The 115,343-nt window shown below is 40.5% G+C and carries 105 protein-coding genes, 2 tRNA genes, 8 pseudogenes and 1 riboswitch (2 of these 116 cut by a window edge); of the genes and pseudogenes, 59 read left to right on the top strand and 56 right to left on the bottom strand.

Annotated features, from left to right (window positions below):
* Window positions 1-1,383 carry the 5' portion of a TonB-dependent receptor domain-containing protein gene (locus CFY87_RS04580; RefSeq protein WP_094946075.1) on the bottom strand. The gene continues 1,143 nt to the left of window position 1, outside the view, so only the first 1,383 of its 2,526 coding nucleotides appear in the window; it begins with the start codon at window positions 1,381-1,383; its stop codon lies off the left edge, out of view.
* Between the two features lie 282 nt (window positions 1,384-1,665).
* Between CFY87_RS04580 and speFL the strand changes: the two genes are divergently transcribed.
* The 5 genes from speFL to dprA all read left to right on the top strand — a co-directional run bounded on the left by speFL (window position 1,666) and on the right by dprA (window position 8,109).
* Window positions 1,666-1,830: a leader peptide SpeFL gene (gene speFL, locus CFY87_RS12440; protein WP_094946074.1), complete on the top strand. Its 165-nt coding sequence runs from the start codon at window positions 1,666-1,668 to the stop codon at window positions 1,828-1,830.
* Window positions 1,831-2,108: 278 nt separating this feature from the next.
* Window positions 2,109-4,271: an ornithine decarboxylase SpeF gene (speF, locus tag CFY87_RS04570; protein WP_094946073.1), complete on the top strand. Its 2,163-nt coding sequence runs from the start codon at window positions 2,109-2,111 to the stop codon at window positions 4,269-4,271.
* Between the two features lie 64 nt (window positions 4,272-4,335).
* Window positions 4,336-5,646, top strand: a complete 1,311-nt coding sequence (gene potE, locus CFY87_RS04565; protein ID WP_094946110.1) for a putrescine-ornithine antiporter — start codon at window positions 4,336-4,338, stop codon at window positions 5,644-5,646.
* A 127-nt stretch (window positions 5,647-5,773) separates the two neighbouring features.
* Window positions 5,774-6,778 (top strand): ornithine carbamoyltransferase, encoded by a 1,005-nt coding sequence (gene argF, locus CFY87_RS04560; RefSeq protein WP_094946072.1) that lies wholly within the window; start codon window positions 5,774-5,776, stop codon window positions 6,776-6,778.
* 242 nt (window positions 6,779-7,020) lie between these two features.
* Window positions 7,021-8,109, top strand: a complete 1,089-nt coding sequence (dprA, locus tag CFY87_RS04555; RefSeq protein ID WP_094946071.1) for a DNA-processing protein DprA — start codon at window positions 7,021-7,023, stop codon at window positions 8,107-8,109.
* On the opposite strand, the gene rsmD is transcribed toward dprA, so the two are convergent.
* Window positions 8,092-8,682 (bottom strand): 16S rRNA (guanine(966)-N(2))-methyltransferase RsmD, encoded by a 591-nt coding sequence (rsmD, locus tag CFY87_RS04550; RefSeq protein WP_094946070.1) that lies wholly within the window; start codon window positions 8,680-8,682, stop codon window positions 8,092-8,094. The two genes, dprA and rsmD, sit on opposite strands and share 18 nt — an antisense overlap.
* 139 nt (window positions 8,683-8,821) lie before the next feature.
* Between rsmD and ftsY the strand changes: the two genes are divergently transcribed.
* The 4 genes from ftsY (at window position 8,822) to asd (ending at window position 13,104) form a co-directional block, all read left to right on the top strand.
* On the top strand, window positions 8,822-10,174 hold the full coding sequence (gene ftsY, locus CFY87_RS04545; RefSeq protein ID WP_094946069.1) for a signal recognition particle-docking protein FtsY: 1,353 nt from the start codon (window positions 8,822-8,824) through the stop codon (window positions 10,172-10,174).
* A gap of 18 nt (window positions 10,175-10,192) precedes the next feature.
* Entirely contained in the window at window positions 10,193-10,843 is a 651-nt protein-coding gene (ftsE, locus tag CFY87_RS04540) for a cell division ATP-binding protein FtsE (protein ID WP_094946068.1), read from the top strand.
* 15 nt (window positions 10,844-10,858) lie between these two features.
* Window positions 10,859-11,797 (top strand): permease-like cell division protein FtsX, encoded by a 939-nt coding sequence (gene ftsX / locus CFY87_RS04535; RefSeq protein WP_094946067.1) that lies wholly within the window; start codon window positions 10,859-10,861, stop codon window positions 11,795-11,797.
* Between the two features lie 197 nt (window positions 11,798-11,994).
* Window positions 11,995-13,104, top strand: a complete 1,110-nt coding sequence (gene asd, locus CFY87_RS04530; protein WP_094946066.1) for an aspartate-semialdehyde dehydrogenase — start codon at window positions 11,995-11,997, stop codon at window positions 13,102-13,104.
* A 68-nt stretch (window positions 13,105-13,172) separates the two neighbouring features.
* On the opposite strand, the gene rapZ is transcribed toward asd, so the two are convergent.
* The 5 genes from rapZ to lptC are packed head-to-tail and all read right to left on the bottom strand — an operon-like array spanning window position 13,173 to window position 16,407.
* The gene (rapZ, locus tag CFY87_RS04525) at window positions 13,173-14,030 is read right to left on the bottom strand and encodes an RNase adapter RapZ (protein WP_094946065.1); all 858 of its coding nucleotides are present in this window, start codon (window positions 14,028-14,030) and stop codon (window positions 13,173-13,175) included.
* A 19-nt stretch (window positions 14,031-14,049) separates the two neighbouring features.
* Entirely contained in the window at window positions 14,050-14,595 is a 546-nt protein-coding gene (locus tag CFY87_RS04520; RefSeq protein ID WP_094946064.1) for a PTS sugar transporter subunit IIA, read from the bottom strand.
* Between the two features lie 2 nt (window positions 14,596-14,597).
* Window positions 14,598-15,323, bottom strand: a complete 726-nt coding sequence (gene lptB, locus CFY87_RS04515) for an LPS export ABC transporter ATP-binding protein (protein ID WP_094946063.1) — start codon at window positions 15,321-15,323, stop codon at window positions 14,598-14,600.
* 12 nt (window positions 15,324-15,335) lie between these two features.
* Window positions 15,336-15,851, bottom strand: coding sequence for a lipopolysaccharide transport periplasmic protein LptA (gene lptA, locus CFY87_RS04510; protein WP_094946062.1), 516 nt, complete (start codon window positions 15,849-15,851; stop codon window positions 15,336-15,338).
* On the bottom strand, window positions 15,832-16,407 hold the full coding sequence (gene lptC / locus CFY87_RS04505; protein WP_094946061.1) for an LPS export ABC transporter periplasmic protein LptC: 576 nt from the start codon (window positions 16,405-16,407) through the stop codon (window positions 15,832-15,834). Before lptC ends, lptA begins: the two co-directional genes overlap by 20 nt.
* Window positions 16,408-16,712: 305 nt before the next feature.
* Between lptC and mlaF the strand changes: the two genes are divergently transcribed.
* From mlaF to murA, 7 genes are read left to right on the top strand one after another with little or no spacing between them, the layout of a single operon-like run.
* Window positions 16,713-17,504 carry a phospholipid ABC transporter ATP-binding protein MlaF gene (gene mlaF / locus CFY87_RS04500; RefSeq protein WP_094946060.1) on the top strand — a complete coding sequence of 264 codons (792 nt, stop codon included), beginning with the start codon at window positions 16,713-16,715 and terminating at the stop codon, window positions 17,502-17,504.
* On the top strand, window positions 17,504-18,289 hold the full coding sequence (mlaE, locus tag CFY87_RS04495) for a lipid asymmetry maintenance ABC transporter permease subunit MlaE (RefSeq protein ID WP_094946059.1): 786 nt from the start codon (window positions 17,504-17,506) through the stop codon (window positions 18,287-18,289). Before mlaF ends, mlaE begins: the two co-directional genes overlap by 1 nt.
* A 35-nt stretch (window positions 18,290-18,324) precedes the next feature.
* Window positions 18,325-18,843, top strand: a complete 519-nt coding sequence (mlaD, locus tag CFY87_RS04490; protein WP_094946058.1) for an outer membrane lipid asymmetry maintenance protein MlaD — start codon at window positions 18,325-18,327, stop codon at window positions 18,841-18,843.
* Window positions 18,844-18,903: 60 nt separating this feature from the next.
* Complete coding sequence (locus tag CFY87_RS04485) at window positions 18,904-19,545, top strand: ABC transporter substrate-binding protein (RefSeq protein WP_094946057.1); 642 nt, start codon at window positions 18,904-18,906, stop codon at window positions 19,543-19,545.
* 4 nt (window positions 19,546-19,549) lie between these two features.
* A complete protein-coding gene (locus CFY87_RS04480) occupies window positions 19,550-19,909 on the top strand; it encodes an STAS domain-containing protein (protein WP_094946056.1) in 360 nt (119 codons plus the stop codon).
* Window positions 19,909-20,166, top strand: a complete 258-nt coding sequence (locus CFY87_RS04475) for a BolA family protein (protein ID WP_094946055.1) — start codon at window positions 19,909-19,911, stop codon at window positions 20,164-20,166. Before CFY87_RS04480 ends, CFY87_RS04475 begins: the two co-directional genes overlap by 1 nt.
* A 15-nt stretch (window positions 20,167-20,181) precedes the next feature.
* Window positions 20,182-21,456, top strand: a complete 1,275-nt coding sequence (murA, locus tag CFY87_RS04470; RefSeq protein WP_094946054.1) for a UDP-N-acetylglucosamine 1-carboxyvinyltransferase — start codon at window positions 20,182-20,184, stop codon at window positions 21,454-21,456.
* Between the two features lie 477 nt (window positions 21,457-21,933).
* On the opposite strand, the gene CFY87_RS04465 is transcribed toward murA, so the two are convergent.
* The 3 genes from CFY87_RS04465 to CFY87_RS11920 form a co-directional block, all read right to left on the bottom strand.
* A complete protein-coding gene (locus tag CFY87_RS04465) occupies window positions 21,934-27,576 on the bottom strand; it encodes a S8 family serine peptidase (protein ID WP_272896438.1) in 5,643 nt (1,880 codons plus the stop codon).
* A 230-nt stretch (window positions 27,577-27,806) separates the two neighbouring features.
* On the bottom strand, window positions 27,807-28,493 hold the full coding sequence (locus CFY87_RS04460; protein ID WP_094946053.1) for a hypothetical protein: 687 nt from the start codon (window positions 28,491-28,493) through the stop codon (window positions 27,807-27,809).
* A 329-nt stretch (window positions 28,494-28,822) separates the two neighbouring features.
* Window positions 28,823-30,589: a hypothetical protein gene (locus CFY87_RS11920; protein WP_094946052.1), complete on the bottom strand. Its 1,767-nt coding sequence runs from the start codon at window positions 30,587-30,589 to the stop codon at window positions 28,823-28,825.
* Between CFY87_RS11920 and CFY87_RS04450 the strand changes: the two genes are divergently transcribed.
* Window positions 30,575-31,228 (top strand): IS1595 family transposase, encoded by a 654-nt coding sequence (locus CFY87_RS04450; RefSeq protein ID WP_094946051.1) that lies wholly within the window; start codon window positions 30,575-30,577, stop codon window positions 31,226-31,228. The genes CFY87_RS11920 and CFY87_RS04450 overlap by 15 nt on opposite strands.
* Window positions 31,229-31,630: 402 nt before the next feature.
* Window positions 31,631-32,755 (top strand): IS1595 family transposase, encoded by a 1,125-nt coding sequence (locus CFY87_RS04445; RefSeq protein ID WP_094946050.1) that lies wholly within the window; start codon window positions 31,631-31,633, stop codon window positions 32,753-32,755.
* 330 nt (window positions 32,756-33,085) lie between these two features.
* On the opposite strand, the gene pntB is transcribed toward CFY87_RS04445, so the two are convergent.
* The 8 genes from pntB to CFY87_RS04405 form a co-directional block, all read right to left on the bottom strand.
* On the bottom strand, window positions 33,086-34,546 hold the full coding sequence (pntB, locus tag CFY87_RS04440) for a Re/Si-specific NAD(P)(+) transhydrogenase subunit beta (protein WP_094946049.1): 1,461 nt from the start codon (window positions 34,544-34,546) through the stop codon (window positions 33,086-33,088).
* Between the two features lie 12 nt (window positions 34,547-34,558).
* Window positions 34,559-36,091, bottom strand: coding sequence for a Re/Si-specific NAD(P)(+) transhydrogenase subunit alpha (gene pntA / locus CFY87_RS04435; protein ID WP_094946048.1), 1,533 nt, complete (start codon window positions 36,089-36,091; stop codon window positions 34,559-34,561).
* A 233-nt stretch (window positions 36,092-36,324) separates the two neighbouring features.
* Window positions 36,325-38,154 carry an excinuclease ABC subunit UvrC gene (gene uvrC / locus CFY87_RS04430; protein ID WP_094946047.1) on the bottom strand — a complete coding sequence of 610 codons (1,830 nt, stop codon included), beginning with the start codon at window positions 38,152-38,154 and terminating at the stop codon, window positions 36,325-36,327.
* Between the two features lie 5 nt (window positions 38,155-38,159).
* Window positions 38,160-38,942: a 3-deoxy-manno-octulosonate cytidylyltransferase gene (gene kdsB / locus CFY87_RS04425; RefSeq protein ID WP_094946046.1), complete on the bottom strand. Its 783-nt coding sequence runs from the start codon at window positions 38,940-38,942 to the stop codon at window positions 38,160-38,162.
* The gene (locus CFY87_RS04420; protein WP_094946045.1) at window positions 38,935-39,123 is read right to left on the bottom strand and encodes a Trm112 family protein; all 189 of its coding nucleotides are present in this window, start codon (window positions 39,121-39,123) and stop codon (window positions 38,935-38,937) included. Before CFY87_RS04420 ends, kdsB begins: the two co-directional genes overlap by 8 nt.
* Window positions 39,120-40,121, bottom strand: coding sequence for a tetraacyldisaccharide 4'-kinase (gene lpxK, locus CFY87_RS04415; RefSeq protein WP_094946044.1), 1,002 nt, complete (start codon window positions 40,119-40,121; stop codon window positions 39,120-39,122). The genes CFY87_RS04420 and lpxK overlap by 4 nt, the downstream gene beginning before the upstream one ends.
* A 30-nt stretch (window positions 40,122-40,151) precedes the next feature.
* Window positions 40,152-41,900: a lipid A ABC transporter ATP-binding protein/permease MsbA gene (gene msbA, locus CFY87_RS04410; protein WP_094946043.1), complete on the bottom strand. Its 1,749-nt coding sequence runs from the start codon at window positions 41,898-41,900 to the stop codon at window positions 40,152-40,154.
* A gap of 94 nt (window positions 41,901-41,994) precedes the next feature.
* Entirely contained in the window at window positions 41,995-44,448 is a 2,454-nt protein-coding gene (locus CFY87_RS04405; protein WP_094946109.1) for a DNA internalization-related competence protein ComEC/Rec2, read from the bottom strand.
* 268 nt (window positions 44,449-44,716) lie between these two features.
* Here CFY87_RS04405 and dksA point away from each other — a divergent pair, with 268 nt between their 5' ends.
* From dksA to folK, 3 genes are all read left to right on the top strand, one after another.
* Entirely contained in the window at window positions 44,717-45,154 is a 438-nt protein-coding gene (gene dksA, locus CFY87_RS04400) for an RNA polymerase-binding protein DksA (RefSeq protein WP_094946042.1), read from the top strand.
* 318 nt (window positions 45,155-45,472) lie between these two features.
* Window positions 45,473-46,738: a polynucleotide adenylyltransferase PcnB gene (pcnB, locus tag CFY87_RS04395; RefSeq protein ID WP_419670246.1), complete on the top strand. Its 1,266-nt coding sequence runs from the start codon at window positions 45,473-45,475 to the stop codon at window positions 46,736-46,738.
* Window positions 46,738-47,217 (top strand): 2-amino-4-hydroxy-6-hydroxymethyldihydropteridine diphosphokinase, encoded by a 480-nt coding sequence (gene folK, locus CFY87_RS04390; protein WP_094946108.1) that lies wholly within the window; start codon window positions 46,738-46,740, stop codon window positions 47,215-47,217. Before pcnB ends, folK begins: the two co-directional genes overlap by 1 nt.
* 35 nt (window positions 47,218-47,252) lie before the next feature.
* Here folK and metC read toward each other — a convergent pair whose 3' ends face one another.
* On the bottom strand, window positions 47,253-48,440 hold the full coding sequence (metC, locus tag CFY87_RS04385) for a cystathionine beta-lyase (RefSeq protein ID WP_094946040.1): 1,188 nt from the start codon (window positions 48,438-48,440) through the stop codon (window positions 47,253-47,255).
* A gap of 166 nt (window positions 48,441-48,606) precedes the next feature.
* Between metC and CFY87_RS04380 the strand changes: the two genes are divergently transcribed.
* Window positions 48,607-49,209: a peroxiredoxin C gene (locus tag CFY87_RS04380; RefSeq protein WP_094946039.1), complete on the top strand. Its 603-nt coding sequence runs from the start codon at window positions 48,607-48,609 to the stop codon at window positions 49,207-49,209.
* 200 nt (window positions 49,210-49,409) lie between these two features.
* On the opposite strand, the gene CFY87_RS04375 is transcribed toward CFY87_RS04380, so the two are convergent.
* Window positions 49,410-50,000: a DNA glycosylase gene (locus CFY87_RS04375; protein ID WP_094946038.1), complete on the bottom strand. Its 591-nt coding sequence runs from the start codon at window positions 49,998-50,000 to the stop codon at window positions 49,410-49,412.
* A gap of 99 nt (window positions 50,001-50,099) precedes the next feature.
* Window positions 50,100-50,666, bottom strand: coding sequence for a YtfJ family protein (locus CFY87_RS04370; RefSeq protein WP_094946037.1), 567 nt, complete (start codon window positions 50,664-50,666; stop codon window positions 50,100-50,102).
* A 145-nt stretch (window positions 50,667-50,811) separates the two neighbouring features.
* On the opposite strand from CFY87_RS04370, the gene CFY87_RS04365 reads away from it, so the two are divergent.
* On the top strand, window positions 50,812-51,147 hold the full coding sequence (locus CFY87_RS04365) for a zinc ribbon domain-containing protein YjdM (protein ID WP_094946036.1): 336 nt from the start codon (window positions 50,812-50,814) through the stop codon (window positions 51,145-51,147).
* 42 nt (window positions 51,148-51,189) lie between these two features.
* Here the strand turns inward: CFY87_RS04365 and CFY87_RS04360 are convergent, their stop codons facing one another.
* The 9 genes and pseudogenes from CFY87_RS04360 to CFY87_RS04320 form a co-directional block, all read right to left on the bottom strand.
* Complete coding sequence (locus CFY87_RS04360; RefSeq protein ID WP_094946035.1) at window positions 51,190-51,987, bottom strand: urease accessory protein UreD; 798 nt, start codon at window positions 51,985-51,987, stop codon at window positions 51,190-51,192.
* 3 nt (window positions 51,988-51,990) lie between these two features.
* Complete coding sequence (gene ureG, locus CFY87_RS04355; RefSeq protein ID WP_094946034.1) at window positions 51,991-52,533, bottom strand: urease accessory protein UreG; 543 nt, start codon at window positions 52,531-52,533, stop codon at window positions 51,991-51,993.
* Window positions 52,534-52,577: 44 nt separating this feature from the next.
* Window positions 52,578-53,285 (bottom strand): urease accessory protein UreF, encoded by a 708-nt coding sequence (locus CFY87_RS04350; RefSeq protein ID WP_094946033.1) that lies wholly within the window; start codon window positions 53,283-53,285, stop codon window positions 52,578-52,580.
* Window positions 53,270-53,803 carry an urease accessory protein UreE gene (gene ureE / locus CFY87_RS04345; protein WP_094946107.1) on the bottom strand — a complete coding sequence of 178 codons (534 nt, stop codon included), beginning with the start codon at window positions 53,801-53,803 and terminating at the stop codon, window positions 53,270-53,272. The genes CFY87_RS04350 and ureE overlap by 16 nt, the downstream gene beginning before the upstream one ends.
* Before the next feature lie 111 nt (window positions 53,804-53,914).
* A complete protein-coding gene (locus tag CFY87_RS12760) occupies window positions 53,915-55,513 on the bottom strand; it encodes an urease subunit alpha (protein WP_094946032.1) in 1,599 nt (532 codons plus the stop codon).
* Window positions 55,514-55,534: 21 nt separating this feature from the next.
* Window positions 55,535-56,147: pseudogene (locus CFY87_RS04335) on the bottom strand (energy-coupling factor transporter transmembrane component T family protein).
* A complete protein-coding gene (cbiM, locus tag CFY87_RS04330; RefSeq protein WP_094946031.1) occupies window positions 56,144-56,761 on the bottom strand; it encodes a cobalt transporter CbiM in 618 nt (205 codons plus the stop codon). The pseudogene CFY87_RS04335 and the gene cbiM overlap by 4 nt, the downstream one beginning before the upstream one ends.
* A gap of 25 nt (window positions 56,762-56,786) precedes the next feature.
* Window positions 56,787-57,305 (bottom strand): hypothetical protein, encoded by a 519-nt coding sequence (locus tag CFY87_RS04325; RefSeq protein WP_094946030.1) that lies wholly within the window; start codon window positions 57,303-57,305, stop codon window positions 56,787-56,789.
* A pseudogene (locus CFY87_RS04320) lies at window positions 57,305-58,008 on the bottom strand (DUF4198 domain-containing protein). The gene CFY87_RS04325 and the pseudogene CFY87_RS04320 overlap by 1 nt, the downstream one beginning before the upstream one ends.
* Before the next feature lie 94 nt (window positions 58,009-58,102).
* Between CFY87_RS04320 and CFY87_RS04315 the strand changes: the two are divergent.
* Window positions 58,103-58,501 carry a MerR family DNA-binding protein gene (locus CFY87_RS04315; RefSeq protein ID WP_419670245.1) on the top strand — a complete coding sequence of 133 codons (399 nt, stop codon included), beginning with the start codon at window positions 58,103-58,105 and terminating at the stop codon, window positions 58,499-58,501.
* Between the two features lie 25 nt (window positions 58,502-58,526).
* Here the strand turns inward: CFY87_RS04315 and yfbR are convergent, their stop codons facing one another.
* From yfbR to CFY87_RS04290, 4 genes and pseudogenes are all read right to left on the bottom strand, one after another.
* Entirely contained in the window at window positions 58,527-59,114 is a 588-nt protein-coding gene (yfbR, locus tag CFY87_RS04310) for a 5'-deoxynucleotidase (protein ID WP_094946029.1), read from the bottom strand.
* Window positions 59,115-59,125: 11 nt separating this feature from the next.
* Window positions 59,126-60,169 (bottom strand): outer membrane-stress sensor serine endopeptidase DegS, encoded by a 1,044-nt coding sequence (degS, locus tag CFY87_RS04305; RefSeq protein WP_094946028.1) that lies wholly within the window; start codon window positions 60,167-60,169, stop codon window positions 59,126-59,128.
* Window positions 60,165-61,304, bottom strand: coding sequence for a bifunctional diaminohydroxyphosphoribosylaminopyrimidine deaminase/5-amino-6-(5-phosphoribosylamino)uracil reductase RibD (gene ribD, locus CFY87_RS04300; RefSeq protein ID WP_094946027.1), 1,140 nt, complete (start codon window positions 61,302-61,304; stop codon window positions 60,165-60,167). Before ribD ends, degS begins: the two co-directional genes overlap by 5 nt.
* A gap of 732 nt (window positions 61,305-62,036) precedes the next feature.
* Window positions 62,037-62,366, bottom strand: a pseudogene (locus CFY87_RS04290) (terminase large subunit domain-containing protein); the annotation flags it as partial.
* Window positions 62,367-62,530: 164 nt separating this feature from the next.
* Here CFY87_RS04290 and CFY87_RS04285 point away from each other — a divergent pair.
* The 3 genes from CFY87_RS04285 to CFY87_RS04275 are packed head-to-tail and all read left to right on the top strand — an operon-like array spanning window position 62,531 to window position 63,685.
* Window positions 62,531-62,749 carry a TraR/DksA family transcriptional regulator gene (locus CFY87_RS04285; RefSeq protein WP_094946025.1) on the top strand — a complete coding sequence of 73 codons (219 nt, stop codon included), beginning with the start codon at window positions 62,531-62,533 and terminating at the stop codon, window positions 62,747-62,749.
* Entirely contained in the window at window positions 62,746-63,237 is a 492-nt protein-coding gene (locus CFY87_RS04280; protein ID WP_094946024.1) for a phage tail protein, read from the top strand. The genes CFY87_RS04285 and CFY87_RS04280 overlap by 4 nt, the downstream gene beginning before the upstream one ends.
* Window positions 63,224-63,685 carry a phage virion morphogenesis protein gene (locus CFY87_RS04275; RefSeq protein ID WP_094946023.1) on the top strand — a complete coding sequence of 154 codons (462 nt, stop codon included), beginning with the start codon at window positions 63,224-63,226 and terminating at the stop codon, window positions 63,683-63,685. Before CFY87_RS04280 ends, CFY87_RS04275 begins: the two co-directional genes overlap by 14 nt.
* On the opposite strand, the gene CFY87_RS04270 is transcribed toward CFY87_RS04275, so the two are convergent.
* Window positions 63,686-63,940, bottom strand: coding sequence for a hypothetical protein (locus CFY87_RS04270; RefSeq protein WP_094946022.1), 255 nt, complete (start codon window positions 63,938-63,940; stop codon window positions 63,686-63,688).
* A 71-nt stretch (window positions 63,941-64,011) separates the two neighbouring features.
* Between CFY87_RS04270 and CFY87_RS12565 the strand changes: the two genes are divergently transcribed.
* From CFY87_RS12565 to CFY87_RS04240, 7 genes and pseudogenes are all read left to right on the top strand, one after another.
* The gene (locus tag CFY87_RS12565) at window positions 64,012-65,112 is read left to right on the top strand and encodes a phage tail tape measure protein (protein WP_336595876.1); all 1,101 of its coding nucleotides are present in this window, start codon (window positions 64,012-64,014) and stop codon (window positions 65,110-65,112) included.
* Complete coding sequence (locus tag CFY87_RS04265; RefSeq protein WP_336595877.1) at window positions 65,070-66,893, top strand: phage tail tape measure protein; 1,824 nt, start codon at window positions 65,070-65,072, stop codon at window positions 66,891-66,893. Before CFY87_RS12565 ends, CFY87_RS04265 begins: the two co-directional genes overlap by 43 nt.
* Window positions 66,894-67,019: 126 nt before the next feature.
* A complete protein-coding gene (locus tag CFY87_RS04260; RefSeq protein ID WP_094946021.1) occupies window positions 67,020-67,592 on the top strand; it encodes a hypothetical protein in 573 nt (190 codons plus the stop codon).
* Window positions 67,593-67,596: 4 nt separating this feature from the next.
* Window positions 67,597-68,034 carry a hypothetical protein gene (locus CFY87_RS04255; RefSeq protein ID WP_236757351.1) on the top strand — a complete coding sequence of 146 codons (438 nt, stop codon included), beginning with the start codon at window positions 67,597-67,599 and terminating at the stop codon, window positions 68,032-68,034.
* Window positions 68,035-68,140: 106 nt separating this feature from the next.
* Window positions 68,141-68,689: a phage baseplate assembly protein V gene (locus CFY87_RS04250; protein WP_094946020.1), complete on the top strand. Its 549-nt coding sequence runs from the start codon at window positions 68,141-68,143 to the stop codon at window positions 68,687-68,689.
* Window positions 68,690-68,697: 8 nt separating this feature from the next.
* Window positions 68,698-69,033: a GPW/gp25 family protein gene (locus tag CFY87_RS04245; protein ID WP_094946019.1), complete on the top strand. Its 336-nt coding sequence runs from the start codon at window positions 68,698-68,700 to the stop codon at window positions 69,031-69,033.
* A pseudogene (locus tag CFY87_RS04240) lies at window positions 69,030-69,635 on the top strand (baseplate J/gp47 family protein); the annotation flags it as partial. The gene CFY87_RS04245 and the pseudogene CFY87_RS04240, both read left to right, overlap by 4 nt.
* On the opposite strand, the gene CFY87_RS04235 reads toward CFY87_RS04240, so the two are convergent.
* The 4 genes from CFY87_RS04235 to lptF all read right to left on the bottom strand — a co-directional run bounded on the left by CFY87_RS04235 (window position 69,530) and on the right by lptF (window position 73,422).
* On the bottom strand, window positions 69,530-70,525 hold the full coding sequence (locus tag CFY87_RS04235) for a tyrosine-type recombinase/integrase (RefSeq protein ID WP_236757350.1): 996 nt from the start codon (window positions 70,523-70,525) through the stop codon (window positions 69,530-69,532). The pseudogene CFY87_RS04240 and the gene CFY87_RS04235 sit on opposite strands and share 106 nt — an antisense overlap.
* Window positions 70,526-70,979: 454 nt before the next feature.
* Window positions 70,980-71,066 (bottom strand) — tRNA-Leu (locus CFY87_RS04230).
* A gap of 168 nt (window positions 71,067-71,234) precedes the next feature.
* Window positions 71,235-72,302, bottom strand: a complete 1,068-nt coding sequence (gene lptG, locus CFY87_RS04225) for an LPS export ABC transporter permease LptG (RefSeq protein ID WP_172539974.1) — start codon at window positions 72,300-72,302, stop codon at window positions 71,235-71,237.
* Window positions 72,303-72,309: 7 nt separating this feature from the next.
* Window positions 72,310-73,422 (bottom strand): LPS export ABC transporter permease LptF, encoded by a 1,113-nt coding sequence (gene lptF / locus CFY87_RS04220; protein ID WP_094946016.1) that lies wholly within the window; start codon window positions 73,420-73,422, stop codon window positions 72,310-72,312.
* Window positions 73,423-73,550: 128 nt separating this feature from the next.
* Between lptF and CFY87_RS04215 the strand changes: the two genes are divergently transcribed.
* The gene (locus CFY87_RS04215) at window positions 73,551-75,038 is read left to right on the top strand and encodes a leucyl aminopeptidase (protein WP_094946015.1); all 1,488 of its coding nucleotides are present in this window, start codon (window positions 73,551-73,553) and stop codon (window positions 75,036-75,038) included.
* A gap of 91 nt (window positions 75,039-75,129) precedes the next feature.
* Here the strand turns inward: CFY87_RS04215 and recR are convergent, their stop codons facing one another.
* Together recR and CFY87_RS04205 are read right to left on the bottom strand one after the other, a co-directional pair.
* On the bottom strand, window positions 75,130-75,735 hold the full coding sequence (gene recR / locus CFY87_RS04210; RefSeq protein ID WP_094946014.1) for a recombination mediator RecR: 606 nt from the start codon (window positions 75,733-75,735) through the stop codon (window positions 75,130-75,132).
* 83 nt (window positions 75,736-75,818) lie between these two features.
* Window positions 75,819-76,148 carry a YbaB/EbfC family nucleoid-associated protein gene (locus CFY87_RS04205; RefSeq protein WP_094946013.1) on the bottom strand — a complete coding sequence of 110 codons (330 nt, stop codon included), beginning with the start codon at window positions 76,146-76,148 and terminating at the stop codon, window positions 75,819-75,821.
* A gap of 127 nt (window positions 76,149-76,275) precedes the next feature.
* Between CFY87_RS04205 and CFY87_RS04200 the strand changes: the two genes are divergently transcribed.
* From CFY87_RS04200 to CFY87_RS04185, 4 genes are all read left to right on the top strand, one after another.
* Complete coding sequence (locus tag CFY87_RS04200) at window positions 76,276-78,186, top strand: DNA topoisomerase III (RefSeq protein ID WP_094946012.1); 1,911 nt, start codon at window positions 76,276-76,278, stop codon at window positions 78,184-78,186.
* A gap of 117 nt (window positions 78,187-78,303) precedes the next feature.
* Complete coding sequence (gene secG, locus CFY87_RS04195) at window positions 78,304-78,639, top strand: preprotein translocase subunit SecG (protein ID WP_094946011.1); 336 nt, start codon at window positions 78,304-78,306, stop codon at window positions 78,637-78,639.
* A gap of 19 nt (window positions 78,640-78,658) precedes the next feature.
* Window positions 78,659-78,744, top strand: a tRNA-Leu gene (locus CFY87_RS04190).
* Window positions 78,745-78,869: 125 nt separating this feature from the next.
* Entirely contained in the window at window positions 78,870-79,127 is a 258-nt protein-coding gene (locus CFY87_RS04185) for a hypothetical protein (protein WP_094946010.1), read from the top strand.
* A 258-nt stretch (window positions 79,128-79,385) separates the two neighbouring features.
* On the opposite strand, the pseudogene CFY87_RS04175 reads toward CFY87_RS04185, so the two are convergent.
* Window positions 79,386-80,453, bottom strand: a pseudogene (locus CFY87_RS04175) (IS3 family transposase).
* A gap of 982 nt (window positions 80,454-81,435) precedes the next feature.
* On the opposite strand from CFY87_RS04175, the gene zevA reads away from it, so the two are divergent.
* Together zevA and zevB are read left to right on the top strand one after the other, a co-directional pair.
* The gene (gene zevA / locus CFY87_RS04165; protein ID WP_272896437.1) at window positions 81,436-82,074 is read left to right on the top strand and encodes a zinc transporter binding subunit ZevA; all 639 of its coding nucleotides are present in this window, start codon (window positions 81,436-81,438) and stop codon (window positions 82,072-82,074) included.
* Between the two features lie 11 nt (window positions 82,075-82,085).
* Window positions 82,086-83,096 (top strand): zinc transporter permease subunit ZevB, encoded by a 1,011-nt coding sequence (gene zevB / locus CFY87_RS04160; RefSeq protein WP_094946007.1) that lies wholly within the window; start codon window positions 82,086-82,088, stop codon window positions 83,094-83,096.
* 63 nt (window positions 83,097-83,159) lie between these two features.
* Here the strand turns inward: zevB and CFY87_RS04155 are convergent, their stop codons facing one another.
* The 3 genes from CFY87_RS04155 to ycaO form a co-directional block, all read right to left on the bottom strand.
* The gene (locus tag CFY87_RS04155; protein ID WP_094946006.1) at window positions 83,160-84,533 is read right to left on the bottom strand and encodes a Do family serine endopeptidase; all 1,374 of its coding nucleotides are present in this window, start codon (window positions 84,531-84,533) and stop codon (window positions 83,160-83,162) included.
* A gap of 170 nt (window positions 84,534-84,703) precedes the next feature.
* Window positions 84,704-85,123, bottom strand: a complete 420-nt coding sequence (locus CFY87_RS04150; RefSeq protein WP_094946005.1) for a Z-ring associated ZapG family protein — start codon at window positions 85,121-85,123, stop codon at window positions 84,704-84,706.
* A gap of 185 nt (window positions 85,124-85,308) precedes the next feature.
* Window positions 85,309-87,069: a 30S ribosomal protein S12 methylthiotransferase accessory factor YcaO gene (gene ycaO / locus CFY87_RS04145; RefSeq protein WP_094946004.1), complete on the bottom strand. Its 1,761-nt coding sequence runs from the start codon at window positions 87,067-87,069 to the stop codon at window positions 85,309-85,311.
* A gap of 346 nt (window positions 87,070-87,415) precedes the next feature.
* On the opposite strand from ycaO, the gene CFY87_RS12430 reads away from it, so the two are divergent.
* From CFY87_RS12430 to CFY87_RS04110, 9 genes and pseudogenes are all read left to right on the top strand, one after another.
* Window positions 87,416-87,931: a hypothetical protein gene (locus CFY87_RS12430; protein WP_201793238.1), complete on the top strand. Its 516-nt coding sequence runs from the start codon at window positions 87,416-87,418 to the stop codon at window positions 87,929-87,931.
* Window positions 87,922-88,809 (top strand): hypothetical protein, encoded by an 888-nt coding sequence (locus CFY87_RS04140; RefSeq protein WP_201793237.1) that lies wholly within the window; start codon window positions 87,922-87,924, stop codon window positions 88,807-88,809. The genes CFY87_RS12430 and CFY87_RS04140 overlap by 10 nt, the downstream gene beginning before the upstream one ends.
* Window positions 88,810-88,868: 59 nt before the next feature.
* Window positions 88,869-89,351 carry a CocE/NonD family hydrolase gene (locus CFY87_RS11900; protein WP_201793236.1) on the top strand — a complete coding sequence of 161 codons (483 nt, stop codon included), beginning with the start codon at window positions 88,869-88,871 and terminating at the stop codon, window positions 89,349-89,351.
* On the top strand, window positions 89,329-90,201 hold the full coding sequence (locus tag CFY87_RS04135) for a CocE/NonD family hydrolase (RefSeq protein ID WP_201793235.1): 873 nt from the start codon (window positions 89,329-89,331) through the stop codon (window positions 90,199-90,201). Before CFY87_RS11900 ends, CFY87_RS04135 begins: the two co-directional genes overlap by 23 nt.
* Before the next feature lie 2 nt (window positions 90,202-90,203).
* A pseudogene (locus tag CFY87_RS04130) lies at window positions 90,204-90,546 on the top strand (YegP family protein).
* A 156-nt stretch (window positions 90,547-90,702) separates the two neighbouring features.
* Complete coding sequence (gene pxpB, locus CFY87_RS04125; protein WP_094946003.1) at window positions 90,703-91,353, top strand: 5-oxoprolinase subunit PxpB; 651 nt, start codon at window positions 90,703-90,705, stop codon at window positions 91,351-91,353.
* A complete protein-coding gene (locus CFY87_RS04120) occupies window positions 91,350-92,282 on the top strand; it encodes a 5-oxoprolinase subunit C family protein (protein ID WP_094946002.1) in 933 nt (310 codons plus the stop codon). The genes pxpB and CFY87_RS04120 overlap by 4 nt, the downstream gene beginning before the upstream one ends.
* The gene (gene pxpA / locus CFY87_RS04115; RefSeq protein ID WP_094946001.1) at window positions 92,269-93,006 is read left to right on the top strand and encodes a 5-oxoprolinase subunit PxpA; all 738 of its coding nucleotides are present in this window, start codon (window positions 92,269-92,271) and stop codon (window positions 93,004-93,006) included. Before CFY87_RS04120 ends, pxpA begins: the two co-directional genes overlap by 14 nt.
* A gap of 80 nt (window positions 93,007-93,086) precedes the next feature.
* Entirely contained in the window at window positions 93,087-94,265 is a 1,179-nt protein-coding gene (locus CFY87_RS04110; RefSeq protein WP_094946000.1) for an NRAMP family divalent metal transporter, read from the top strand.
* Window positions 94,266-94,319: 54 nt separating this feature from the next.
* Here CFY87_RS04110 and CFY87_RS04105 read toward each other — a convergent pair whose 3' ends face one another.
* Window positions 94,320-95,030 (bottom strand): class I SAM-dependent methyltransferase, encoded by a 711-nt coding sequence (locus CFY87_RS04105; RefSeq protein WP_094945999.1) that lies wholly within the window; start codon window positions 95,028-95,030, stop codon window positions 94,320-94,322.
* A gap of 21 nt (window positions 95,031-95,051) precedes the next feature.
* On the opposite strand from CFY87_RS04105, the gene gloB reads away from it, so the two are divergent.
* Together gloB and hemA are read left to right on the top strand one after the other, a co-directional pair.
* Window positions 95,052-95,753, top strand: a complete 702-nt coding sequence (gene gloB / locus CFY87_RS04100; RefSeq protein ID WP_094945998.1) for a hydroxyacylglutathione hydrolase — start codon at window positions 95,052-95,054, stop codon at window positions 95,751-95,753.
* A gap of 139 nt (window positions 95,754-95,892) precedes the next feature.
* On the top strand, window positions 95,893-97,191 hold the full coding sequence (gene hemA, locus CFY87_RS04095; RefSeq protein WP_094945997.1) for a glutamyl-tRNA reductase: 1,299 nt from the start codon (window positions 95,893-95,895) through the stop codon (window positions 97,189-97,191).
* A gap of 129 nt (window positions 97,192-97,320) precedes the next feature.
* Here the strand turns inward: hemA and CFY87_RS04090 are convergent.
* A pseudogene (locus CFY87_RS04090) lies at window positions 97,321-97,724 on the bottom strand (H-NS family histone-like protein).
* A 194-nt stretch (window positions 97,725-97,918) separates the two neighbouring features.
* Window positions 97,919-98,093, top strand: a riboswitch (Lysine riboswitch).
* Window positions 98,094-98,182: 89 nt separating this feature from the next.
* Between CFY87_RS04090 and CFY87_RS04085 the strand changes: the two are divergent.
* The 3 genes from CFY87_RS04085 to ilvN all read left to right on the top strand — a co-directional run bounded on the left by CFY87_RS04085 (window position 98,183) and on the right by ilvN (window position 102,200).
* Complete coding sequence (locus CFY87_RS04085; RefSeq protein ID WP_094945996.1) at window positions 98,183-99,706, top strand: Na+/H+ antiporter NhaC family protein; 1,524 nt, start codon at window positions 98,183-98,185, stop codon at window positions 99,704-99,706.
* 284 nt (window positions 99,707-99,990) lie between these two features.
* Window positions 99,991-101,709, top strand: a complete 1,719-nt coding sequence (locus CFY87_RS04080; protein ID WP_094945995.1) for an acetolactate synthase 3 large subunit — start codon at window positions 99,991-99,993, stop codon at window positions 101,707-101,709.
* A complete protein-coding gene (gene ilvN / locus CFY87_RS04075) occupies window positions 101,709-102,200 on the top strand; it encodes an acetolactate synthase small subunit (RefSeq protein ID WP_094945994.1) in 492 nt (163 codons plus the stop codon). The genes CFY87_RS04080 and ilvN overlap by 1 nt, the downstream gene beginning before the upstream one ends.
* An 81-nt stretch (window positions 102,201-102,281) precedes the next feature.
* Here the strand turns inward: ilvN and ribA are convergent, their stop codons facing one another.
* Window positions 102,282-102,959, bottom strand: coding sequence for a GTP cyclohydrolase II (gene ribA, locus CFY87_RS04070; RefSeq protein WP_094945993.1), 678 nt, complete (start codon window positions 102,957-102,959; stop codon window positions 102,282-102,284).
* 83 nt (window positions 102,960-103,042) lie between these two features.
* Here ribA and CFY87_RS11895 point away from each other — a divergent pair, with 83 nt between their 5' ends.
* Window positions 103,043-103,255, top strand: a complete 213-nt coding sequence (locus CFY87_RS11895) for a hypothetical protein (RefSeq protein ID WP_094945992.1) — start codon at window positions 103,043-103,045, stop codon at window positions 103,253-103,255.
* Between the two features lie 118 nt (window positions 103,256-103,373).
* Window positions 103,374-104,291: an N-acetylglucosamine kinase gene (gene nagK / locus CFY87_RS04060; protein ID WP_094945991.1), complete on the top strand. Its 918-nt coding sequence runs from the start codon at window positions 103,374-103,376 to the stop codon at window positions 104,289-104,291.
* 44 nt (window positions 104,292-104,335) lie between these two features.
* Here nagK and CFY87_RS04055 read toward each other — a convergent pair whose 3' ends face one another.
* Window positions 104,336-105,214, bottom strand: a complete 879-nt coding sequence (locus CFY87_RS04055) for a LysR family transcriptional regulator (RefSeq protein WP_094945990.1) — start codon at window positions 105,212-105,214, stop codon at window positions 104,336-104,338.
* Between the two features lie 103 nt (window positions 105,215-105,317).
* Here CFY87_RS04055 and CFY87_RS04050 point away from each other — a divergent pair, with 103 nt between their 5' ends.
* A complete protein-coding gene (locus CFY87_RS04050) occupies window positions 105,318-106,328 on the top strand; it encodes a YeiH family putative sulfate export transporter (RefSeq protein WP_094945989.1) in 1,011 nt (336 codons plus the stop codon).
* Between the two features lie 105 nt (window positions 106,329-106,433).
* Here the strand turns inward: CFY87_RS04050 and nrdA are convergent, their stop codons facing one another.
* Entirely contained in the window at window positions 106,434-108,704 is a 2,271-nt protein-coding gene (nrdA, locus tag CFY87_RS04045) for a class 1a ribonucleoside-diphosphate reductase subunit alpha (protein WP_094945988.1), read from the bottom strand.
* A 311-nt stretch (window positions 108,705-109,015) separates the two neighbouring features.
* Window positions 109,016-110,451 (bottom strand): annotated as a pseudogene (dacB, locus tag CFY87_RS04040) (serine-type D-Ala-D-Ala carboxypeptidase).
* A 168-nt stretch (window positions 110,452-110,619) separates the two neighbouring features.
* Here dacB and greA point away from each other — a divergent pair.
* Window positions 110,620-111,096, top strand: a complete 477-nt coding sequence (gene greA, locus CFY87_RS04035; RefSeq protein WP_094945987.1) for a transcription elongation factor GreA — start codon at window positions 110,620-110,622, stop codon at window positions 111,094-111,096.
* A 46-nt stretch (window positions 111,097-111,142) separates the two neighbouring features.
* On the opposite strand, the gene CFY87_RS04030 is transcribed toward greA, so the two are convergent.
* From CFY87_RS04030 to fdnG, 5 genes are all read right to left on the bottom strand, one after another.
* The gene (locus CFY87_RS04030; RefSeq protein ID WP_094946105.1) at window positions 111,143-111,955 is read right to left on the bottom strand and encodes a pyridoxal phosphatase; all 813 of its coding nucleotides are present in this window, start codon (window positions 111,953-111,955) and stop codon (window positions 111,143-111,145) included.
* Between the two features lie 109 nt (window positions 111,956-112,064).
* A complete protein-coding gene (gene fdhE, locus CFY87_RS04025) occupies window positions 112,065-112,988 on the bottom strand; it encodes a formate dehydrogenase accessory protein FdhE (protein WP_094945986.1) in 924 nt (307 codons plus the stop codon).
* Window positions 112,989-113,144: 156 nt separating this feature from the next.
* Window positions 113,145-113,822 (bottom strand): formate dehydrogenase subunit gamma, encoded by a 678-nt coding sequence (locus CFY87_RS04020; protein ID WP_094945985.1) that lies wholly within the window; start codon window positions 113,820-113,822, stop codon window positions 113,145-113,147.
* On the bottom strand, window positions 113,819-114,721 hold the full coding sequence (gene fdxH / locus CFY87_RS04015; RefSeq protein WP_094945984.1) for a formate dehydrogenase subunit beta: 903 nt from the start codon (window positions 114,719-114,721) through the stop codon (window positions 113,819-113,821). Before fdxH ends, CFY87_RS04020 begins: the two co-directional genes overlap by 4 nt.
* Before the next feature lies 1 nt (window position 114,722).
* Window positions 114,723-115,343: the 3' end of a formate dehydrogenase-N subunit alpha gene (gene fdnG / locus CFY87_RS04010; RefSeq protein WP_143226161.1), read on the bottom strand. Its footprint extends 2,445 nt past the window's final position; 621 of the gene's 3,066 nt are visible here — the last part of the coding sequence; the start codon falls outside the window, past its right edge; the stop codon is at window positions 114,723-114,725.

The following is a 115,343-nucleotide window of genomic DNA, read 5'->3' as shown; positions in this document are numbered from 1 at the left end:
ACCATATTTCAAGGTTAGAGGTCTATCATTGATTTGGATAATACCGGTATTGTCAAAGCTGATGCCTTTTTGTCTCGATATTAAAAAATGAGCATGGCGACTTGAAAGTGAATAGCCAAATTCTTCAATTAACGGTGTGAAGTTTGAGGAATCACTTTTGGTATAATAGGCATTTAGATTTAGGTTTATGTAAGCTGTGCTCGGATTGTATTGGTAATTGATATTGTAACGATCTACCTTAATTTCTGTTCCTTCTCCTTGCAATGCACCATTGGCTCGAAAACCCAAAATCGAGCTCATAATTTCGCCAAATTTACTTTGGTAACGGCTATAGGACAAGCTAAATTTGTGATTCTCATTATAAAAATTTGCTTTTGCTAAATAAGACCGGTTATTTTGTGAAGAGTTTAATGCCTCTTCACCTGCTCGGTATAATGTACTGCGATTTTTCTTAAAGTACACCGTTGAGGATTTAATTTTTTCGTATTCTTCGTTTATTTCAACATAATCATCTTCAGTTTTAATTTTATCAATTTTAGGTGTTTGTCCATGACGACCGACAAAATAGTTGCCTTGTTTTCGCTTTGCGTAAGCAAAAACAACATCACCATTTTCCCATTTATTGGCAATGGCAACACTATAGTTATAGCTATTAAGATCTAAATGAGGAGAATGTGCGTAGCGGGCATTAGGAGAATGTGTTTGTACTTGGCATAACCCCGATTCATTACTAATACATTCACTAATATATCGGGTTTGGTAACCGCCTTTAGTATAATGTGTCGGTGGTGAGATAGTGTTAGTCATGGTTCCTAATCTAAGCAAAATTCCCCAGTTTTTGTCATTGGAAATAATATCTTTCCAACCAAGTGTATTAATACGAACCACCCCTCCAATCGCACCCGTTGCATCTGCGGCTAAAGATGGACCTTTTTCTATTTCTATTTGACTAATAAAATCCGGATCTAAATAAGTTCGGCTTGATGAGCCGGCATAACCCTGCCAAGAGGGGACGGATTGTAGCCCATTATCCACATAGACAGGGATTCGATTTTCATTTGCTATCCCTCTAATATTTATAGACAATGCGCCACTATTACGTTTATTTCCTACAATGACCCCGGGTACACCTGAAAGAAAATCACCAACAGAACTACCTCGAAAAGTGGCAATATCCGATTTAGTAAGATAAGAGTAGGAGCCGGTATTAACATAGGACTTTAATAAATTTTCATCATAAATGACTGTATCGTCAGCAATAATTACATTGATAGGATCTAGTTGAATTTTATTAGTTTTTTTTCCTTCATTATGTGCCTCCGAAAAGGAGGAGATAATGCTGATAAAAAGAGTTGGAACGATTAATCTCTTCTCTAATTTCATTGGTATTGTACTTCTCTTTTATGATTTATTTAATAATGATAATCATTATTGTATGTTTGTGAGCGATTGCAGTCAAATGAAATTTGTGCTTACATTTTGGTGATGTTGCGCTACTTTTTATTTTCTATATTTAAATCAGCTCAGAAAACGAAGTGATAATAAAATGCTTTTTTTTTTTTTTTTAATATCTTTTTTATTATTTAGCTATTGACATCATATTAATCCGGTATCAAAATGTATCCACCGTTAAACAGTAACGTGGCATAAAGTTTGGAGGATTTTATGTTAGTGCATAATTATACTAGAGAGTATAATCCCGGTAAGGGTCTTTCACTTATGGCGCATATTCGCCGTACTAGACATATCATGAAACCATCTCATCGTTCATGCTTCTCATTTGCCTTGCTTTGTTCCAAGAATAATTTGGATTCAAATAATCCTATCTAACGTACGTTAGGTTTTCCTTTTCATTGCTGATTTATATTCAAAAATGATGTTTTCTATTTTTTAGAATACATGATTTTTTGTTGTTTTATATTTCAGATATGTGATCTATTACTAAACAACATCTTATTACTAATATTTTGTTTATTTAATATTGGGTGTTTTTATTTTTATTTTAAATGCTTAGTTTAAATGAATAGATATTTTTAATATAGCGTCTGTTTTGAATTTTAATTTATTTTTATTGTTATTTTTTCATAAATAATAAATAGGAGTCTATTATGTTAAATTTAAAAATTGCTTATAGTTCAATGGTTGAAAACTACTTTAAAACAAATAGGGAGTTAGTACTAATACAAAAGACTGATTTTACCGATGTTGGTGCGATTATATTAACTAAAGAAGAAGTTTATGAATATATTGATCGGATTGAAGCAACGCAGTTTGGTATTCCGGTATTTGTTGTATTAAATGAAGGAGACAGATTACAAGATGAGTATTTATCTCGTGTTTACCATATTCAAGATTTAAATAGTTACGATATCAATCTTTATAGTCGTCAAATTGAAACTGCGGCAAATTTATATGAAGAAAAAATATTACCGCCATTCTTCAAAATGTTAAGTGAATATGTTGAGATGGGTAACCTAGCATTTGATTGTCCGGGACATCAAGGCGGTCAATATTTCCGTAAACATCCGGCAGGTCGCTATTTATATGATTTCTATGGCGAGAATATTTTCCGTTCGGATATTTGTAATGCGGACGTGAAATTAGGGGATTTGCTTATTCATGAAGGAGCGCCTTGTGATGCACAACAACACGCCGCTAAAGTTTACAATGCCGATAAAACCTACTTTGTTTTAAACGGAACTTCTGCCTCCAATAAAGTGGTATGTAATGCTTTACTTGCTCCGAGCGATTTAGTGTTATTCGATCGTAATAACCATAAATCTAACCATCATGGCGCCTTAATTCAAGCGGGAGCAACACCGGTATATTTGGAAACTGCACGTAACCCGTTTGGATTTATCGGCGGTATTGATGATCATTGTTTTGAAGAAGATTATCTTCGTGGGTTAATCAAAGAAATTGCGCCACAAAAAGCAAATGAAAAACGTCCTTTCCGTTTAGCCGTCATCCAATTAGGAACTTATGACGGTACGATTTATAATGCAAAGCAAGTAGTTGAACGTATCGGGCATTTATGTGATTACATTTTATTCGATTCTGCTTGGGTTGGATATGAACAATTTATTCCAATGATGAAAGACTGTTCTCCGTTATTGTTAGAATTGGATGAAAATGATCCGGGGATTATCGTGACGCAATCGGTACATAAACAACAAGCCGGTTTTTCACAAACCTCACAAATCCATAAAAAAGATAAGCATATTAAAGGACAAAACAGATATTGTAATCATAAACGTTTTAACAACGCCTTTATGTTGCACGCTTCAACCAGTCCATTTTATCCATTGTTTGCCACATTAGACGTGAATGCGAAAATTCAAGGCTCGGCGGCAGGTCGTCGTTTGTGGACAGATTGTGTGGAAGTTGGTATTGAAGCTCGTAAATTAATGTTGAAACATTGCGATTTGATCAAACCGTTTATTCCGCCTTATGTAAGAGGTAAAAAATGGCAAGATTATCCAACCAAAGAAATTGCTAACGATCTTGAGTTTTTCAATTTCCATGCAAATGATACTTGGCATAAATTTGAAGGATATACGGAAAATCAATACTTCGTTGACCCATGTAAATTTATGTTAACCACACCGGGTATTAACATTGAAACCGGTGAATATGAGGATTTCGGTATTCCTGCAACCATTTTAGCCAACTATTTGCGTGAAAATGGCATTATTCCGGAAAAATGTGACTTAAACTCTATTTTATTCTTGCTGACACCGGCAGAAACTTTCACCAAAATGCAAACCTTGGTGGCGCAAATCGCAGCCTTTGAAAAACATATCAAACAAGATTCCTTGTTAAAAGAAGTATTGCCAACCGTGTATAAAAATAATGAGGAACGTTATCGCGGTTATACCATCAGACAACTTTGTCAGGAAATGCATAATCTTTATGTAAGTCGTAATGTAAAACAATTACAAAAAGATTTATTCAGAAAAGCTACCTTCCCTGAATATGTCATGACGCCTCAACAAGCCAATATTGAATTTATTCGCAATAAAATTGAATTGGTTCCGTTGTCTGACATTGTTGGTCGAATTGCGGCAGAGGGGGCGCTTCCTTATCCTCCGGGCGTATTATGTGTGGTACCGGGAGAAAGATGGAACAAAACTGTACAGCAATATTTCCTTGCATTGGAAGAAGGGATTAATCAGCTTCCCGGTTTTGCACCTGAAATTCAAGGGGTTTATTTACAAAAAGATCCTGATGGTCGTACACGTGCTTATGGTTACGTATTAACTGAAGCTTAATTAATACTAAAGTGCGGTCAAAATTTGTGAAAAAGTGACCGCACTTTGAATGGAGATTTAAATGATGAGTACAGAAAAAAGCAATAAAATCGGTGTTATTCAGCTTACGATTTTAACCATGGTCAATATGATGGGTTCCGGTATTATTATGTTACCGACCAAATTAGCTGAAATCGGAACTATTTCTATCGTGTCTTGGCTTGTGACCGCGGTCGGCTCAACCGCGTTAGCCTATGCGTTTGCGCAATGCGGTATGTTTAGTAAAAAATCCGGCGGGATGGGCGGATATGCGGAATACTCTTTCGGAAAAGCCGGTAACTTTATGGCGAATTATACTTATGGTGTTTCCTTGGTCATCGCTAATACTGCGATTGCCATTTCAGCGGTTGGCTATGGTTCGGAATTATTGGGTGCAACTTTATCTCCCGTGGCTATTGCTATGTGGACAATTTTTACTTTATGGCTTGCCACCGTGTTAAATTTTGGCGGTGCGCGAATTACCGGTAATATCAGTTCATTTACCATTTGGGGGGTAATTATTCCGGTGGTAGGACTTTGTTTTATCGGTTGGTTCTGGTTTGATGGTGAAATGTATGTGAATTCTTGGAACCCGCATAATGTTCCAACGTTTGAAGCAATTGGTGTCTCTATTTCCATGACATTATGGGCATTCTTAGGGTTGGAGTCCGCTTGTGCGAATACGGACGTGGTTGAAAATCCGGAGAAAAATGTGCCTATCGCGGTATTAGGCGGTACATTAGGTGCAGCAGTCATTTATATTGTCTCAACCAACGTGATTGCGGGTATTGTACCAAACTTAGATCTTGCCAATTCAACCGCACCATTTGGTTTAGCTTTTGCCCATATGTTCAATGAAACAACCGGTAAAGTGATCATGGGCTTAATGGTCATGTCTTGTTTCGGTTCATTGCTTGGATGGCAATTTACCATTGCGCAAGTCTTTAAATCTTCTGCTGAAGAAGGCTATTTCCCGGCATTTTTCAAAAAAATCACCGACAAAGAAGCACCTGTTGTTGGTATGGTTGTGATTACAGCAATCCAAAGTTTGTTAGCCTTGATGACCATCAGCCCGTCTCTTACCAAACAATTTAATGTATTGGTGGATTTAGCGGTTGTCACCAATGTTATCCCTTACTTGCTCTCCATGGCGGCATTGATGGTACTATTAAAAATGGAAAATGTGGCGGAACACAAAACTAAAGTCACTGTTGCAGTGGCATTTATCGGATCATTATATAGTCTTTATGCCCTTTATGCGGCGGGAGAACTTGCCATGTTGTACGGTTCAATCGTGACCTTTATCGGTTGGACATTATATGGTTTTGTTTCATACAAATTTGATATGAAAAAATAGTTTGTTAATTATCTCACCTCAGTCCTTAAATTTTTTAATTTAAGGGCTTTTTATTTTTCTATATTTGCTTATAATGCATATAGGTAAACGTTTTCTCTGCATTTTTAATCAAAAAGGAGGAATAAATATGCAAGTTAATCTAAAGGGGCGTCATTTTTTACGTTTGATGGATTTCACCCCACAAGAAGTTCAATATTTAATTGATTTAGCTGCAGAGCTAAAAAAAGCCAAAAAAAGTGGCGTTGAAAAGCAAACCTTAAAAGGCAAAAATATTGCGTTAATTTTTGAAAAAACTTCAACCCGAACCCGCTGTTCTTTTGAAGTTGGGGCTTATGACCAAGGGGCAAATGTGACTTACATTAATCCGGAAGGTTCGCAAATCGGGCATAAAGAGTCGATGAAAGATACAGCGCGTGTGTTAGGACGCATGTATGATGCCATCCAATATCGTGGCTATGGTCAACATCTAGTTGAAACGCTGGCGGAATTTTCCGGTGTTCCGGTTTGGAACGGGTTAACGGATGATTTTCACCCAACGCAAATTATCGCCGATTTCCTCACCATGTTAGAACATTCCAATAAACCGCTTAACCAAATTAAAATGGCTTATCTGGGGGATGCGCGTAACAATATGGGAAATTCCTTTGTGGAAGGTGCTGCGTTAATGGGCGTAGATTTGCGTTTAGTCGGTCCAAAAGCATTTTGGCCGGAGCAAAAATTGTTGGATGAAGTGGCGGAAATCGCAGCAAAAACCGGAGCGAAAATTCTGTGTACCGAAGATACAGCGGAAGGGGTAAAAGAGGTAGATTTCCTTTACACCGATATTTGGGTATCCATGGGCGAGCCGGAAGAAGCTTGGGAGCAACGTATTAATTTGATGAAACCTTATCAAGTAAATATAGACTTACTTAAATTAACCGGCAATCCAAATGTGAAATTTATGCACTGTTTACCGGCATTTCATGATTCCAATACAATCGTTGGTAAAGAAATGGCGGAAAAATTCGGGATGGACGGATTGGAAGTGACCAATGAGGTCTTTGAATCGGAAGCTTCCATTGTTTTTGACGAAGCGGAAAACCGAATGCATTCAATTAAAGCGATTATGGTCGCGACGTTGGGAGATCAATAACGTTTTTCCCTAAAGTGCGGTCAATTTTTTAAGATTTTGGACACATAAATTTATCAAAAAGCATCGTAAATAAGCGGTTATTTACGGTGTTTTTTATTCATAAACCTACAATTTTTTTCGTTCGAAATAGTTCCATTTTGCGATCCCTCTCGCAAAAATAAGATACCGATAGAGAAATTTATCCTCTTTGTGGTTTATGTTTTAAGATGAACCATAACATGAACATGAGAAATAGGTAGGCTATGAATAAAAATGAAGTATTGCTGCGCTTGCTGCAAGTGCCTTATTTGGGGGCGGTGGCAATTGGGAAGTTATTGGATGAAGTTTCATTGGTAGATTTATTAGCTTATGATGACGCGGCATTTCGCTATATTGGTTGGAAACCATTGCAAATTCAACGCTGGTTTAAGCCGGAGAATAAATATATTGAACCGGCGCTGCAATGGGCAGAGCAAGAAGATCACCATTTGATTAATTATGATGACGAATATTATCCTTATTTATTAAAACAAATCGTGGCACGACCTCCGGTGTTATTTTTACAGGGAAATCCGACCGCACTTTTACAACCGCAAATTGCCATGGTGGGCAGTCGTTACTGTTCCCATTATGGCGAACACTGGGCGAAATATTTTGCGACTGAATTGAGTTTAGCGGGATTGGTGGTCACCAGTGGGCTGGCGCTGGGTATTGACGGTTTTTGTCATCAGGCTGTGGTAGATATTCAAGGACAAACCGTGGCGGTATTGGGGAGCGGTTTGGCGCGAATGTATCCGGCACGACATCAGCGCTTGGCAAGGCAAATTGTGGAACATCATGGTGCGTTGGTGTCTGAATTGCTCCCTCAACAGCCGCCCATACCGGAGCATTTTCCGCGGCGTAACCGCATTATCAGTGGTTTATCTTTGGCAACGCTAGTGATTGAGGCAGGGGTGAAAAGCGGTTCGTTGATTACCGCCCGTTATGCACTTGAACAAAATCGCGATATTTTTGCGTTACCCGGTAATATTCAAAGCGAATTTAGCCAAGGTTGCCATCAATTGATTAAACAAGGGGCAATGTTGGTGGAATCAGTGCAGGATATTTTGGAAAATCTGCCTCAGGTTATCCCGTTTTCTATTCCGTCTGAAAAGGGCTTATTGGCTGAAAAAACGCCACCGGTAGAACCCTGCTACCCGCAATTATATGCACATATTAGCTATTCACCCGTGAGCATTGATGATTTGGCAGCGCAGTTACACGTTCCGATTTCTACCTTGTTAAATCAGTTATTAGAACTGGAATTACAAGGTTTGATCGAGGTTGAACAAGGATTATACCGACGCTGCTAATTGATATAAGCGATAGCTTACTTGTCCGGTTTGTTTGTCTTTTAATAAAACCCAATGATTTGGTATAACAAGTGGCGCATTTTTTTCCGTTTCTACATAAATCAGCGCATTTGGTGCCAGCCATTGATGTCGATCCAATAGCTGAATGGCTTGTTCGGCTAAATTAAAATGAAATGGCGGATCGAGAAATACCACATCAAAGTGCGGTGCATTTTGTGTCTGATTTAAATATTGCAGGCTATTTTGTTGAAATATTTGCGCTTTTTCTGTTGGGCATTTTAATAATTGCAAGTTTTTACGCAATTGATCCGCGACGGTTTTATTTTGCTCCAAAAAGGTCACCTTTGCCGCCTGACGAGAAAGCGCTTCTATCCCTAAGGCGCCGCTGCCGGCAAAGCAATCCAAACAACGACTTTCTACCATATAGGGCATAAGCCAGTTAAATAAGGTTTCTTTCACTCGATCGCCGGTAGGGCGCAATCCGTTGGATGAGAGTACCGGTAATTTTCGCCCGCGCCATAATCCGCTGATAATTCGGACTTCTCCGTTTTTATGCTTTTGATTTGACGACATGGACTGATTTTTTTTCTTATCTTTTTGCATAGAGGAATTGTAAATTAATGATAGACTATACGGAATTTTGCTTAGTTTAGTCGATCGAGGCTAAATTGGGAATGAAATAAATCATTAAAACAAAAATAGTGAGCAATTTATGTCGGAAGAAAAGAAAAAAGGTAGATTTTGGTCTTGGCTGGGATTAGGGAAAAATAAATTGGAGCCACAGTCCACAAATGAACAAAAAGAACAACACCCAAAAGAACAATTAAATGATAATGAAACGGTTATTGAAGAAAAACCGGCACAAACCGCTTCTCATGATTTCTTAGAAGTAGATCCGCCCACAGAGATGAGCGAAACGCCAGTGGTGGAAAGTGCGGGCGATTTTTCGCAAGAAATTGAACAGGAAATTCAGCCGGAAAACCAAGATTTATTCACAATAACCACGGATAATCCTGCAACAGAAACAGAAACAGAAACAGAAACAGAAACAGAAACAGAAACAGAAACAGAAACAGAAACAGAAACAGAAACAGAAACAGAAACAGCAATGGCAACCCAAGAAAAAAAGAGCGAGGGAGGTTTTTTTAGCCGTTTAGTCAAAGGATTATTAAAAACCAAACAGAATATCGGCGCCGGTTTTCGTCGTCTGTTTTTAGGTAAAAAAATTGATGATGAATTATTTGAAGAACTGGAAGAGCAGTTGTTAATTGCGGATATTGGGGTGCCGACTACCAATAAAATTATTCAAAATTTAACTCAGCACGCTAATCATAAACAGTTGAAAGACGCCGAGTTATTATATCAGCAACTTAAAGTGGAACTTGCGGATATTTTAAAACCGGTTGAGCAGCCCTTGGTTATTGATACCGACAAAAAACCTTACGTGATTTTGATGGTTGGCGTGAATGGAGTGGGGAAAACCACAACAATTGGTAAGTTGGCGCGTCAATTCCAATCGCAAGGGAAATCGGTGATGTTGGCGGCAGGGGATACTTTCCGTGCGGCGGCAGTGGAACAGTTGCAAGTTTGGGGCGAGCGTAATGGTATTCCGGTGGTAGCGCAAAGTACCGGATCTGATTCGGCGTCGGTGATTTTTGATGCAATGCAATCGGCGGCGGCACGTCAAATTGATATTTTGATTGCGGATACGGCGGGGCGTTTGCAAAATAAAAATAATTTGATGGATGAATTGAAAAAAATCGTGCGCGTGATGAAAAAATATGATGAAAGTGCGCCGCATGAAATTATGTTGACCTTGGATGCGGGAACCGGGCAAAATGCGATTAGCCAAGCGAAATTGTTCCATGAGGCGGTTGGGTTAACCGGTATTAGTTTGACCAAATTAGATGGCACCGCGAAAGGTGGCGTGATTTTTGCAATCGCTGATCAGTTTAAATTACCTATTCGTTATATCGGTGTTGGGGAAAAAATTGAAGATTTACGAACATTCCAAGCAGATGAATTTATTGACGCTTTATTTGTTCAAGAACATGATGAAATTTAATCGCTAAGAGAAGTTAAGATGATACGTTTTGCAAATGTGAGTAAAGCTTATCTCGGGGGAAAATCTGCGTTGCAAGGGTTGACATTCCATTTGCCGGTGGGAAGCATGACTTATTTGGTCGGGCATTCCGGCGCGGGGAAAAGTACCCTATTGAAGTTGATTATGGGAATGGAACGCGCCAATGGCGGACAAATTTGGTTTAACGGACATGATATTACCCGCCTGTCACGCTATGAAGTTCCTTTTTTGCGACGTCAAATCGGGATGGTACATCAAGATTATCGCCTGTTGACGGACAGATCCATTACGGAAAATGTGGCGTTGCCTTTAATTATTGCCGGGTTACATCCGAAAGAAGCGCATTCTAGAGCGTTGGCGGCGTTGGATCGCGTGGGGTTGCGCGATCGTGCAACGGATCAACCGGTGGCGTTATCCGGAGGCGAACAACAGCGGGTAGATATTGCGCGCGCGATTGTACATAAGCCGCAATTATTGTTGGCAGATGAGCCGACAGGAAATTTGGATGAGGCACTTTCCTTAGAAATTTTTAATTTATTTGAAGAATTTAATCGGCTGGGAATGACCGTGTTAATTGCAACCCATGACCTTAGCATTATTCAGCAAAAACCAAAACCTTGTCTTGTGCTTGAACAAGGTTATTTACGTTAAGGAGTAATAGTAATAATGAATTTTCGTCATAGCCAAGCCCCATTTTGGGTGCGAATTCATTATGTATTGAAATCCGTATTAGAGGATTTGTGGCGTCGGAAATTTGCCACCTTGATTACAATTTTGGTCATTGCTGTTTCCTTGACCATTCCGACGGTGAGTTATTTATTGTGGAAAAATGTGCATACTGCCACGACACAATTTTATCCGGAAAGTGAGCTGACGGTTTATTTACACAAAAATTTAAATGAAGATGACGCTAATTTGGTGGTGGAAAAAATTCGCCGGCAAGAGGGCATTGAAACCCTAAATTATATTTCTCGCCAAGAAAGTTTAAATGAGTTTCGCAATTGGTCAGGGTTATCCGAGGGGTTGGATATTTTAGATGATAATCCGTTGCCGGCTGTGGTGATGATTACGCCGACAAAAGAATATAATGAAAGCCAAAAACGTGAAGCATTAAGGGATAATTTAACGAAAATTACGGGCGTGCAAGAGGTACGTTTGGATAACGATTGGATGGAAAAATTGACCGCACTTTCTTGGTTGGTGGCACACGGGGCGATTTTTTGTACATTATTAATGACATTATCGGTCTTTTTGGTGATTGGTAACAGTATTCGTTCTGATGTTTATAGCAGCCAAGCCAATATTGACGTGATGAAATTGTTGGGGGCGACGGATCAATTTATTTTGCGCCCTTATCTTTATACCGGCATTATTTATGGGTTGGTCGGGAGCTTGTTTGCTTGTATTTTAAGCAGTTTTTTAATCGGCTATTTCACGAGTGCCGTAAAATATGTCACTGATATTTTTGCTGTGACCTTTGAACTAAATGGATTAAGTTTCGCTGAATTTTTATTTTTATTAATACTTTGTGCGATTATCGGTTACGTTGGCGCTTGGTTGTCAGCAACTCGTTATATTCGTTTATTGGAGAAAAAAACGCGCTAATTTACAACACAAATGTGTCAAAGTGCGGTCGTTTTTGTAAAAGCTTTCAAAATCGACCGCACTTTTTTATTAAAAATTTTTAAATTTAAAAAATTGTTTGTTTTTTTAAAAAAACACTTGATTTTAGTCAGTCAATCTGTAATTAATTAAGAAGATTTTTTAGGTCATACACAACATTATCTTATAAGGAAAATTTTATGAAAAATGTAGGTTTTATCGGATGGCGCGGAATGGTTGGTTCTGTATTGATGGATCGTATGGTACAAGAAAATGATTTTGCCAATATTAATCCGGTTTTCTTTACCACTTCTCAAATAGGGCAAAAAGCGCCGGTATTTGCCGGTAAAGAAGCTGGCGAGTTAAAAAATGCTTTTGATATTGAGACATTAAAACAATTGGACGTTATTGTGACTTGTCAAGGCGGTGATTATACCAATGAAGTTTATCCGAAATTAAAAGCAACGGGGTGGGACGGTTATTGGGTGGATGCCGCATCCGCATTGCGTATGGAAGATGATGCAATTATCGTCTTGGATCCGGTAAACCAACACGTGATTAGCGAGGGCTTGAAAAAAGGCATCAAAACTTTCGTGGGCGGGAACTGTACCGTGAGTTTGATGTTGATGGCGATTGGTGGTTTATTTGAGCGTGATTTGGTGGAGTGGGTTTCTGTAGCGACCTATCAGGCTGCTTCTGGTGCCGGTGCGAAAAATATGCGTGAATTGTTGATGCAAATGGGTCAGTTGGAAGACAGTGTGAAAGCGGAATTAGCAGATCCGGCGTTTTCTATTTTAGAGATTGAACGTAAAGTGACCGCTAAAATGCGAGCAGAAGATTTTCCAATCGAGAATTTCGGTGCAGCATTGGGTGGCAGTTTGATCCCTTGGATTGATAAATTGTTACCGTCCGGTCAAACGAAAGAAGAATGGAAAGGTTATGCTGAAACCAATAAAATTCTTGGTTTATCTGATAACCCAATCCCGGTTGATGGTTTGTGTGTACGTATCGGTGCATTACGTTGTCATAGCCAAGCGTTCACTATTAAATTGAAACAAGATTTACCATTAGATGAGATTGAGAAAATCCTTGCTAGCCACAATGAGTGGGTGAAAGTGATTCCGAATGATAAAGAAACGACGTTACGCGAATTAACACCGGCGAAAGTCACCGGTACCTTAAGTGTTCCTGTCGGTCGCTTACGTAAATTAGCGATGGGACCGGAATATTTAGCCGCGTTTACGGTGGGCGATCAATTATTGTGGGGCGCAGCAGAGCCGGTTCGTCGTATCTTAAAACAATTGGTGTAATTGAGGTTGATATATAAATAAGATCCTATTATCGGATCTTATTTTTTATATTATTATTGGATTTTATTTCAGCTATTTTTGTGTTTTTCGAGGGATTTATGCTGAATTTTTACCGATTTTCCTTTATCGCAGAAATATTCCCCGAGCTTTTGTGCTATGTATACTGAACGGTGTTTTCCGCCGGTACAACCGATCGCAATAGTTAAATAACTGCGGTTATTTTGTTCTAACAGCGGCAGCCAGGTTTCAATATAACCGCGGGTTAGATAAATAAATTTATTAACCTCATCATGTTTGTTCAGAAATTCAATGACCGGTTCATCTAACCCGGTCAGCGGACGTAGGGCGGGATTCCAATGTGGATTTGGCAGAAAACGCACGTCAAAAACATAATCGGCATCAAGTGGAATTCCGTATTTAAACCCAAAGGACTCCACCACAATTTTCAATTCTTTTTCCGTATTTCCACGCAAAAATTCTCGCAATCGTTCCGCTAATTCATGCGTCGATAAATGTGTTGTATCAATAATCAGATTAGCGTGTTGGGTTAGCGGTTCTAAATATTCTCCCTCCAGCTCAATTGCCGCTTCAAGGGAGAGATCTTGGATTGAAAGTGGGTGCAGGCGACGGGAATCGCTATAGCGGCGAATGAGGGCACTGCGGTCTGTATCAAGGAATATAATTTTGACTTGATGGTGTTTTTGCACTTCAGTCAATACCTGATCCAATCTTGCTGGCGAGGTGGGTAAGTTGCGAATATCTAAACTGATTGCGACTAAATTTTGGTTAGTTGACAAAATTTCAGTGAGTTGCGGTAAAAGATCAATCGGAAGATTATCGACACAATAGTAACCAATATCCTCTAATACTCGTAGTGCAACGGATTTTCCGGCACCGGAACGTCCGCTAATGATAATAACTTCCATAATGCGCCTTTAGATTGTTTCATTCAGTAAGGGTGGCGATTTCTACTTCCTCTTGCGTAATATTATCGGCATATTGGAATATTTGCCACAATTCATCTTCGCTTTTTGCCGCCCTCAGTTGTTTGCACAAACTTTTATCTGTCAATTTCTCTGTCAGGGATGGAAGTTCTTGCGTATATTGGTCGCAAAGTTCCGGCGGAATAAATAAAGCAAAAATCAAATCTACTTCGCGATGATCCTCGCTATCATAATCAATCGGTGTTTCTAATTGTAGGAATACCGCGGCGGGCGTTGTACGATCTTCGGATAAACGCGCTTTTGGCAGCGCTACTCCATTGCCTAAACTGGAGTTGCCCAATTTTTCCCGTGCCAGTAACGATTCAAAACAAGCCTCTTTTTGTTTTTCACATTGCTCCGCTGGCATTGTTTCTTGCTCTTGAGGTGATTGTTCGCATAATTGTTTGGCTACAATGTGGCAAATTGTTTCAAATGCACGCTTTTTACTTGAACAAACCACGCCTTGACGGAGATTTTCAGGCGATAACAATTGCGTAAATTTAAGCATAGTTATAATTTAAATTCTTCACCTAAGTAAACCCGTTTGACATGTGCATTATTCATCACTTCCGTTGGCGTACCTGTCGCGATCATTTGTCCGGCGCTGACAATATAAGCCCGTTCGCAAACATCTAAGGTTTCGCGCACGTTGTGATCGGTGATTAACACGCCTAGCCCGCGATTGCGTAGCTCGGTAATGATTTTTTTAATATCAATTACCGAAATGGGATCGACGCCAGCAAAAGGCTCGTCTAATAAAATAAATTTCGGATTGGCGGCTAACGCTCGGGCAATTTCCACGCGACGACGTTCTCCTCCGGATAAGGATTGTCCCAAATTATCACGGATATGCCCAATATTAAATTCGTCAATTAATTCATCCGCTTTTTCTTGGCGTTGGCGACGATTTAATTCTTTGCGAATTTCCAATACCGCCATCAAGTTGTCATACACACTGAGATGGCGAAAAATGGAGGCTTCTTGTGGAAGATAACCAATCCCTTTTTGCGCTCGATTGTGCATTGGTAACAAACTAATATCTTCGTCATCGATCCGAATTGTACCTTGATCTTGGTGAACTAATCCAACCACCATGTAGAACGTGGTCGTTTTTCCCGCCCCGTTAGGACCAAGCAAACCGACAATTTCATTAGAGTTTACGGTTAAACTTACATCGGAAACGACCTTGCGATTTTTATAACTTTTCGCTAAATTTTCAGCATAAAGCACTGACATAAAATTCAAATCCTATTGTGTCTTATTATTAAGTTGTGCCGGAATAAGTACCGTTTTCACTCGTGATTTGCTTGAACCGTTAGCCTTTAATTGTTGTTTTTTCACATCATAAGTAATGTGATTACCGTTAATTTGACTGTCTAATTGCTTTAGTTCCGCATTTCCGGTTAGCGTTAAAAATTCTGTACCTAAATCATAATATACTTGGTTGGCTTTGCCATCCACCGGTTTTCCATTGTCAAGAATTTGATGGAAGGTTACAGGTGATCCGAATGCTTTAACGGTTTCTTTTTTACCGGACCCTTCTGGCGGACGCTTGATGATAACTTTTTGTGCTTTGATTAAAATGGAACCTTGCGTAATCACCACGTTGTCCGTAAACGTTACCGTGCTATTTTCCATATTGAGTGATTGGTTATCCGATTCAATATTAATCGGCTTATTCGTGTCATCTTTGAGCGCGAATGCTGAAACTGAAGTCATCATCAACGTTGTCAGTAATATCCGTTTATTGATTGTTAATTTCATAATATGTTTTTACCTGCTCTTTTAAGGTAGCCACCTGTTGTTGTAAATTTCCTGTCAACTTCAATCCGGTAGAATTAAAATTCAGTCCATTAATTTTTACCATTGTATCAGAAGTAATATCTTGCGTCTTTAAATTTACGGTTGCCCGTTGGGTGAAAACTCGTTGCAAACGTGAGAGTGGCGAGAGGCTTTCTGCGGTGACATTTCCGTCTAAATACAACATATTATCTTTCGTTAATGTGGCTTTATCTGCACTTAATTTCCAGTTTTGCTGACCGATATTATCCCCTTCAATGTTATATAAATAGACCACCGGTTTAGCAAAATTGCTATGTCCGTCGGAAGTAAAGTATTCGGCGTGTTCTGAGGTTGCTAAATATTGTCGCAATCCGGTCGGAGAAAAGACTACGGTATTCATCTTTTTCCCTACGTATTCTGGGCTGTCATCTTTTTTTATCAAATTGCTAAGTCCGTCATCTTGTTGATTTAACGTATAAAACCAACCTAATAAAATCAGCGCAATAACGGATAACACCATGTTCCAACGAATATTCATAAAAGGGTAATTCTTTACAGTGGTTAATCTAAAGTGCGTAATGATACCATATTTTTAGTTAAACCGATAAATATACTATGCGAAATGATGGAAAAGTGCGGTGCTTTTTTGTGTGATTTTCCGGTTGAACATTTTTGTTAAATTGTGGTCAAAAGAAAACCATGTCAAACCGTTGAATAAGGCAAGAATAAACATCATAAGTTTAAAGTTATGTAATTACGTTTGACTTTTATTTGGAATTCATGGAATATCCCGTTCTAATTTTTTATAATTCGAACGGAATAGGTTCGATAGATGAGGTATTAATGGCTAATCCCCTAATTGAAGTGAAAAATCTCACATTCAAACGCGGTGAGCGCATTATTTATAACGACTTGAATTTGCGTGTTGAGCAGGGCAAGATTACCGCAATTATGGGACCGTCGGGGATCGGTAAAACCACCTTGTTGAAATTAATCGGCGGGCAGTTACATCCGCAACAAGGCGAAATTTTATTTGACGGTCAGGATATTTGCAAAATGTCGAATGCGGAACTTTATCGCGTGCGTCAACGTATGGGAATGTTATTCCAATCCGGCGCGTTGTTTACCGATCTTTCGACCTTTGACAATGTGGCATTTCCGATCCGTGAGCATACCCGTTTGCCGGAAGCGTTGATCCGACAAATCGTGTTGATGAAGTTGGAAGCGGTGGGGCTGCGAGGTGCGGCAGAGTTGATGCCTTCCGAGCTTTCAGGCGGGATGGCAAGACGTGCGGCATTGGCGCGCACCATTGCTTTGGATCCGGAATTGATTATGTATGATGAACCTTTTACCGGTCAGGATCCGATTAGCATGGGCGTGATTGTTAGCCTGATCAAGCGATTGAATGAAGCCTTGCAGCTCACCTCAATTGTTGTGTCTCATGATGTGCAAGAGGTATTAAGTATTGCCGATTATGCCTATATTATTGCGGATAAACGCGTGATCGCTGAAGGCAGCGCACAACAATTATTGCAAAGTCATGATCCGCAAGTGATGCAATTTATTAATGGGCAAGAAGACGGTCCTGTGCGTTTTCATTATCCGGCACAAGATTATATACAGGAGTTGTTTTAATGATTGAAGGTTGGATTTTCTCCCTTGGACGCACTGCAATTGATTTTTGTCGAGCGTTGGGACGAGCAGGATTTATGCTGTTTGGCGCTCTGGCGGGAAAACCTCAAATACGAAAACATTTTCCGTTGTTGATCAAACAATTGCACGTATTAGGCGTACAATCGCTGTTGATTATTATGCTGTCCGGTTTATTTATCGGCATGGTGTTAGGCTTGCAGGGGTATGTGGTCTTGGTGGATTTTTCCGCGGAAACTAGCTTGGGGCAATTGGTTGCTTTATCGTTATTGCGCGAATTAGGACCGGTCGTGACCGCACTTTTGTTTGCCGGTCGTGCCGGTTCGGCGCTCACAGCGGAAATTGGTTTGATGAAAGCGACCGAGCAACTTTCCAGCTTGGAAATGATGGCGGTGGATCCATTGCGTCGGGTTATTTCGCCGCGTTTTTGGGCAGGCGTGATTTCTATGCCGATTTTGGCGGTAATTTTTACCGCTATCGGGATTTGGGGCGGCTCTTTGGTTGGCGTGGATTGGAAAGGCGTTGACACGGGAAGTTTTTGGTCTGTCATGCAAAATTCGGTCAGTTGGTCTTATGATTTATTGAACGGATTTATTAAGAGTTTATGTTTTGCCATCGCTGTAGTTTGGATTGCATTATTTAACGGTTATGATTGTATTCCAACGTCAGAAGGGATCAGCAAAGCGACAACCCGAACCGTGGTACACGCATCGTTGGCGGTATTAGGTTTGGATTTTGTATTAACTGCAGTGATGTTCGGTGCCGGTTAAGCAATAAAAAGTGCGGTTAAAAATTAGGATATTTTATGCGACAAACAACTAAATATGAATTTTGGGTCGGTTTATTTTTGTTACTTGGAATTGGTGCGTTAGTCTTTTTAGGCTTAAAAGTGGCGAATTTGCAAAGCTTTAGCAGTGCAAAAACGTACCAAATTTATGCAACTTTTGATAATATCGGTGGACTAAAAGTAAGAGCGCCATTGAAAATTGGTGGTGTGGTGATTGGGCGTGTGGTCGATATTTCTTTGGATCCGAAAAGCTATACGCCACGCGTAACTTTGGCAGTAGATCAGGCTTATGATCAAATTCCGGAAACCAGCTCGTTGTCGATTAAAACCTCAGGATTATTGGGCGAACAATACGTTTCTTTAAGTCTCGGTTTTTCTGATGAAGAATTCGGTTATTTAAAAGAAGGGGATCAACTGGTGGATACTAAATCTGCGATGGTATTGGAAGATTTAGTGGGTCAATTCTTATATGGCGATAAGAATAAAGAAGAAGGCAACGCGAAAGAGGGGAACAATGCGGTGCCGAACGCACAATAAGTGGCAGAAACAATGCCTTTTTGGAAAGCAATTTAATATTTTTTAAATCTGGAGGAATCTATGTTAAAACGTAAATTAAATCAATGGTTAGCAAAAACCGTGTTCATTTTGACCGCACTTTTTGCTATGCAAAATGCCATGGCGGCGGATGATCCGTTATCCTTGACACAAACTTTGTCAGATAAACTTTTTGCTCATATCAATCAAAATGAAGCAAAAATCAAACAAAATCCGAGTTTTCTAAAAACACTTGTACGTCAAGATCTTATGCCTTATGTTCATGTGAAATACGCAGGCTCGTTAATTTTAGGGAATGAAAACTTAAAATCCAGCACTAAAGATCAGCAAAATAATTTCTTTGCGGCGTTGGATAAATATATTGAACAAGTTTATGCGCAATCTTTGACTTTGTATGAAGGGCAAGAACTAAAAATTATGCAACGTAAATTAGAAGGAACATTTGCCGATATTTTGGTTGAAATTCAACCGAAAGGACAAGAAAGTGCGGTGAAATTAAACTTCTTATGGCGTCAAAATAGCAAAACAGGGCAATGGCAAGTATATGACATGGCGGCGGAAGGTCGTAGTGTGGTAGAAACCAAAAAACAAGAATGGGCACCGATTATTCGTCAAAAAGGCATTGATGGGTTAACTGTCGATATTCAAAAAGCAGCCGCTCAGCCCATTACTTTAGGTAAATAATCCGATGAGAAACAGCCAAAGTTTACATTGGGAATTATTACAAAATGATGATAATATTACTCCCCGATTAATAGGGGAGCTATCTCGTGACACGTTGCTGCCGCTGTGGTCGCAGCGTACTTCTTTTTTATCGCAACCAAAACTGGCAAAACAAAATATTGTTTGGGATTTAACGGAAATTACACGAATTGACAGTGCCGGTTTTGCGCTGTTGTGTGATTTTATCCATGACTGTCAGCAGCTGCAAGGTGCAGAAAATCGTTTGCAGATAAAAAATCCGCCTATTCAATTAATGACATTAGCAGATCTTTTTGGTTTATCCGATTGGATAACGCCATTGGTACAATCTAACGGTAAGAATTAATGGAAATTCAAGAAATTGAAAAAATTTTGAAAGCGGTGCTTAACCTTGATGAAGTTTATGTACAAGGGGAAAATGCGCACTTTGGTGTGATTGTTGTGAGTGATGAGATCGCGCAATTATCGCGCTTAAAACAGCAACAAACAATTTATGCTCCGCTAATGGATTATTTTTCTACAGGTGAAATTCATGCATTGACGATCAAAACCTTTAGTGTAGAAAAATGGAAACGTGAACGTTTACTCAATCCGGTCAATTAATTACAGGAAAAAATTATGCAAAAATTTCGTGTTTACGGTCAATCTCGTTTAAAAGGCAGCGTTGATATTTCAGGAGCAAAAAATGCCGCGTTACCGATTTTGTTTGCCGCGATTTTAGCGGAAGAACCGGTTGTGTTGACCAATGTTCCCGAATTAAAAGATATTGATACGACATTAAAAATTTTACGCCAATTAGGGGTTGTGGTTGAACGTGATGAGCAGGGCGCGGTACATTTGGACGCATCTCAAATTAACCATTTCGTTGCACCTTACGAATTAGTCAAAACCATGCGCGCCTCTATTTGGGCGTTGGCACCGTTGGTAGCGCGTTTTAAACAAGGTCAAGTTTCTTTACCGGGCGGTTGTTCCATTGGCGCAAGACCAGTGGATTTGCATATTAGCGGATTGGAACGTTTGGGCGCTCAAATCGTATTGGAAGACGGTTATGTAAAAGCCTACGTTAATAACCGCTTGGTCGGTATGCGTATTGTGATGGATAAAGTGAGTGTTGGAGCAACGTTATCCATTATGATTGCTGCGACCTTGGCTAAAGGCACGACGATTATCGAAAATGCGGCACGTGAACCGGAGATTACAGATACCGCAATTTTCTTAAATAAAATGGGCGCTAAAATTAGTGGTGCGGGAACCGATACTATTACTATCGAAGGCGTTGAGCGCTTGGGTGGCTGTGAGCATAATGTGGTGCCGGATCGTATTGAAACGGGAACTTTCTTAGTGGCCGGCGTGATTTCGGGTGGACGTATTGTGTGTAAAAAAACCAAGGCGGATACGTTAGATGCGGTTATTGATAAACTGCGTGAAGCCGGTGCACAAATTGACGTCACAGAAGATACGATTACCTTGGATATGCTAGGCAATCGTCCAAAAGCGGTTAATATTCGTACCGCGCCTTACCCGGGCTTTCCAACTGATATGCAAGCGCAATTTACCTTGTTAAATATGGTGGCGATGGGAACCGGTATTATCACGGAAACCATTTTTGAAAACCGCTTTATGCATATTCCGGAATTGATCCGTATGGGTGGAAAAGCGGAAATTGAAGGCAATACCGCTATTTGCCATGGCGTCGATCATCTTTCCGGTGCGGAAGTGATGGCAACTGATTTACGCGCGTCAATCAGCTTAGTGTTAGCCGGTTGTATCGCAAGCGGCGAAACCATTGTGGATCGTATTTACCATATCGATCGCGGATATGAGCATATTGAAGATAAACTGCGTGGACTTGGCGCCCGAATTGAGCGTTTTTCTGAAAATAGCGACGAATAACGTTCGTGTGATTTTTAGCTGAAATCACCGTTAACCAACGTAAAGCGCGGTCGTTTTATCCACCTCCAAAAAGTTAGGTATAGTAGAAAAATAGTTGGTAAAAGTGGTTTAAAGCCTTATATTTGATCTGCTCCAAAAGTTGGATGGTTAGTCCAACTTTTAGGGGGCAGATTACAGTAGCGTGATTTTTGTTATTATAGACATACTTCCCAGGCATATAATCGAAAGAGCGCAAGCCCTTTTTGTTATTCCGCTTTTCACACTCCTCGCTTGTCTCATTTTCTGCAAAATCCCGTCACAATAGCCTTATTTATCTACGGGGAAAATCCTTATGTCCGATATTACGGATATTTTATGCCGCCTTGAAAGCCTTATCCGTTTTGGCACGATTGCCGAAGTGGATTATGCCAAGCGACTATTAACTAAATAAAAAGCCTCGCACTATATTAAGAGCTACGAGGCTTGAATAGATAATACCTATTTCCAATTCGCACTTAAAACCGTTTCAAGGCTTGTGCTAAGTGTTGTTGGTAATGAAATCTGCCCTGCCGCAGGTGGCGAGAATGCAGCCATCGCATTTACCAACTTATCCACGTTACTATGACTTAAGGTCTTACTATTGGAATCCACAATCTTTTCAATCTTATAGTTTTTACCATACCAATCAGTAATAATGGTTTTATCATCTGTACCAATGACACTGATTTCTAAGTCTGTATCTAGCTTACGGAACCAAAGTTGGTTGTGTTCAACATTGCTAAAACGTAGCGTATCTGTACCTTGTTCATCATAGATGCTATCAATGCCATCTCCTCGATTAAATAGATAAGTATCGTTACCCTTGCCGCCCATCAAGAAATCATTACCTTTCATGCCATTTAAGGTGTCATTTCCGCCATAGCCGATTAAACGGTTATTTGCTCCATTCCCTTTCAAGGAATTGTTACGTTCATTACCCGTCCCCGAAATAGCTTTATTACCATTTAGTTGTAGATTTTCTACATGCTCAGACAAGGTGTAGGAAACCGAAGAAATTACTGTATCTGTGCCTTGATTTTCTTTTTCAATTACTTTATCAAGATGATCATCGACAATATAGGTGTCATTCCCTGCACCACCAATCATGGTATCAAACCCAGCTTTACCATCTAAACGGTTATTACCTGAATTCCCTACTAATCGGTTATTTTCACTGTTACCTACCGCATTAATTGAGGCTAACCCAGAGAGTTGTAGTTCTTCGGTGTGTGCTGATAGGGTATAGCTGACGGAAGACTTGACAATATCATAGCCACCATCTTTGATTTCAATCACCTTATCTCCTGTGTTGTCCACAATATAGGTGTCGTCACCAAACTCACCTGACATGATATCAGCACCTGCATTGCCATCAATGAGATTGCCCACCGCATTGCCTGTGAGTTTGTCGTTTTTGTTTGTACCAGTGATAAGTTGCTTAAGCTGTGGTAAATCTGCTTGTTCTTTGGAGAAAATAAACATATCCGCTTTTAGCTGATCGGCTCTCACACCTTTTAATGTGATATACTGTGTACCAGCTTTAGCTTCACCTAACCAAACTCTTGTGTAGAGTTCATTATTTACCGAGAAACTCGTAAAGTTGATGGTATTCACACTATTAAACTGCGAAATATCAATTTTTTCGTTTTTGTCATTAATATCAAAATCCCAAATCAGGTTTTTCAATAGACCTTGAGAGGCATTTGGTGAAGTATCTTTTACCACTACAAAACGGTCACTGCCTTTGCCGCCCTCGGCTCTTGCCCAACTAAACTTGATGTTATTATATTGGCTTAATGTCGTATATTGTTGATTTCGATAGCTTGACGATAGGGCAGTATCATCTCCTTCAAGATACATAATGTCATTGCCTTCTCCGCCTCCTAAATAGTCGGAGCCTGTTCCGCCGTATAATGTGTCATTGCCACCACCGCCTAAAATGCGGTCATCGCCGTCATTGCCATACAATATATCATCGCCACCTGAGACTGAGTTTGCCGAGTGTTCACCGACAATGACATCATTGCCTTTTCCTCCCCGAAGAATGTCGTTACCATTCCCACCGAAGAGACGGTCTTCGCCCTCCGTTCCCCAAAAGGCTACACCAAAATCAGGCAAAGCAACTTCTTCATTGCTATTTGAAAATCCATAGCCACCCGTTTGATTTAACCAATAAGGTTTAAACACTTCCTCGGTCACCACAATATTGTTATCAGTCAGCTGACTGGCTTGAACATTGCTTAACCTCACTGTTTGTCCACTGCCTAAAGAAATCAGGGTATCAGCCCCATGTTGTTGCTTAGTCCAAGAAAAGGTCTTAAATCCTGTGAAAACAAGGCGGTCGTTCCCCACTGTAAAATCTGTAATCACATCTTGGCGATTGGCTTTCTTATCAATAATAAACGTATCGCTACCTTGACCACCCGTTAAGCGGTTATTCCCTAAACCTCCCGCCAATATATCATTCCCTTCTAGTCCAGATAATGTATCGTGTCCCCGTCCACCAATAAGCACATTAATAGCACTATTTCCAGTCAGCTTATCGTTATAGTCGCCCCCTGTAACATTTTCAATTTGTGCTGGATTATTAATGGTTAAGGCTTTTCCAGCCAAATTTGCTTTACCCGTGGAAAGATTAACTTCAATCACCCCATCCATTGCAGCAGCGTTAATAGTATCTATTCCTCCATTGGTATCATTAAGCGTATTACCAATTTGATGATTATGAAATTCATTGGTATAGACGTAAGTATCGCCTGCTCCATAAGCTCGCCCATAAAAACTCAACGACCAATGATTTAATGTGCCTGTTTGCCCTGTTGCTACATCAAAAACCTGTAGTTTCCATTGCCCATTAGGGTCTTCACCTTTTAAAAGTGCGGTGTTAAAACGGAAATCTAAAGTATTTGACGTGCCAAATGTTGTATCACCGTGACCATCCTCTTCATTTGGATTTTTTCCAGGTCTATTCATTAATAAGGAGGCTGTGCCTGAAGGTGAAATCAACTTAATGATTAAATCACTAGCACGAGAATGGGTTAAATTGACTTTTACTGATACATTTTCAAGCTGTAAAGCCGTGTTTTCCACCTTAACAGAGAACTGTCTGCCATTATTGTCTTCAATAGCTTGATTGATATTGCCTGATTTATAAATATCCTCTAATTTTACTTCATTGTCATAAGTATGTTGTGTATGCCAATCTTGGGCTAATCTCACTGCAGCTTGTGCATCAACAACACCATAACCATAGTCGTGGCTAACGTGCATCCCCGTACCATTCCAATTTTTCGCACCGTTACGTTGCCATTGACTATCTGTAATGCCCTTTGTTGTAGCCGTGAGGGCAAGAATTTCCTGTACATCACGATAGCCAAGATAAGGATTAGCTTCTAACATCAAAGCAACGATGCCTGAAACAACAGGGGCAGAGAAGCTCGTCCCATTATTGCGAGCATATTCTTCGCCTAATGTTGAGCCATTTTCATTGACAATTTCACGCGAACTTGAGTAAGCGTTAGAGCCGTGAGCGGTGACTAAAATGCTTGCTCCTTGATTTGAATAGGGGGCAATACTGGTTTCAAAAGCATTGTTTTGTTGAGCGGCAGCAACCGCAATACCATAACGTACATTAGTGAGTTCAGAATAGTTAGTATTACCGCCTTTTTGTCGTTCATTGCCTGCGGAGTTAACTATCACTGTGCCTAAGCCATTACGTCCTTCCGTTAAGGCAGGTTTATAAATATCAAAAATGGTTTTGGTTTTATCGGAAAAATTGATTTGTTGTCTAAAATTATCCGTGTGCCCCCAGCTGTGATTGGCTACATCATAGTGTTTCATTTTATCTAAACTTGCTACACTTGCCCCCACCCAATGGCTAGCGACTTTGGCATTATAGGCAATACCCACACCACCTTCACCATTACGCTCTGCCACCATAATCCCAGCCACTTCAGTTGCGTGTTTGCTGAATACTTTGTCTTCTTCTTGGCGTTTATATTCGTAATCATGTAGCCATTGTTTATCTATTTGATTGCGTAATTCAAGGTGACGATAATCAGCCACTTCTTCCGCCACAGAGAAAGGTCCACTTGGCTCAAACTGTCCAATGCGAATATTTTTACCCGTATAATTTTCCCAAACGGGCAGAATATTATCCGACTCTAAATAATATTGGCGAATAATATCAGGGTCTTGCGGTAAGTGCGGTGGGACTAAATAGACTTTTCCTGTTAGCTCTCCCTGAGCATTAGTCCTAATTGCCTTAACACCTTTTGCATCCCGAATAGAATATTCAAAACTGGCAATGCCTTTAAAGCCCTTCGTTGGCGTAAATTCAATATCGCCATTTTCCAGTTCTCTTAATGTTCCGCCTCGAATATTGGATGCTTGATAAATACTGATTTTATCGCCTTGTACATCAATATCATTTTTTAAGAGTTGTGATTGTTTAATAATGTAAGGGTGTGAGCCATCAAAACGTTGCCCTTTGCTGTCTTGATAGAGAATATCCTCCACAGGCATTGGGTTTTCCCATTCTGTTTCTGTTGAAGGTGCGGCATAGCCAGTCAAATCTTTAAAATTCAGCTTCTCAATATTGCGTAAAAAGTCCGTACCATCTCGTCCTTGTTTGGTGTCGCTAATTAATAAGCCATCACCCATTTTAGTGATTTTATAGTCAGCAAAATTACCCGAGAACTCGGCAATATCTTCGCCCTCACCACCATCTAAATAATCATCACCACCTTCACCAAGCAAGGTATCTGCCCCGTCGCCGCCGTATAACATATCATCGTCAGAGCCACCGAACAGCACATCATCACCCTCATCGCCAAATAAACGATCATTGCCTCGATGTCCTCGGATTAAATCCTTACCTGCATTGCCTGAAATAAAATCATCACCGTTTTCACCCGATAGGGCATCATTGGCAATACTGCCCACAATCACATCGTTACCATCGCCACCACGCACAAAAACGGAGCTATTGCCTGAAGACACAAACACATCATTGCCTCGTCCGCCATGAGCAATTTCAACTTCAGCCGCACCGAGGTCTAAACTGACCCCTTTATTGCCCACCACTTGCACAATATCATCGCCATTACCGCCGTGAATATTTTGTGGTAAATCATCGCCATCAATCAATAACACATCATTACCATCACCGCCAAAGAAAGTATCGGAGCCGCCTCCACCAGCAAGCCAGTTATCTTGCTCATCACCTCGTAGCGTGTCGTTACCATTGCCTGCTTGGATATTTTCAACGCCTAATTTAGCCGCACTTAAATCCCGATTGACATCATCCACAGCTGTCCAGCCTGTCGTGCCCTGAATTAAACCCGAGGCTTCCGTCACGGTTTTCTTACCGCCATTGGCATTACTAATACGATGTCCTCTCGGGTTGGCTAAAAAGTTTACCGCCACCACTTCTTGTTGTTTACCATTGCGAGTAAAACTGCCTTTTGCTAATAATTCATTGCCATTAAAAAGTTGTCCGCCTTTCTCTTCATAATCTAATTTGATAGCGGTAATGCCTAATTGTTTAAGGGTTTTTAATTCTCCCTTATCTGTTACGCCATTGTGATTGGCATCTTGCCACACATGCACGGCATTAAAATCCCTGTCTTTGCTATCAAATACATTATCTTTATTACTATCTAAACTTTTTAACGCCTCAAAACCATTAGCAAAACGCTTTTCACCTGCTTCGCTATTACGTCCTGCTCTGCCCGCATAATATTCAGAAAAGACTTCCGACATATTGTCGATTTTGCCGTTGTTGTTTAAGTCCCTCACCAATAATCCATCTTGATGGCTTAACCAACCTGTTTCTTCTAAAGAGCCACCGTCATTATCAATATCAAATAATACCGGTTTTTCGGTATAACTCACCGCTCTTGCACCATCGCCGTTTAAATCAAGGATAAGGGGATCGACAGGTAAGCGAGAATAACCAAAACCTTTTACTTTATTAAGCAGTTTTGGATCTTTAATAAAAGAATATTTTTCATTAAGGACGGATTTATTATCATTGTCAAAAATACCTTTGGAGAGATTATAGTTCGATACTCTAAAACCATTAGTGGTAATATTCGACATGGAAACTGAAAACGGATCGTTATGTTTATTTAATATATCTTTGTCCAGTAGGGCATAGAGTGCAGGAGAAAGAGAAACCGCATCATTATTAGAGTTTTTTATCTAGGATTGGGGTAGTGGAAATGTCGAAATTGTTGGTTGGGGTTTTGTTAATTGGAGTAGTTGGTGCTGTTCCTATTACGGATGTATTTACAAGTTTACCATGTCTATATTTTTCAGTTGTATAAATATTATTTTTTATTAATTTTTAGCCCTGATATTCCAACACCTGTAAATTCCGTGTGTGTTTGAGTTTTAAGTCTAGTGACTTCAATATTTTCTACATTATTTCTTTTTAAAATATCTACAAAATTATCATCAACAAATCCAGGTGCTTTGTTGATACTTTTTCCTGCATGAATTAAAAGATCTGAAATAATATGACCCGAATTATTTGTATCATCGAAAAAAGATGAAGATGTTAAATGATGAGTTAGATCAATCTCATTTGGACTAATAAGATTTTTTTCTTTATTTACTCCCATTGCAATTAACGCTGAAGCAACAGCTGTAACACAGTTATGAGAGTCAAGATTATATCTACTAAAATCAAATCTCCCTCCTGAATACTCTCCTGTTTTTTTAAAATGCGTAAATCTTTTATACTGTTCTTCGGTAATTTCAAATTTGATAATAGTATTTGCGTGAACATAGGCTTGGTTGTCATCATCAACTTTTCTTCCTACATCAAATGCTTTAGCATTCTCCGAAGCAAATCCAAAACTTTCAACTTTACCGTCAGAACCTTGAATAGAAAGCCAAGCATGTCCCCCTATTGACGAGATTTTATCTCCTTTATCATGATCATTTCGATCTTCCTGAAAAGTATATTCAGTTCCGACTTCTGCTAATTTAATTTCGACAATATAATTACCCATGATATCTCCTTAAAAACGATATGTTTTTTTTAAATGTGCATCACCTAGAACAAGTTTTGATTTTAAATTTGCTTGTCTAATATCAGAATAAAGAACTTCAATTTCTATTAAATATCTATTATTAGGGAAAAATCTTAGCCAACGTTTTCCTGTGAGTACATCAGCTCTATAATGATAACACCAAATATTTTGTAGGGTTTCATTGCATACATGGCTGGAGTTCTTGTTTTGAAAAGATAATACATTCTCATACACTTCATCTGTTTCTAGATTTTTTACTCTAGTTTTTATTACTGGTGCTGGATAAAGATACCCCTCTTTAATTTTACTTATATGTTCAATACCATCATTTTTTTTTTTTTTTTGCCTCGTAGCGTGTCGTTGCCATTGCCTGCTTGAATGTTCATCACCCCAAGTTTTTTCGATTCTAGGGTGCGAGCTTGGTTGCCATCTGCCGTAAAGCTACTGGTTTTGGCTAACACCCCAGCAGCTTCAGTCACGGTCTTTTTACCTCCGCTGACCTTGGTAATAGTGTGTCCTCTTGGATTGGCTAAAAAGTTGACGGCTGCGGCTTCGTGCTTTTTACCATTGCGAGTAAAATAACCCTTAGCTAATAATTCATTACCGAAAAAGAGTTGACCACCTGCATTTTGATAAGCAAGGTCAATAGCGGTAATTTTCAAACTCGATAAGGTTTTTAATTCTCCTGCATCTGTGACACCATTATGGTTAGCATCTTGCCACACACGCACCGCATTAAAATCCCTGTCTTTGCTATCAAATACATTATCTTTATTGCTATCTAAACTCTTTAACGCCTCAAAACCATTAGCAAAAGGCTTTTCACCTGCTTCGCCATTACGCCCTGCTCTGCCCGCATAATATTCAGAAAACACTTCCGATATATTGTCGATTTTGCCGTTGTTGTTTAAGTCCCTTACTAATAAACCATCTTGATGACTTAACCAACCTGTTTCTTCTAGCGAGCCTCCGTCATTATCAATATCAAATAATACTGGTTTTTCGTTATAACTGACCGCTCGCACTCCATCGCCGTTAAGGTCGAGAACAAGAGGATCATTTGGTACTTTACGTGAACTGCCTTGAACACTCGGTATTCTTATGTGACTCGCATTTGGTAAGGCTTTATTTGAAGATTCATAAGCCTTCATATCCATCGATTTATTTAGAACAAGGTTATGATTAGCAACCATTGTGTCATCTGTTGTTATTGCTGTTGCTGCTAAATCTGCTGTTTCCGTGCTTTCATTAAGTGCTTGTTTGTTGAAACCGAGCGATAAACGGTTTGTTACAGAAAAATAATCAAACTGGTTGTTTTTCTCTTTTTCTTTGGTTACGTTTGATGAAAGGGCAAGGGAAAATCTGTTTTGAGTTTTGCTATATTTATCAATATCTTTAGTATAAGATTCTCTTAGATTGTTAACGATAAATCTTGCTTGATCTATTGATATTCCACCCGCAAAAGGTGCAGGAACAAATTTATTACTAATAGATTTTTTATAAAAACCACCTAATGAATAGGTGCTAACATCAACCAAAGATATATCTTCAACATATGTTATTTTCAGATTATCAGAATTATATTTTCTCAATTTTCTCTCACTATCTAACTCCCAAGCCTTATCAGCTAAAATATCCCCTATCTCACTTCCTGCATAGCCTAGAAGAATAGATGCTATTGGTGAGATAAGCTTACTAGGAATTCTTCCACTAGGATGGATAGTTAATAAATTGCCTAATGACATCCCAATATATGAACCGTATGCCCCTAATGTTAGTTTAGATATACTATTAATAATTTGATGTGAAATAACATTTGGAGCTTTACTTTTAAAAGATATTACTATCTTATAACTTTCTTCTCCGTATTCTAATAACTTTTTAGTTGAGATAACTTTTGCAACATTTAACCCAATAATAGCCTTATCCAATCCTTTGGCTTTCTTAAACTCCTCTAAGATAGAATTTTGCAAATCATCAATAGAAGAATTTGCTATATATAAAGCTGACTCTTTTGATAAGGGGCTGTAGTAGATTAGCAAGAATGCTATACTACAAAAATGAAGATAACCCATTGTAAATTAAAGAAATCTATACAAAGAAAATTGCTTGAATTTTTTGTTGCAGAAGTGACAGCAAGAACAGCTGCAGATTTATTAGGTATTCAAGCCAATACAGCCGCTCTGTTTTACCATAAAATCCGTCAAGTCATTGACTACCATTTATCCCTTGAAGCCGATGAGATTTTTGAGGGTAAAATTGAGTTAGATGAGAGCTATTTTGGTGGTCATCGTAAAGGAAAACGGGGGCGAGGAGCGGCTGGAAAAGTGGCTGTATTTGGCTTATTAAAACGACAAGGGAAGGTCTTTACGGTCGTGGTTGAAAATACCAAGAGTGAAACGTTACTCCCTGTTATTAAAAGGAAAATTAAGCCTGATAGCTGGGTTTATACCGATACTTATCGTAGTTATGATACCCTTGATGTGAGTGAATTTCGTCACGAACGAATTAATCATTCTGAGGTATTTGCTGAGCGAGAGAATCACATCAATGGGATTGAAAATTTTTGGAGCCAAGCCGAGCGAGTGCTTCGAAAATATAATGGAATAAACCGAAAAAACTTTCCTTTATTCTTGAAGGAATGTGAGTTTCGGTTTAATGTTGGGACACCTAAAATGCAGCTTAAAACCTTGCGAAAATGGTGTGAAATTTAGGTCTAATCTAATTCAGCCCCCCAATATTATTCATAATCATATAAGCAAAGGCAGCGCTATTCGTTGCCTTTTCTTTATCTATTTAAGGTTGAATATCTATATAATTCACTCTATAATCAAAAATACTTCAAGTTTTTGAAGATAAAATTTGCTAGAACACTCTTTACAGAATGTATGCTTGTTATGTAAGGCGTACATATGCCGTTTCATTACGGTTTGGGGCTAAAGCCCCGCTAAACCAGATAACTTCATTAGTGAGTTATCAAATTTCGCCATTCCTATGGTGCTTATGCTAGGTATTCGAAGCAATCAAAACGCTTTGAGCCGACCTGAAAATTCAGGTGGGCGATTTTTTATATCTGGCATTTGGCTTTGAGTACCTTGTACACACAAGGAATACTTATGGCACAGCACTATCTGCTTTCTAGCAAATCTAAGAATTTAAATCTCAAAAAAATCTTCCGTTTAAGCGAAGATGAAGCCTTTCAACTTTTAAAAGCAAATCGTTGGGGAAACCCTGATAATATCCGTGATGTGTGTTGTCCACATTGTGGTGTTCGTCATCACGCTTATTTCCTCGAATCTCGTAAGTGTTGGTGCTGCAAACATTGTAAACGTCATTTCTACATCACAACAAATACGGTATTTGCTTTTCATAAATTACCGCTCGTTGATTTACTCGCTGCCATCGCCCTATTTGTCAATAGCGTAAAAGGTATTTCCGCTATCACAATGAGCCGTCACTTAAATATCAATTACAAAACCGCTTTTGTTTTGTGTCATAAACTGCGTGAAACCCTATTCAAAACTCGTGATTTAAGTCCATTACAAGGCGAAATTCACGAAGATGGGGCGTGGATAAACTTTAGGCTCAGAAAACCTAATTTCCGTAAAAACAGATATAAACAGAGAGACAAAAAGACAAAACTTCCCAAATTCCGCCCGACTAAACGCTGTATTATCAACTTTAGCCAACGAGCCTCCAACGATGAAAATCTGTGGGGTTCAAACCGCACCCTTGTTGCAATGGATTACAGTGAAAGTGCCGAGACCATTTTGAAAATGAATCATCAATTTGTTAAAAGTGGCAGCCATATCATGTGTGATGAAAACCCTGCTTATTCAGGTTTAGACTTTCACTACACACGTTGGTCAGTCAATCACCAAGAAGCGTATAGCTATCAAGGCATCAACAATAATCTTGCTGAATCCTTCAATGCAAGATTTCGTGATTTACATCGTGGCGTTCATCATAAATGTGATAATAAATACGCCCTACATTACGCCAATCAAGCTGCCTTTATGTCAGATAACCGTCAAAAGTCTAATGGTGAGCTGTTCAATAATATTCTTAAACGCTGTTTATGGGTATTACCATTAAGAGAATGGGTCGGCTATTGGCAAGGTAATCACCGTACCCAAGAGCTTATTGGTATGACCGCTTTCAGTCCTGAAGAAATCTCCCAAACCTACTTCAAAAATCTCAATGAGATGATGAAGTATGAACAGGAATTACTTGCAGCTTAACTTTTAATTGCAAAATCACATCCCGATTTGCATCAGGGAAAATTGCTTACCTTTTACAAGGTTGAGCGGATTGGTTACGTCTGCGGTAAGGAAATTTTGTCGAATGTGTGGGAAAATGAGTTAGAATTAAGCAAAAGAAATGCCCTTAACTCTATTTTGAAAGTTAAGGGCATCAGAAATTTTATTGTGGTCAAGATTGAATTTTGGTCTTTGTGCAACTGCTACATAATACCGAAAATACTAGCTATTTTATCTACTATGCTAAAAAATAACCGCACTTTAAAAGTGCGGTCAAGTTTTATGGTGTTTTGGTTATTTTTATCGCGCTGATTATAGGGCTTTTAAAATATCATCCACGCGTTCTTTCGCATCACCAAACAACATTTGGGTATTTTCTTTAAAGAACAATGGATTTTGTACACCGGCGTAACCTACTGCCATAGAGCGTTTAAATACTACCACGTTCGCAGCTTTCCAAACTTCAAGCACCGGCATTCCGGCAATTGGACTGTTCGGATCGTCCATAGCTGCAGGGTTAACCGTATCGTTCGCGCCGATAACCAAGACCACATCAGTATCTGGAAAATCATCATTGATTTCATCCATTTCCAATACCACATCATAAGGCACTTTAGCTTCTGCTAATAAGACGTTCATATGTCCAGGTAAACGTCCGGCAACCGGATGAATACCGAAACGCACATTTACGCCACGTTCACGTAATTTTTGTGTAATTTCCGCTACTGGGTATTGCGCTTGTGCAACCGCCATACCGTATCCCGGAGTGATGATCACAGAGTTTGCATTTTTCAACATTTCTGCCACTTCTTCTGCGGTTGTTTCGCGATGCTCACCTTGTTCTTCGTCAGAACTTACTTGCACATCATTACCGAAACCGCCAGCAATAACACTGATAAATGAACGGTTCATTGCTTTACACATAATATAAGACAAGATCGCACCAGATGAACCGACCAAGGCACCGGTAACAATTAACAAGTCATTGTTCAACATAAAGCCTGCCGCTGCTGCTGCCCAACCGGAATAGGAGTTCAACATTGACACCACAACTGGCATATCAGCACCACCGATTGATGTTACTAAGTGCCATCCGAATGCCAATGCGATAATGGCCATTAATAATACCGGGAAAATATTTTCCGGTGATTTTAAGAATGCCACCATCAATAAGGCAGAAACCACTAATGCCGCCAAATTTAATTTGTGGCGGTGCGGTAACATTAAGGCTTTCGAGTTGATGATGCCGCGCAATTTACCAAATGCCACTACAGAACCGGTAAAGGTCACCGCACCGATAAAGATCCCTAAGAACACTTCAACATTGTGGATATTGGCTAACGCCGCTTGTTCTTCAGCAAAAGCAAGTTGTTGCGCTTCTAACGCTTTTTGCGCAGCTTCAGTGGTGTATAACACGCCTTCTGGAATCACAAATTCCGGAGTAACGTGTAAACCAAAGCTGTTAAAACCAACTAATACTGCCGCTAAACCAACGAAGCTATGTAAAATCGCCACTAACTCGGGCATTTCGGTCATTTCAACTTTTAATGCACGGTGAATACCGATTGCCGCACCAATAACCATTGCAATGATGATCCATAATGTGCCCTGTGAATGAGGTCCGAAAATGGTGGCAATTAACGCAAGGGTCATCCCCACAATACCGTACCAGCATCCGGCTTTTGCAGTCTCATGTTTAGAAAGACCGGCTAAGCTCATAATGAAAAGTAACGCTGCAACTATATAGGCAGCTTGTACTAAACCTTCAGACATTGCTGTATCTCCCTATCCTTTTCTAAACATTGCAAGCATACGTTGGGTGACTTTGAAGCCACCGAAGATATTGATACTTGCCACTAAAATTGCGATAAATGCCAAGATGCTGACAAAGAAACTACCTTGTGCGATTTGCAACAATGCCCCCACAATGATAATTCCTGAAATCGCATTGGTTACCGCCATTAACGGCGTATGTAACGCATGACTTACGTTCCAAACAACATAATAGCCGACCACACAAGCCAAAACGAAGACCGTAAAGTGAGAAAGGAAAGCGGAAGGCATAATTGAACCTAACCATAAAAAAAGCGCACCGACTGCCGCCATCACGCCATATTTCACTTTTGGATCAAGTGGTTTTTCTTCTTTTTTCTCCGCCGGCACCGCTGCCGCTTTTTGTTGCGGTTGTGCAGAAACTTTAATTGGCGGAGCCGGCCATGTCACTTCACCTTCACGAATTACAGTAACACCGCGTAATACCACATCTTCAAAATCAATATTGATATTACCATCTTTTTCTTTACATAACAGTTTGAGTAAATTAACTAAGTTAGTACCATAAAGTTGGGAAGATTGGGTTGGCAAACGACTTGGTAAATCCGTATAACCAATGATTTTCACTTGATTATCGGTCACAACCACTTCACCCGCTTTGCTTAATTCACAGTTACCGCCGGTGGCAGCCGCCAAGTCCACAATCACGGAACCCGGTTTCATGCTCTCGACCATTTCTTTTGTAATTAAACGCGGTGCCGGTTTACCCGGAATTAAAGCGGTGGTAATAATAATGTCCACTTCTTTTGCTTGTTCAGCATAAAGTGCTAAAGCACGACGGTTAAATTCTTCCGACATCACTTTCGCATAACCGTCGCCACTGCCGCCTTCTTCTTTAAAATCAATCTCTAAGAAGCTTGCGCCCATGGATTCTACTTGTTCTTTTACTTCCGAACGAGAGTCAAAAGCGCGAACAATCGCCCCTAAGCTATTTGCCGCACCGATTGCGGCCAATCCGGCCACACCGGCACCTATCACCAACACTTTCGCCGGCGGAACTTTACCGGCGGCGGTAATTTGTCCGGTAAAGAAACTGCCGAATTCATGCGCCGCTTCTACCACCGCACGATAACCGGCAATATTTGCCATTGAACTTAGTGCATCTAATGACTGGGCACGAGAAATACGTGGTACAGCGTCCATTGCCAACACATTAATTTTTTTAGCCGACAATTTCGCCATTAAATCCGGATTTTGTGCCGGCCAAATAAAGCTAACTAACGTCGCTCCTTCTTTAATCAGCGGAATTTCCGCTTCTTCAGGCGCATTAACTTTAAAGATAATGTCTGCTTGCCAAACCTCTTTTGCCGAGCCAATTTTGGCGCCGACTTGTTCAAACGTGTGATCTTCAAAACTCGCCTTAAAGCCGGCACCTTTTTCCACAATAACTTCAAAACCGAGTTTCAAAATTTGTTGGACGGTTTTCGGTGTAGCCGCTACGCGACTTTCGTTATCAAGCAGTTCTCTAGGTACACCAATTAACATAATGTTTCCTTCAACGTGATTGATTAATTATACTAAGCAAACAATTAGCCTGCTTAATTCCCTTAAAATGACCAAAAGTCAAACTCTCTTAACTGTAACATTAAATAATAAAAATAGAAAAAAATTTTTGCAGATTTAAAAAAGATTTTACATTTCATCTTATGAACAAAACTTATGAAAAAAGCACCGCACTCTTTATCATTTACTTTTTGAACAAACTTAAATTCACGCCGTTAATCGTGCAAAGTCGCAAAAATTTTTTCAGCTAATGCTCGAGAAATCATAGGTACTGACGCCATTTCATCCACTGTTGCTTTTTTCACCCCTTGCATCCCGCCTAAATATTTCAACAACGCCTGACGTCTTTTAGCGCCAACGCCCTCGATCATTTCCAATCCGCTTTGCGTTAACGCCTTTTGGCGCTTTTTACGATGTCCACTGATCGCATGATGATGACTTTCGTCACGAATATGTTGAATTAAATGTAACGCCAAATTATCCGCCGGCAAATGGACTTCTTTATCTTGTCGGCTGATAATCAGCGTTTCCAGTCCCGCTTTACGATCCACACCTTTCGCCACGCCAATTAAGAGCGGTCGATTTTTATCCCAATTTACCTGCAATCGTTGAAACACTTGCAAAGCCCGATTAAGTTGTCCTTTGCCACCATCAATAAACACAATATCCGGAATTTTATCTTCGCTCAAATCACGATCAAATCGTTTCAGCAACGCTTGCTCCATTGCCGCATAATCATCACCACCGGTAATCCCGCTAATATTAAAACGCCGATAATCCGATTTTAACGGTCCCTCTTGATTAAACACCACGCAAGAAGCAATAGTTTGTTCGCCCATGGTATGACTAATATCAAAACATTCCATGCGTCGAATGTTTTCCATGCCCAACAAATTCGCCAATTCCGCATAGCGCTCCCGCATCAACGACGCCTGTTTCAACTGTGTTACCAAAGCCGCTTTCGCATTCATTTTCGCCAATTGCAAATATTTGCTCTTATCTCCTTTCACATTATCCTGAATACTCACTTTATGTCCGGCTTGTGCGGTCAACAAGGCTTCCAGCTCATTTTTTTCGCCTAATTTATGATCCACAATAATGCTGTTCGGAATACTGCGCCCTTGATAACCTTGCAAATAAAATTGTCCCACAAAGGTTGCGGTTAATTCGGATAAATCCGTATTCGCCGGCACTTTGGGAAAATAGCTGCGATTTCCCAGTACCTTGCCTTGACGAATAAACAACACTTGTACACAAGCAATTCCCAATTGATAAGCAATCGACAAAATGTCCAAATCATCCAAACGCTCATTATCTACAAATTGTTTTTCAATCACCGAACGCACCGCTTGAATTTGATCACGAAATCGTGCCGCCGCTTCAAAATTTAACCCCCGGCTTGCCTGTTCCATTTTGCTGATCAAATGTTCCAGCACTTGCTGATCTTTGCCTTGCAAAAATAAACGTGCAAAATTTACTTGTTGTGCATAATCTTCATCGCCCACATAACCGGCAACGCAAGGCGCTAAACAACGTCCAATTTGATATTGCAAACAAGGGCGCGAACGGTTGTTATACACCGAATTTTCACATTGGCGAATCGGGAATAATTTTTGTAACAACACCAAGGTTTCACGCACCGCACCGGCGTGCGGATAAGGACCGAAATACTCACCTTGCACTTTTTTCGCACCACGATAAGCACTAATTCTCGGGTGGCGTTCTTGGGTGAGCAAAATATAAGGATAGGATTTATCGTCACGTAACAAAACGTTATAACGTGGCTGATATTGTTTAATGTAATTATGTTCCAGTAATAAGGCTTCGGTTTCAGAAGAGGTAATCGTCGTTTCAATGCGAGTAATGGCAGCGACTAAAGCTTCCGTTTTTTTGCTCGCTGCTTGACGACGAAAATAACTGGACAAGCGTTTTTTTAGATCCTTGGCTTTGCCCACATAAATCACCGTGTCCTTATCGTCATACATACGATACACACCCGCATTATGCGGCACATTCGCCAAGAATGATTTAGCGTCAAACCTCATATAATTTATGCAAAATGTCCTAAAATTAACCGCACTTTTTCCAAATCCTCCGGCGTATCCACACCGACCGCCGGTACTTCCAATGCAGGTTCAACGTGGATTTTTTCACCATACCACAATACACGCAACTGCTCTAGGCTCTCAATTTGCTCAAGTGCGGTCGGTTTCCGGCGAATATATTGCTGAATAAATCCTGCACGATAGGCATAGATACCAATATGTCGCCAATAATGCTCGGTTAAATTCAGTTGTGATATATCCACGGAAGCATTGTGCAACGCTGCAAATTGATCGCGATTCCACGGAATCACCGCGCGTGAAAAATACAATACATATCCGGCATGATCAGTCACCACTTTCACCACATTCGGATTAAATAATTCCTCCGCTTCTTCAATTTTCACCGCAAGACTGGCCATATTAACTGAATATTTGGCTAAATTATCTGCCACTTGGCGCACAATACGCGGAGGAATTAGCGGTTCATCACCTTGAATATTGACAATAATTTCATCATCCGCTATCCCCAATTTTTCCACCACCTCGGCAAGACGTTCAGTCCCGGAATTGTGTTTTTCCGAGGTCAAACAGACTTCGCCGCCAAAAGATCGCACAACATTCGCTACTTCATCATGATCTGTCGCTACGATCACACGTTCCGCGCCGGCGCGCTGTGCTTGTTGCCAAACGTGTTCAATCATGGGTTTGCCGGCAATATCCGCCAACGGTTTCCCCGGCAAACGGGAGGACGCATAACGTGCCGGAATAATCACGGTAAATTTAGTCATGGGAGCTTTCCTCGCTTGATGTTAAGGCAACACCTTGTTCGGCAAGCAAGACAGGAATGCCTTGTTGGATGGGATAGGCAATATGATCAAAATGACAAATTAAGCGTTCGTTTTCTTTGTCGTATTTCAATCGTCCTTGACAAATCGGACAAGCCACAATTTCCAATAATCCGGTATTCATCTTCTATCCTCGTTTACTTTTTTTATAATTTTATCAATAAATTGCATCGCACTTCTTGCATCAATCTGCGCCTCAATCGGCACAAACCACCAATTCTCTTGCGCAAAATTTTCACATTTAACCGCATCTTTTTCCGTCATCAACAAAGGCGTATTTGCTTGTGCCAAAGGTTGAATAAGTGAGACAGAATAGGCTTGATGATCGGCAAATGCGTGGCAATGGAGTAATTGAATGCCCAATGTTTGCAACATGGAAAAAAAACGCGGTGGATGCCCAATACCTGCCAAGGCGATAGCAGGTTGCTGAACAAATTCCGTCAACAAACGTTTTTCTTGTGTTTTTAAATTGATGGCATAATACGGCACTAATCGCATCAACGTATCGGTGTGCGGAATCGATTTTTCGTTGGCAATAATTAAATCCACTTGTTTTAAGCGTGCCGGCAATTCACGCAAAGGTCCCGCCGGCAGCACAAATCCGTTACCGAAAACGCGCTCACCATCTACTACCACAATTTCCATATCCCGTTGTAATGGGTAATGTTGCAATCCGTCGTCGCTAATAATCAGATCGCAAGGAAAAGATCGCAGTAATAACTCGATCGCCTGCCGGCGGTTAGGCGAAATGCACACCGGTGCGCCGGTACGTTTCGCGATTAACACCGGCTCATCACCGCCTTCTTGCGGATCTGTTTGTGCGGATACCAACAGCGGATATTGTTTCGCTTGACTACCATAACCACGAGAAATTACGCCGACGTTCACGCCACGTTGTTGCAACTGGTCCACCAGCCACACCACTACCGGCGTTTTTCCATTTCCACCCACCGATAAATTGCCTACAATAATGACCGGTACCGGCGCGCGATATGACGCTAACCAACCTTTTTGCCATAAAAAACGACGCCATGAACTGATAAGCCAAAAAAGTACGCTTAAAGGCAACAACAGCCACGACACCAGACGTGCTATCTTCGTTTTTGCATACCAAAAGTTCATCTCATCCTCTTTAGATAAAGTGCGGTTAAATTATTGGCTAAATTGCATGGTATACAATTGTTTATAGGCGCCGTCTAACGCCAATAACTGCTGATGATTACCGCGTTCTTTAATTTCACCATGATCAATCACTAAAATTTCATCCGCCTTTTCAATGGTCGATAAACGGTGCGCAATCACTAATATCGTACGCTCACGTTGCAATTCCTCCAATGCTGCCTGAATAGCACGCTCTGATTCCGTATCCAGTGCCGAAGTGGCTTCATCCAAAATCAACACCGGCGAATCGCGCAGTAAAGCACGCGCAATCGCCAAACGTTGGCGCTGCCCGCCGGATAAACTGGCGCCGTTTTCGCCAATCAGTGTATCTAAACCTTGTGGCAATTTTTCAATAAACTCCATGGCATGTGCTGCAGTTGCCGCCTTAATAATATCTTCGCGACAGTATTTATCTTGCGCCGCATAGGCGATATTATTCGCCACCGTATCGTTAAATAAATGCACTTGTTGCGATACCACCGCGCAATTTTCGCGCAAATCAGTCAAGCGATAATCCTGGATATTGACATCATCTAAGGTAATCTCGCCCTCTTGGATATCATAAAAACGGGTCACCAAATTAGCAATCGTGGATTTTCCCGATCCGGAACGTCCTACCAACGCCACGGTTCTCCCTGCCGGTACTGCAAACGAAATGTGATTTAACGCACGTTCATCCTTACCCTCATATGCAAAACTCACGTTATTAAAACGCAAATTGCCTTTGGCTTTTTCCACATGATACGTCCCGTTATCTTTTTCCGTTTCCATGTCTAAAATCGCAAATAAAGTTTGACATGCCGCCATACCGCGTTGAAAATTCGCATTTACATTGGTTAAAGATTTTAACGGGCGCATCATAGCTAACATGGAAGAAAAAACTACAGTAAAAGAGCCGGCAGTTAAATTTTGACTCATAATCGCAGGCAAAGTGGCTAAATATAACACTGCAGACAAGGCAAAAGAAGCGATCACTTGTACAATAGGATCGGAAATCGCATTGGCAACCGTCATTTTCATGCCTTTGCGTCGCATATCATTGCTCACCGCATTAAAGCGTTTTTCTTCAATGCGTTGCCCGCCGAAAGATAACACGACTTTATGTCCTCGTAACATTTGTTCGGCAGTTGAGGTTAATTCTCCCATGGAATTTTGCATATTTTTACTTAAACGACGAAAAGTTTTAGAAACCATGCGAATTAACACCGCAATAATCGGTCCGATAATAAATAACACTACGGAAAGCTGCCAACTGGTATAAATCATCACACCGAGCAAAGAAAGAATATACGCTCCTTCGCGCACAATGGTCGTTAACGAATTTGAAGAAGAATTCGCCACTTGTTCGCTGTCATACGTAATCCGCGAAAGCAATTTACCGGCGGAATTTTGGTCAAAAAAGCTCACCGGCATATACATTAAATGTTTAAACAAACGACGACGCATGGTCATCACCACTTTACCGGACACCCATGCCAAACAATAAGAAGACACAAAACTGGTCGCACCGCGCAAAATAATCAGCAACACTACCACAATCGCCATCATACGTAAAAAAGAGACATCGGCTTTGCCAAAACCGTCGTCCAATAAGGGTTTTAACATTTGAATTAACGCCGCATCGGTCAATGCATTGAATACTAAAGTAATTCCCGCCACAATCAACCCGATTTTAAAAGGCGAAATCATCGGCCATAAGCGTTTAAATGTTTGGAATGTAGAAAGATCTTTATCTTGCATAACATCGTCTTTTAGTTGTAAAAAATCGGTCTATTGTACCTTGATTTTTTCCACAAGCCAACGCAGTCAAAAAAGATAGTCCTGCTCCTTCGTTTTATTCTTCGCCGATCATCTGATGATACCAAGGTGCCCAAGGATTTCTGGCGGTTTTAACTCGCATATATTTTGGCGTAAATTCGACACGAATTTGCCCCGATAAGGCGGTATTATAAACCGTCACTGCATTTTCTTTCAGCCGATTTACCACCTCCGCGTGCGGAAATCCCCAAGCATTCCAACGACTTGCCGAAATTAACGCTATATCAGGACGGGCGGTTTGCACTAACGTCTTGCCGGTTGACGTTCGACTTCCATGATGCCCGACCTGCAACAGGTCAATTTTATCCAACAAGGGGACAAAGGTATTTTCCAGAGCAAGATCAGCATCTCCCGTTAACAAAACTCGATAGGTTTCATCCGATACTAACAACACGCAAGAATGCTCGTTTTTCGCCCGAGCAATATTTTTTTGTGGCGCCAGTGCACTAAAATGCAACCCCTGCCATTCCCAACGCACCCCTTGCTTGCATAAAGTGCGGTGCTTTTCTCCCGCGTTTTTGAAAGAAGAACGAATTACTGTAATATCCGGATAAACTGCCAAAATATCTCTCACTCCACCCGCATGATCATTATCATCATGGCTAAGAATAAGTTGTTCCAATTGGATACCTTGGCGTTGTAAATAAGGTAGAATTTCCAATCGAGCCATACTGCCGCCCTGCCATGCCGAACCGGTATCATATAAAATACCACGATCATTTTTTACCAATAGCATTGCCAACCCCTGTCCCACATCCAAACTTTCTAACCGCCACAGCGGTTCGGTCATTTTGCTATAGCCCCAAACGCCGAAACAACCGACAACCAAACCTAACGCCAAACATTGCGCCGCGTGTAAAGCCGATTTAGCCGGAATTGCTCGGAAATTTAAAGACAGCGGAAATCGAGGCGCATGTACATTGGCAATCTCTAAGGCAGCCTTTACTTGTAAGCGCTTTAAATATGACACATAACAAGCAAAGCACAGGGCAAAAAGTGCGGTCAAAATTAACGCGTTTTTTTGCGAAACCCACAGCTCGCCAACTGCCAAATGGCGCAATATTTCTGTTATCCATTGTGCAATGTTATCCGCCCACCACCAAGATTGCCAAGCGCCTTGCGTTGCTAAAGCGAATAATACCAGCGGCACTAAAATAAAACTAAAAAGCGGAACAGCCAATAAATTCGCCACTCCGCCCATGGGGAAAAAAGTATGAAATAAAAATAGCTGAATAGGCGTAAATAACCACAACAGCCCCAATTGTAAATGACATAAGCTAAACAGCGGAAATGTTTTCCCAACCGCTTGACGTACCGGCTGACCGCGCCACATAAAAAGTGACAAAGGAACAAACTGATACCAAGTAATGAGACAGGCTACTGCCCCGACCGATAACCAAAAACTGCCGGAAAGTAGCATCAGCGGATCATATAACAATAACAGTGCCACCACCCGCCATAAAAACTGCCACGACGTACAATAAGCTCGAAAAAATTGAAAGGCACACAAAATAATCAACGCCAGCACTGCGCGAAAAGTCGGAATACTTAATCCGGCAAGCTGCGCATAACCTAACGCCACGAAAAGACCACAAATAAGAGGAAAAGAAGGAGAAATCCAATGCGTAGGAAAAATCCCTTGCACGCCACGCGCCAATATCCAGCCCACCCACATTGCCAAGCCGATATGCAATCCGGAAATCGCGATTAAATGAGCAGTGTTGGTTTGTTGATAATGTTGCCACACATCAGTACTCAGCCACGCCCGTTCGCCAAACCCCAAGGCTAACAATAATCCTTGCATGGGTAAATCTTGGGTTTGTTGCCGCGCGGCATTCAAACATCGCTCGCGCCAATGAAAATCCTCTTTAATTTTAACCGCACTTTTCACGCTGCCATAAGCGCTAATCCCTTTCGCTAAATACCATTGCAACCGATCAAACCCACCGAAATTATAACGCGCCGACAGTGGGCGCAGTTTTAATTCTCCCCGCCAAATTTCACCCGCACGCGCCTTTGCCGGCAATGCCCAATTGAGATAAATCCGTTGCTCCGGTAAATCAGCTTGCAATCGCGCCTTAACAATTAAGCGTTGGTAATCCTGTTGCTGCAACACTTCTTCAATCCGAAAATTCACCCTCATTTTAGCAGGAAGTGCAGGAAGTGCGGTGATATTTTCTGCGGTTTTAATAAGATCCAACGCAGCGGAATGAAAATAGCCTAAACATAATATGAGCAGTATTCCGGTCGCAAAAATCCGGCGAAAATAGGCGTTGATGCGCACTATTTTTTGTCCGCCATATTGCCAACAGGGGAGATAAGTGCTCGCAAATAACAAGGCGCACGCAATAAAAAGCTCGCATGCCATATGCCATTCCAGCAACGCCAATTTCGGCAAAAAAACCAAGCTAAACCCCGCCAACACAATTGTTCGCGTGAACAAATCCAAATCAACGCCTATCTTATACATGTTCATCATTTTTCATTATTATTACCAATTACTAAGCGTAAATATGAAAAATTCACCAAGTGACAACAAGATTGGCTGTGCAATTTTGTAACCTAGATCGCAAATTTAATATTTTATTCAGTAAAATTCGCCATCTTACCGTAAATTTATTTGCTAAATGTTCCAAGTTCTGTTATTTATATCGCCTTTAAAAAATCAACTTGAATACTTATCGCCTCCAATGCGGTTTGAACGACAGAAATGGATGCATTTTTATTAGGAGATACCTATGTCTAAATCCTCTTTAAGCTTATTGGCTCTTGCCGGTGTTGAACCGTACCGATTACAAGACGGTGAGGAGTACATGAATGAGAAACAGGTACAACATTTCAAAAAAATCTTGCAAGCCTGGAAAGATCAAATTCATGAGGAAACTTCCCGCACCGTAGCGCATATGCAAGATGAAGCCTCTAATTTCCCGGATCCGGCAGATCGTGCGACCCAAGAAGAAGAATTCAGCTTGGAATTACGCAATCGTGATCGTGAACGCAAACTGATGAAAAAAATTGATAATACCTTGAAAAAATTAGACACTGATGAGTTTGGTTATTGCAAGTCTTGTGGTGTAGAAATCGGCATTCGTCGTCTAGAAGCGCGTCCAACTGCGGATCTTTGCATTGATTGCAAAACATTAGCAGAAATTCGCGAAAAACAAATGATCAGCTAATTTTGATTTGTAAATTGGTAAGAGAAAGTGCGGTAATTTTCACCGCACTTTTCACTTTTTGTTTTTAATTTATATTGAGCATTCTCGAGGTTTATTATTTTAACGTTAATTAAAAATCTGTTAGGCAAAAAAAAGAACGCACAGCCTGTCGTCAACGAACATAAAACAACAGATTCTCAAACAAAAACACATTTCAAACCTGTATTACCACGAAATGCAGCGCCTTTCGCCAATCCGTCTGCGCTCCCAAAAACGGCGTTATCGCGTCATTATCATAAAGCGGTCATAAAGGCATCACAATTTGGCATTTACCCGCATATGATCAGTAAAAATGCGCTGTTTGTGGTAGAAAAATTGCAACGCCAAGGTTTTGAAGCCTATGTGGTTGGTGGCTGTTTGCGTGATTTATTATTAGGGAAAAAACCAAAAGATTTTGATGTCGCTACCAATGCTCGTCCGGAGCAAGTGCTGGCAATTTTTCAACGTCAATGTCGCTTGGTCGGTCGCCGTTTTCGCTTGGCACACGTCATGTTTGGACGCGATATTATAGAAGTTGCCACCTTCCGCGCTCATCACCAAGAAACCAACAACGAAAAACAAGCTAAACAAAACAAAGACGGTATGCTATTACGCGATAATGTATATGGCACCTTAGAACAAGATGCCGCTCGACGTGATTTTACCGTTAATGCCTTATATTACAATCCGCAGAATAATACCCTGTGTGATTATTTTCACGGACTGGAGGATCTGAAAGCCGGCAAATTGCGCTTAATTGGTGACCCGGTGGTACGTTATCAGGAAGATCCGGTGAGAATGTTACGTTCTATTCGTTTTATGGCAAAATTGGATATGTTTTTAGAAAAACCGAGCGAAGCGCCCATTCGTCCCCTTGCCCCATTACTAAAAAATATTCCGCCGGCGCGTTTATTTGACGAAAGTTTAAAATTATTGCAAAACGGTTATGGCGTAAAAACCTATAAATTATTGCGAGAATATCATCTTTTCGAGCAACTTTTCCCCGCATTGATGCCCTATTTTACTGAACAAGAAGACAGTTTTGCCGAGCGCATGATTTTAAAATCCCTAAGCTCAACTGACGAGCGTTTGGCAGACAAATTGCGCATTAATCCGGCATTTTTATTTGCGGCGTTCTTTTGGTATCCATTGCGCGAAAAAGTCGAAATGCTGAAAAATGAAGGCGGACTGAATAATCATGATGCCTATGCTTTAGCCGGCAATGAAGTATTGGATACTTTATGTCGATCTTTAGCTGCTCCCCGACGTCATACAGCAGTCATCCGCGATATTTGGTTTTTACAATTGCAGTTACTAAAACGTACCGGTAATACGCCGGTAAAAACCATGGCACACCCCAAATTCAGAGCCGCCTTTGATTTGTTGGCAATGCGTGCAGAAATTGAGGGTGGCGAGTATGTCGAATTAGTAGCTTGGTGGCACGAATATCAGCTAAGCAATATAGAACAGCGCATAAATTTAATCAAAGAACAACAACGTTTACATCCTAAGCCGAAAAGAAAATATTACCCGAGAAAACGTCGTAGTACGCCAAAAACTGTATGATGAAAACCGTTTATATTGCCTTAGGCAGCAATTTAAATCAGCCTAAAACGCAGCTTGATACCGCATTAAAGGCATTGGATAGGTTGCCGAATTCCCAGCTTATGGCAATCAGTTCTTTTTATCAAAGCAAGCCGCTTGGACCGCAAAATCAACCGGATTACGTTAATGCGGTTGTCTGTTTGCGAACCGAACTTGAACCTTTGGTATTACTTGATGCCTTGCAACAAATTGAAAAGGAACAAGGACGGGTGCGTCGGCGTCGCTGGGGAGAACGCACCTTAGATTTGGATATTTTGTTATATGAGGATCTGCAATTACACAATGAACGTTTAACCGTTCCGCATTATGATATGAAAAATCGTGAATTCGTGATTGTTCCCTTATACGAAATTGCTCCCGATTTATGTCTACCGAACGGTGAGATGATCACAGCGTTAGTCAGTCAATTCTCAACGCATCAAATGCAAATTTTACGCTAAAAACAAGGCGGGATTTTCCCGCCTTCTGTTTATCGTTATAAACGATCCAATCCTTTGCGTAAATCAGCAATTAATTCCTCGACCGCTTCAAGTCCAATATGGACGCGAATTAACGTACCGGTCAACGGACGCTTGATCGCTGGACGGATCTTGGCAATTTCCTCCGGTTGGTTGTACAAAATCAATGATTCAAATCCTCCCCAAGAGTACGCCATCCCGAATAATTCAAAATGATCCATAAAAGCCGATAATTGCTGATCTGTCAATTTTTGCTGCAATTCAAAAGAAAATAAACCACAGGAACCGGAAAAATCTCGTTTAAAATACTCATGCCCCGGACAACTTGGTAATGCAGGGTGATACACAGTTTTTACTTCCGGTTGTTCTTGCAACCATTTGGCAACTTTAATGCTACTAATTTCATGTTGCTGCAAACGGAGCATCAAACTGCGAATTCCTCTTGCTGTCATGTAAGCTGTCTCTGCATCTACCATTTGCCCCATTAAATACGAATGTTCACGTAATTGCGCCCAACATCTCTCATTAGCAACCGCAGTGCCAATCAAAGCATCGGAATGCCCCACCAAATATTTGGTTCCTGCCTGAATAGAAATATCAATACCGAAATCCAATGCCTTGAATAATACACCGCTGCTCCAAGTATTATCGATCATGATGACAATTTCCGGATTAACCGCTCTCACTGCGTTAACAATCGCCGGAATATCGGGAACTTCCATTGTCAGCGAACTCGGCGCTTCCAAAAACAATACTTTGGTATTCGGCTGCACCAATTGAGCAATTTTTTCCCCAATAAGCGGATCATAGAAGGTCGTTTGTATATTCATTTTTTGCAAAATAGTCATACAGAACTCTTGAGTTGGCTCATACGCCGCCCCGGTCATTAAGATATGATCGCCACTGGCAACAAAAGACAAAATACTATTGGTCACCGCCGCCGCACCGCACGGATACAAATAACAACCCGCCCCTCCCTCCAATTCGCACATCAACTCTTGTAAAGCGAAATGCGTTAACGTACCGCGACGCCCATAAAATAGCCCGCCTTTAAAACGGTTTTGTGTTGCTTTTTTCTTTTCTTCCAAGCTATCAAAAACCAATGATGAAGCACGTTGTATAACCGGATTGACACTCCCCAGCGTCACGCGTTTGTTGCGTCCGGAATGGATTAATCTGGTTGCTACAGAATTTAAGTTAGACATAATTTTGTTTCCCGTTTTATTTAATTAGAAATAAATAATTAGTTTAATAGATAAAACCAACTATTCAACTGAAATTAATTTTTTTACAATGCTCAACGTTAATTTTTTACTTATTTTGCCTTTCAGCAAAATTTGTTATCAATCCATCATTAAGGAGATTTTTACTATGGTATTAGTTACTCGTCAAGCCCCAGATTTTACCGCTTCTGCCGTTTTAGGTAACGGTGAAATTGTTGATAACTTCAATTTTAAACAACATGTTGCCGGTAAAGCTGCGGTCGTGTTCTTCTATCCGCTTGATTTTACATTCGTTTGTCCGTCAGAATTAATCGCATTTGACCACCGTTATGCTGAATTCCAAAAACGCGGTGTTGAAGTTGTCGGTGTTTCTATTGACTCAGAATTCACCCACAACGCATGGCGTAATACATCAACAGAGAACGGCGGTATCGGTCAAGTACAATACGCGTTAGTCGGTGACGTAAAACACAGTATCGCTCAAGCTTATGGTATTGAACATCCGGAAGCAGGCGTAGCATTACGTGCCTCATTCTTAATTGACAAAAATGGTGTAGTTCGTCACCAAGTGGTTAACGATCTTCCACTAGGTCGTAATATCGACGAAATGTTACGTATGGTTGATGCCTTACAATTCCACGAAGAGCACGGTGAAGTTTGTCCGGCACAATGGGAAAAAGGCAAAGAAGGGATGAAAGATAACCCTGAAGGCGTCGCAAAATACCTAAAACAACACGCAGATAAACTTTAATCGCTAGATTTTTGCATTTATTTTATTTAGGACACGATATAAACACCTTTCGGTAGCGAAAGGTGTTTTTTTATTTTCAATCAAAAGGAAAAGATGTAATAGACAAAAATCACACATTTTTGTCCATTACACCAAGGAAAATAAAGTGCAAAAGTGCGGTTATTTTTTCTTACGTTTTGACACTTTCGTCATGCCTGTTTTTACAAAACGCCCGCTAACTCAAAAAAGGCACGATAGGCTTCAGCTTTTTTCTCCAAACTTAAAGGATAAGCACGCGACGTGGATGGCACGCGATATAATTTCAGCGCTCGCCCGGCAAAAGGAAAGTCAATAAACTCATTGGTTTTCGGCTCTTTCAGTTTTTCCGACACTAAACTGAACAAGGCTTCCGTAGCTTTGCCTCCGGTGGTAAAAATCCATGTGCAGTGCGGAAGTTGTTGCAAAATATTCGCTAACGGAACCGGCTCCACAATTTTTAAAAATTTATCCGACGCATTGCCTTGCTCGCGGATAGCTTTCCATACCGTCGGGCAAGAAGCAATCCCCCGTTCTATTAAAAATGCCTTAATTCGCTCCGCATCAAAGCGCTTTTCGCCTTTGACTTGAAAATAGGTTTTATCGTTGAAAAAGACCAAACCGTAAATCCGCCACATATCATTTTGAAAATTGGGATAGTGAAATTCCATACAGCGCTTTTCAGGCGTCGGCGGAAAGGTTCCCATCATCATTACCGTCGCCTGTGGTGGCAATATGGGTGGAAATGGATGACGTTCAATTGGTTGAAGCAACATAAACATTCTTTCTATTATTCATAACCTAGGATTTATTCCCAACATTTTAGCCCATTAATTATAACTGGCGGGCATATTTTGATTGCCCTTCTTCATTTCTTACCCGATTTTTGCAATTAATTTATTCGTCAGCTCAATTACTTGCTGAATTTCTTCCGGACTAAGTTTCCCCTCTTTAACAAATTTGACTTTTCCATTGTGATCCAACACCACAACCAAACTTTCTTTTTCTTTCAAATCCCAAGCATTTTTGACCGCACTTTGTTGGTCTAAAATCACTTGGCTTCGCATATTTTCTTTTTTACCGCGCTCCGCACTGCTTTTCACAAACGCACCGGTACCAATAATCGCATCATCAGCATTAATAATCGTCGTTGTTTGGTATTTTGCCGGATCAAAATGCTGAGTTTTGATAGCATCCATCAAGGGTTCATTTTTTTCTTTCACACCGGCGCGCCCGGCAATATGTTGCAAGATGCGTACTTTTCCGCTCAACGCCGAAGATTGCCAAGCATGATAGGTCACATCTTTGCCATTTACCGTCAGCTCGCCCTCATCCGCTACGGTTACCGGCGCAATCGAGGCATTAAGTTGAATATTATGTGCGGTTGCAGGCAGAGTAAAAAGTGCGGTACAAAATCCACATAAAATAGTATATTTTTTCATTTGTTAAATTCCTGTAGTAAAAATGTTTCTCTATTTTACTCTAATTTAACGCCCATACCAACGAAAAACCAGATATTTTGGTTGGTTCAGATTTTTTTGTTATACTCTCTCGCCCACCAACATTCGGTTATTTTAAGAGGAAAAAATGGAAAGCATACCTAACTGCCCAAATTGTCACAGCGAATATACCTATCATGATGGCATGCAATTTGTTTGCCCCGATTGCGCTCATGAATGGTCGCGACAAGATATGGTTGAAGAAAACGAAGAAAAAACGGTAAAAGACAGCAATGGCAATATCTTGCAAGACGGTGATTCAGTGATTTTAATTAAAGATCTCAAGGTCAAAGGCTCTTCTATCGTATTGAAAAAAGGTACAAAAGTGAAAAATATTCGTTTAGTCGAAGGCGATCACGACGTGGATTGTAAAATTGATGGTCAAAGTTTTTCCTTGAAATCGGAATTTTTGAAAAAAGCCTAAATGAAAGCGAAAAACGGACGCAATGTCCGTTTTTTATACAACTCACACCGCTTTTAAACGCTTGCCAATCTGCGAGAAAAAATGCTCAATTGCCTCTGCTCGATATGCCAATACTCGAATAAACAACCCGCCGGTATTCAACTGGGAAACACCGATTTCCAACGCATCATCGGTGGCATAGTCTTGTTGCAATTCGCTGACCAAGGTTTTGATTTGCCCATGATCCAGCCTTAAATCCACATACACCAAGGATCCTTGATGGGAGAAATCTTCCATTTGACTTACCGCGGTTAACGCCATAGTTTCCGGCTGCCAATAGATCCGATCTGATAATAAAGGGCGCTGTTGATGAGTGATGCGTAAATAGGAAGAAAAACAACGAAATGCAAAGCGCTCCCCATTTAATACGCGACCAATTGCCACGATTTCCCCATAAATCAGCCGACTTTGCGCTGCCATTTCAATTTCAGCGGTTTGCTGCAACGCGCTGTCTTTATGCAATACTAAAGGGTGTGGCAAATAAAAAAGCGCGCTATTTTCCGCCAAAGTAATTTTAGTCTGTTGCTTGGCAACATCCATAATATTCATGGTTTGTACCCGCGTAAAGGCTTGCGTAGTTAACGAAAGTGCGGTGTTTTTTGCCAACGAAATATCCACCTCAATTTCATCCCCTCCCAGCAAGCCCGGTGACGAACTCATTTGCATAGCATGCAATTCATGCACCCAATCCTCCTTAGGCGGTAATGTCACCAATTTAAAGGGAGGCGAGACAAAATAGCGATCTAATTGCGTCTTACCCTGAGCATTGCATTTTGTGGATAAAATCAATTGGGTTTTCATGTCTTAACGCACCAAATTTTTGGGTTCCGGCATGTGTTTGAGTAACGCATATTTTTCAATCCAACCAATTACGCTGTCCAAATTTTCTTTTTTCATCAAATTGGTAAACACAAAAGGCTGACCTTGGCGCATGCGCCGAGCATCACGTTCCATCACACTTAAATCCGCGCCGACAAACGGCGCTAAATCGGTTTTATTGATCACCAACAAATCCGAACGCGTGATACCCGGACCGCCTTTGCGCGGAATTTTTTCCCCTTGCGCTACGTCAATCACAAAAATCGTCACATCTGCTAAATCCGGGCTAAAGGTCGCCGACAAATTATCGCCGCCGGATTCAATAAAAATAATTTCCACATCCGGAAAACGTGCCGCCATTTCGTCCACTGCTTCTAAATTCATAGACGCGTCTTCTTGAGTATAAATATCGTTGGTAATCATCGCAACGCTATATTTGTCTGCCATTTCGCGCGTGAGTTTTTCGATTAATGCGGTTTTTCCGGCCCCCACAGGACCGGCAATCCCGATTTTAATATAATTACGCATGGATTTTTCCTTAAAAAAACATCAAAAATGACCGTACTTTTTGCTTAAGACATATAAAGCCGGCTGTATAATTGTTCATGTTGCATGGCGCGTAAATCGCTTGCCAAAGTCGCTGCGCCCAAACGTTTAAGATCCGGTTGCAAACTTTGCTCCACTACCTCGACAATCGGTTGGCGCAAGCTAAATAAAATATCTTGCCCGTCCATTTGGCTAAGCGGGATCAGTTTCACCCCGTTCGTCACCACGCCTACTGCCGCATTGTAATAAAAAGCATACAGGGTTTCGGGCTTATTCAATTGCATTGCTTGCGCAACTATCGCGAAAACCACGGGAAAATAGCCCTGACAATGTTTTTCTGCAATTGCTTGTTGAAATTGCGCAAGCAACGGATGCGATTCATAACGAATAAAAATTTTCAGCAGCCGCATGCCTAATTTGTAGCTCCCTTCGTGACTTTCACGCGCAATTTTCATTGCTGCCAATTCCTGATCCAAGGCAATCAATGCCGCCAAATCCTGTTGCATCATCAAATCAAACGCCAAAGACAAATAGGCACCATCATTGTAGATCCAATTTTGCAGCAATTGCGTGTTCACATATTCTGCCAAACTTGCTTTACTATTGACTTTGTGACGCTGTACAAAGGTTTCCAACCCATTGGAATGGTTAAATCCGCCGATAGGCAACGTTGGATCGACCAAATGCAACAAGGCGCCTAAACTCTGTAATGGAGGGGTTAATGCGAATGCCAATTTCCATCTCCGTGATGATGTAAGCCCGAATGAGAATGTCCTTGTGCTGAATTCGCGCGCAACGCTTGGCTTAAACGACGCTGCGCCTGTTTTGGCGCAAACCCGGCAGCACGCAGCCACTCAAACATTGGTTTATCATAAGGCAATAGCAATTCGTCGCCATCTAAAAATAGCGGAGAATGCTTATTGCCGATTTCATAACAACAACGCGCCATTTCCGGCAAGGTTTGAGGCGACAACACAATCACATCAGAGGGCAAAATTTCAATTGCCAGCACCAAATCCGTGCTAATAAACACCACATCATCATGTTTTAAACGCTGTCCTTCTTTTAACAAACGAAACGCGACTTCACGCCCGCCAAGACTGGTTTTGCGTAAAATATTGCGCTCACTTTCATACCATTGTAATGGTACATAATCTACTGTTTGTGCCACAATTTTGCCCTCGGCACGAAGTGCGGTCAAATTTCCGAAAATTTCTTCCATAATAGGAAGGATTGGGTTAAGAATTTGCATATTTCTATTATTCCACTCATTAAAATCCGAGGCTAACAAATTAGCCTCGGCAAAACAGAATTTCTCCTTTAGGGAGGGTAACCACGTTTTTTATTTCCGTGGATAGCCTACCTAGAACAGAAAATATCGTTGTGCCAACGGTAATGTTGTCGACGGTTCGCACGTAATATGTTCACCGTCCACACGAACTTCATAACGCTCCGGATCTACAGTAATTTCCGGCGTGACGTTATTCAAGATCAAATCTTTTTTACCCACATCACGACACCCTTGTACCGCTAAAGTCTCTTTGTTTAGCCCGTATTGCCGGCGAATATCCGCGTCAAATGCCGATTTTGAGACAAAAATGACCGCACTTTTACTGTTCGCTTGCCCTTGTGAAGCAAACATTGGGCGATAAAAAAACGGTTGCGGGGTCGGAATTGAGGCATTCGGATCTCCCATTTTGGCATAGCTGATCATGCCTTTTTTCAAAATACATTCCGGTTTTACGCCAAAAAACATTGGTTTCCATAACATAATATCGGCAAGTTTACCCACCTCCAATGATCCCACATAATCACTGATGCCATGGGCAATTGCTGGGTTAATGGTATATTTGGCGATATAGCGTTTGATACGGAAATTATCAGAATGCGGATCTTCGGCTAACGCGCCACGTTGCGCTTTCATTTTGTCAGCCGTTTGCCACGTTCGGGTCACCACTTCCCCCACACGCCCCATTGCTTGTGAGTCGGAACTCATAATGGAAAAAACGCCCATATCGTGCAAAATATCTTCTGCAGCAATGGTTTCCGGACGAATGCGACTATCGGCAAACGCCACATCTTCCGGCACACGTTTGTCTAAATGGTGACAAACCATCAACATATCCAAATGTTCGTCAATCGTGTTCACGGTAAACGGACGTGTCGGATTGGTGGATGCCGGCAAAACATTCGGATACATTGCCGCTTTGATAATATCCGGTGCATGACCACCGCCGGCACCTTCGGTGTGAAATGTATGGATCACACGACCATTAATTGCTTGCATAGTATCTTCCAAAAAACCGCTTTCGTTTAAGGTATCCGTGTGGATTGCCACCTGAATATCCATTTCATCCGCCAGCGCTTGCACAAACCCTTGATCATGAGACGCAACTAACATTGGCAACCTAAGAGAACGTAAAAGAGAAGTCAGTTTTTCGATATTTTTTTGTGCTAAATTGTTGGTCGGTTCATCTAATAACAACACTTTCGGACGCATTACCAAAACACCGGCGAGCGCAACAAAATTTTTTTTTTCACCGCCAGAAAGCCAGTTTACTGAACGCTCCTTCAAATGTGCAATATCTAATTGTTCCAACTGTGTCAAGGCTTGTTGATAAGCCCTCTCTCGCGAGATACCCAAATTGAGCAAACCGAAAGCGACATCATCTAATACCGTCGGTCCGAATAATTGATCTTCTGCTTGCTGAAAACAAATGCCCACCTGCGCACCACGAATAGGATGAAAATCTCTTTCTTGTCGACAACATTCTCCAAACCAATAAATCTCACCTTGAGAAATCGGCACAAAGCCCAGCAAACTATGTAACAACGTAGATTTTCCAGCGCCAATATCGCCTTGTAAAAACAATCGTTGTTGTGGTTGCAAGCAAAAACTTACCCCTTGGATTATGTGTTGATGTTGTAGATGAATATGTAAATTATGAACCGCTAATATCATATTATTCCTTTGCCACGTACCTTAGTCCGCACGAAATCCTCTTGCTTTAAGCGCCATCTGCGCTTTTTCCGTTTTAGTTAACGCTTTGATTAATAACAGGGTAACCTGTTGGGTTACTACATAAAACGCGCGACGATGACAACGGTGACGATAACCGCGCGCGCATTGCGATGCTCATCTTGCGCCGGGTTTCGGATAACAGCGCAATATAGCGCACGGTCAGCACAAATAAAGAAATTAATTTTTTCGGTAAAGGCAGGTGGCTTACCGCTTGCACCAAAATAGTATCGGAAATATCCATCAACAATAAATGAATCAAACACAGCAATAAATGCATTTTTAAGCTAATCAGCAAGGCGATGTGTATACCCTGCGGATTTAGTTGCCACCCTTGCGGACTAAGTTTCCAGCTTAATGTTAACCAAATCAAGGCAATAAAAACATAAAGCGTGAAAAATCGCTTAACATAAGGCAATAGTGCGTCACCACGCCAATATAGCCACGCCCACAACGCCAAAAAACAAATCGCGTTCAGCCAACTTAAAGACCAAATTTGCGCCAAGGTGCTGATAATCAATCCGGCGACAAATAAAGCGATTAAGCGAAAGTGTGGTGGAAAAAAGCTCAATTTCATTCGGAATAATTTGCCGAGCGTAACGCGAGAGGATACATTTTTGCCAGCATCAATAAAATACTGCTACTGATTAAGCTATCAATCAACAACACCGGCAAGTGGGTAACAAACAACAATGCTATCAGATCATAATAGTTTTTACCACCATCCAAAGCTAACACGGCAGAAGCAATTAACGCCGCACCCAATACGCCGATTGCACCGGAACAAAAGCCGATAATACCTAATTTAGACGATGAATGTTGAAAGACAAAGCGACGGAAAAGATAACGTACCAAAACTGCTGGCAACGCCATAATACACAAATTAACGCCTAAGACCGCAAAACCGCTAAAGGAAAAAAATAGCACTTGTAACATTAAGGCAATCAAAAAAGCAGGAAATACCGCCCAACCGAGAAATAATCCGGCAAGTCCATTAAGAATAAGGTGTACACTGCCAATCCCAATGGGAATATGAATAGTACTGGCGACAAAAAAAGCGGCGGAAAACAGCGCGGTTAAGGGTAATTTCTCATGGGGTAATTGATGCAAGCCTAGCGCGATCCCAATAATCGCCACCGCCGCACCGCTTAATAACACAGGGAGATGTAACACACCTTCAGATAAATGCATAATATCGCCTTTTTATTTGCTTATGTTATTTAGCCTGACGTCGGGATTGCCACCATGCCCATAATCCCAAAAAGCCGACAATATAACCGATTCCGCCCAAAATATCTCGAAAATAAATTTTATCTTGCAACTTGGCAATATCTGCCCGCACCAACATTAGCTCATCACCGGTGTTCGACGCCGAACGATTGGAAGAGGCACGATTTGATGTCAAATCAGCTTGTGCCGCCACATTTGCCGCATATGCCACTGCTTTATGCCCTTCCATTGCTTCAATTTCAACCCGATAAATGGTGCCTTCTTCGCCTTGCAACGGAAAATGAAACTCACCTTGCTTATCAGTTTGCCCTTCAGTAACAATTTCTGTCTTATCTTGTCGATACACCGCTACATAGGTTTCCGCAGCCGGTGACAAATCGGAATAATACGCTTTGCCGCTAATTTCCTTTCCATCGTATTGCGCGAACAAATAGAGACTGTGTGCCCACAGAGATTGGCTGGAAAATAAAACCAAAAGTGCGGTTAAAATTTTAATAAATTTCATTAATTTGCATCAAAAGTTAATAAATATTCAATATGACGCTCTGCATAATCCGGATTATCCGTACCGGTTTCCGTAAACTTAGCCCAAACTCGATTATTGCCGGATTTCACGTCAAAATGCGCAATACCTTTTTCATCTGTTAACACAAAAGGCTGATCTTCGCCATTGCTCACTTTGATATTGGCAACGGGTTTCCCTTGATGCAAGACCAAAATCGCTAATTTTTCGCCGGCTTTCGCTACCGCCTGCGGCACCATTTCATATTCTTGTTGATGTGCCTGCAATGCTGCATTATTCCATTGCAAAATACGTTTGCCTAATTTCATGGCATTCATGCTTAACACCGCATCCGGCGCTTCTTTTTGGTTTTTTCTACATATTTGCCATTCGGCAATTTCGACCAAATCCCATTGTCAAATTGAATAAAAACCAAGGCTGCATCCGGCGCAGAAAAATGCGCTTCACCTGCTTGCATTTGCCATTTCGCTTCATGCATTTTTCCTTGTAAATCTAGCCAGCTTACTGCTTTTAATTTCTGTTGCGGATAACTTTCCGTTTCCTCATGCCCAAATTTCACAACATATTGTTGCGTGCTATCTTTTACATTTTCAAGCCACACATTGTGCGCATAAGCTTGTGACCCCAAAAAAAGTGCGGTCAAAATTAACCAAGTTTTTTCATTATACCCCCTGTTGTGATCAATTTTGGGTTATCATAAAATATGAAGTAACTTCATAGTCAAGTAATTTTTAAAAGGATGTTCAATATGATGAAAATAGGTCAATTAGCCAAAACCATTGGTTGCAGTAATCGAGGCAATTCGCTTTTATGAAAAACAAGGTTTATTATCAAAACCGGAAAGAACCGCCGGCAATTTTCGTATTTATAACGCACAGTATCTCAAACGCTTAGCTTTTATTTGTTACTGTCGCTCATTGGACATTTCGCTAAATGAAATCAAGCAGATTTTAGGCTTGGAAAATGCGGGAAAAGAACAGGCGGAAAAAATCAACAGCATTTTGGATCAACATATTAAACATATCGCCAAACGTATTCACGAATTGGATCATTTACGTATGCAATTTATTGAATTAAAAGGAAAATGCAAAACGACACAGCAAAATAAAAATTTGATGAAAACTTTACGCACCACAGCCACGGTCGCTTTGTACAAATCAAATAACGCCGTATCCTAAAAATAAAACAAGATGAAAATCGCGCTTAAAATGCGATTTCATCCAAGGTTTGGGCAAAACTTGGTACGAAAACCTGCATAAAATAGTCCATTTCAGGGCTTTTCCATGTGTCTAATAACTGTTCAAGACGTCGTTTTGCTTGCGTAAATTCTTGGTTGCCATGTTCCAATTCAAATTTCGTTTTAATATAAGCACAGATCAGATCCGCTTGTTTCACAACATGTTTTTCTTCCGGCGAAAATTGTTGGCTATCAAGATAAGGGGCAAATTCCTGCTGCAATTCTTGTGGCAGCAGGTTGATTAAATGCAACTCGGCAGCACTTTCAATTTGCTTATATACTTGCGTGATTTGCGGATTGAAATATTTAATCGGCGTCGGCAGATCGCCGGTAAAAATTTCGGACGTGTCGTGATACATTGCAATGACCGCAATACGATCCGCATTAACTTTGCCACCATAAAACTTATTTTTAATTATCGCCAAAGCTTGCGCTACAAAGGCGACCTGCAAACTGTGTTCGGCAAGATTTTCCGTTTCAATATTGCGCATCAGCGACCAGCGCTGAATAAGCTTTAAACGATCTAAACAAGCAAAAAAATGACTGGTTTCCATGATCTACCACATTAATTCGAGACATATTCTTCAATGGTCACCGGCAACGTGATCATTTTGCCTAAGCGTTTAATCAATACATTCACTTTCACATTTGGTTTAGTATTGCTGATTAATTGCATCATTTGCGCCGGCGAAATGGCATCTACCTCACCAAATTTAATGATAATATCACCGGCTTGGATGCCTGCTTTTGCTGCCGGACTGCTTGGCATCACATTCGTTATCAACACGCCTTTATCACGTCCCGCTTGCCCATTACCAAATAAAATATCGCTTTGTACACCGAAATAACCGCGGATAACGCGCCCGTCACGAATAATTTTTTGCAATACGTCATTTGCTAAATCAATTGGAATGGCAAAGTTCAACCCTTCGGCAATTTCATTAGCACTTTTACCAATACTCAAGGTACTGATCCCAACTAATTCACCCAGTGAATTAATTAAGGCGCCGCCAGAATTGCCACGGTTAATCGAGGCATCTGTTTGAATAAAATTCTGACGCCCGATAAAATCTCCAACGGTATTACGTCCCAAGGCGCTGATAATCCCTTGCGAAACGCTTTGCCCTAAATTATACGGATTACCAATTGCCAACACCACATCACCAACATGTGGTTGACGTTTCGGATTTTGTGGAATAGTGGAGAGGTTATCGGCTTTGATTTTTAATACCGCAAGATCGGTTAAATTATCCGAACCAACTAATTGCGCTTCATACACTTTGCCGGTTTGTAACGCCACGACAATTTGATCCGCATTTTGAATGACATGTTTATTGGTTAAAATATAACCATCTCTTGACATAATCACGCCGGAACCCAAGTTATTGACTTGCAAACTATTATTAGAGTTTGAAGCAAAGGCTTGATTATAAACATTTACCACCGCGGGGGATGCAACACGCACCGCATCACGATAAGATACGACTTCCCTCTCATCATTGCCTATTCCATCACGCAAAAAAGGCAGCGCCAACAAAATCACTATGGCAGTCGCCAATCCAATAAAGACGGATTGAATTATTTTTTTAACATAACAACTCCCTTTAATTTTTTAGCTTATGCTTACGCTGATAAACTAATTTAACATCATCTCCAATTTGCGCGGTATGGCTTAATTTCCATAAAGGCGCATCAGCTAATTTGGTTAAATTGGAAAGATAGCATAATCCTTTTGCCTGATCGCCCAATAATTTAGGCGCAATATATACAATCAGCTCATCAACTAAATCCGCCTCGATCAAAGCACCGGCTAACCTCGCTCCCGCCTCCACCCACAGCGTATTAATTTGTCGTTGCCCCAATTTTTGCATTAATGCCAACAAATAAGCTTGATTTAACTCGGTATTAAGTGAGATTTTTTCGCAAAATTCCGGAAAATAACGCGGATTTTGATGACGATCACTGACTAACCAAACCGGAGACGGAATTTGAAAAAGCTGATGCGTTGGTAATACTTTATGTTGACGATCCATAATCACACGCACCGGCTGGCGTAAAGAAGACAGCGGATAATATTGTTGTACTGCCGCCGGCAATTGTTCCCAACGTACATTAAGACGCGGATCATCTGTCACCACGGTTTGCGCGGTGGAAAGGATGGCGGAACTTGCCGCGCGTTCAACTTGCACATCACGCCGAGATGCTTCGCCGGTAATCCATTTGCTCTCACCACTTGCCATCGCCGTTCTTCCGTCGATACTCATCCCCATTTTTAACCGCACAAAAGGTAAGCCGATCCGCATTCGTTTTAGAAACCCCTGATTTAGCAGCTCCGCTTTTTCTTGTAATAAACCGACTGCACATTCAATCCCCGCTTCCGCCAACATTGCAAGCCCCTTGCCCGCCACTTGCTGATTAGGATCTTCCATTGCCGCCACCACACGCGCCACGCCCGCTTCAATTAGCCCTTTGGCACAAGGCGGCGTACGACCAAAATGGGCACAAGGCTCTAAGGTGACATAAGCTGTCGCGCCTTTTGCGCTCTCGCCGGCTTCGCGTATCGCCATCACTTCGGCATGTGGCTCGCCGGCTTTAAAATGAAAACCACGCCCCACAACTTCACCATTTTTTACCAATACGCACCCGACGGAAGGATTTGGCGTCGTGGTGAAACGTCCTAATGCGGCTAAATCCAACGCCATTTGCATAAATTGGCGATCTTGCTCGCTGAATTTATTATGCATAATTAATCTTTTAAATTCTCAATTTCTTTGGTAAACGTAGAGTATAGTGTATTAATACTTTCTGAGCAATTGAAAGCGTTACTAAAAATAGCTAACAATCTGTTTGTAACTTTCGATAGCCCCTTAGGATGATTCTCTACACCGGCAAAAATCATGAACAAATGGAATTATTGGATTCTCTTGACAGAGGAAAAGCCTACATTTCCCCATATTAAATTCGCCTTTGAGTTGAACGTATTGCCCTGCCTTATCCGATGTTAAAGCGAATCTATTTTCAGGCAACAAAATTTCCATTGGAATTTTATCAGTTTTGATAAATACTTTACGCATTTTCTTATTATTATTTTTAAATACATCATCTAAATATGCTTCAATTCAGGGGAGATCTTTGTAAAGTAAACCTTCAGCCAAAGAAGAAAATTTTTGATACGACACTTGACTCTTAGAAGTATCTTCATCTTCTAAATACCATTGATTTTTTGTTAATGATAAAATATCTTCCGAAATTTTCTAACCATGCCTTTCCTTATAATCAATAATTTCTTTAATTTCGCATTTTGCAGCCTTAAAATTACCGTTCGCAATAAAATAATTTGCCGGTTTGAATTTAATTTTATAGATAAATCCAATATCTTTTTTTTAAGTAACTGCTTTAGCATAACAAGCCGCCGATATTTCTTTATCAAAAGTAGCATAAGTATCACCTAAAAATCTCATAACCAGTATTCATTAGCTTTGCCGATATTGCTTTTGTGATGCCATGGCGGATGCCACTTTGCGCATCACGGCGAATTTCGGCACCCAAAAATATTAGTCAAAATACAAATTGCCGTGATAACTTTGCGCAGTCGCGGCATTGGTACCTAAAAAATATAATTCCGCCCCATTGGGCAATTTTATCGTCTCGCCTTTTAAATCGACGTCGGCGGTTTGCTTGGCATAATCTTTAATATAAGAACGAAATTGCAACGCTTGTTTTTTACTGGCGGAAAGGAAAATTTGATTTTTTCCCGTGGTCAACGCGTCAATCAATGCTTCGCGGGCAAAATACCAAGTGGCGCCATGTGCCGACAAATTATAGTGCGGGTGAAAACCAACCGTGACCTAGCGGTCGCGTTAGAGCACTCCCTTAACCAAACGGAGCTGTGCATGATAGAAAATAACGCATTAAAACAATGTATTGCAGATTTTAACCAAGGTGCAGAAAAGCTAATAACGGATAGAAAATGACAGATATATTAGACCAAGCACAGAAACTGGAAGAATTGCAACGCAAGGTGGCATTAGAAAACCGTTTCCAAGCGGTACAACGTCCAAGCCGGACCCACTGCCAAGACTGCGATGAACCCATACCGGAGAAGCGTCGCCGCATGATTAACGGATGTACTCGGTGCGTGGATTGCCAAGCCGTTTACGAACAGAAAAAACGGGGATTTCGTCAATGAAAAAACCAAACCAACTGCGCAAAATTATTGAACAAAGTTATCCGGATTTCATCACCAATCCGGATAACTTACAGCTTTTTATCGACGACGGACAAATTATTGCCACCGGCGCCGGCGGGTTAAGTTTTGAATTTCGTTACACGTTAAACATTATCGCCACCGATTTTAAAGATGACCTTGCACAGCTGATTATCCCAATTCAAGCCTACCTCCGCACCAATCAACCGGAAATCTTTGAAAACCCGCAACGTCGCGAGGGTGCGTTTAAGTTTATCTTAGATTACAACAATAATAATACCGTGGACGTCTCTTTTGAAATTCAGATGACGGAGCGGGTGATTGCGAAACAAGACAATGAAAATAACAACAACGTGATCTTGAACTATAAGGCGGAGCCGGTGTGGCAAAAAGAACAGGTGCGCGTGTATTTGGAAAGTGAAGATAATTTGATTTTTGATAGTGGAGTGATTGAAGATGGCAACGGTTGAAGAAATTAGCGCCAAACTGACCACACTTATTCAAAACCTAAGCCCACAAGCGCGGCGAACGTTGGCGAAAAATATCGGGCAAAAATTGCGCCAACGTCAACAAGCCCGTATTACCCGACAACAAAATCCGGATGGCAGCGCATATGAACCAAGAAAACAACAAAAATTGCGCAAGAAAACAGGGCGAGTTAAGCGTAAAGCCATGTTTTCCAAACTGCGCACTGCCCGCTTTTTAAAAGTGCGGTCCAATTCCAATGAGATTACCGTAGGATTTAGTGGCGACAACGCCAAAATTGCCGAAATCCATCAATACGGATTAAAAGGGAGAGTACAGCGACAGCGGGAATATAAAGTGCAATATGCCCAGCGTGAATTGCTGGGCTTTGCAGATGAAGATATTCAAATGATTGAAGATTATGTGATTAAAGCGTTAGGGGATGAGCTTTAATCATCTATTGGCAAAAAATTCTTTTACGCTTTCACGGTGATAAATTAAATTCATTACAACGATAGTACAGAAAATCAAAATAGATAGCATGATATTTTCTGTGATTGCCCATAACAACAAAATAAAGCCTAGAACCAATAGGGCTGGTAAAGCAAAGGTTAAAAGCACCGTAAATAATGGCAAAACTACTAGCACCACTGTGCCAATAGCTAAAATTAATGCAGGAACCCATAATAGAAAGAATATTAATTCCATAATTTACCCCCTTTGTCTTTAATGATTATTAAACTAACAGCTTTTATTTGTCAACAAAAATCGGAAATTATATGAATAATCTGCAATTATCAGTCTTATTAAGTGCCATGGATAAAATGAGCGCACCGATGAAAAGTGCGGTCAAAAATGTTGATGCGTTATCCCATGCCTTAAATCGAAATAAAAATTTGCGTGGTCAACTTATCAAACAAGATAAGCAACAAGCATCATCTCTTGCGCAATACCGTAGCAAACTCAATCCCTTAATTAATCGCTTGAATGCGTTAAAAACTGAACAAGAAAAAGCGCAACAAACTGCAACGCGATTATCAAAACGCTTGAAAGAATTAAAAAATCCAAGTGAGGCTTACCGCGTACGTGTTGAAAATGCACAGCAAAGCGTTAAAAAATTAAAAGCGGAAGAAGTTGAACTATCCAATAAATTACAGCGCACACGTGCAGAATTAGCCAAAAATGGAATAACTGCCCATTCATTAAGTCAACGCCAAACGGAATTGCGCGGTAAATTAAAAGGCGCCAATGCAGAAATCAGCAAACAATCTGCCGAATTAAAAAAACTTAATGCACAACAGGCAAAATACAATGCTTACCGTAGCAAAGTGGATAAACTGAAAGATATTAGCAGTCGAGCGCAAATACTTGGCGCACAATCAATGGCTGCCGGTGCCACAATTAGCGTACCAATTAAAAATTCAGTGACTGATTTTATGTCTTTTGAAGATGCGATGCTTGGTGTTGTGCGACAAGTTGATGGATTAAAAGATAAAGCTGGTAATTTAACGCCGGAATATGATGTTTGGAAACAAAAAATTCAAACATTATCTACTGAATTGCCGATGACTACTGTTGAAATTGCCAATATGATTGAAGCGGCGGCTAGAATGGATGTGCCAAAAGCACAGTTAGAAGATTTTGTTCGCTTAAATACAAAAATGGCAACGGCTTTTGATGCACAAAATCCAGATGATTTGGTTGAACAATATGGAAAAGTAACCAAAAATTTTAAATTGTCATCACAAGCGAGCATGGAGTTAGCCGATGCGATTAATTATTTAGATGATAATGCGATTTCAAAAGGGAATGAAATTATTGGTTATATGAACCGCGTATCAGGTATTGCAGGAATAGCAAAAATTACCGAAAAAATTTAGCTGCATTAGGTTCCACATTACAAACTGCCGGAGCCGCGGAAGAACAATCTGCTACTGCAACAAATGCCATCTTCACGCGTTTATCTTCAGCTAGTAAAAAGAAACCGGTTAAAAGTGCCTTGAGTATTTTAGGGTTAAATGCAAGTAAAGTTGAATTAGGGATGGCAAAAGATGCACAAAAAACATTAATGCAGATTGTAGATACGGTTAAAAAATTACCGGAAGAAAAACGACTTGGTATTATTGCGGATCTTGTGGGTACGGAACACAGTAAAACTTTAGCATTACTTGTTTCAAATACAGAAGAATGGCGTCGCCAAATTGCCCTTGCCAATAGCGAAATGGCAACGGGTTCAATGTCACGAGAGTTTGACACGCGAATGAAAGCACTTTCGTCATCATGGGCATTACTGAAAAACCGTCTATTTAATATAAATTCGATGATGGGTAGTTTACTTGCGCCGACATTGAAAGGATTAATGGAAAAAATCGGCGGGGTTATTGACAAAGTTCAACGTTGGATGAATGCAAATCCGGCATTGGCGGAAAATTTAGTAAAACTAACCGCTGTAGTAGGAATCGGATTGACCTCATTTGGCGCACTTAGCCTATTACTTAGTTTCTTAGCCTACCCTATAGCTCGTATTGGATTAGGATTAAAACACCTTAATGATATATTTCCAAATGTATCAGGAAAAGCCAAAATATTGACTAAAACATTAACGAGCTGGAAAGCTACAGGACAAGCAACACTCAATATCAGCAGAGCGTTAGGGAACGGTTTGTTAAAATTACTCAACCCATTGACCTATCTTAAAGGTGCTTTTAATGCGATTACATTAGTTGTAACTGCTTTGCGTACAGCGTTTACATTCTTAGCCTTTACTCCTTTGGGCTTATTTATTACTGCTATTGCTACAGGAGCCTTGCTCATCTACCGCAACTGGGAAAAAGTGCGGGCGTTTTTTGGCGGTTTTTTCCAAGGTTTAATGCAAGGTTTAGCCCCTACAATCGCTAAATTCCAACCGCTCGCCAATGCTTTTGGTGTGATCGTAAATTGGATTAAAAAAGCGGTTACTTGGGCGTTTAACCTTATCGATCCGGTGAAATCAAGCGCGGAAGAATTAGAAAGTGCAAAAAATGCGGGCATTTCATTTGGTCAGTCTGTAGCCGAAGCCATTGAATGGATTTTGACACCGCTTACTAAATTAATGGATGGTATCAAATGGGTGATTGATAAGCTTCCATCCATTAATAATATGAATATCCAAGCACAACAGACCAAAACTGAAAATATTAAGGCGGCATATGGCAACAGTGTATTAGGTAACACTATTGATGCCATGAATGATCCCGCATTATATTACAAAGGCGGTCTTGTTAAAGGCTACGCCCAAGGAGGCTACACCGGGGACGGTGGCAAGTATGAGCCGAAAGGGATTGTACATGGTGGCGAATATGTAATGACCAAAGTGGCAACATCTCGCCTTGGCGTGCCTTTGCTTAATGCGCTAAATTATGGCAAAAACGCTATGCTTGCTACCGGTCTGGGCATGAGTGTAGCGGTTGCGCAACCGATCAAAGTGGACGACCGCGCGCCACTGCGCCGGACACAGACGCAACAAGTGCAAGTCAGCCAGCCGATGAATATCACTATTCAGGTGAACGCCGCACAAGGAATGGATGAACAAGCTATTGCACGAGAGGTCGCTAGCCAGATTGCACAAATTCAAAATCAGGCACAAGCCCGCGCGCGCAATTCTTTACGCGATCGGGGTTAAACAGAGAAAAACGGTAAATTCGGAGTTAGATCAAATTTACCTCTTTTTTATTGCGTTTTACAAAAAACGTTTTACATTTGTTTACAACGTTATATACTTCGATGAGATTTTATCAGGGTGAAATACATGGCAAATTTATCATTAAATCCTATTTTTGATGGTTTAAATCCTCTCTTTAAGCAATTAAAAACCGTTGCAATGTCTGCATGTTTAACTGTTCCGGTTGTGTTGAGCGCGCAGGCGAAATCCTCCGACAATAGCGATATGCAGATTTTTAGCGTTCAGAAAATGAAAGCTAGCCAACAAGATATGCTGTTATTTACTCAATCTGTTCAAAATGTGATTGATTTAGCGCAAGTGACCACTGCATTAACTGATCTCGCTATTTCATTTGTTCCTTGGACCTTTGATGTTATTCCTACGCATGATATTCTTGTGTTAGAAGAAAAAGTAAAAGAATATGACGAATTAATTGTTGAGATGCGTCAATATCATTATGCTCACCCTCGATTTATTTCTGCATTAGATAATTTAGCGAATAAAATACATTATCTTTGCCACCTCGTTAAATCAAAACAATATAAGCAACAATCGGATAATGTCGTATTTTCTCGGGTATATCAGGGCGATAGCAGCGTTGGCTATAGTTTTAATGCGGAGCATTCTTTTGAGGATTTCCGTAACGCTATGCGAGGATAGTATTTTGGAGATTACGATTCAATTATCAAAGTCATTCCAAAAAGGAAGTTTAAATACGCCCTTTTTCAAAGATATCCCCTTTATGACAGATGATGAATTGCGATTATTATTTGATTTTATGCAACAAGTATCAAGTAAAAAGCGCCTAAGAGGAAAGAATAAGCCCTCTTGGCAAGATGATAACCTTGATATTATTCCCGGTACAGATAAGTATCAACAAAATAATATTTGGCACTATCATTGTGGTCCTTATGCGGATACAGCAATATTAAATTTAATGGGAGAACTAAAACTTAATCTAAATGGCGAAACCTCCGGACCGGTTATTCATTATCAAAAAGTGACAGATAACCATATCTTAATTCTTGCTTTTTCACCTCTCCATGAACCGTTTCCAAGAGAACAAGATAGTGCTAACCCTTTAATTGAACGTTCAAAATAAAGACGTTAAAGCTCTTTTTGTTATTCCGCTTTTCACACTCCTCGTTAGTCTCATTTTTTGCAAAATCCCCTCACAATAACCTTATTTATCTACGGGGAAAATCCTTATGTCTGATATTGTGGATATTTTACGCCGCCTTGAAAGCCTTATCCGTTTTGGCACGATTGCCGAAGTGGATTATGCCAAGCGACGGGCAAAAGTGACGTCGGGCGGTATTCGCACGGATTGGCTTCCGTGGCTTGAATGGCGCGCCGGAACCACGCGTTCATGGTCGCCGCCGACGGTAGGCGAACAATGCATGATTTTGGCGGCAAGTGGCGAATTGACAACCGCCGCCATTTTAAGCGGGATTTTCACCACCGATTTTAATAACCCCGGTCAATCGCCGGATGAACATGTGATCGAATTTGCTGATGGGGCGCGGATTTTGTATGACCAAAAATCCCATATGCTGAAAGTCATGGGCATTGCTACGGCACATATTCAGGCATCAAGCAGCGTTGTTTTAGAAACGCCCTTGGTGAAATGTACACAAAATGTAGAGATTGGCGGCAATGTTCGCGTAGGCGGGTCGGTTACCTCAAGCGGAGATCAAGTGGCGGGCGGTATTTCGCAAATTAACCATGTCCACGGTTCCAGTCCAAAACCGTCTTAAGGGGGAATATGAATAAACAAAACGGAACAGCAATTATCAGCGAAGAAGAACATATTAAACAATCCGTGAGCGATATTTTGCTCACGCAAATCGGCACGCGTATTCAGCGCCGCGATTACGGTTCCAATATCCCGAAACTGATTGACCGCCCGATTAATGGTGCCTTGATGTTACAAATCGCCGCTTGTGCGGTGGTTGCCCTTAACTGCTGGGAACCGCGCATTTATATTCGCCAATTTAAACCGCGATTTATTGAGGGAAAAATCTGCGCCAATATCATCATGATAAGAACCGATACGCATCAAGAGATTAATTACGATAATTTATTGTTGGGGGTGAAATGAGTGCTTTAGTCGATTTATCAAAATTAACTCCGCCGAAAGTCTTGGAAGAATTAAATTTTGAAGATTTATTAGCGGAAAGAAAATCCGCATTTATTGCACTTTATCCGGAAAGTGAACAACCTTTTTGGCAAGCGCGACTGTCGCTTGAAAGTGAACCAATCACAAAACTGTTAGAAGAAAACTGCTACATGCAACTGTTAGAACGACAACGTATAAATAACGCCGCACAAGCGACCATGTTAGCTTACGCCACAGGAAGTGATTTAGATGTGATTGCGGCTAATTTTAATGTGGAACGAAAAGTGATACAGGTTGCAAATAATCAAGTTATTCCGCCGATAGAGGAAGTGTTGGAAACCGATACCGCATTAAGAACAAGGGTACAGCTTGCATTTGAGGGATTGTCGGTTGCCGGTCCGCGAGGCGCCTATATTTTTCATGCCTTATCCGCTCATGTCAATGTAGCGGATGTTTCCGTTATATCCCCTCAACCGGCTTATGTAACCGTTACGATTTTAAGTAACATTGATCGCGGCGTTGCAAATGATGACATTTTAAATGCAGTTCGCAAAGCGCTTAATGATGATAACGTCAGACTAATATTAGCAAGTCGGCTTAGGGTTTCTCGTCGGGTGTCATGAAAATGTAGATCCGCATCATCCAGTCCGGCGCTTTCTTTGATCAGGCGAAAATTGGCATCAAGGGAACTGGATTTTAATTGAAAGATGGTATCGTCGCTTTCTGTGCGCACTAGCGCTAAGTTGTTGATGATTTTTATCGCCATGGCGGAAAGCGGCACGGTTCTGGGGGGTCCGTTTTTGGTTTGTGGAATATACAGTAAACGAGTTTTTAAATTGAGATCGTTCCATGTGGCTTTACAGATTTCACCAGTGCGCATAGCGGTTTCAATGGCAAAGAGCATTGCGGCACCGACGCGACTTTTAACAGTGATCGGGGCTTGGTTGAAATCAAAGCCGGAAACGTAGGTTAAGCGTTCAATTTCTTGGTCACTGTAGCGGCGCGAGCGTTCTTGCGGTTGTTTTGGTTTAGATATATTTTTAAGCGGGTTTTCTTTAAGGTATTTCCATTCGGTCACCGCAGTATTGAGCAGATGGGATAGTGTATTCCATTCACGCAAGACGCTTGCGGGTTTCACTTTTTTAAGTCGTTCATCCCGCCAGTTTTTGAAGTCGTTTTCGGTGAGGTCTTTGATTTTGATGTTGCCAATTTCCATGTTGGCAAGTCGGATTAGTCTTAATCTTTCTTCTCGTTGACTTCTTTTGTGAACGGTCACTTCTTTAATATATTTGTCGATGAGGTCGGCAAAATAAATATCGGGGATGTCGGAATATTTCCCCATCATGATTTCACTTTCAATTTTATTCGCCCATGCTTGCGCCTCGGATTTGGTGCGGAATGTGGCGGATTTGTTTATTCCTTTTCTGCGAATTTGTACTCGCCAATTATTATTTTTTTTAACGATTGTAGCCATAGATTAACCTAAAAAACTTTGGGTGCAAATTTGGGTGCAAATTGGGTGCAATTTTTTATTTGCCGATCTTTTCAGATCATTTTTATTTTGTAAAGACTGGGCGATCATACATGCTTTATATGTAAATATAAACAGTGAAATAAAATGGGGTAAGAAGATAAGTTATCTGCGAATTTGTACTCGCCAATTATTATTTTTTTTAACGATTGTAGCCATAGATTAACCTAAAAAATTTGGGTGCAAATTTGGGTGCAAATTGGGTGCAATTTTTTTATTTGCCGATCTTTTCAGATCATTTTTATTTTGTAAAGACTGGGCGATCATACATGCTTTATATGTAAATATAAACAGTGAAATAAAATGGGGTAAGAAGATAAGTTATTGATTTTATTGAAAATAAACAATAAAAAAGCCACTTTTAAAAAGTGGCTTTAAATTTGACGAGATATATCGTTGGTGCCTAGGGTCGGACTCGAACCGACACGCTTTTAAAGGCGGCGGATTTTGAATCCGCTGCGTCTACCAATTTCGCCACCCAGGCAACACTGATATATGTCATTTGGAATGAGCCGTATTATACGGGTCTGTAGAAAGGTTGCAAGTAGAAAATGCGAATTTTTATATCAGTTGTTTTAATTTTCAACAAATTGTGTTTTTTTAGACCGCACTTTACTCATAATGCAAAAGTGCGGTCTTTTTTTATGTTGTTTTAACTGAGTTTTCGGCTTAATAGCCACCATGTAATAATAAGAAATGAGACACTTGGCATTAACGCGCTGAAGAATGGCGGAATGCTGTAAACCAAACTAAGCGGTCCGAAGATTTCATTAATGACGTAAAATAAGAAACCGAAACAGATCCCGCTAATAATGCGAGCGCCGGCAGTGACGCTGCGCAGTGGACCAAAAATAAAGGAAAGCGCTAAGAGCATCATGACGCCGACGGAAATCGGTTGAAATAATTTACGCCAATAGGTCAATTCAAATTTCTTCGGATCTTGTCCTGTTTCTTTGAGGAAAGTGATATAGGTTGATAAACCGGAAATAGACAACGATGTCGGGCGCATGGAAGCTATACCGAGTTTATCCGGTGTTAATCCGGTTTTCCACACACCTTTTAGTTTATTTGTGGTTTTAATTTCTTTTTCGCCAATTTGAGATTGGTTAATTTGCGTCAATTGCCACTGATTATTTTGATATACCGCTTTATTGGCATGGCTGACTTCGAGCAGCTGACGGTTATCGCCAAAGCGGTAAATATAAATATCATTGAGCTGAATATCGTTGGTGATCCGACGAATATACACGAACTCGTTTCCGTCTTTTGCCCATACCCCATTTTTCACCGAAAGCACATTTTTGCCATACATGGCTTTATCCCGCATATTACGCGCGAATTGTTCCGTTTGCGGGATGCCCCATTCGCCGATAATCATGGTGATAAACACCAAAGGTAGCGCGGTTTTCATGACTGCTAAGCCGATTTTCATGCGAGAAAATCCGGAAGCTTGCATGACCACTAATTCACTACGACTGGCTAAATTCCCCAAAGAAATTAATGCACCTAACAATGCTGCCATGGGGAAGAAGGTTTCTATATCTTTTGGAATGGTTAAAACGGTGAACAAAATGGCTTGAATCACATCATAAGTTCCTTGGCCGACACTGCGGAATTGTTCGACAAATTTGATGATAGCCGAAAGTCCAACCAACATTAATAGGGTGGCAAAAATGGCGCCGAGGATAGTTTTTCCGATGTAACGATCTAATGTGTTCATTATCTTTTTATCCTTTTGTTACCACTTTTTTGCTAAATAAATGACGAATTTTATACATAAACGCACTGTTCCAACTGTTTAGAACGATACCTAATACCAAGAAGATAATGTTGACAATTGGCATAAACAGGCCGGCATCTAATTTATTTGCAGTACCGGCGGATTTTAATGAACTTTGTAATAAGAAATAGATTAAATAAAGCAGCAGTGCCGGCAAGATTTTGGCAAAACGTCCTTGACGCGGATTAACGCGACTAAGCGGAACCGCAATTAATGCCATTAGTGGTACCGCCAAAATTAAGGTAATTCGCCAATGGAGCTCTGCCATTTCTGCCGGGGATTTGGATTCGCTTTTGAGTAATTGACTCATGCTAAGAATTTCTGCTTCTTTAGCTTTTGCATCAGCTTCTCTGTGACCTAGATAGGCTTGATATTCATCAAAGTGGGCAATTCTAAAATCCGGCAACACCGCGCTACCTTCAATACGCTGGCTGTTTTGTAGAGTTAAAATTTGATCTCCGTTCGGTAAGGATTTCAATTCTCCATATTCCGCCACCAAGACCGACGGTTTTGCGTTTTGTGTGGCTTGGGTTTGGAAAACGTACACGTCATTAATTTGATTATTTTTAATATTATCAATAAATAACACTACACCATTATTATTGGTGGTGATAAATTGACCTGAGGAGAGGGCGCTCATGTTCGGATTGGCTTTTGCGTTTTCCACAATTTTGCTTTGTTGATTGATTGCCCAAGGTGACAACCAAAGCGCGTTATATGCCGCGAGTGCACCGGTAAATACAGAGAGAATTAAAGCAACGCGTACCAAAAGATTCGGACCGACGCCACAGGCGCGCATCACCGTAATTTCGCTTTCTGCGTACAACCGACCGAGAGTCAATAAAAGCGCGACGAATAAACACAAGGGAAGCATTAGTTGCGCCATTGCCGGCATTCCAAGCCCAAGCAATGACAAAACCAAATCCGCCGGAATATTCCCGTTTGCCGCCGAACCTAATACACGAATCAACTGCTGACAGAAAAAAATCAACAGCAAAATAAACAAAATAGCAATTTGGCTTTTTAATATTTCTTTCGTTAAATATCGAGTAAAAATCACGTTATCGCCTATATTTTTGTTGTAAATTCTACAAAACCCTTGCAATTTTTGTTAAACAAAGTAGGGTTATCAAACCATTAAATGAATGGCGTATGATAACTTATTTTTAGCAAATTAGTGAGGACTAAATGAAATATCGTGTAAAAAACACCGCACTTTCACAGCCAACCGATTGCTTGGCTGTCAGTATCTTTGAGGATACAGGATTATCTGCAAGCGGTAAAAAAATCGATCAACTCACCCAAGGCTATTTAAGCCAATTAATGCATTCCGGCGATTTAAGTGGAAAGTTCGGTCAAGTTTTATGTTTGCATCAATTGCCAAATCTTGCCGCTACGCGCCTTTTGCTCTTGGGGGCGGGAAAAGCGGCTGAAATGAGCGAGCGTCGTTATAAACAATTGGTACAAAAAATGATGCAAGCCGTTAATGATAGTCCAATTCGAGAAATGCATTGTTTTTTAACAGAAATTGCTATTAAAAACCGCAAAAATTATTGGAATGTGCGTTTTGCGCTAGAGGCGATTGAAGAGAATCTGTATGTGTTCGATCAATTTAAAAGCGAAAAATCAACGATTTCTTCATTAAGTGAGGTGGTGTTTCATGTAGAAGATGAGCAATTAGCCGCCGCGGAAATCGCTTTGCAGCAAGCAAGAGCGGTCAGTTTAGGCGTAAAATCGGCGAAAGACCTCGCCAATTGCCCGCCGAATGTGTGTAATCCGGCGTATTTGGCAACCTTTGCACAACAATTCGCACAACAATCTGCGTTTATTCAAACGCAAATTATCGGCGAAAAAGAAATGGCAGAATTGGGTATGAATGCTTATTTGGCGGTTTCTCGCGGTAGTTATAACGAAGCGCAGATGTCAATTATCGAATATCGTCATCATCCTGATCCGCAAGCAAAACCGATTGTGTTGGTTGGTAAAGGACTAACCTTTGACGCCGGCGGTATTTCATTAAAACCGGCGGACAGCATGGATGAAATGAAATATGATATGTGCGGAGCGGCGTCGGTTTATGGCGTCATGCGTGCCGTTGCTGAATTACAATTGCCTTTAAATGTTATTGGTGTTTTAGCGGGCTGCGAAAACTTGCCGGATGGGCAGGCGTATCGCCCGGGTGATATTTTAACTACTATGAAAGGCTTAACTGTCGAAGTGTTAAATACGGATGCTGAAGGACGTTTGGTGCTTTGTGACGCCTTAACTTATGTGGAACGCTTTGAGCCGGAATTAGTGATTGATGTTGCGACCTTGACCGGCGCTTGCGTGGTGGCATTGGGACAACACAACAGCGGGCTGGTTTCCACCGATGATGGGCTGGCGCAAGAATTATTGCAAGCCGCAACACAAGCCGGAGATAAGGCTTGGCAATTACCGTTAAGTGAAGAATATCAAGAACAATTGAAATCGAATTTCGCTGATCTTGCGAATATCGGTGGGCGTTGGGGCGGCGCGATTACCGCTGGCGCATTCCTTGCCAACTTTACTAAAAACTATCGGTGGGCGCATTTGGATATCGCCGGTACCGCATGGTTACAAGGTGCTAACAAAGGCGCGACGGGGCGCCCTGTGAGTTTGTTAACGCAATTTTTAATTAATCGCGCCGCACAATAAGTTTTATAGCATAAGAAAAATCCCCTGATGATCTGTTCCCCATAAAGTTGGTTGGTTAGTTAGTCCAACTTTTGGGCGCAGATCAGATTTTTTATAGTTCAATTTCGCGGCGTCCCAAGAAGGAGTGCATCAATGTGGTACCATCAATCATTTCCAACTCGCTGCCTACCGGAATTCCGTGCGCAATGCGGCTCACTTTGACATTGTATTGATGACATAATTCCGCAATGTAATTGGCAGTTGCTTCGCCTTCCACTGTTGGATTGGTCGCCAAAATTACTTCATAAAAACTCTCGTTTTGTAATCGTTGTTGCAATAAATCTAAACCGATTTCGCGCGGACCGATAGCGTCTAATGGCGACAAATGCCCCATCAGCACAAAATAACGCCCATTAAATTGCCCCGTTTGTTCAATTGCTTGAATATCCGTCGGTTGTTCAACTACGCAAAGTAGCCCCGAATTTTGCCGGCGCGGATTATTACAAATATTGCAAATATCTTCTTCGGTGAACGTACGACAATGTTGACAATGACCGATTTTTGACATTGCTTCAGTCAAGGCTTGCGCCAACGCCATGCCGCCGCTGCGATTGCGTTGCAATAAATAGTATGCCATACGCTGTGCCGATTTTGGACCAACGCCGGGCAGACAACGTAACTTTTCAATCAGATTTTCTAACAAAGGACTGGTTTGCATAAGGATTTTTATCTATTTTGGTGGTCAAAAATTTAATAAAAATAAACCGCACTTTTAAAAGTGCGGTCAAAATTTGCCTGATTTTAGAATGGAAATTTCATGCCCGGCGGTAATTGCATTCCTGCAGTAACGGATGCCATTTTTTCTTTTTGCATTTCTTCCACACGACGCACCGCATCATTAAACGCCGCTGCCACTAAATCTTCCAACATTTCTTTGTCATCTTCCATCAGCGAAGGATCAATTTCAATGCGACGACAATTATGTGCACCGTTGATGGTCACTTTCACCAAGCCGGCTCCGGACTCACCGGTTACTTCCAACTGTGCAATTTCTTCCTGCATTTTTTGCATACGATCTTGCATTTGTTGCGCCTGTTTCATTAAATTGCCTAAGCCACCTTTTCCAAACATAGTTTTCTTCCATATCAGTTATATTAAAAAATTCTACGCATTTTAACCAAAAATTAATCGATTGGGAATAACGAAATATATGATAGAATTTTAATTTTTCTTTTAACACCAAGGAAAATATTGCCTCATGCGACTCTTTATTGCCGAAAAACCCAGCCTTGCTCGCGCGATTGCTGATGTGCTGCCGAAACCTCATCAGCGCGGCGACGGTTTTATTCGTTGCGGTGAACAAGATTATGTGACCTGGTGTGTCGGGCATCTTTTGGAGCAAGCCGAACCGGATGCCTATGATAAAAAATTCAAATCTTGGCGTTTGGAAGATTTGCCGATCATTCCGGAAAAATGGCAATTATTACCGCGCAAAGAAGTGAAAAAACAGTTGGATACTGTGGTTAAATTAATTCATCAAGCGGATGTGTTGATTAATGCCGGCGACCCGGATAGAGAAGGGCAGTTGTTGGTGGATGAAGTATTTAGTTATGCCCGGTTACCGGCGGAAAAATGGGCAACGATTCAACGTTGCTTAATTAGCGATCTAAATCCGGCGGCGGTAGCCAAAGCGGTAGAAAAATTACAATCTAATCAAAATTTTATGCTGTTATCGACTTCGGCGTTGGCGCGTGCGCGTGCCGATTGGTTATATGGGATCAACATGACGCGCGCTTATACTATTCGTGGGCGGCGCGTAGGCTACAAAGGCGTACTTTCCGTTGGGCGTGTGCAAACGCCGGTGTTGGGCTTGATTGTGCGGCGAGATTTGGAAATTGAACATTTTCAGCCGAAAGATTTTTTTGAAGTGCAGGCGTTTGTGCAAACAATAGAAGAAACGCCGCAAAAATTCACCGCACTTTGGCAACCGAGCAAGGCTTGCGAAGATTACCAAGATGAAGATGGGCGCGTGATTTCGCAAGCGTTGGCGGAAAATGTGGTAAAACGTATTACCGATCAACCGGCGGAAGTGACGGAATATATAGATAAGCGAGAAAAAGAACTCTCGCCTTTGCCTTATTCCTTGTCGGCGTTGCAAATTGATGCCACCAAGCGTTTTAATATGTCGGCGCAAGCGGTGTTGGATACTTGTCAACGTTTATATGAAACTCATAAATTGATTACCTATCCTCGTTCCGATTGTCGTTATTTACCGGAGGAACATTTTGCTGAGCGACACGTCGTGCTACAGGCGATTTCAGCGCAACTTGAGGATTATCACCGGTTGCCGGAAGTGGTGAATTCCGAGCAAAAAAATCGCTGTTGGAATGATAAAAAAGTGGAGGCACACCATGCTATTATTCCAACGGCAAAAAATAAACCCACTGGATTAAATCAAACAGAATTAAATATTTACGGATTAATTGCACGCCAATATTTGTTGCAATTTTGTCCCGATGCCGAATATCGGAAAGGTAAAATTACCCTGAATATTGCCGGCGGTAGCTTTGTGGCACAAGCCCGTAACTTGCTAGTGGCGGGGTGGAAACAATTGATGGGGAAAGAAGATGATGAAGATCGGTCGGAACCCTTGCTGCCGCCGGTGAAAAAAGGTCAGCAATTGTATTGCAAAAAAGGGGAAATGATCAGTAAAAAAACGCAACCGCCAAAGCCTTTCACTGATGCGACCTTGTTGTCGGCAATGACCGGTATTGCGCGTTTTGTGCAAGATAAAGAATTGAAAAAAATCTTGCGTGAAACTGATGGGCTGGGAACGGAGGCGACGCGTGCGGGTATTATTGAGCTGTTATTTAAACGTGGTTTTTTGTATAAAAAAGGCAAAAATATTCACAGCAGTGAAGCCGGGCGTATATTAATTCAGACGTTGCCGGATGTGGCGACGTTGCCGGATATGACAGCCCATTGGGAGGCGCAATTGGATAGCATCAGCCGCAAGCAATTGAGTTATCAACAATTTATGCAAACATTGATGCAACAATTGCCGGAGTTGTTAAATTATATGAATTTTCATGCCCTGCGTTGTTTAAGTGCGATTTCGGCGCAACCGAGTAAGCCGCAAAAGCCAAAAAGTGCGGTCAAAATTGATTGAATTTAGCACAATTAATTGCTTTTTTGTTAAAATTACTTGCTTAGATTTGAGATATTAGCTAATATCCGCACGTTAATTTAATTGCTTATTTTGCAGATAGAAAAGAGAAGAAAGATAATGTATCAAGCCCTATTAGTTATTTATTTACTGGTTGCGATTGTGTTAATCGGTTTTATTTTAATCCAGCAAGGTAAAGGCGCAAATGCCGGTGCTTCTTTTGGTGGTGGCGCGTCAGGAACTGTGTTTGGTTCTGCCGGTGCAGGTAACTTTCTTTCTCGTACAACCGCAATTTTAGCAACGATTTTCTTTATTATTAGCCTTGTGATTGGTAACATTAATTCTCATCGTAATAATGTGCAACAAGGTCAATTTGACGATTTATCGCAAGTCGCAGAACAAATGCAGCAACAGGCTGCACCAGCAGATAATAAAAATAGCGATATTCCTCAATAAAAACAGATTGCTTCTTAGCGCTCCGATGGTGGAATTGGTAGACACGCTATCTTGAGGGGGTAGTGTCCGTAGGACGTGCGAGTTCAAGTCTCGCTCGGAGCACCATAATTTAAAAGCCTAGTTTAACGACTAGGCTTTTATATTTCCTTATATTTCTTTATTTTCAATAAGTTACATGTTTTATGCAGTTATTGTGTATACTGTTTATTTATTCAGTTGTTAGGAGTTATTTGTTATATTTCATTGTTATTTATTTTGGTTTATTATCTAATTACGCCAAATTTACGCCAAACATAAGGTGGAATAAATGGCTACATTCAGAAAACGTGGAGACAAATGAAGAGCTGAAATACATAAGAATGGAGTTAGAAAGTCAGCAACATTTACAACGAAAACAGAGGCTACTCGCCGGGCTTTATCGCTTGAATCTTAAATTGATGCCGGAGAATAAAAATCGGGAAGCCATGAGGCTATTTTCAGAAAAATGAAAGTATTAGCAGAATTGGATGATCATGATCACATTTTCATGATACGTGTCGTGAAGCCTGTTCACGTTTAGCTAAAAAAGTTGATGTAATGACATTGGCTAAGATAGCGGACATAGAAATGTAAAAGGATGTTACTCAATACCTATTATTCTCCAGATATATCAGAGATTGCTCAACAAATTGGTTAGTGTTTTTTAATCTACGTCTTTTAAGAAAAGATATAGCTGGAAAGATCTGCCCCCAAAAAGTTAGACTGCTTTAACTTAAGGACTGAATTCCGTATTCTACAGGACTTAGTCCTTTTAATTTCACTTGAATACGCTCATTGTTGTAGTAATGAATGTACTCATCAAAGTTTGGGCTTTCTGCCAAGTCATAGGCGATGATTTCCCCATTAAATAAATCCTTAATCGGTGATAAATAGAGCTTACCTTCCGCACATTTGAATTCCGTGATGTCTGTCGCCCATTTCTCGTTCGGGGCGGTAGCCGAAAAATCTCTTTTCAATAAATTATCTGCAATTTTGCCCACCTTACCTTGATACGAACTATATTTTCGACGTTTGCATTTCCCTTTCAAGCCCAATTTTTGCATTATCGCTTGGACTTTTTTATGGTTGATTGTCCGGATTTTTCTCAATATCAGCGTGATACGACGATAGCCATAGTTACCCTTGTTTTCGTGATAAATCTCAGCCACTTTCTGCATAGTTTCCACATTTTTATCCACTTTATCTGCAAGGTGATAAAAGAAAGTACTGCGTTTTAAGTCGATAAGCGGCAACAGGATTTCAAGCGGAAATTGCTCTCGCAGTGCCTTTACAACTTTTGCTTTTTCCGCATTTTGGCTTGGTTGAATTCTTGCAACTTTTTTAGAATCGCATTCTCTGCTTCAAGCTCTAAAATACGGTAACGCAAGCGTTCTTCCTCAGTTTTTGGTGGGTGGCATTTTCGGGTATTTCGGTTTCATTGACGGACGCCCTTTTGGTTTGGGTAATAAACCTTTTATACCGTGTTTATCGAAGGCTTGCAACCATTGACTGATAATACTTGAATTGGCAATCCCAAAATGAAAGCAAGCGTTTCTTGCAGAAAATTGCCCATTTTTAACCGCTTGTATCACAGATAATTTAAATTCGGGCGAATAGGTTTGCTTCTTACCTAAAACAGCTAACCCATTGAAACCATAGTGATGATATTGGTTAATCCAATGACGTAATGTGCTTTTCTCCAGCTGAAAATGCTGACGAGTGAGTGAGCCATTTTTCCCGTTTTGAAAATAAAATTCGAGCACTTGTTGTTTGAAAGATTGGTTGTATTTAGTCATAAAAAATCTGCACCTTAATCTGTTGGCTGTTTAGTCCAACTTTTTTTTGGAGGGGCAGATCAGAAATAGTCTTTTTTGTTTATCAGCATCTGTTAAATTGACAGACGCTGGAAATTTTAAATTACTCACAATGTTTGTATAAACATTGTGAAATGAATTTTTTAGCATAACTTGTGAATGTGCTTGACAATACGGCCGTTACAAAAAATGTACTTAGTTTATCCGGTTGTTCAATAGATAAAAAATGCATCTTAAATACCGGACAGCCATTCCAAGTAAAATATGTTGAAGTAATGAGATGCCAAAAATAAATTATTCCGGCTAATGCTGCCGTACCTAAAAATAATTTAATAAACATTACAATCCAAGAATGCAATACATCTTTTATTTTCTTTACGATTATACTCTTTCTGCCTTGCTTCAAGCTCATTTTTATAATAATCAAAGGTATTAAACAAGTTTTGCTCACTATTCGCTTTGTCTTGTCCACTCGTATTATTAAATCACCTATAATACGGAATGCGAAGTATTAATGATATGATTACGATAAATGTAGTTCTTGCGTTGTATCTAAATGTAAAAATAAAGCTGGTTGATGTTTATTTTCAGAGCCGCCGGCAATATGAAGATCGTTTAATAGATAAAAAAACCACCCGAGATGGGTGGTAGGAAAGTAGTTTAGCTATATATTTATGATTATTTTATTTAGGAACTTTATGAATATCAAGCTATCACTTGACATCGTTTATGCTACATAAAAGCAGAATGGAAAGAAAGAAGAATATGTAATTCTCTTGATGTAAATCAAAAAATGGTGTTAACTTTAGGCGGATTTATGTTAAATGAAATATCTGTTTTTTTATGCGGTTAAACTGAATAATTGTGCAAAAATCGGGTGTGGTAATTCGAAGAGTGAATTCTTTTATTTTAAATTTATGTTAAAATGAACAACCGCTATTTTAATAAAATAAGGTTTTTAATCGTGAAGAAGTTATTCAAGCTTATCTCTTTGATATGGTTTTTTTATGTGACGCAAGCAGTCGCACATCCGCATGCGTTTATTACCATGAAAAGTAAACCCTTGGTAAAAGATCAGCAACTAACAGGATTTACGTTGGAATTATTATTGGATGAAATGAGTTCGTCTTCTATTTTATATGACTTGAAAAACTCTAATAATGACAAAGTGGCGCGTCAAAAATTAGTGGATGAAGTGATCGAAAATATCATTAACGAACATTATTTTAGCTATGCTTATGATAAACAAGGCAAAAAAATCAAATTTAAACGTCAGCCGCAAAATTATGGGATGAAAGAAAATGGGATGCAAGTGCTTTACTATTTTGACTTCCTATTAGCAAAACCGCAACCGCTGAAAGATAATCGAGTTGAATTATTAACTTATGATAAAACCTACTATGTTTCAATGATGTATGATCAAACGAATGGAGAGACGGTGGATTTTTCTGCATTGCCGCAAAATTGCCAAGGAACGGTAATTGAACCAAATTACGATGAAAAAATTCAGGAATATGCAGCATCTTTAGATCGCAGTCAACGTAATGTGGACAGTTCTCTTGGTATCATATTTGCTCAGAAAGTGAATATTGACTGTAAATAAAGGGAGGGCTTATGCAGCTGAAAAGACCATATAACTATATTATTTTACTGGTTATTTTATTGTTCGGAATTGCTTTTTTATTTCCTTATCTGTTTACCAAAATTATTGATTGGCAACGTGAGTTTAATCAATTAATAGGGGGATGTTTGCGTGCAATTAAGCAGCAGCCGATGCAAGCCGGTACATTACTTATCGGAATTTGTTTTTTATATGGTATTTTTCATGCGGTGGGACCGGGTCATGGTAAATTCGTGATTGCAAGTTATCTGGCAACTCATCAGTCTAAACTGAAAGCCGGCATGGCGTTAAGTTTGTTATCATCTTTGATGCAAGGTGTAGTTGCAGTTGTTGCTACCTCCATTGCCGTATTGGTTTTACAACTGTCTTCTGCCTATTTCAAATTGAGTCAGTTATGGATGGAGCGAGTTGCATTCGGTTTAATTTTGTTGTTGGGTTTGCAATGGGTGTATCAAAGCAGTGTGGCATTGTGTAAACAGTGGCGACCGGCAAAAACCGCTTTGCAAGTTAATCGTATTCATTTTGCAGAATCCTCGGATTTTATGAAACCAAGTGCGGTCAAAAAAACGCCTGTTTTTCATCGGCATTCTGAACATTGTGGATGTGGACATCGACATTTACCGGATGCCTCTCAACTTGAACAAGCCAACAATCTGAAATCTAAATTTTTAGTGATTTTAAGTATTGGTATGCGTCCTTGTTCCGGTGCGATTTTCGTGCTATTTTTAGCCTATATGCTGAATTTATATTGGTGGGGCATTCTTGCTACTATGATGATGGCACTGGGAACCGGGTTAATGTTGTCCGGATTTGCTTTGATGGTGCAATATGCGCGTAGCAGTGCAATAAAATTAGGGCAATGGTATTTATCGCCGAATTTAAGTTTAAATCTTGAGGATGTGGTGAAATTAGCGGTCGGCGCTATTTTGATTTTCTTTGCGGTGACTTTGATTTATGGAACTACCTTGCAAGAACGCGGTGGAGCAGTGTTATTCGGCGTTTAATATATTATTGATATGAAAAAAGTGCGGTCATTTTAACCGCACTTTTTGTTTGTGTCTTATTGATTATTGTACAAGCAGGTAAAAATTACTTTCTCCGCGTACAATATTTAATGCCACCGCAGTTGGTTTTTGATCTAAAATTTTACGCAATTGTGCTAAGTTCTCGATTTTCGTGCGGTTAACTCCAATGATAATATCACCGACTTTCAATCCACGTTGTTCAGCTAAAGAACGTGGTGCAATTTTGGTGACCGATACACCTTGAACGCCATTTTTGTTGTAATTTTCCAAATCCGCACCGTCCAAGTTGGAGAGAATGTTACTAGTTGATGTTTGGGTTTGTTCATCAGATTGCAGTATCACTTTTACGTTATTGGATTTTCCGTCGCGTAAATAGGTCAACTCAATTTCTTTACCGGCTCCACTGGTAGCAATTTTGGCACGTAATTCCGCAAAGGTAGCGAGTTTTTGTCCGTTGATAGCGGTAATGATATCACCGGCTTTAATACCGGCTTTTTCAGCGGCTGAATTTGGCAATACTTCGCTGACGAAAGCTCCTTGTTGAACATCCACATTGAAAGCTTTAGCAAGATTGGCATTTAATTCGCCACCTTTGATGCCTAGCAAACCGCGACGCACTTCGCCATATTCAATAATTTGTTGCACAAGGCTATTTGCCATGTTACTTGGAATCGCAAAAGCGATACCTGCGTTGCTACCGCTTGGCGAGATAATGGCGGTGTTAATCCCGATCAATTCGCCTTGTAAATTAATTAATGGACCGCCTGAGTTTCCGCGGTTTACGGCGGCATCAGTTTGAATATAGTTTTCATAAGTACCGCTGTCGGAACCGGTAGAACGGGCAAGGGCGGAAACAATACCGGAGGTGACGGTTTGACCTAAACCGAAGGGGTTACCAATGGCAACGGTAAAATCGCCGACGCGTAATTTATCAGAATCGGCGATCTTAATTGCGGTTAAATTTTTTGGATTTTCCAATTGAACAAGCGCCACATCGGACATATCGTCTTTTCCAACGACTTTCGCTTTGAATTTTCGACCATCTTCTAAGGTAACGGTGATTTTATCGGCGTTGTCAATGACATGGTTGTTGGTTAAGACATAGCCTTTTTCTGCATTGATGATGACCCCTGAACCGATACCTCTAAAACTGCGCGGCGCTCTGTCGCCAAACACATCCGGTCCAAAGAAAAATTTAAATTCTTCCGGAATATCTTGATTGATGTAACGCGATTTTTGTTTACCCTCCACTGAGATGGAAACCACAGAAGGCAGTACTTTTTCAAGCATAGGTGCAAGACTTGGCAATTGTTGTCCTTCCACTGTCGTAGGCAAATTCGCTTGTGCCGGTAATGATGCGGTTAATACGCTTAATCCGAGTGCAATACTTGTTAATACAAAATTTCTTTTTTTCACTTTATGTTCTCCATTAAATAAAAGAATAAAAAAAACATTGTTTCACAATGTATTTCGTAAGACAAAAAAAATGGAGAAATGTTCTGGAATTTGATGAATTTTTTCTACGAGAAAGGGCAGACGAACCTACCCTTAGTATGTTGTTATTTACTTCATAGAAAAGGACGGTGTTATTTTTTCACTTTTAAGATACCGGATGAACCTTCGGAATAATCACGTGGCGGATGTTTCTTAATTGCGCTTTCATTTTCCGCTGAATCATCTATTTTTTCATTGATAAGCGGCGGAGAAAATAATTCTTTTGTGGCTAATTCCGGCAATAATGCGTTAGAAGACGTTGCCAAATGGCTATAGAGTTTTTGGTAATCTTTTGCTAGGGTTTTTAATAAATCCGCACTTTCGGAAAAATGTTTTTCAAGTTGTTGTTTTTGGTTATCCAATTCTACTTTTACCTGTTTTAATTCTGCCTCGGTTTTCACTTGTTGTTTCACGGAACTTTTAGTGAGGCGCAAAATGAAATATCCCAGTAAAAAACCGATAATTAATCCGACCAATGCGGCTTGCCACATTTCCGGCGTCCAAGTTTGCATAAAAAACTCCTTATTTCATTAAAAAAACTTTGTTATATCATACTGATAAATCGTTAATATTTCTTTGCAGTAGATCACAGTATTTAATATTTATTCACGATCAAAAGAAAAATTTTTCAAAAAAGGGCTAAAATGTAGCAAAACAATTTTAGCCCGATATTACGATCGATTAATGGAATGAAAATTTATTTCCAATTTGTTTGTTTAGCATTTTGTAATTTTTCATACGCGTCCAATAATTTTTGGTGCGCAGTAAATTTTTGCAAATGCTCATTATCTGCCAATAAATCATGGAATGGATTGCCGCCATGAATCGCTTTCCAAGCAAAACGAACCGCACTTTCGCCATACATTTTTTCAAATACCATCCGGTATTGCTCATTGTCGCGTTCGTCGTCTAAGAACAATTCAATACTGCTGATTAAGCAACGATAATAGTTAGCACGCTCTTTACTAAACACCGAACTGTTCATATTTAATGTCCAATTCGCCCAATCCAGCGCCGCCTCGAGATTGCCGACCGCAAGATACAGCATGGATTTTAATTCACCGATACGCAATGTTGACCAGCCGGATGCCGGTGGTGCCACGATACCGATAAATTCACGCACACGCGTCGCATCATCAATACCTTGTAGATCCAATTGAGCGAGAATATCGTGATACATTGCTGTGGATTGTTGGAAATTCGGTAAATCCAACAACAATTCACGCCAAATCATGCCCATATTATTATTGGCATACAACAGATCATCTGGCGGATAAATATCGGACATTCCCGGCACAATAATGCGGCAGGCATAAACGTCTAAATGGTTGTAATCCATAATATAAACTTCTTTTTTCTCTTGGTGGAAAATCGCCATCAAGTTGTCATATTCTTGTTGCGTGGTGCCTGAGAAATCCCAATCGACAAACGTAAAGTCGGCATCTTGTTTGAATAAGTCCCAAGAAATTAAGCCACTGGAATCAATAAAATGGGTTTCTAAATTGGCATGTTCCGCCACTTCGTCGTTGTAGAAGGATGGCGGGGAGAAAACGTCTAAATCTTTTAAGCTGCGACCTTGTAACAATTCGGTGACAGTACGTTCTAACGCCACTTGGAAATTTGGATGGGCACCGAAAGAAGCAAAACAGGTTCCGTTATCACGATTCAATAACACCACGCAGATAACCGGATATTTACCCCCCAAGGAAGCATCATAAGCCAAAATCGGGAAGCCTTCTTCTTCTAATTTTTGGATGGACGCTTGGATGGATGGATAACGCGCCATCACTTCTGTCGGAATTAACGGTAAGCTGATGGCTTCGGCAATAATTTTATTTTTAACGTAACGTTCGAAAACCTCGGATAAACCTTGGACGCGAGCTTCATTTTCGGTATTCCCCGCAGACATCCCGTTGGAAACATATAAATTTGCGATAATACTTTGCGGGAAGTACACCGTAGATTGATCCGATTGACGAATATAAGGCATTGCTACAATACCGCGATCGTAATTGCCGGATTGCAGATCCACCAATAATTCCGGTGTCAATTCTTCATTCGGATCGTAATATTGTAATAATTCTTCATTCAATAAACCGGCGGGGATTATCCCTTCTTTTTCAATTTCAAACCATTTTTCATTTGGGTAATGTACAAATTCTCCGTTGGCAATATCCTGACCGAGATAGAAATCTGCGAAGAAATAGTTGGTCGAAAGCCGCTCGAAATATTCGCCTAAGGCGGATGCCAACGCGGCTTTTTTGCTGGCACCTTTACCGTTGGAAAAACATTGTGGGCAATCCTTGTCGCGAATGTGAACCGACCAAACGTTGGGAACGGGATTAAGCCATGAGGCTTCTTCAATATTGAAACCAAGTGCGGTCAATTTTTTTTGAAATTTTGCAATACTTTCTTCAAGCGCTGCATCTTTACCTAAAATAAAAGTTTGTTCTGTCATATGTGATCCTTGCATTATGATGAACAAGCATAATAGGAAAGTTTGATTGAATGAGCAAGCAGAAGATCAGTTTTTATATCATTTAGATCAGAAATTATTTTTAGTTGGTGTAAATAGTATTATGTGATTTAAGTAGCGAATACTTGTTAAAAAATTGTGATGCCATTCACATTTTTTTAATGATTAGCTTGAAGTACTGTCTTAAAAGTGTATTTTGATTAAATCTTGATTAAATCAACGGTGAGTTATTCAGTGATGAAAAAAACACTACTATCAATAGTGCGATAGAAACATTAAAGCTGTTGGCTGTTTAAATAAAGAATACAATAATAAATAAGGAGTGTTTATGCACGACACAACAAAAACGACAAGAACCGGAATGAATCCGATTATTATAATGATGTTAATCGTTATAATCACCATGGTATTGACCTTTGTATTACCGTCAGGAGAATACCAACGTAAAGATAAGCTTGTCATACCGAATAGCTATCAGGTAATTGATAAACCTATATCTGTGGCAAATTTTATTAGTGCTTCGCTTACGGAAAAAGGAAAAGGACAGGCTGCTCCTGTTGGCATTGCGGATACCCTACAATCCGTACCGGAAGGAATTGCAAAGCAAAGTGGTTTGATTTTTATGGTGCTGTTTATTGGTGGAATGTTCGGTATTCTTAATAAAACAGGTGCAATAGAAGCAGGATTAGAACGTACACTGGTACTTACTCGAGGAAATATTTATTTGTTGATTCCTGTTATTATGGTGATTTTTTCTGCCGGTAGTACCTTTATGGGGCTTGCAAAAGAGTATTTATTAGTGATACCCATGGTGATTGCACTGACCGGTCGTTATTGGGTTTAGCAATTGTCACCATTGCTGTAAAAGTAGGATATTTAGCCTCAATTACTAACCCTTATGCACTTTCCGTTGCACAACCATTACTGGGTTTGCCGGTATTTAGCGGACTTAGCTTGCGTATAGTCACTTATTTTGTAATGATAGCGTTAGGTATTGTATTTGTATTATGGAAAGCAAAACAGGAACGTTTACAAAATCATTTTCAACTATCCAATAAAATCCTGTTTGACAGCAAACCGCTATCTAAAAGACAAGCAGCAATGTTGACAGTATTAATTATTGGTGTCGTATTTATGGTATATGCCTCCAATCAATGGCATTGGAAAACCAGTGCATTGTCTGCATACTATTTATTTTTAAGTATGGTTTTTGTTGCAATAGCCGGCATGAGACCAACTGACGCAGCAGATGCTTTTGTCAGTGGTATGAAAAAAGTGATGATTGCAGCAATTCTTATCGGATTGGCAACCGCAGTAGAAATTGTGTTAAGTAAAGGTAAAATTTTAGATACGGTTATTCATTATCTTGTTGATTTTATCGGTTCAAAAGGTTCCTATATTTCAGCATACAGCATTTTCTTTTCTCAATTATTACTTGATATTGCTATACCCTCTACATCAGGTCAGGCGGCAGTAGCCATGCCGATTATGGGGTCGGTAGGCTTACTATCAGGCGTTTCGTCACAAACGACCGTGCTTGCTTTTTTAATGGGGAACGGCTTAACTAACATAATTACTCCAACATCCAGCGGCTTATTAATTTTTTTAGCAACCGCTCAAGTAAGTTGGACTCAATGGGCTAAATTTGTATGGCCGCTCATTATTATATTAGCAATAGTGGCAATCGCTTTATTGAGCGTTGCTGTTTATATCGGTTATTAATGAATAAATGCCGGGAAAATTGATAACTTATTTTAATCATTAAGTAAGAGAACCTTTTTATGAATACTTTTAAACTATTTGAAAATGTAATGATTAAAATGCGGGATGGAGTGCATCTTGCAACAGATATTTATTTACCTAATTATCTTCGACAAACGAGTTTTCCTGTTGTCATTGAACGAACCCCCTATAATAAATCGGCACATTCCCGTTCGGAAATTGATTTAAGCGGACATAAAATCAGCCGACAAGAGATGGCAGAAGTTTTTACTCAACATGGATTTGCACTTATTTTTCAAGATTGTCGTGGTCGCTATTTATCAGAAGGGGAATTCATCAAATATGTAAATGAAGGGCAAGATGGTTTTGATACCTATCAATGGATAATGCAACAACCTTGGTGTAATGGGCGTATCGGGAGCATGGGGCTATCTTACGCCGCACATACCCAACTGGCTGCCGCTTGCCTCAATCCTAACGGATTGAAAACAATGGTTCTTGATTCCGGTGGGTTTGCTAATGCCTATCTTAAAATGGTTTGAACAACATCTTAAATCCTCTGAGCGACCAATATCTCATCATCAAGTTTCTTTTTTTATGATGGGCGGTGGATCGGGCAGAAAAAATAAGCAAGGAAAAATGCAACATGGTGGAGAATGGATCCACAGTACAGAATATCCGCTTCCAGGTACTACCATACAAAAATGGTATTTACAAAAAGACATGTACTTACGCCAACATTTTTCTGAATCTGCAGTGCATAAGTTTCAATCAGATCCCAATAATCCGGTACCCACTATTGGAGGAGCTATTACCTCAGGTAAACCGGTTTTTGTCGGAGGGGCGTTTGATCAACGGGAATTACCTGATTTTTTTGGATCTGAACAAAATAATATGCCATTAGCAGCTCGTCATGATATTTTAGTTTATCAAACGGAGCTTCTGGAAGAAGATATCTGCCTTGCCGGGGAAGTTAAAATCAAATTGTTTATTGCCAGTGATGTTCCTGATACCGACTTTACTGCAAAATTGATTGATGTTTATCCGCCAAATGAAGACTATCCGCAAGGTTATGCAATGAATATTACGGATGGGATTATTAGAACTCGTTATAGAAAATCATGGAGTAAACCTGAGTTTCTTCAGCAAGGCGAAATAGTCGAAGTCATAATACGCCCATTTGAAAGTTGCAACGTGTTCAAAAAAGGGCATAGATTACGTTTAGATATAGCAGGAAGTAATTTTCCACATTTTGATTGCAATCCAAACAGCGGTGAAGATGAAGGGTATGCATCAGTTAAAAATATTGCAACAAATCAAATATACGTAGGGGATAAATACCCATCAGTATTAGAAATACAAGTTATTCATCCACAAAACATAAGGAGCTAAACATGGCATTAGGTTGGTATGAACTCAAATTGGCAAAAGACGGTCAATTTATGTTTAATTTAAAAGCGGCGAACAGCCAAACGATTTTGACCAGCGAACGTTATAAAACGCGTGCGGCAGCTGAAAACGGTATTGCTTCCGTGCAAAAAAAATGGCGGTGATGAGCAAAATTTTGAATATAAAACGACTTCTGATGGTCAACCGTATTTTATTTTGAAAGCGAAAAATCATCAAGAAATCGGACGTAGCGAATATTATTCCTCCAACACAGCAGCACAAAATGGCGTAAAATCCGTGATTAACAATGCGGCAACAACGGTAATTAAAGATAAAACTGCGGAATAATTCACCGCACTTTTTACCGTTTTTTGAGTTTTATCAAGGCAATTTGTAAAAATTGCCTTTTTTATCTCTCCTTATTTTTTGATAAATAATATTTTCATTGACATAAATTTACGCAAATAGTACAAATGCTTAACAATTATAACAAGGGAGAAATATATGCTCACTATCCATTCTACCAGCGAACAGTCTTTACTTTGTTTATTGCCACCTCCCGCCGAACTGCTTAACCAACAATACCTTTGGTTATTCGCACAAAAAGTGAAATCATTAGTATACGTTATCGAATCTGTGGTAGGGATGAATAATGTTACGTTATTTCATGATATGAATGTAGATATAACGGACTTGATTTATGAAATTCAGAAAATTTGGCTGGATGTACAATCGGAGCAAATTGAGTATCACGGACGTCTAGTGGATATTCCGGTACATTATGGAGGTGAACTGGGAGAAGACTTGTATGATGTAGCCGAGTTTCATCATACTACTGCAAAAGAGATTATTCGGCGTCACACAGCGCCTATTTATACGGTCTTTATGATGGGTTTTCAACCCGGCTTTCCTTACTTGGGTGGTTTACCGGAGAATTTGCATACGCCACGTAAGAAGACTCCAAGAACAAAAGTGCCGGCCGGTGCTGTAGGAATCGGTGGAAGTCAAACCGGAATTTATCCATTTACATCTCCCGGTGGTTGGCAATTGTTGGGAAAAACCGATATAGCGCTTTTTGATATTAGTCAACCTTCACCGGTATTGCTTAAAGCTGGAGATCAGGTGCGCTTTGTTGCGGAGAGTATCAGATTATGATTTACATTAAACAATTACAAGGTATCGCACATGTTCAAGATCTCGGACGTTTGGGATTAAGAGAGTTTGGTATAGGACGATCCGGGGCAATGGATCCGTTAGCATTAAGTGCGGGAAATCTATTATTGGAAAATGATGAAAATACACCAGCTATTGAAATTGCTTTGGGGAGAATTACGGTAACTTTTGACTGTGATACTCCCTTTTGTTTAACCGGAGCTTTATGTGAGGCTGAATTAGACGACGAACCAATTTTTTCTTATTGGCGTTATACGGCAAGAGCACGTCAAACATTAACTTTAAAGCGTCTGGTAAGAGGTAATTATGCTTATCTTTGTGTCGCCGGGGGATTTATTGTTCCACGGGTATTAAATTCAGCCAGCACAGATTTGAAAGCCGGTTTTGGTGGATTTCATGGGCGTTTACTGAAAGCAGGAGATAGCATCGGAGTAGCTATTAGGGATAAATATTTAAGTCATATCGGCATTAAACCGATTTCTTTTACTAATCAAATTCGTGCAATAGCTTCTTCAGAATATGGCGCATTTACAGAAGAAAGTCAAAATGCATTTTGGCAACAGAAATGGGTATTACAGCGTAATAGCAGTCGCATGGGATACCGATTTTCCGGTGAGACAATACTGGAATTGAAACAGCCTTTAGAAATGCTCTCTTATGCAGCACCAATTGGAACGGTACAAGTTCCACCGGAAGGACAGCCTATTGTGCTCATGTCAGATGCACAAACGACCGGTGGCTATCCTAAAATTGCTTGTGTTATTCAGGCGGATCTCGGTCGAATAGCCCAAGTGCTATTTGGCAGTGGTATTCATTTTGAACAAGTTAGCCGTGAACAAGCGATTGAATTGTATCAAAAAACGCAAAACTATTTATCTACCATTAAGGAGCAAATCTATGAAGCATGTTGATTTAAATGTTGATTTAGCAGAAGGTTGTGAGAATGATGAAATGCTGCTACGTTTAGTCAGTTCTACCAATATAGCTTGTGGTTTACATGCGGGCGATTATAACGAAATGCGTAAGGCGATTAAATGGGCTAAGGAGAATGGTATTCGTGTTGGTGCTCATCCGGGGTTTCCCGATCGAGAAAATTTTGGGCGAACAAATATGCAATTAACCGACGAAGAGTTAGTTGCTTGTTTATTGTATCAATTAGGGGCAATTAAAGCGTTATGTGAATCGGAAAATATTCCTTTAAGTTATGTCAAACCTCATGGAGCTTTATACAATCAAGCAGCAAAAGATCCCGCATTAGCACATTTAATTGCGCATACGATAAAGCAATTCGATCCGACGTTAGCATTAATGGGATTGTCAGGTAGTCTCATGTTGAATGTTGCTCAAGCAGAAGGTTTAAATATTATTTCGGAAGTTTTTGCTGATCGCCATTATTTAGCAGATGGTTCTCTTGTTCCTCGTAGTCGAGATGATGCATTGGTTGAAAATGATGAAGAAGCTATTCATCAGGTATTGCAAATGATTTTATCGGGAACGGTTTCCAGTGTGGATGGGGTGGACGTTGCAATTAAAGCAGATAGCATTTGTATTCATGGTGACGGCATTCATGCGATTGAATTTGCTAAAAAAATTCGTGTAGCTTTGGCAGAAAAACAAGTCAATATTCGTGCATAATTTAGCGATTTAACTTAAAAAGTCTAAGAAAGTGATCAGTTATGAATTGATTATGATTTATTACAATAGCAGGTAAATTTATGGCAAACAGCAATCGTAATGCACTACTTGGTGCGGCATTTTTAATGGCAACTTCGGCTATTGGTCCCGGGTTTCTCACTCAAACAGCGACGTTTACACAATCTCTCTTAGCGAGTTTTGGATTTGTTATTTTGCTGTCCATTTTATTGGATATAGGCGTTCAGTTAAATATTTGGCGTATTATTGCCGTATCCAAAAAGAAAGCTCAAGATATTGCTAATGAAGTATTGCCGGGAGCAGGTTATTTTTTGGCTGTGTTGATTGTGATGGGCGGACTGGCATTTAATATTGGTAATATCGGAGGTGCAGGTTTAGGATTAAATATTCTTACTGGGATGCCGGTAGAGGTTGGCGCTATTGTCAGTGGTATCATTGCGGTTGGTATTTTTTTATCCAAAGAGGTTGGTAAGGTGATGGATCGTTTTGCGCAATTAATGGGCTTTATCATGATTGCGTTGATGATCTATGTTACTGTAAAAGCGGTACCTCCGGTAGGGGAAGCGGTTTATCGCACTTTTGTGCCGGAAAAATTAGATGTGATTGCGATTGTTACCTTGGTAGGCGGAACGGTCGGTGGTTATATTACTTTTGCTGGCGCACATCGTTTGTTGGATGCAGGGATTAAAGGAGAAGAATCATTAAAAGAAGTAAGTAAAAGTTCTGTCTCTGCAATTTTGATTGCCTCTATTATGCGAGTTGTTCTTTTTTTAGCCGTATTGGGTGTTATTTCTCAAGGAGTGACCTTAGATCCAAAAAATCCGGCGTCTACACCATTTTATCATGTGGCGGGGAATATCGGATTAATTATTTTCGGTATTATCATGTGGGCAGCATCCATCACTTCTGTTATTGGTGCAGCCTATACATCAGTTTCTTTTTTAACCGGTTTTTCAGATAAAATCGACCATCACAAAAATTACTGGATTATTGCTTTTATCGTGATTTCTACTGCTGTACTTGCTACAGTAGGTAGTCCTGCTAAGGTATTAGTCTTTGTGGGAACGTTAAATGGATTAATTTTACCTATTTCTTTAGGTTTAATTTTATTAGCCTCTCGTAAAACGAAAATTATCGGAGATTACAAACATCCTGTCTGGATGAGCGTAGTCGGTATGTTTGTTGTAGTTGCCATGGCGGCACTTAGCGGAATGACACTATATCGTTATATTATGGGGTGAATTGGTTAACGACACAAAATAAAGATTAAAGGTAGGTATTATCCTACCTTTCTATTACTCCCTAATTTCATTAAAGGCTTCCACCGTATTAAAGTGTTTATGGGGGCGGAATTTGATTTTTTGTGGCGTGAAATTCAGCGGGTAGGTTCTTTTTTTTGCGATAATTGCCACAAGCGAACCGAAATAAGGTACTTCGTTAGCAAGTGCTAGGCGTTGGGTAGCAAGAATTTCAAAATTCAGCAACTCTAGCCAATCGATAACGCGCCAAGCACAAAAATGGCGAAACGGGAGCGGTGCTTGTCCGTTGAGATTGAGGTGGCGTTTTATGCCTAATCGGCTGAACGGATTGAACAAGGATAGAAAGAGATAACCGTCGTTGCACAGTACTCTTGTTGTTTCGCGCAGAATTTGATGAGGATCTTGACTAAAATTCAAGGTATTCGCCATAATACACATATCAATGGATTTTTCTACAAAAGGCAACTCCGATAAACGACTTTGTACTACGGAAGTATTTTCTTGTGATGAAAGTGCGATCAAATTTTGCGTAATTTTGGGCGCAATGATGATATGGTGACGCTGGGGTAAATGACAGTGGATTTCGCCACTTAATCCACCCAATTTCAACCATTGATAACCTAATACATTAGGAGACCAGGTTGCAAAATATTGATTGATAACCTCTTGATATTGTGTGCCGCTTTGCAACTGTTGCCAGCTGCTCGGCAGTTCAAATGAGGTTGATAATTTTGCATTCCATTTCATATTTACCTCGAGGATCGTAGTATGTTAGTTCCAATTCCTGCACTTAATGATAACTATATTTGGCTTTATAGACGAGAAAATTTACCGGTAATTGTGGTTGATGTGGCGGAAGCTGACGTATTATTACGTTATTTTATGCAGCATCAGTTAGTGCCGGAAGCGGTATTGATCACGCATTATCACAGCGATCATACCGCCGGTATTGCTGAATTTACTCGCCATTTTCCGCAGGTGTCGGTGTATGGGCCGGCAGAAGCGCAAGACCATGGCGTGACACATATTGTGGAAAGTGGGCAAATTACGACGCCACATTATCAAATTCAAATTTTACCGACGGGAGGGCATACTGCCGGGCATTTGAGTTTTGTAGTGGATGGGCATTTATTTTGTGGTGATACCTTATTTTCTGCCGGCTGTGGTCGGGTTTTTACTGGCGATTATGAGCAAATGTATCAATCTTTGCAGCGCTTAAAACAATTGCCGGAAAGTACCCTTGTTTGTGCAGCGCATGAATATACCTTGAGTAATTTGGCGTTTGCGTTGACAGTGATGGAGGATAAAAGTGCGGTGGAAAATCAGCTTAAATTGGTGCAAATGTTGCGGACGAAAAATCAGCCAAGTTTGCCGACAACCTTAGGATTGGAGATGCAAATTAACCCATTTTTGGCAGCTCAAGATGCAGCACAGTTTGTGGCATGGCGAAAAGCGAAAGATAATTTTTAAAGATTGACGAATGATTGCTAACGTGTCAGTTAAATTTGCTCAATGGACTACAATTGGATTAGAATAACGTATCTTTATTTGTTTTATTTTTTCTTGTGGGAACAACCGCTTAAAAGTGCGGTTGATTTACAAATCGTTTATGGCAATTTTAGCATTAGGTATTAATCACAAAACCGCGACTATTGCAGTGCGTGAAAAAGTCTCCTTTTCCGACGATAAGCGGCTTTTGGCGTTGCAGCAACTGACGCAATTCGCATTAGCAGACAGCGCAGTGATTCTATCGACGTGCAACCGAACCGAAGTATATTTCCATAATCGCACTGTATCGCCATCGCAGGAGCAAGATTGGCTGAATCGTTGTATTTCATGGTTTGCCAATATTCATCAACTTAATGCAAATGAGCTAACTGATTGTTTGTATAGCGAATATAATCAAGATGCCACTCATCATTTGATGCGAGTCGCTTGCGGATTGGATTCGTTAATTTTAGGTGAACCGCAAATTCTTGGGCAGGTGAAACAAGCCTATCAAGTGAGCGAGCAATACTACCAACATACTATGTCAAGCGAATTTTCGCGCTTATTTCAGAAAACTTTTTCAGCAGCGAAACGGGTACGCAGTGAGACGCAGATTGGAGAAAGTGCTGTATCGGTTGCTTATGCTGCTTGTAGTTTAGCTCGACAAATTTTTGAAAAATTAAGTAATTTAAATATTTTGCTGGTGGGAGCCGGGGAGACGATTGAGTTAGTCAGTCGCCATTTATTACGCCATGGGGTTAAACAATTGACGATAGCTAATCGTACCTTAAGCCGCGCACAAGCTTTGGTTGAAAAGCTGGAAAGCCCGCAATTCATTGATGTACTGCCTTTGGAGAATTTACAAGGTGCGCTGAATCAAGCGGATATTGTGATAACCTCTACGGGCAGCCCAAATGTGTTGATTGATTATGGCATGGTGAAACAGGCGCAAAAACAGCGCAAAAATAAACCCATGTTGATTGTGGATATTGCGGTGCCGCGTGATGTGGATGAAAATGCCGGAAAACTGGAAAGCGTTTATCATTATACGGTGGATGATTTGCAGCATATTATCCGGCATAATCTCAACCAACGAGAACAAGCCTCGAAACAGGCACAAGCCATTATTGCACAAGAAAATGAAGACTTTTTTGAATGGTTGAAAGTGCGCCAATCTTCCGATTTAATTCGTACTTATCGTGAAAGTGCGGAACAAATTCGTCAAGATTTATTAGAAAAAGCGTTACAGTCCTTGCAACAAGGAGAAAATGCGTCGCAGGTGTTGCAGGAATTGAGTCGGAAATTAACCAATAAATTATTACATCAGCCAACACAAGTCATCCAAAAAATGGTAAAAAGCGGTAATTCGCAAGGGCTACAAATTTTTTCCGAAAGTATTAATAAGGATGTTAAATCTTAATTTAAGTGAAAAGGCGTGTGTGAAAAATGGCGGAGTAAATTCCGCCATTTTTTATAATACAATCATTTTATTTTAGGATAAAGAAAGAACAAAGTCTATTTTGTAGGCTTTGTTCTATAACGGATAAAATTAAATTTCAAAATCCGATAAGGATTTACCGGAATCTAACGCTTGCTGAATAAAACGTGGAGTTCTGCCTTGACCTGTCTAGGTTTTAGTTTTGCCATCTATATCTACATATTGATATTTCGCGGGACGAGGATCTCTTTTTTACGTAGGTTAGAGGTTTTGGACGAGAGAATTTCTGTTAATTCGTCGACAGTAATTCCATCTTGTGCTAATAATTCTTTATATTTTTCAATTCGAGCTTGGCGTTCTTGTTCTTTACGCTCAATTTCTTGTACTTCCACTCTTTTTTCTTCAACAACAGTTTGTACTTTTTGTAAAATCGTTTCCAGTTCGCTAAGGCTTAGTCCGCGTGAAAGCACTCTTAAATTGCGAATATTATTTAGGGTTTTCAAAATTTCAGTCATTTTAATATCCTTTTATATTATGGGTAGAAGGGATGTATTTAAATAATGTTCTAATAATAACCAAAATATAATAGAGCGTAAATGGTATTTTGTGGGAAATTTTAATATTTTTCCATTGATGCTATTTTATTTTTCTATTTTGTGTAAAAGTGATTGGCATTTTAGGTATCTTATTGTAATCTTGCATGACATCCTACATACGTAGAGGTTGCAGCTATTATAAGTAGTTTTTCTGAGTGGATAACGATGAGGAAAAAGGAAAGGAATAGTTGCCGAAATCAGTTAAAAGTCATTTTAATTGGTTGGGGGCGTGTTCGAAAGAAACGTCACTGTCATAGTTTTGAGTTACTATGGAGCGCTACTGGTTAGGTTGGGTTAAATAATGCCTGCCTTTTTTATTTTAATATTTAAAATAGTTATGTCAGTGGTTCTCCCTTAAATTTGAGGAAGAACGTATAATGAATCTTGTAGATTATTCCATTTCTGTTTGGTCAGTTGTCCCGCCGTTGCTGGCTTTATTGTTAGCAATCGTGACTCGCAAAGTGATTTTAGCGTTAAGTATCGGTATTATTATCGGTGCTTTTATGTTAGCGGATTTCAATATTATAGGAAGTTTTCGTTATTTATTTAATAATGTTGTTTCGTTATTTTATAGCGGTGAAGAGGGGGTAAATTTTGGTGCAGTTAATATTCTGTTATTTTTATTACTATTGGGAATTTTAACTGTACTTTTAACGGTTTCCGGAAGTAATCGTGCTTTTGCTGAGTGGGCACAGCAACGAATTAAGGGGCGCCGCGGTGCAAAATTAATGGCAGCGTCATTAGTTTTTATTACTTTTATTGATGACTATTTTCATAGTCTCGCAGTAGGTGCGATTGCCCGTCCGGTAACAGATAAATTTAACGTTTCCCGTGCAAAACTCGCCTATATTTTAGATTCAACCGCTGCGCCAATGTGCGTTTTGATGCCGGTATCCAGTTGGGGCGCGTATATTATCACCTTAATTTCAGGTTTATTGGCTTCTTATGCCATGACGGAATATTCGCCAATCGGTGCTTTTATGGCAATGAGTGCAATGAATTTTTATGCGATTTTTTCTATTGTTATGGTGTTTTTTGTGGCTTATTTTTCTTTCGATCTGGGATCGATGGCAAGACATGAGCGATTAGCATTGGAACATGAAGAACAGGAGGAAATACAATCCGGTAATCATGGGCATGTAAGAAATTTGATTTTGCCTATTCTTGCCTTAATTATTGCAACTGTTGCGATGATGTTATATACCGGTAGTCAAGCATTGTCTGAACAGGGACAAGCCTTTTCTGTGTTAGGGGCATTCGAAAATACTACCGTGGGCATTTCTTTAGTCGTAGGCGGTTCGTTAGCCGTATTGACAGTAAGCCTATGTATTTTATGGGATCGCCAAGTAAGCTTGAAAGAATACGGATTATCCTGGCTGGTCGGAATGAAATCTATGTCCGGAGCAATTTTAATTTTATGTTTTGCGTGGACAATCAATAATGTCGTCGGTGATATGAAAACCGGTACCTATTTATCCGGCTTAGTTTCTGATAGTTTACCGATAGCTGTATTGCCGGCGTTGTTATTTATTCTTGGCGCAGTGATGGCATTTTCGACAGGAACCAGCTGGGGGACGTTCGGCATTATGCTCCCTATCGCGGCAGCTATTGCAGCACATTCTGCTCCGGAATTAATGTTACCTTGTTTATCTGCGGTTATGGCAGGAGCGGTGTGTGGTGATCATTGTTCTCCCGTATCCGATACCACGATTTTGTCTTCGACCGGGGCAAAATGTAACCATATGGATCACGTAACAACGCAATTGCCTTACTCTTTAACTGTGGCTGTTGCAACCATTATCGGCTATTTGGTTGTTGGTTTCACTCAATCCGGTTTGTTGGGTTTTATTGCTACTGCGATTTCTCTTACGCTACTCGTTTTAATGTTTAAAAAGCGTTAATTGTGATCCCGTTCAAAATATTTAAATAAAAATTAAATACTGCTTATTTTATAAAATGCGACATAAAGTTGCATTTTTTTGTATTTTAATTTGATTATCTTTATAAAATATCGAAAATATTTTATTTTTAGATTTTTGTTCTTTTATGTTTTGTTTTTTATCTTGGTTTTGATAAAAATAGTGATAGACAAATAATTTTGATTTAGATAAAAATAACAAGCTGAAAACAGAAATAGGTCAATGCATGAGAGCAGGTAAAAGAGCGGTGGATTTGTGAGGTGAAAATGAAAAAACTATCAGGTGCAGAAATGGTTGTACAATCTTTACGCGATCAAGGTGTGAAGTTTGTATTTGGTTATCCCGGCGGTTCCGTGTTGGACATTTATGATGCCATTCATACCTTGGGCGGTATTGAGCATATTCTTGTTAGACACGAACAAGCGGCGGTTCATATGGCAGACGGTTATGCGCGTGCGACCGGGGAAGTCGGAGTGGTGCTGGTCACATCCGGACCGGGGGCAACCAATGCGATTACCGGCATTGCGACGGCCTATATGGATTCGATTCCGTTGGTGGTTTTTTCCGGGCAAGTAATGTCAAGTTTAATTGGTCGCGATGCGTTTCAAGAATGTGATATGGTGGGAATTTCCCGTCCTGTGGTAAAACACAGTTTCTTAGTGAAAAATGCGGAAGAACTGCCGGAGATTATCAAAAAAGCCTTTTATATTGCATCAACGGGGCGTCCGGGACCGGTAGTGATTGACTTGCCGAAAGATGTGGTCAATCCGGCGAATAAATATCCTTATACCTATCCTAAGGATATTACCATGCGTTCTTACAACCCGACAACACAAGGGCATAAAGGACAGATTAAGAAAGCATTAAAAGCCTTATTAGTGGCGAAAAAACCGATTTTATTTGTTGGCGGAGGTGCGATTAATGCCAATTGTAGCCGGCAACTGATTCAATTGGCGCAACAATTGCATTTTCCGGTAACGTCTTCTTTAATGGGATTGGGCGCTTATCCGAGTACGGACAAACAATTCTTGGGGATGTTAGGGATGCACGGAACCTACGAAGCGAATAATGCAATGCATGAAAGCGATTTGATTTTAGGGATCGGCGTGCGTTTTGATGACCGGACGACCAATAATTTAGCCAAATATTGTCCAAATGCGAAAGTAGTTCATATTGATGTGGATCCGACATCAATTTCCAAAAATGTTCCGGCAGCAATTCCGATTGTCGGTAGCGCGGAAAATGTGCTAAATGAGTTCCTTTCATTATTAGATGGCGAGGATTTATCCAAAGCACAATCTTCTTTAGAGGAATGGTGGCAACAAATCGAACAATGGCGGGCGGTGAAATGTTTAGAATTTGATCGCAACAGCCAAGAAATTAAACCGCAGCACGTCATTGAAACCATTTACCGTTTGACGAAAGGAAATGCTTATGTGGCGTCTGATGTGGGGCAGCACCAAATGTTCGCCGCCTTACATTATCCGTTTGATAAACCTCGTCGTTGGATTAATTCCGGCGGGCTTGGTACCATGGGATTTGGTCTTCCGGCGGCGTTGGGTGTGAAATTAGCGCATCCGGATGCAACGGTTGTCTGTGTGACAGGGGATGGCAGTATTCAAATGAATATTCAAGAATTATCCACCGCACAACAATATGGCATTCCGGTGGTGATCGTTAGCCTCAATAACCGTTTCTTGGGCATGGTAAAACAATGGCAGGATTTGATTTATTCCGGTCGTCACTCGCAATCTTATATGAATTCGTTGCCGAATTTTGTCAAAATTGCCGAAGCCTATGGACATATTGGGATCCAAATTGACAGCTTAGCCGAATTAGAGGAAAAACTCACGAAAGCCTTTAGTATCAAAGACAAATTGGTATTTGTGGATATTAAAGTGGATGAAACCGAGCACGTCTATCCAATGCAAGTACGTGGCGGAGCAATGAATGAGATGATTTTAACTAAACCGGAGAAGGCATAATGCGTAGAATTTTATCAGTATTATTAGAAAATGAATCAGGAGCATTATCTCGCGTTGTGGGCTTATTTTCTCAACGGGCATTCAATATCGAAAGTTTGACTGTTGCGCCGACAGATGATCCGACCTTGTCGCGTATGACTATTGAAGCCTATGGCGATGAGCAAGTGCTGGAGCAAATTGAAAAGCAATTACATAAATTAGTTGATGTATTTAAAGTGATCAATTTAAGCGATTGCGAACACGTCGAGCGTGAAGTGATGTTGGTGAAAGTAAAAGCACAAGGTAATTCGCGTGATGAATTAAAACGCTTAACTGAAATTTTCCGTGGACAAATTGTGGATGTCACTACCAAATCTTATACCATCCAATTAGTCGGTACCAACGACAAATTAGATGCATTTGTGGCAGCGATCAAACAAGAAAGCCAATTAATCGAAATTGTTCGTTCCGGTTTGATTAGCCTTTCTCGTGGTGAGAAAAATTGTCTATAATGAATTGATAATAAACGAAAAGTGCGGTTAAAAAATGAAAGATTTTAACCGCACTTTTTATTTGTAATGAAAATTAAACGATCATTTTTCGTTTTCTTGCAGCGTATGATCTTGTGGCACTTCTTCTTGACAATGCGGGCAGGTCATCAAATGTTTTTGATTGTTATGCACGATAAAATGCCCCATTTTTTTCGCTTTAGTGTCGAGATATTCGGTGTTGTAACGATTCTCGCCAACGTTAAGCGGAACGCGTTCTACCACATTAATCCCGGCACGTTTCATGGTTTCAATTTTTTCCGGGTTATTGGTCAGCAAGCGGACTTTTTCCACGCCCAATAACTCAAAAATATCGGCACACACATCGAAATTGCGTTCGTCAGCGGCAAAGCCGAGGGCTAAATTGGCTTCAATGGTGTCCATGCCTTGATCTTGCAATGAATAGGCACGAATTTTGTTAATTAAGCCAATGCCGCGCCCTTCTGCACGGTGATAAATCAATATGCCGCGACCCTCTTCGCTGATTTGGCGCAGGGCAGTGGCAAGCTGGAAGCCGCAATCGCATTTTAGACTGTGCAACGCATCGCCGGTTAAACATTCCGAATGAATGCGGGCTAACACGGGGGAGTCTTTATCGCTAATATCTCCCATCACTAATGCGACATGTTCTTTTTGGCTATCAGGGAATTCAAAACCGACAATACGAAAAATACCAAATTCTGTCGGAAGCTTGGCTTGAGTAACTAATTGAATTTTTGCCATAATTAAATCCTTAATTTATTTTGTTCTATTAGTGATAGAATGTACTTTCCTGTACTAAATTACCACGCAATATGGTTATAAATATGTTAAAACGTTTGTCATTATATACCTTGTTGCTTTGTTTTGTACCACTTTTTACTTTGATTTTCTGCCGGTATTGGCAACTGGGTAACGGATTGGGCACTTTTGAGCATTTCTTAGGTGGGTTCAAAGAAACCGGCAGCGTTCCCTATGCCTTTATTTCCGGTATTATTTTAACATTATCTTATTTTTTGCGATCCGTGTTGGCCAAATGAGGGGGGGATGGTGCCCGTTTTTTGTCAAAAGACGATCCGGCGCAAAGCATTAGCCGAAAAGTGCGGTTAAAATTAAAGAGCTTTTTTAACTGATGTAGTTTATTTAAGAGGTGATTTTATGTTGTATGGTGTTGATATTGGCGGAACTAAAATTGAGTTGGCGGTGTTTAACGACAAGCTCGAAAAACAGTATTCCGAACGTGTTCCGACGCCGAAAGAGGATTACGAAGAATGGCTGAATACGATTGTAAATTTAGTCAAAAAAGCGGATGAAAAATTTGTGTGTCAAGGTTCTGTCGGGTTGGGATTACCCGGTTTTGTGGATCCGGAAAGCGGCATTGCCGAAATCACGAATATTCGTGCCGCTGATAACAAAACAATTTTGCGGGATTTATCTGCGCGTTTAGGACGCGAAGTGCGGGCGGAAAATGACGCCAATTGTATGGTGTTATCGGAAGCATGGGCGGAGGAAAATCAGCAATATACCAGCGTAGTCGGTTTCATTTTAGGTACCGGTTTTGGCGGCGGCTTGGTGATTAACGGTAAAGTGCATTCCGGTCAATCCGGCATGGCGGGCGAAGTGGGACATATGCAACTGAATTATCATGCCTTAAAATTACTCGGTTGGGATAAGGCGCCGATTTATGAATGCGGGTGTGGAAATCGTGCTTGTTTGGATAATTATTTATCCGGTCGCGGATTTGAAATGTTGTATCGCGATTTACAAGGGCAGTCGCTATCGGCAAAAGAAATTATTGAGCGCTTTTATGCCGGTGAACAAAGTGCGGTCAAATTTGTCGAACTTTTTATTGAATTAGCCGCGATCAGTATCGGCAATTTGGTGACGATTTTCGATCCGAATTTGATCGTGTTAGCCGGTGGGTTATCGAATTTTGACTATTTGTATGACGCTTTGCCGAAAGCCTTACCGCGGCACATTATGCGTAGCGCTAAAATGCCGGTGATTAAAAAAGCCAAATATGGCGATTCGAGCGGCGTACGCGGCGCGGCAGCGTTATTTTTATCGCGTGCATAAATTGATTTTGTCGCTTAAAGTGCGGTGGAAAATATAAGCTTTTTTCACCGCACTTTTTGACAATATTGAATAAATAAATCGAGTTCAGCAGAAATATGTTTATTGCGGTGCCGGATTTGCCATAATTGTCGCGTGAGCGTTTTACCTTGCAAAGAGAGATAACGAATTTTTCCCAAGCGAAAAGCATCATTTAACACGAGTTTGGACAAGCAACCAATGCCGAAATCGTGGATCACTGCTTGGCGGATGGCTTCCGAATGACTAAGTTGCAAGACGGCAGGTTGAGATAAATGAGATAAAATCAGATGTTCAACGGTTTCTCTCGTGCCGGAGCCTTTTTCTCTTAATACCAGTGGCAATTGGTTTAATTGCGCCGGCGTCAACTCATGGGTCTTTTGATTCAGCCAGCGACTTTGTGTGGCGACAAATAAGGTCAATTCATCTTCTAGCCATTTTTCTGCTACCAATTCTTCCAGTTGATTTTCGCCTTCGATAAATCCCCAATCATAATCAAAATGTTTTACGCCTTCGCAAATTTCTTTGGTGTTATGTACGTGTAATTCAATTTCAATTTGTGGATAGTGTTGAGTAAATGCGGAAATTTGTTGCGGTAATAAATAATTGCCAATGGTGGTACTGGCACCGATAATAAGTTTGCTCACGCCTTTGGAAAAATTATCTTCAATATCATAAATTTGTTTCAAAATTGAGCACGCTTGCGGATAGAGTTTTTTTGCTGTCGCATTGCGTACCAGTTTTTTTCCGTCACGTTCAAATAAAGGATGATTTAGGCTGTGTTCTAAGGTGTTTAAGGCATTACTCACCGCCGATTGGGATAACGCTAATTCTTCGCTTGCCAATGTGGTTGAACCCAGCCGATAAATGCTACAAAAAATTCGCAGCTGTTTTAATGTAATTTTCATCTCGCTTCCTTAGCTAAAAAATCGATTGATTATAGCAATATTATTTGTTTTACTCATAAATTATTTTTACGTAGTCTATGCTTTAGCATTAAAGGGGAAAAATATGAAAAAGATAATCGGTTTAACCATTGTTATTTTGGTAACGCTTTTTGCCAAAATGTTGTCATTAAGTGAGTTGGTGTTGCATTGGCAGCTTAGCGCATTGACTATCGCTATTTTATTGGGATTGGTGATAGGCAATACCTTATATCCCAAGCTGGCGCCGCTGGCTGATGAAGGGGTTGCCTTTGCCAAAGGGAAATTGTTGCGCTTAGGAATTGTTTTGTATGGATTTAATATCACATTTCAAGATATTGCGTTAGTGGGTGGTAATGCGATTATGACAGATGCCATCATGCTGATCAGTACCTGTTGCATCACCTGTTTTTTGGGCATTTATCTGTTAAAGATGGATAAACATACGGTGTATTTGACCGCGACCGGATGCAGTATTTGCGGTGCTGCGGCGATTTTAGCGGCGGAACCGGTAGTGAAAGCCGATTCGCATAAAGTCTCCGTTGCCATTGCTTTGGTAGTGATTTTCGGGACGATCGCCATGTTTTTGTATCCGATGATTTATCGCTATATTGATGGATTGTCAGCGGGGCAATTTGGGATTTATATCGGCTCCAGTGTGCATGAAGTCGCGCAAGTTTATACCGCAGGCAAAAATATCAGCGCACAAGTGGCGGATATTTCGGTGATCACGAAAATGTTGCGTGTGATGATGTTGGCACCATTTTTGATTTTGTTGTCATTTTATTTACACAAGAGTCAAAATACGAGCGAAGCGGAAACCGCTACGAAATTTAATATGCCTTGGTTTGCCTTATATTTTATCTTACTTACGGTATTTAATTCGTTTCATCTAATTCCGCAGGAGGTAGTGCAATGGTTATTACAAATAGACAGTATTTTATTGATGATGGCAATGTCCGCTTTAGGCTTAACCACCCATGTTGGCGCCATTAAACAAGCAGGCGTAAAGCCATTAATTTTAGGTTTTTTGGTTTTCTTATGGCTGGTAATAGGCGGGTTTGGCATTAATTTAATAATGCAATTTTTATTTGCATAAAGCAGATGGAGATAGAAGTCAAAGCAAACAAAAAGTGCGGTGGAAATTTAGGAGTTTTTCACCGCACTTTTATTGATGTCAGGTAATTTTAAAAAAGGATACCAACTAGATTTTACAAGCCCCACCGGCGCAACCGTCATCCAAATCTTCTTGCATATCTTCGGCACCGTCGCGGGTATTTTGATAATACAGGGTTTTTAAACCGTATTTATAAGCGGTTAATAAATCGCCTAATAAACGTTTCATTGGGACTTTTTCATCTTCGAAGCGTTTGGGATCGTAGTTGGTGTTGGCTGAAATCGCTTGATCCACGAATTTTTGCATAATACCGACTAGGTGTAAGTAACCGTCGTTATTTGGAATATCCCACAATAACTCATAGTTCTCACTTAAATTTTCATAATCCGGTACGACTTGTTTTAAAATACCGTCTTTAGAGGCTTTAATGCTCACATGTCCGCGTGGAGGTTCAATTCCGTTGGTCGCGTTGGAAATTTGCGACGAGGTTTCTGATGGCATAAGAGCGGTCAATGTTGAGTTACGCAAGCCGAATTCTTGAATATCTTTACGCAATGCTTCCCAATCGTAATGCAGCGGTTCTTGAGTTAGGCTGTCGATATCTTTTTTATAGGTATCGATCGGTAAAATGCCTTTGGCATAGGTGGTTTCTTGGAAATAGCGACAAGATCCCATTTCTTTGGCTAAATTCATTGAGGCTTTCAATAAATAATATTGGATAGCTTCAAAGGTACGATGGGTCAGATCGTTGGCACTGCCATCAGAATAGCGCACGCCATTTTTCGCCAAATAATACGCATAGTTGATAACGCCAATCCCCAAGGAACGACGTCCCAATGAGCTGTGTTCCGCCGCTTTTACCGGATAATCTTGATAATCCAATAACGCATCCAAGGCTCGTACTGCAAGATCGGCTAATTCTTCTAAGTCATCTAAGTGATTGATGGCGCCTAAATTGAACGCGGAAAGGGTACACAACGCAATTTCCCCGTTTTCATCATTAATATGTCTCAATGGCTTGGTTGGTAACGCAATTTCCAAACAAAGGTTTGATTGGCGTACCGGCGCAACACTCGGATCAAATGGAGAATGGGTATTACAATGATCCACGTTTTGAATATAAATTCGCCCGGTAGAAGCGCGTTCTTGCATTAATAGCGAGAATAATTCCACTGCTTTTACTGCGCGTTTGCGAATCGTCAGATCTTGCTCATATTGTAAATAAAGCTGTTCAAAACGTGCTTGATCCGCAAAGAAGGCTTCATATAATCCCGGCACATCAGATGGGCTGAATAGGGTAATATCGCCGCCTTTAATTAAGCGTTGATACATTAATTTATTTAATTGAACCCCATAATCCATGTGGCGTACACGGTTGTCTTCTACGCCGCGGTTATTTTTTAATACCAACAGACTTTCAACTTCAAGATGCCAAATTGGATAATAGATCGTTGCCGCTCCACCACGAACGCCGCCTTGTGAACAGGATTTTACTGCGGTTTGGAAGTATTTATAAAACGGAATACAGCCGGTATGGAATGCTTCGCCGCCACGAATTGGGCTGCCTAACGCGCGGATGGCACCAGCGTTCACTCCGATGCCGGCACGTTGTGAAACATATTTCACAATCGCCGAAGCGGTTGCATTAATGGAATCTAAACTGTCGCCACATTCAATTAAAACACAAGAGCTGAATTGACGAGTTGGCGTGCGTACACCTGCCATGATTGGCGTCGGCAGGGAGATTTTAAACGTCGAGGCAGCATCATAAAAACGACGCACATAATCTAAGCGAGTTTCTGTCGGATATTTAGAAAATAAACTGGCAGCAACCAATAAATATAAAAATTGTGCGGATTCGTAAATTTCACCGGTTACGCGGTTTTGAACTAAATATTTGCCCTCTAATTGCTTCACTGCGGCATAAGAGAAAGTCATATCGCGCCAATGATCTAAAAATCCATCCATGGTATCCCATTCTTCACGGGTATAATCCACCAATAGATCTTGGTCATATTTGCCCATGCGCACAAGTTTTTTTACATGATCGTATAAACGCGGCGGATCAAAATGACCATAAGCTTTTTTACGCAAATGGAAGACCGCCAAGCGCGCTGCTAAATATTGATAATCGGGAGCATCTTTACTGATCAGATCCGCTGCGGCTTTGATGATCGTTTCATGGATATCGGAGGTACGTATGCCTTCGTAGAATTGAATATGCGAACGCAATTCTACTTGCGAAACGGAGACGTTATCCAATCCTTCCGCCGCCCAAGTAATAACGCGGTGGATTTTATCTAAATCAATAGGTTCAAGTTTTCCGTCACGTTTCGTGACCATAAGTGATTTGTTCATAGATGATTTCCGATGAAATTAAACGCGATTAAGAACACAATATATAGGTATTATAGTAAATCTGGATACAAGATAATGTGTTACGAATTTAAATTCAAGTAGTAAATTTTTGTTTTCAATATTGACAGAAAATAACTTACTTATAAATAAGAAAAAATTTTTTAGGCGGCACAATGAGGTGCGAAAATTTGTGCAGTGGAGAAAATTTATGATGGTGCATTAAAAATAAAGAAAAAAGTACCGCACTTTTAGCGAGTTAAATAAGCATGTAAATGACAAAGCCGGATCTTGCTAATCCGGCTATCTTGGAGTTAATCATTATAAAGTCCATGATACAGTTGACTTTCAACTCGTACCAATGGCGCACGTTTGGTTTTGTTTTCCAATTCGCCGGTGGAATATCCGTTGATAAATTGTACAAAGGCAATTTTTTCACCGCGCGCATTCGTCATGAAGCCGGCAAGGTTATAAACGCCTTTTAATGCACCGGTTTTGGCGGTGATATTTTTCAACAGTGGCGGGTTGATCATAGATCCTCTCCCGCTTAGAGTACCGTCAACGCCGGCAACAGGGAAGGTTTCCAGCAAATGCAATTGCTCTTCATTTTTAGCGATATATTCCAATACTTGCAACATAATTTGTGGTGACATCAAATTGTGGCGAGACAAACCGGAACCGTCAGCGATAATACTGTTACCGAAACGTACGCCAACTTTGGATTGTAAAATTTGTTTCATTGCCAACATTCCTAATTGGAATGAGGCGGGACGTTTGTAATATCGGTAAGCCACGGTGCGAAATAGCGCATCGGCGATTTGGTTGTCCGATTTTTTCATCATTTTATGCAACAATTCCGGCAAGGGTTTGGATAAATGACGAGCGAGTAGTGTGCCGCTTTGCGGTTGATAAGGTTGTCTTACTTGACCGTTAAATTGGATACCTAATCGTTTAAGGTTGCGTTGAATAATTGCCGCTGCGTACGCAGCGGGATTTTGTACTGCAAAACTTAAAGCCAAAGGGTTTGCTTTGGCGAGCCAAGCAGCCTTTAAATTTGGTAACGATTATTATCATGTACCACTGCATCCAGTTGGCAATAAAGCGCTTCTTCTTTGCCGGCAACTCGGACTTGTCCAAATACTTGTACCGGATACTGCGCCGGTACATTAAATTTTACCGCTTCGCCTACTGCCTGATTGGCATCAAGCTCCACATAAAAACAGTTATTATCAATATTGACAGCTGCCGGTGGTGAATTAAAACACATGGTTAAATCATTCCAAATCCAGCCTAAACCGCGATCATGTCCGACAAAAACGGACGTATCTAATAGCAGATTGCCACTAATTTGGTTAACACCTTGCTTTTTTAATTCAGCAAATAAATGATAAAGTTGGCCGCCGGTTAAGTCCGGATCGCCGGTAAATTTGACGATTAAATCGCCATTCAAGATCCCATTTTGCACGCGACCATTGGTGAGCAGGGAAGTTTCAAATTGAAATTGATCGCCGAGTGCCAATTTGGAAGTTAACGCAGTGAATACTTTTTGCGTACTTGCCGGCAACATAAAGATGTTAGGATTGTATTCGGCAATAATGCTGTTTTGTTGTAAATTTTTGGCAACAAATCCCAAACTCGCGCCTTCTGGTAAATCGCCAATAATCGGGGTCATATCCACATTAGCAAAGGCATTGAATGTAGCCATGCTGATAAGGAGAGCAAGTTTGAATTTTGATGATAGTTTGAGCATAAAAAATAGTAACAGTTGATCTTTTCTTTGAGACGAACGATAATAGACTTGAGATGGGCGAGAGTAAATGATTTTCTCATAATTCCGGACAGATCATCATATTTGACCACGACACTTGATAATACGGGTGGCGTGGCGTTGTTGTTTTCACCAAAAAAGGATAAACAAATGAAACAAATTCCAATGACGGTACGTGGAGCGGAGCTATTAAGACAAGAATTGGATTTTTTAAAAAATACCCGTCGTCCCGAAATTATTAAAGCGATTGCTGAAGCGCGTGAACACGGTGATTTAAAAGAAAATGCCGAGTATCATGCTGCTCGCGAGCAACAAGGATTTTGCGAGGGTCGAATTCAAGAAATTGAAGGTAAATTGTCAAATAGCCAAATTATTGATGTCACTAAGTTGCAAAATAACGGAAAAGTGATTTTTGGTGCAACGGTGGTGTTGCTTAATACAGCAACTGAAGAGGAAGTGACTTACCAAATTGTTGGTGATGATGAAGCGAATATTAAAGCGGGTTTAATTTCCGTGAACTCGCCTATTGCCAGAGGTTTAGTAGGTAAGGAGGTGGATGATACAGTCAATATCGTTACACCGGGCGGTACCGTTGAGTTTGAAATTATTGAAGTTGAGTATAAATAAACGCACTGTCAAATATAAGGACGCGGAAGGCGTCCTTTTGTTTACCTTAAATATATTGCGCTAATACGTTTGCAATAGCATCTTGATCATTAGAAAGCGCGGTGATTTTTGCTTGTGTTTTGACTTCCGCTTCCGCATTTCCCATAGCAACACCTAAGCCGATTGATTTTAACATACTGATATCATTGTGATTATCGCCAAATGCGATAACATTTTGCGGTGAAATTTGCCACATGGCTAATAACTCTAATAAGCGCCCGCCTTTACTATTGCCATGATTGGCGATATCAACGCGATCTACCCAAGACCATTCACAGCTAAATTGTGAAATAGGCAATTCTGCAACCGCACTTTCCATCACTTGACGATCCGGATGGCTGATAACAAATTTCCAAATAATTTCATTTTTTTCCAAGAGTTGTTCAAAACATTCGATTTGTTGTAAATTAGGTCTAACTTGCGGTGGGCAATCTTGTACCCAGCGACTAAATTTTTCCATATGCTCATTAAGCTGTTTAAAATTCATGGCATCTCGCGAATACATTAATAGGTGGGTTTGGTATTTTTCTGCAATTTTAATGACAAGTTGTGCTTGTTCACGTGTTAGCGGATTGGCAACCGGTGTACTGTTGTGAGCGACGTCGTAAATATAGGTTCCGTTACAACAAATTATTGGCGTATCTAAACCTAATTGGTAATGGTAGGGGCGGGCGGCAGTGTGATGTCTTCCGGTGACTAAGACGACTTTGATATTTTTTGCGAGTAATTGTTGAATTGCTTGTTTACTGGAGGGAAGAATTTGCCCTTGGCTGTTTAATAAGGTTCCGTCTAAATCGAAAGCGACGACTTGATAATTTATTGATTGGCGTTCATGGTGAGTCATAGCGTTATCCTTGAATGTTGATTTTACAAAAAACTATTTCCCTTTCTTTGTACCATATATCGACAAAGGAAAGGGATATTCTACGCTATTCATTAGGAAACATAAACGGGTTTAATCCGCTGCGGAAAAACCCTTTTTCTTCCATTTCAACATCTAAGAACAGTGATGCTAAGTCGTCAGCAATCGGTTCCACATGAGGATCTTTTTCTTGATAAACGACCTTGAGATAGCTTTGGCAATCGCCACAACTTTCTGTTCTGACTGCGGCGAATTCATTGTCAATCGACCAATATTCTAATTTTCCGCTTTGTTCGCAATTGGTGCATTTTGTGCGTACCATATTCCATTCACTTTCACACAAAGAACAATGTAAATAACGCAATCCTTGTGCGCTGCCAAATTGGATCACACTGGCTGTTGGCGGCGCATGACAAATTGGACATAGATGTAAATTTTCGCCACTTTCCATTTTAGCGTTATGTGGAATTTGTTGTACTAATTGTAACCAATAAAGGGATAACGCTGCCCAAATAAAGACCGCTTTATCACTGCTAATTGTAGCAAAATCCTGTGCGAATACTGCATCTGCTAATTTTTCTAATTCTTGGACAGAGGCTTTTTCCAGCCATTCAATGGTGGAGAGGGTTTCTTCATTCACTCTGTCTTTTAGTTGTGCAAGCAAGCGCAACAAAATATTGCGCCATGCTTCTGTGCGCTGCCAATTTTTGGTATGTAATGGATTTTTTTCCAAGGATTGTTTTGATTTAACGATTTCCGCCAAGATCGGATCCTTGGCTAGCGGATATTGTTCTAAAACTGCCAGTTGCGCTTCAGTCACTTGGGAAGCAAATAATAGATAATCTGCTAACGGGTGACTTTCTGCTAATTGTCTTAATCTTTTTGCTCGACGTTGGTAGAGATTTTTAGGGTTGGAAAATAATAGCGGAGACTGATGATAAGAACTTGCCGGCTGCTGAATTTCATTTTCAGGAAGAATTTTAATACTCATAAAAGATATCCATAGTTATCATTGTGATTTAATGCCGAAATACTCATGGTGATTACTGATAAGTATTTTGGCATTAATTAAAAGTGCGGTAATTTTTACCGCACTTTTAGCTCTTGCATACTAGTTATTCCGTTTCACTATTATGCATAATAGCGATTATTCGCTTTCGCTTTTTTTCGCTTCTTGCTCCAGTTTTGGCAGCACTTCTTCACGGAACCAACGCGGGTGATGTTTTTTCGCCCAACGAACTGTTACCCACCCCTCGATCATGCCACGAATGGAACCTTTGACCCAAAATGCCATGTACATATGTACCAAAATACCGGTAAAGAGTAAGAAAGCACAGGTAGAATGAAGCAAAATTGCAATTCGAATGACCGGAATTGGGAAATTATGCGAGAAATATTGTCTCCACATAATCACACCGGTTACTAATAATAGGAGCATTGAAAGCATCAATGTCCAGAATAACAATTTTTGTCCCAAGTTGTATTTACCATTGTCGGAAACCGCATGCTCATTACCTTTTAATACCTCTTTGATATTTTTTAGCCATATCCAGTCATTTTTTTCCGGGATATTATGACGCCAATAAATACGTGCGAGGTTAATAAAGGCAAAGAACATGATAATTCCCATGAATGGGTGTACAAAACGTGCTAATTGCGGTGTTCCTAAGATCTCCACTAACCAAGAAAAATCAGGGAAGAAGAATGCTACACCGGAAAGCCCGGTTGCCGCAAAACAGATAACCAATAACCAGTGGCTAAGACGTGCAGGCGTTTTATGACGAATAATTTTTTGATCATTGTTGATCTTTAATTTATCGCTCATTTTTCACCCCCGTTGTATTCTTCATCTTCCTCGTGATCGAGTTCTTCGGTATTTGGACCCACGGTGAGATAGTGAGCCACTGCACTTAATACCAACCCCCCCATTGCAACTGCTGCCGCAGGTTTGAGAATATCTTTCCAAAGCACGATGGTTGGGTCAATTGTCGGATCTTTCGGCAAGCCGGAGTAGAGTTCCGGTTTATCTGCATGGTGCAATACATACATGACGTGCGTACCGCCTACGCCTTCCGGATCGTAAAGCCCGGCATTTTTGTAGCCGCGAGATTTCAAATCTTCAATACGTTTTGAAGCGTATTCTTTCATCTCTTCTTTGCTACCGAAACGAATAGCACCGGTTGGGCAAGTTTTTACACAAGCCGGTTCTTGACCTACGGTGACACGATCTACACAAAGAGTACATTTGTACACTCGATTATCTTCCGGGTTCATCCGTGGAATATTAAACGGACAGCCGGCGATACAGTAACCGCATCCGATACATTTATCGGATTGGAAGTCAACAATACCGTTAGCATACTGAATAATTGCGCCCGGTGACGGACAAGATTTTAAACAGCCCGGTTCGGTACAGTGCATACAACCGTCTTTACGAATTAACCATTCCAAACGCTCATTTTCTTCAACTTCGTTGAATTTCATGACTGTCCATGCTTTGGCATTTAAATCGATCGGGTTGTCGTAGACACCGGTACAATTTCCCGGTTCTGCACGTAAGTCATTCCATTCTGAACAGCCTATCTGACAAGCTTTACAACCGATACAGGTGGTAACATCAATCAGCTTTGCCACTTCAACTTGATGAGCACGTGCTTGTGGTTGCGGCGTTAAAAATGAGGTCGCAGAGGCTTTAATAATATTTTGTGATTGAACGGAACCCATGTTATGCCCCCACTTTCTCAATATTTACTAACATACATTTAGATTCCGGTGTTAACGTATTTGCATCACCGGCACGTACAGTTAAGTTATTGGCAAAATAACCTTTTTTCGCGCCCGTTGTGGTAGCAAAACCCCAGTGGATTGGAATACCAATCGTATGGATCGGTTTACCGTCAGACAGTAACGAGCGGATACGTTTAGTCACAACCGCCACGCCTTTAATGTAGCCACGTTTAGAGCTGACTTTTACCATGTCGCCATGATTGATGCCTTTTTCTTTAGCCAAATCTTCGCCCACTTCAACGAATTGCTCCGGTTGCGCAATTACGTTAAGTAAGACGTTTTTGGTCCAGTAGTGGAAGTGTTCAGTTAAGCGATAAGTGGTTGCCACATATGGGAATTCATCGGTTGTACCCAAATCCGCTTTGTCACTTTCAAATACACGCGCTACCGGACTGGAAACCACGTTTGGATGTAACGGATTAGTGCCGATCGGCGTTTCAATCGGTTCATAGTGTTCAGGGAAAGGACCATCAACCATACGATCACGAACAAATAAGCCGCTTACACCATCCGGTTGCATGATATAAGGCATTGTTGGGCTATTTGGCGGCGCGGTGGT

The organism is Actinobacillus seminis (assembly GCF_002263215.1).
Taxonomy (GTDB): Bacteria; Pseudomonadota; Gammaproteobacteria; order Enterobacterales; family Pasteurellaceae; genus Actinobacillus_B; species Actinobacillus_B seminis.
This window is presented reverse-complemented; position numbering and strand designations above follow the sequence as displayed.

What these genes read in the sequence shown, in the direction of transcription:
- ftsE (WP_094946068.1), top strand. Translation starts at nt 10,193, where the DNA reads ATGATACGTTTTGCAAATGTGAGTAAAGCTTATCTCGGGGGAAAATCT.
- metC (WP_094946040.1), bottom strand. Translation starts at nt 48,440, where the DNA reads ATGTCTAACTTAAATTCTGTAGCAACCAGATTAATCCATTCCGGACGC.
- CFY87_RS04285 (WP_094946025.1), top strand. Translation starts at nt 62,531, where the DNA reads ATGACAGATATATTAGACCAAGCACAGAAACTGGAAGAATTGCAACGC.
- CFY87_RS11895 (WP_094945992.1), top strand. Translation starts at nt 103,043, where the DNA reads ATGTTAAAACGTTTGTCATTATATACCTTGTTGCTTTGTTTTGTACCA.
- CFY87_RS12565 (WP_336595876.1), top strand. Translation starts at nt 64,012, where the DNA reads ATGAATAATCTGCAATTATCAGTCTTATTAAGTGCCATGGATAAAATG.
- hemA (WP_094945997.1), top strand. Translation starts at nt 95,893, where the DNA reads ATGGCAATTTTAGCATTAGGTATTAATCACAAAACCGCGACTATTGCA.
- CFY87_RS11920 (WP_094946052.1), bottom strand. Translation starts at nt 30,589, where the DNA reads ATGGGTTATCTTCATTTTTGTAGTATAGCATTCTTGCTAATCTACTAC.
- CFY87_RS04370 (WP_094946037.1), bottom strand. Translation starts at nt 50,666, where the DNA reads ATGAAAAAATATACTATTTTATGTGGATTTTGTACCGCACTTTTTACT.
- murA (WP_094946054.1), top strand. Translation starts at nt 20,182, where the DNA reads ATGCAAAAATTTCGTGTTTACGGTCAATCTCGTTTAAAAGGCAGCGTT.
- CFY87_RS04110 (WP_094946000.1), top strand. Translation starts at nt 93,087, where the DNA reads ATGGCAAACAGCAATCGTAATGCACTACTTGGTGCGGCATTTTTAATG.
- CFY87_RS04325 (WP_094946030.1), bottom strand. Translation starts at nt 57,305, where the DNA reads ATGAAATTTATTAAAATTTTAACCGCACTTTTGGTTTTATTTTCCAGC.
- nrdA (WP_094945988.1), bottom strand. Translation starts at nt 108,704, where the DNA reads ATGAACAAATCACTTATGGTCACGAAACGTGACGGAAAACTTGAACCT.
- speFL (WP_094946074.1), top strand. Translation starts at nt 1,666, where the DNA reads ATGTTAGTGCATAATTATACTAGAGAGTATAATCCCGGTAAGGGTCTT.
- nagK (WP_094945991.1), top strand. Translation starts at nt 103,374, where the DNA reads ATGTTGTATGGTGTTGATATTGGCGGAACTAAAATTGAGTTGGCGGTG.
- pcnB (WP_419670246.1), top strand. Translation starts at nt 45,473, where the DNA reads ATGATCAGTAAAAATGCGCTGTTTGTGGTAGAAAAATTGCAACGCCAA.
- CFY87_RS04050 (WP_094945989.1), top strand. Translation starts at nt 105,318, where the DNA reads ATGAAAAAGATAATCGGTTTAACCATTGTTATTTTGGTAACGCTTTTT.
- ribD (WP_094946027.1), bottom strand. Translation starts at nt 61,304, where the DNA reads ATGCATAATAAATTCAGCGAGCAAGATCGCCAATTTATGCAAATGGCG.
- CFY87_RS04135 (WP_201793235.1), top strand. Translation starts at nt 89,329, where the DNA reads ATGCCTATCTTAAAATGGTTTGAACAACATCTTAAATCCTCTGAGCGA.
- lptA (WP_094946062.1), bottom strand. Translation starts at nt 15,851, where the DNA reads ATGAAATTAACAATCAATAAACGGATATTACTGACAACGTTGATGATG.
- CFY87_RS04200 (WP_094946012.1), top strand. Translation starts at nt 76,276, where the DNA reads ATGCGACTCTTTATTGCCGAAAAACCCAGCCTTGCTCGCGCGATTGCT.
- lptC (WP_094946061.1), bottom strand. Translation starts at nt 16,407, where the DNA reads ATGAATATTCGTTGGAACATGGTGTTATCCGTTATTGCGCTGATTTTA.
- ftsY (WP_094946069.1), top strand. Translation starts at nt 8,822, where the DNA reads ATGTCGGAAGAAAAGAAAAAAGGTAGATTTTGGTCTTGGCTGGGATTA.
- CFY87_RS04275 (WP_094946023.1), top strand. Translation starts at nt 63,224, where the DNA reads ATGGCAACGGTTGAAGAAATTAGCGCCAAACTGACCACACTTATTCAA.
- CFY87_RS04365 (WP_094946036.1), top strand. Translation starts at nt 50,812, where the DNA reads ATGGAAAGCATACCTAACTGCCCAAATTGTCACAGCGAATATACCTAT.
- CFY87_RS04465 (WP_272896438.1), bottom strand. Translation starts at nt 27,576, where the DNA reads ATGTCGAATATTACCACTAATGGTTTTAGAGTATCGAACTATAATCTC.
- ilvN (WP_094945994.1), top strand. Translation starts at nt 101,709, where the DNA reads ATGCGTAGAATTTTATCAGTATTATTAGAAAATGAATCAGGAGCATTA.
- CFY87_RS12760 (WP_094946032.1), bottom strand. Translation starts at nt 55,513, where the DNA reads ATGATATTAGCGGTTCATAATTTACATATTCATCTACAACATCAACAC.
- CFY87_RS04445 (WP_094946050.1), top strand. Translation starts at nt 31,631, where the DNA reads ATGGCACAGCACTATCTGCTTTCTAGCAAATCTAAGAATTTAAATCTC.
- CFY87_RS04380 (WP_094946039.1), top strand. Translation starts at nt 48,607, where the DNA reads ATGGTATTAGTTACTCGTCAAGCCCCAGATTTTACCGCTTCTGCCGTT.
- ycaO (WP_094946004.1), bottom strand. Translation starts at nt 87,069, where the DNA reads ATGACAGAACAAACTTTTATTTTAGGTAAAGATGCAGCGCTTGAAGAA.
- CFY87_RS04475 (WP_094946055.1), top strand. Translation starts at nt 19,909, where the DNA reads ATGGAAATTCAAGAAATTGAAAAAATTTTGAAAGCGGTGCTTAACCTT.
- msbA (WP_094946043.1), bottom strand. Translation starts at nt 41,900, where the DNA reads ATGCAAGATAAAGATCTTTCTACATTCCAAACATTTAAACGCTTATGG.
- CFY87_RS04020 (WP_094945985.1), bottom strand. Translation starts at nt 113,822, where the DNA reads ATGAGCGATAAATTAAAGATCAACAATGATCAAAAAATTATTCGTCAT.
- ureG (WP_094946034.1), bottom strand. Translation starts at nt 52,533, where the DNA reads ATGCGTAATTATATTAAAATCGGGATTGCCGGTCCTGTGGGGGCCGGA.
- CFY87_RS04245 (WP_094946019.1), top strand. Translation starts at nt 68,698, where the DNA reads ATGAATAAACAAAACGGAACAGCAATTATCAGCGAAGAAGAACATATT.
- ribA (WP_094945993.1), bottom strand. Translation starts at nt 102,959, where the DNA reads ATGGCAAAAATTCAATTAGTTACTCAAGCCAAGCTTCCGACAGAATTT.
- argF (WP_094946072.1), top strand. Translation starts at nt 5,774, where the DNA reads ATGCAAGTTAATCTAAAGGGGCGTCATTTTTTACGTTTGATGGATTTC.
- mlaD (WP_094946058.1), top strand. Translation starts at nt 18,325, where the DNA reads ATGCGACAAACAACTAAATATGAATTTTGGGTCGGTTTATTTTTGTTA.
- CFY87_RS04520 (WP_094946064.1), bottom strand. Translation starts at nt 14,595, where the DNA reads ATGCTTAAATTTACGCAATTGTTATCGCCTGAAAATCTCCGTCAAGGC.
- rapZ (WP_094946065.1), bottom strand. Translation starts at nt 14,030, where the DNA reads ATGGAAGTTATTATCATTAGCGGACGTTCCGGTGCCGGAAAATCCGTT.
- secG (WP_094946011.1), top strand. Translation starts at nt 78,304, where the DNA reads ATGTATCAAGCCCTATTAGTTATTTATTTACTGGTTGCGATTGTGTTA.
- yfbR (WP_094946029.1), bottom strand. Translation starts at nt 59,114, where the DNA reads ATGGAAACCAGTCATTTTTTTGCTTGTTTAGATCGTTTAAAGCTTATT.
- dprA (WP_094946071.1), top strand. Translation starts at nt 7,021, where the DNA reads ATGAATAAAAATGAAGTATTGCTGCGCTTGCTGCAAGTGCCTTATTTG.
- CFY87_RS04120 (WP_094946002.1), top strand. Translation starts at nt 91,350, where the DNA reads ATGATTTACATTAAACAATTACAAGGTATCGCACATGTTCAAGATCTC.
- CFY87_RS04375 (WP_094946038.1), bottom strand. Translation starts at nt 50,000, where the DNA reads ATGTTGCTTCAACCAATTGAACGTCATCCATTTCCACCCATATTGCCA.
- gloB (WP_094945998.1), top strand. Translation starts at nt 95,052, where the DNA reads ATGTTAGTTCCAATTCCTGCACTTAATGATAACTATATTTGGCTTTAT.
- rsmD (WP_094946070.1), bottom strand. Translation starts at nt 8,682, where the DNA reads ATGTCGTCAAATCAAAAGCATAAAAACGGAGAAGTCCGAATTATCAGC.
- mlaF (WP_094946060.1), top strand. Translation starts at nt 16,713, where the DNA reads ATGGCTAATCCCCTAATTGAAGTGAAAAATCTCACATTCAAACGCGGT.
- CFY87_RS04485 (WP_094946057.1), top strand. Translation starts at nt 18,904, where the DNA reads ATGTTAAAACGTAAATTAAATCAATGGTTAGCAAAAACCGTGTTCATT.
- CFY87_RS04105 (WP_094945999.1), bottom strand. Translation starts at nt 95,030, where the DNA reads ATGAAATGGAATGCAAAATTATCAACCTCATTTGAACTGCCGAGCAGC.
- pxpB (WP_094946003.1), top strand. Translation starts at nt 90,703, where the DNA reads ATGCTCACTATCCATTCTACCAGCGAACAGTCTTTACTTTGTTTATTG.
- asd (WP_094946066.1), top strand. Translation starts at nt 11,995, where the DNA reads ATGAAAAATGTAGGTTTTATCGGATGGCGCGGAATGGTTGGTTCTGTA.
- fdxH (WP_094945984.1), bottom strand. Translation starts at nt 114,721, where the DNA reads ATGGGTTCCGTTCAATCACAAAATATTATTAAAGCCTCTGCGACCTCA.
- CFY87_RS12430 (WP_201793238.1), top strand. Translation starts at nt 87,416, where the DNA reads ATGCACGACACAACAAAAACGACAAGAACCGGAATGAATCCGATTATT.
- pntA (WP_094946048.1), bottom strand. Translation starts at nt 36,091, where the DNA reads ATGTTAATTGGTGTACCTAGAGAACTGCTTGATAACGAAAGTCGCGTA.
- uvrC (WP_094946047.1), bottom strand. Translation starts at nt 38,154, where the DNA reads ATGAGGTTTGACGCTAAATCATTCTTGGCGAATGTGCCGCATAATGCG.
- kdsB (WP_094946046.1), bottom strand. Translation starts at nt 38,942, where the DNA reads ATGACTAAATTTACCGTGATTATTCCGGCACGTTATGCGTCCTCCCGT.
- mlaE (WP_094946059.1), top strand. Translation starts at nt 17,504, where the DNA reads ATGATTGAAGGTTGGATTTTCTCCCTTGGACGCACTGCAATTGATTTT.
- CFY87_RS11900 (WP_201793236.1), top strand. Translation starts at nt 88,869, where the DNA reads ATGAATACTTTTAAACTATTTGAAAATGTAATGATTAAAATGCGGGAT.
- CFY87_RS04460 (WP_094946053.1), bottom strand. Translation starts at nt 28,493, where the DNA reads ATGGGTAATTATATTGTCGAAATTAAATTAGCAGAAGTCGGAACTGAA.
- lptB (WP_094946063.1), bottom strand. Translation starts at nt 15,323, where the DNA reads ATGTCAGTGCTTTATGCTGAAAATTTAGCGAAAAGTTATAAAAATCGC.
- dksA (WP_094946042.1), top strand. Translation starts at nt 44,717, where the DNA reads ATGTCTAAATCCTCTTTAAGCTTATTGGCTCTTGCCGGTGTTGAACCG.
- cbiM (WP_094946031.1), bottom strand. Translation starts at nt 56,761, where the DNA reads ATGCATTTATCTGAAGGTGTGTTACATCTCCCTGTGTTATTAAGCGGT.
- speF (WP_094946073.1), top strand. Translation starts at nt 2,109, where the DNA reads ATGTTAAATTTAAAAATTGCTTATAGTTCAATGGTTGAAAACTACTTT.
- CFY87_RS04215 (WP_094946015.1), top strand. Translation starts at nt 73,551, where the DNA reads ATGAAATATCGTGTAAAAAACACCGCACTTTCACAGCCAACCGATTGC.
- CFY87_RS04260 (WP_094946021.1), top strand. Translation starts at nt 67,020, where the DNA reads ATGGCAAATTTATCATTAAATCCTATTTTTGATGGTTTAAATCCTCTC.
- pntB (WP_094946049.1), bottom strand. Translation starts at nt 34,546, where the DNA reads ATGTCTGAAGGTTTAGTACAAGCTGCCTATATAGTTGCAGCGTTACTT.
- potE (WP_094946110.1), top strand. Translation starts at nt 4,336, where the DNA reads ATGAGTACAGAAAAAAGCAATAAAATCGGTGTTATTCAGCTTACGATT.
- CFY87_RS04085 (WP_094945996.1), top strand. Translation starts at nt 98,183, where the DNA reads ATGAATCTTGTAGATTATTCCATTTCTGTTTGGTCAGTTGTCCCGCCG.
- ftsX (WP_094946067.1), top strand. Translation starts at nt 10,859, where the DNA reads ATGAATTTTCGTCATAGCCAAGCCCCATTTTGGGTGCGAATTCATTAT.
- CFY87_RS04450 (WP_094946051.1), top strand. Translation starts at nt 30,575, where the DNA reads ATGAAGATAACCCATTGTAAATTAAAGAAATCTATACAAAGAAAATTG.
- lptG (WP_172539974.1), bottom strand. Translation starts at nt 72,302, where the DNA reads ATGAACACATTAGATCGTTACATCGGAAAAACTATCCTCGGCGCCATT.
- CFY87_RS04205 (WP_094946013.1), bottom strand. Translation starts at nt 76,148, where the DNA reads ATGTTTGGAAAAGGTGGCTTAGGCAATTTAATGAAACAGGCGCAACAA.
- CFY87_RS04080 (WP_094945995.1), top strand. Translation starts at nt 99,991, where the DNA reads ATGAAAAAACTATCAGGTGCAGAAATGGTTGTACAATCTTTACGCGAT.
- pxpA (WP_094946001.1), top strand. Translation starts at nt 92,269, where the DNA reads ATGAAGCATGTTGATTTAAATGTTGATTTAGCAGAAGGTTGTGAGAAT.
- greA (WP_094945987.1), top strand. Translation starts at nt 110,620, where the DNA reads ATGAAACAAATTCCAATGACGGTACGTGGAGCGGAGCTATTAAGACAA.
- CFY87_RS04055 (WP_094945990.1), bottom strand. Translation starts at nt 105,214, where the DNA reads ATGAAAATTACATTAAAACAGCTGCGAATTTTTTGTAGCATTTATCGG.
- CFY87_RS04235 (WP_236757350.1), bottom strand. Translation starts at nt 70,525, where the DNA reads ATGGCTACAATCGTTAAAAAAAATAATAATTGGCGAGTACAAATTCGC.
- fdhE (WP_094945986.1), bottom strand. Translation starts at nt 112,988, where the DNA reads ATGAGTATTAAAATTCTTCCTGAAAATGAAATTCAGCAGCCGGCAAGT.
- CFY87_RS04250 (WP_094946020.1), top strand. Translation starts at nt 68,141, where the DNA reads ATGTCTGATATTGTGGATATTTTACGCCGCCTTGAAAGCCTTATCCGT.
- lpxK (WP_094946044.1), bottom strand. Translation starts at nt 40,121, where the DNA reads ATGAACTTTTGGTATGCAAAAACGAAGATAGCACGTCTGGTGTCGTGG.
- CFY87_RS04360 (WP_094946035.1), bottom strand. Translation starts at nt 51,987, where the DNA reads ATGAAAACCCAATTGATTTTATCCACAAAATGCAATGCTCAGGGTAAG.
- CFY87_RS04405 (WP_094946109.1), bottom strand. Translation starts at nt 44,448, where the DNA reads ATGTATAAGATAGGCGTTGATTTGGATTTGTTCACGCGAACAATTGTG.
- CFY87_RS04280 (WP_094946024.1), top strand. Translation starts at nt 62,746, where the DNA reads ATGAAAAAACCAAACCAACTGCGCAAAATTATTGAACAAAGTTATCCG.
- CFY87_RS04270 (WP_094946022.1), bottom strand. Translation starts at nt 63,940, where the DNA reads ATGGAATTAATATTCTTTCTATTATGGGTTCCTGCATTAATTTTAGCT.
- folK (WP_094946108.1), top strand. Translation starts at nt 46,738, where the DNA reads ATGAAAACCGTTTATATTGCCTTAGGCAGCAATTTAAATCAGCCTAAA.
- recR (WP_094946014.1), bottom strand. Translation starts at nt 75,735, where the DNA reads ATGCAAACCAGTCCTTTGTTAGAAAATCTGATTGAAAAGTTACGTTGT.
- CFY87_RS04480 (WP_094946056.1), top strand. Translation starts at nt 19,550, where the DNA reads ATGAGAAACAGCCAAAGTTTACATTGGGAATTATTACAAAATGATGAT.
- ureE (WP_094946107.1), bottom strand. Translation starts at nt 53,803, where the DNA reads ATGCAAATTCTTAACCCAATCCTTCCTATTATGGAAGAAATTTTCGGA.
- zevB (WP_094946007.1), top strand. Translation starts at nt 82,086, where the DNA reads ATGCAGCTGAAAAGACCATATAACTATATTATTTTACTGGTTATTTTA.
- CFY87_RS04150 (WP_094946005.1), bottom strand. Translation starts at nt 85,123, where the DNA reads ATGCAAACTTGGACGCCGGAAATGTGGCAAGCCGCATTGGTCGGATTA.
- CFY87_RS04420 (WP_094946045.1), bottom strand. Translation starts at nt 39,123, where the DNA reads ATGAATACCGGATTATTGGAAATTGTGGCTTGTCCGATTTGTCAAGGA.